Origin of the sequence: Paraglaciecola algarum (assembly GCF_021532655.1) — a bacterium.
In the GTDB taxonomy this organism is placed as follows: Bacteria; Pseudomonadota; Gammaproteobacteria; order Enterobacterales; family Alteromonadaceae; genus Paraglaciecola; species Paraglaciecola algarum.
The window spans coordinates 1-115,343 of sequence record NZ_JAKGAS010000005.1; the positions used below are offsets into that span (position 1 = coordinate 1).

Below are 115,343 nucleotides of genomic sequence, written 5' to 3' on the forward strand. Positions count from 1 at the left end.
ACTAATGGTAATCTGTCGCCAGTAGAGTATGAGCAAAGTTCCTTAAGAAAAGTGTCCTGATTTAGTTGCGCAGAACATAGAGTATGCCTAAGTGTTACCTTCGGTATTTGAGTGTGTCTTAGTGTTATTAGGTGTATGACAATACATAACCTAATAAAGATAAAAGATTAAAAGATTAAAAGAAATAAGGAATAAGGTACTACGTACCTTATGTGATCTATACATCAAAAAGGACCTTTAAAAAATCTGATTCAAACAGAATCAGATTCGGCCCTTTTCGAGTACATAGTATAGGTAAACTTTGCTTATAAATTTATTTTGATTCATTAAAACAGCCCCTGAATTCAGCGTTTAATACTCAATAACTCTGACCAAACACGCTTTTAAAACTAGGTTTAACATTATTTAAACCGAGCGAGGCATTGTTGACCACTACAGATACCCACAAGTGAATATCTTAACAATGTACGACTTACTCAAAAAACGTTAGGGATACAAGCTGACGGAGTTTTATGATTACGTACTTATCAAATAAGAATTATGCATACACAGAAATGAAAAAACCGACTATTTTACCTATTAATAGGTAAAATAGTCGGTATGCCAGACACATCATTTAATTAATACAAGCATAACGCAAGGGGTAACCATTACTCGAATATAACGGTAAAGGTGATTGAGGAACAAGATCAATATAAAATGCATTTTTTCCTTTAACTTTAATCTCCTCAACTACTGCTACGATTCCTTGACGTGACAAGTAACCCAGAGCCTGGTTTAAGCCCTCTGCGTTAGTAAAGGGACCACATTGGAGCACCTTATTTTGTCGCATAAACCTTTCATCAAAATGCATTTCATCAAAATTCCTCCCTACTAGATAAACCCCAAAGTTGTTATGAAGATACTTTTGGAGTTTTTGTCCATATACCACGTCCTGTGGAGGAGGAACAAAAAACTCAACAAAATCTTTGGAGCTCTGAATGCAAATTTGTATAGCCGTGTTCAACGTTTTAGCACTAATATCCCCCTCACCAAATTCAACAGCATGAAGAACTCCAGCAACACGAAGAGCGTTTTCTGCTAATTTGGACGCTAAATCTGTAGCAGATTCGTATAAACCTCCAGGATTAGTATTAGATTCAACATAATTTGCAAAATTGATCCACAATTGCTCACCTTCTTGATCTAATTGCAACTCCTTGCGTTTGAAATTGGAATCTGACAAAGATGATAGGAGTTGAATAGAAAGGCGTCCAAGCCTGGAATACAATAAATTAGTTTTGTCCGTATACTTTTTCGTCGTAACAATGGGACGTCGACCAATATTACTTTTTGGGTAGCAAAACATCCCCCTCGATAAAAACCCCGAATTCCTTAATTCATCGTAACGTTTACTGAGAATATTAGTCAGTAAGTCAGGCTGAATCATCGTTAAGATTGACACTTTTGGCTCTTTTACCCAAAAACTCTCTCGAGATAATCGTGATACCTGCAAAGCATCTCCATCCCAACACTTATTTAACAAGGGGATACTCTTCATGCTTGAATCGTCTAGTACCTTAGCTCCTTCACTAGTCGAAATTAATGCAACGGGCATATTGGCATACAGGTTTTGCAATAAAGCACTGATAGTAAAGTCATCATATACCATAGTCAGAAAATCAAGCTTCTCAGGTTTCAATTTCTGATGTTCACTTAAAGCCTTTTCTTCCTCGATAACTGAATCATTTTCCTTAGCAATTTTGTAAGCTCTTTTAAGTATTTTATTATCTAATTCCCACTTTTCTAGTGATTCATCAACCTCATTATTAAGAGTTTGAATATGTTCATTTATCACCTCCATTAAAATGGTATATACCTTTGAAAAATAGCGATCTACAGTTGTTTTTCGCTCACCTGATAATGCAGCGATATTCACATTCAGTGATAACTGGTGCAATGAACCTAAAGGTGAACGTACAACATACAAGCCTTGAACAACACCGGCAAGAGAGACGTTGCCTGCATCAACAATCATCCTCCCAGGGGCATGTGTGTTTAAAGCAATCTCCTTATATGCCCCCCAAATAATATTAAGGTGTTCAAATGACTGGCAATCTACGTCCAGAAAATTTGTAGGCGTAACGAGGTGTGGTTGACGTTCTTTAGAACTTAAACTAGTAGAATCTACTAATGTTTTTGTTTTACTGTTTGAATGATCTTCCTCTAAATCAGGAACACCTAACCTTGCTGTAAAGTCTTTGATTATTTTTGCTAGCGGTAGCTTACTGAACTTGTAAGGTTTCATAATCTCACCTCCAGTTTACGCTTCGCCGCAAAGTCTTGAATGTCGCCCCTTCTAAAACGGACTGTTCTATTTGATAGATACATTGCTAACTTAGCTAAGTCCGCTTTATACCTGGCTGATTTTACGCACCTCCAGTCATAACCTGTCTGTACAGATATCCCTAGCACTTGACACATTTCCGAGTGCGACAGATTGTCATCAGGATCTTTTGTTAAGCTTGGGGGGATATTAGTATTTAACTTCAGAGACAAAGCTGTCTCTTTCGGTTGATTACTAAGATTGTTATTACTCGTTTTCATATATGCTCTCCGCATTAGTTAAAAAATTAGATTAATCAGGAGTTTAGAACTCTGATTAGGTCTAATTATGAACAACGAACAGCGCCACAAAAATAGGGTGGAAAAGCCATCTAAATGATCATAAATCCCCCCTATATACACCAATAGAAAATATAATTAACTGGTTGAAAAAGGTAATAGTAAATAGGTCAATTAAAACTTATCCTGATAGTATCAAGTGAGTAAAAATCAATTGTACCAACGGCCTTTGCTTCCAAGCAGAGACAGAAAAGTAAGTGCTGGTTCTCACTTAGGTTTAAATCCAGTGATGTAAGAAAATCCCTTCTGTTAAAGTCATCATTATTGTAAAAAATACTAAAGCCCGTGCATATGGCTTTAGTCTTCATTTAGCCTTAATCGCATAAATCAGTTGATCTTATGATTAAAAAGTAGTCAACTTGGGTACAAGGAATCTACGACAAGGAACGCTAATTTTGGCCCAAATTACTATATCAATTTCAAACCCTGTTTTATCAGGCTTCTATAAAACCGTTGACGCAAATGATGATGTTGTTGCTGAATCTCAGAATTCTATTTCCCATTCATTTGATTCACAAACTGGTAAGGAATATAGAACAGCGTTGACTGTTACAGGTTCAGAAGGCAGTAAATACAAAATATCAGTAACGGGTGGTAGCGCTTCTGTATACCCTACTGAAGAACAAACTCTAGCTAACAACCGCGATGATTATGTAGTACGAACAACTGGATAAGGATATTCAAATGAAACTCAGTATAACAGCCTCAGTATCGATTATAGTTTTGACATCTCCTACGTATGCCAATGATCCATTAACCCATCTTAGTGACCAGGTACCACGTATAGCTGCTGATGAAGTCACTCCACCACAACCGACGGACAATGAGTCCTATCAAACAGGATGGTCACTTATCGCTGGTAGTGACAAAGAACAAGTTAGTTTTAAATATGCTCCAATAACAGGTAAGAATAACTTTGCAATTACCCTTGCTGCACCACTTAATAGTGATGGCGTAACTACTCTTTTTGACAGTAAAACAGATGCATTTGCTAACTCTACCACTATTACCGCTAGTTTTAATCGAGCTGTAATCACTAATTTGCAGTTTAATTCTCTACATGTAGAGGAGATTTGTCGTAGTAACTTCAAAGCATTTGATCTTAAAGAAGCTGATGAATGTAACACCGCTGGAGACATATCTGAATTATTGGAGGATTTAGATACCACACAATTATCAGCCAGTGATATTGCTTCTATCAATGATTTCAAAGACGAAGTACTCAGCCCCATTTGGTTTTACGGCGGCTCAATTAGTTATGGTCGCGAAGAATTTAAATATTTTGAAGTAGAGTCTATAACCACACATGAAGAAAATGAAAAACCTTACGGTATAAGTTTAAGTGCAACTTACCTGAAGCCAACTAAATATGCTCTAATAGCTTCGTTACAGTATCAGAAGGGTTTTACCGCTGAGAGTGCTGTGACACGTTGTCCTACTTTAGGTGACAGCGCCACGTTTGTTGAATGCATTGAAGCCCAAAAAGGGCTACCGACTGAAACCACAAATAAAAATTTAAAGCTTGGCGGTCGTTTCTCTATATCTATTTTTGGACGCGACATAGGATTAGCGCCAGATCTCACCTATGACTTTGAAGATGATGAACGTTCAGTTGCATTTCCAGTATATTTATTTAAGTCAAAAGAAGGGGGGATGAATGGGGGTGTTCGAGTGGATTATGAAAGTGGTGGCGAGGGTAGTACGGTAAGTTTATTCATAGGGCAAACATTCAAATTATACTAAGTTAACCATCAAAATTTGCAGGCTACAAAGAATGCGGCGGTACTATCGAGCTGATCCCTACTGCCGATTTATGCAGCTTATCTGAATTAGTCTGAATTCAATCTTACGTTTTCTATGTACAGGGCTTGAGCAAACCTTACTGACGGCTTCGTGCCAATTGCCGCCATTCCGCACTTTTAAAAGTAACTTCGGCTTCACGCCCAAAGCGGACCAAACGAATTATAGATTCCAACGGCAAAAATAAGCGTTAAAGAGACGGTCACGATCATTAGGCGCTATTGGCTGAATTCTGCAAAACGGACGTTCAGGCAAATCATTCTGTCCCCTAAATAAGTTTAAATTATAATATGAAAAACACTGTGCAAACGCACATATTTAAAAATTCAGTTCTGGATAGAGCTTGCTGATCTATGTGGAATGAAAAGTAAAAATGTATAGGTTTGTTTACAAAGTGTAAGAAAGCACCCCGCAAGACGAACAATTCTGCAACAGAGATGAGCAAATTAGATTGTTAGGATCCTAGTCCGCCAATTAAGCCAACAATCTAGGACAACACAATGAAAAAAACTATGATCATCGTCGCTGAAGCGTCAATGCTTGCGTCATTACTTCTATCAAACCAGTCGTTTGCAGTTACCAATAGCTCTAACAATAGTGAATTCGAAGTACTTACTGTAAAGGGGCTGCGGAATAAACTTAACACTGAACCTAGCGAAGAAACGGTCAAACTTCTCAATATTGCTGGTATAAATGATGATCCGCTAGCAGCGGTGTTTTCCTTGCCAGGTGTTCTGTATGCCGGCGGTGACGACGGTGGTGGCCCGGCAGTACGTGGTTCCTCTCCCCAAGACAACGCTTTCTTTATTGATGGGATGCCCGCAGGCTATATATACCATCTATTTGGAGACAGCGTTTTTAATAAAAATATTGTGCAAGATTTTAACTTTCAAGCTTCGTCATTTGGTGCTCAATATGGCGAAGCAACAGGAGGGATATTCGATGTAAAATTGCGCGATCCAAGACAACAAGATATCAAATTCACCCTAGATGCCAGTCTTACAAAAACAGGTATCTTTGCGGAAGGCAGTATAGCCAAGGACCAAGCTTTTTACGCTAGCTATAGACGCTCACTTATTCACTTATTTTTAAAGGAGGGTTCAGACGAAGAAGGCATCACAATTACTGATGCACCAATAAGTGATGATTATCAAACGAAGTATCAATGGCAAATAGGAAGTAATCAAAAGTTAACGATATCTGCATTAGGCGCAAGTGATGAAGCGGGCGCTGATATATCTAGCCTATCGGAGGAGGGTAGAATACAGCCCGATCTTATCGGCAATGCTCGCGTCAAAACGTCTGCAAATTCACAGTCTATCTTTTATGAATATTTTGGCAATAAGACCTACTCTTCAATAGGTATAAACCAACTTGTAACAGAAGACCGAAGCAGTTTCGGCGCAGGGCAATTTACAGACGGCAAAAACACGCAGAGTAATTTAAGAGCTAGCGTGACAAGCAATATTGTCCCGAATCACACCATAACGTTTGGACTTGATGCCCAACGCAATAGCTTTGATTATGCGTACGATATCATTAACTATACTTGTACCGAAATAACCCCCGATTGCGAAAGTCAGAGAGGTGAACGAGTGCAAGGAAGCGATGAAATAGAGATTGATGTTATTGGTGCATACCTCATTGATAGTTGGTATTTATCTAAAACTGTTATGGTTGAAATTGGAACGAGGTTTGAGAAAGATAGTTATACCGATGAATCTTTTGTTCATCCGCGTATTAGCCTAGCTTGGATGTTGAATAACTCAAGTACCGTGTTTGCAAAAGGAGGCGTTTACTCGCGTTTTCCAGACGGGGAGCAAGCCCTGCCCACATTAGGCAACCCTGACTTAAAACCCTTTTTAGCGAATCATTACTCGGCGGGTGTCGAAAATGATTGGAATGCATTATGGTCGAGCAAGTTTGAAATTTATTATAAGCAATTAGAGGATTTACCTCGCGCGACTGATGATTTGAGTCCGAATCCTAGCCTCAACTATACGAATGATGTCAGTGGAGAGTCATATGGTGCAGAATTACTAGTCGAACGACAAAAGCAGAACGGATGGTATGCTTGGGCTAGCTTCAGCTATTCAAAGAGTGAGCGCACCGATGAGCTGAGTAAACAAACAACTCCTTATAGGTTAGATACACCTTGGGTACTGAATATGGTAGCTAATTATGAGTATTCTGATGACTGGGAATTCGGCGCACGATTTACGGCTAGAGCAGGTGCGAGATATACCCCGATTGACAGCCTAAGAGTCAATCCAGACTTCCCAGATAACTTTCTACCAAACTATGGCGAACTTAACAGTGAGATACTACCGGATTACGTTCGTTTAGACCTACAAGCAAAATATTCTAGGCTACCTTATGGCCTAGATGGTGCAGTTACCTTTGCACTTTTAAATGCATTGGGAGGTGATAATGTTTCTGGTTACTATTATTTGCCAGATGGCACTGAAAGTTTAACCAATGTGCCGATAGAGGCCGAAAAAGGTCTTGAAGTCTTTCCTTCTATTGGCATTGAACTGTCTTTTTAAGACCTCTTCCTACATATTTCAGAAGGCATGTGGTACCTAATACATGCTTTCTTTTCTTCTCCTAGGCAGATTAAATGTATCCACCAGACTTACACAAAAGTGGGAGCCCTAATGCATTGCGTTGAGAGCAAGCCTAAGCATGTAAAATCGATCGTACTTAAAACGTAAATGAAATCTTATCTTTTTTAGACGTCTCGCATTTACCTATGCCACCACCATCAAGACCAACCTCGGGAGCAGACAATGTTAGCTCACAAGTTATTGTTGAGCCTCTATTACCAATAAGAAGCGCTTCTACTTCAGAAGTTAATGTGGTTGAGTCTCTCAAAATGAGCGAGTCATCACCGCTAGACTCGCCAATCTCCCAGTCAGTGCCAGAGGACGATGATGTGGATTGAACAAACTTACCTGAAAATAGCTAACCATCAAGCATGGTTACCTTGAGCAAGCCGCCATTATCAAAAAGTGTTTGCTCATATTCAAACTGTACTGGGTTGTTCCCACTAACGCCTTGGATCGTGCCTGTTGTCGTACACGCAGTGATTGAGGCAATGCCTATTGCCAATAAAAATGGTTTATACATGTTGTTACTACTCCTATATTTTCGTAGAGGTTAGCAGGTCGAAACAGCCATCCATAGGTGATCTTACAATTTAAATACACTTTCCTCATACTTTAAAACAGTATTACTAAAGGCTGGGAATTACAATTCTCAGCACTTAATTAATCGAGGTATAAAAAGTGAAAAAGTCTATTGCAATACTCTTGTCAGTCGTTGGACTCTACGGTTGCGGCGGTTCTAGTTCAAACAATTCGACACCAAATCCTAACCCAAGCGCGCCTGATTTCGCACCATTACGCGAAGCCATACAAGACAATCTCGCCAACAACAACGCTGCTGCTGTATCTTTGGCAATCTACAAAGACGGTGAAATTGTTTTTGCCGAAGCCTTTGGTGAAAAGGTAAAAGGAGAAGGAGAACCAGTAACACCCGATACACTTTTCCAGCTTGGCTCAACAACTAAGATGTTTACTGGTGTAGCAGCCTTACAATTAGTGGAACAAGGCGTTATTTCATTAGATGACAAACTAGTCAACGTTTTACCTCAAATTCAATATCCGGGTGAGCAAGCACTCGATTGGCAAGATATTGACATTAAGCATCTGCTAACCCATCAAAGTGGCTTACGAGATAATTCACTTGATATCGATGAACCATTAGTAGACTTCATGAAGTCGATATACCCTAGCCAATTCTCACAAATGAATCCTCCTGGTTTATTCTTCAATTACAGCAATCCGAATTGGTCATATTTAGGCGCAGTCGTAGAAGAATTTGGGCAGAAAGATTTTGCCGACTATGTGAAACAGAATGTGTTCGAGAAGCTTGGCATGTCTAGAACCTCAATTGGTCGTTCCGGCGCAACCGCCGATGGTAACTATGCATTGGGGTACCAGGAACAACCAGATGGCAATAATGGGTATGTAACAGACATTAGTCAACTTCCCGTGAGTACGGTAGGCCATCCTGCCGGTACTGAAACTTGGTCGACCCCCACAGAGCAATTGAAAATGGCTGACTTCTTACTGAATGGTAATAGCAATATTCTGGACAATTCACTAAGAGCTCAAATAACAGAAGCACAGGTGAGCCGCGAATTTGGTGGATTGCCACAGAACTATGGTTACGGCGTTTTTGTCGCTGACGGATTTATCCAAGGAGATAATTGGTTCCCGCTCAAAGTATGGGAGCACGGTGGTAACACCTCGGCCTACACAAGTGAGTTTTTTATCTTCCCAGAACAGAATATTGCCATCTCAATTATGAGTAGTGGCGCATTTAATGATCTCAGACCATCTCTGGTTGCAGCAATCACCGCGGTTGGAACATTGCCGAGTTCAATAGAAGAGCCTGTATCGTCAAGCGAGCCAACGCAATATCACAAACATGAAGGCACGTATTCGACAGGCGCATTAACCATCATCGTATCCCAAGAGGGAAACAACTTGTTTTTTACTATTCCAGAATTTGAGTCGAGCAATATTCCGTATGAACGTCGGATCGCTCCTGTAGGAGACAGAACTTTCGTCGCTGCTCTGAACGGAGAAGAAATTCGATTAACCTTTTTCCCAATTCAAGAAGGTGGGGAGTCTGTTTACATTCGCACTAGAAACGATGTTGCAATTAGAGATGGTTACTAGGCTGGGAATTACGTTGATTGAGTGGTCGGCCACTGAAGGTGGTCGACAGCAAATTCTATAAGAAAGAAACTGTAATGGTCTAATTATTCAAAACACATTGTTAGAGGTATGCTACACCAAACCAATGAGCTAATAATGAGTAAGAAATTTACAAACGATCTAAAGCTTGAATGCATTGAGCTAGTGACAGCTAAAGGGTATTCAACGAAACAAGTTGCCCAAGATATGAATGTTGGCTATTCCAGTTTACAAAAGTGGGTACGTCAATATAGAGCTGAACAATTAGGCATTACTCCTAAAGCATCAGCGTTAACAACTGACCAAATTCGTATCGAAGAGCTAGAGAAAAAACTCAGACAAGCCGAAAGTGACAATGCCTTGTTAAAAAAAATTGGCATCAGCCTTCTTCGCTATGGAAATGACCAACGGCAACAGGTCGCGTTAAAGCTGAAGAAGGCAGGGTTTATTGTGCGGGATATATGTCGGTGTTTTAGTTTAAGTCGCAGTGTCTTTTATGCCAGAACAAAAATGAAACCAATCCGGCCACAACAGCTGCGTTTAGAGGCGGCTGTAAAGCATATTCATCAATAAATGGATGCAATCTATAGAGTAGAAGAATGATAATTGAATTGCGAAATTTAGGGTTTAACGTGGGGCGATATAAAGTTCGAGGATTGATGAGAGCTCACAAGCTTATTGCCAAACGATCTAGACTACATCGGTATCCCAAAGGTGGTAAGCCGTCGGTCATTGCCCCTAACCTTTAAAATCGACAATTTAACCCCGAGCGTGTGAATACCCATTGGTCGGGTGATATCACCTACATCCGAACCGGGCAAGGTTGGCTGTATTTAGCTGTGATTGTTGATTTATGCTCCCGTAAAATAGTCAGTTGGGTATTTTCTGATTAACCTAACTCAGAGCTAACAGTTCGAGCAATCAGCTTGCCAGTGAATAAACGTCGCCCCGGTAAGGGCGTGATATTTCATTCGGTTCAAGGAGCTCAATATACCAGTGAAACATTCCAACATTGTTTACGAGAGCTTGGACTACAATCCAGCATGAGCAGGGCAGGCAACTGTTTAGATAATGCAGTAACAGAACGATTTTTTTAGAAGCTTAAAGTCGGAACGAGTTAATTACCGCCGGTACCGAACTCGTTATCAAGCACAAGCAGATATCATTGATTATATAGAGCCATGTTATAATCAGAAACGAAGACACTATAAACTGGGTAATATATCGCCAGTCCAATTCGAGATGCAATTTAGGAAATGCGCCTAATAATATGTTCATGAATACTTGACCATTACATTTGGTGTGGATAGCGATATCCGGTATAAATATTGGTATTTTTCATGCCCAGATTATCGCATGTTTCTGAATCAGTTCGTTAACTTGACAGTACCAGCGTTAAGGCTATCAAAGTAGTGTTGTTGGTATCCAAATATTTCAGAGCCTTTAAATGTAAGCTCGCACAACTTCCAATAGAGATAGGCTCAAGAATATGTCTGTTTAATTCACAAGGTACGCATGTAAGCCTCGTCGTGGAGATGGCTTGGGTAAGGTCTTTCCGTTTGGAATTCTCCCGATCCGGCACAACATTTGAACGGTTGCATCAGAGGTAGGAGTTTTAGAAATCAGCTTTTCTTTCAATTCGGAATGAAGCTGTGACATTTCGGGGAACTCTTGTAATGCTTGTGAAATTGGATGCATCACAAAACCATGCTTAGTCGCAATCAAATGCGCTTTGACATACGTTTTACCCGCCATAATTTGCGTGAGCCTGGTGTTGTCCTGGCTCGTCAACACGTAAAAACTTGGCGTCGCGTCAACTGTTTGATTGAAATCATCTAATTGTGCTTTTACGATCCTTGAATCTGGTGACGGAAATTCATTGCGGTCAAACAAACCAAAACGCTCGAATGCGACTAAAAGCGGTGATGTAATGGATATACCGTCTCGATGTTTTTCAATCTCCATTGAACCCACACGCAAAAGTTGGGCACTTTCCAAATACGTATTTGGTGTTGTTAACTCAATTTTCCACGCCTTTTTAGCAATACGCTTAATATGGTCAGAAAGATAAGCGTGTTTTTTTTCAACGATCACACGATTATCTAGAAGAGGAGTACCAAGACTAAGAAGCTCAGATTTTAGCGCTTTAGTTGGTGGGGTATTGTTGTCATATACACTTCTTGCGGTTCGTCGTTTCGATATATGATTGAAAAGATCATGATTTGCCAGTTCGATTGAACGTATAAATCTTACTCTTGCGATCGGTTTGCTGTTTATTGACGTCGAATTAAATACCCCTTCTTCAAACCAAGTTGTTTCTGTGTTGTATCCAAATTGCTTCGCCGCGATATCCAGAAGACCAAGCATCGCCCCCGTTCCAATCAGTATTTGTCTACCATAGGGATCGGTATGCTCTAATAGTCGTTCAGTGTCAATTCTAATCAAAACATCGTACTTGCCCTGTAGTTCTATCAACCAGGGCTGTCGGTTGTGTGGATTCGGTGCGAGGATAGCCCATGCAAGTGCTCGAATTCGAGGGTCAGAAATGTCATTGACAATTTCCTCCGGCGACCACGCCGCTATTGCAGATTCAGGAATGTCTGAAGAAAAGGAGCTACAACCGCTGATTGGCAATGCGGCAAAAATGACTCCTCCACCAATGGTTCGTATAAATCGTCTGCGACGTAGGTTAGTGGGTTGTTTTGTCATCATGACTTCTCCAGCTTTATGTAGTTCAGCATGGTTAACGTATTTGCGCCCGGCTGAATAAAATTTTGGATTTATGTAATCGAAACTTCATGATAATTATCCCTGCTTTGATCTCGCGATTCTTTATGGATAGTGTTGGGAATTAGATAACAATTGTAAGGTTCTGTAAGAATCTCCGATTAAAATTTCAGGAGGATTTTGCGAATTCGTTGAGGTTTTTTATCGCTGAATTAAGGGCATGGAGATTTTAGCCATCGCGCCAACATTTTGCAGAGCCATTAGTTTTTCTTTGAAGTGAGAGGATTGCGCGGCTGCATCACTTTTACTCATAAATGACACGTTAAAACTGTGCCAGTCTGTTACACGCTTGACGATAGCTAAGCCTAAACCAAAATTCTTTCCAGCCCTTTTTCGGCTTGGATCCAATCGCACAAAGGCATCAAACACTTTTTCCAATTCCGCATCCGGTATTCCAGGGCCATCGTCTAAGATATAGCAAACGGCACGAGACGCTTTATTTGTCACATCGTACTCAGTCGTTAAGAAGACTGACACTTGTGTTGTTGCATAAGAAATAGCATTGGTAATAAGGTTAGAAAAAGCACGATAAACCCACACGTTATCCATATTAACTTCCTGAGACGAGATTTCAGAAGAAAACGCCAACTGTTTGTCTTGTTGCATTGCAATTGGGCCTAAATCTTTAACTAATGCGCCGACAAAGTCATTAAGGTTGGTTTTGTGGAAGTCTAAATGCATGCCTTTTCTTTCCATGCTTGCATAGTCTAAAAAAGCATTTAGCATTCCTTCAATATTCTCTAAATCTTTCTCCATTCGGGTTAAATACTCGTCTTTTTTGTCAATTTCACGTTCTCCCAAACAGGCATCTAAGCCAAACCGGAAACAAGATACAGGTGTTCTTAGGTCATGCGACAAACTATTAGCGAGCAAGCGGTTTTCCTCGATTAAATGCTCTATTTGCGATGCCATTTTATTGAAGCTATTTTCAACAACATTTATTTGAGAATATTTGGCAGGAATGACGCGTACGCTCAAATCTCCTTTGCCGAATTTGTTAGCGACATCAGTGAGTTTGGTAAGTCGCCTAATAAGCGGTAGCATCCATAAAACAACCGCTATACTTACGCCAAAGTAAAGCAGTAATGTAAGTATCACATCAAGCTGTCTATCTTGGTCAGCATCGATCTCGGTTATTAACTTAAGTAACGCATTAGGGTGATTAGGTATTGATCTCAAATGGTATTCTTCAACATCTGAGACAACTTGTAGGCCTATCGAATCCAATTCTGCCAGTACTTTCTCCTCAAGCGCAAAATCCTCTCTATTTTCCAAGGCTAAATTGACATTAAATTGTTCAGCTAAGTCATCTACAGTAATTTGTAATTTTTCGGGAGGCCTGTCTTTCAAATGATTGATAAAGCCATTAAACATTTCATTTTGCGGTTGAACGTTCATTTCTTCATTGTTGAGTGAGTCGTAAATATATTGGTCAATTAACCAACCAAACCCAAACAATGAAAGCGTGACAGTTAAAACGATATTGAGAATGAGTTTATGCATACAAATCTAAGAAAAAGTCGGTGAGAAACGGATATTTACCAAGCATCAGGCACAAACAAGTAGCCCTTGCCCCAAACAGTTTTGATTCTCTCTTTGTCTTCAATATCGTCATCTAACAACTTTCGCAAATTTGAAATCATCACATCAAAGCGACGGTCTAGGCCATCATATTCGCGTGACTTTAGTTCCTGGAATACTTTTTCTCGGCTAACAACTTCCCCAGCGTTCTCTGCGAGTAGACATAAAAAGTCGAACAACCCTGTGGTCAAAGCCACATTCTTGCCGTTTAAGATGACTCGCTTGGACGCTTTGTGGATTTCTAATCCTCCAAAAACAAGATCGCTGCTATCCGAATGACTGAGCATACTGCCAATTCGCAACGCGGATTTGATCCTAGCTAACAAAACTCTTGGTTTAACTGGCTTGGTGATATAGTCATTTGCTCCCACTTCTAATCCAATGACCTCGTCTATTTCATCGACTCTCGCGGTCAGCATTATAATGGGTATCTGACTTAACTCCCTTACTTGTTTGCAGACTTCAATACCATTTAAACCAGGTAACATTAGGTCTAACAACAATAAATCATGTTTCCCACCGGAGATGGTCGCTACCACGCCCAAACCATCGGCTAAGTGAGTTACCGAGAAGCCTTCGGTTTCTAAGAAATCCTTAACCCATTGCGCTAACGCAATATCATCTTCCACTAACAAAATTTCGGCGTAACTAGACATATAAATTTCCCCTGGCTCAGTAGTGTTTAAAACAACCGCCATCGACGTCTTTTGCGAGACTCTTTGTAAACCCAAGTCACTGTTATCGAGTCAGTAAATAAAACTTCTTTGCTTTCCACATCGACTAATGAATATTTGCGGCTCTCAGACAAGGAAAACTGACCCGAGTAACTTCCGGTTAGCCTTCTTGACCAGCAGAATATGGGGCGTTCCAATTCTTCCCGATAAAGGCACACATTTCTCGGCGATTGCAAATTCCATGTCAGTACAAGGTCACCATAGCAGTCTTTACCTTTAGATAGCGCGATACAGCTTTTGGGCTTTAGTTGAAAGCTGACAGGGTCTTTATTAGCTGCCCTAACAGGACATGTTACAAGCACTAACAACATGAGAGGTAGGAAAAAACAGCAATTGGATGGGCCTCTACCAAACATACATGACACCCAGACTGAACAATGTTTGTTTATTACTTTTATAAAGCGGACTATCGCTAAAAGACTTCGAATAGTGTTTATGGGTAAAGCCCGACACAAATACCCAATCTTTACTTAAAGGATATTGCGCTGATAAATCGAGCGTGTAGCGAGCCCCAAAACCTGCCTCATACACTGATCGTTCAAAAGTTGACTCATCAATCGATACACCAGCGTGATAATCTACCACCTTGTCAGAGAAATATGTCGCTCCTACACCAACATGAAATTCCCAATTGTAATATTGAATAGCATGAGCGAAGTAACCATCGACAATCCAGCCACCGTGAGAAATATTGAATGGATCACCCGCAACATCAACCCACCATGCTTGGTTGCCACTGTACTTAGAAAACCGAAAACCTTGGTTAATCTCGTCATCTCTATCCCTGATCCCTTGAAGTTCTGAAGATGGTTCATCGCGAATCATGTTCCCTTCACTTTCTGATAAACCATCTAAGTATGATTGCCCTATTAAAAAGTCAATTTGATAGTCGGTATGGTCGACTAAACGGTAACCAATTGATGAGCTTCTATTGCTACGATTGGCTTGGTTGTTTGTTTCAATGAAGAATCGGCCGTAATAAACGTCGATACCCAAAGAGACATCCAAGAAGTCAATAAACTCTTCTTGTCCAGGATCGACAAATAGTTCATTTTTAAAGAGCGCATCCATACGCAAATAAACTGTAAAATCTAGTTCTGGACTGGTGCTTGCAGATTTTTCTTCCGGCTGTACCTCGTCACTGTTGGAAGGAATCTGGTCATTTGCGCTAACCTGTTGAGGAGTGCAGAATGCGAAAACCGTTGCGAGCAACAGTGCTCTAATAGAGATTCGACTAGTTACAATGCAACCTAGGGGGAGGAAGAAAAGTAGAGTCCGAAATCTATCGACAGCGAATTCAGTAAAAACAAACTTCAATCTTTGATTCCTATTGACTTCTCTTGAGTCTAATGCGTTGATCTGACCATCATAGTCTAGACGTTGCGTGTAAATTTTCACAACAAAAATCTATTTAGTAGGACAAAAATAAACATTACCACTAAGCGTGACATTAGTTTGCACCGATGTACCGCCTATATCCCAGGTTACACTTCCAGTTTGCCCAGCACGCTGTGTCAGCAGAAAGACCACGTTTCCACCCATCTTGTGAGCTTGATTTTTTAAATCGTGCCTTGCACCTGTTTCCAAATCTTTGTTTGACGTGAACTCACCCGTGATGAAATCCCCTTGATTTCCGGTAATATCTCCTAGAAATTCACATTCATTCCCAGGTTCGATTGTTGTCAGCTTAACTAATCTTGCTTCTGGATCGAGCGATTTTGATGCACATGCGGCTAAGACATAAACTGCACATACGATAAATATATTTCTCATTTCAATTTCCTCCAAAAAAATGCCAGCGAAATGTACACGTTGTGCTAAAGAAAATATGTTTGTAATTTGTAATCTATTGTTAGGGCGTGTTGAACAAAACTTGGGTAGCAAAGATCAACACGCCCTAGTTGATACTGTGAAAAAACTGACAAAAAGAGTCCATTGCACAGCGTTGTTAAGTGATGTAATCATAAATTTTGATTATGACCTTCGTACTTACAATTATTAGTTACTTTCTAACAGTTTAAGCGCCTTCGAATAATTAAACTACGAAAGTTGATTAATTAACTATTGTAGGTATTAAAATGTTTTTTCCCAATCGCCCCCCCTTTAAATTCGTACTTTTCCTGTCGGCACTCATATTGTTCGGATGTGGAGGCAATGACAAAGTAATGCCTCGTCCCACGCCAGTTGTTCCTCCTCCTGATAACCCATCAGTCGTAAAGATCCCGGATGGGGTTTGGGAACAGATTGGTTTTGGAAGAGCAATCAATGTCACGGGTGAAAGCATCGACCTGTATGACTTTACGCGTCAAACGTGTTTGTTGGTGAGTAATACTACTCAAGAGGAGTTTGCTAATACGTTAACAATAGACTCAATTGATGCGGAAGCATTCGTCGCAACCGAAGAAGAAGATGTAGTAAAGATTGTATATTCTGCAAGAGCGGCTATTCCAGCAGTTTGTCTTGACGAGAGATTGATCACCGAAAACGGACCTGTATCAACCTTTGAACATACAATACATAATTTCAATGATTATTATCCATTCTTTGAGTTGCGAGGAATACTAGACTGGGATGAGCGTACCGAGAATGCGAGAGCTCAGGTCAATAGCGAAACAACAAATGAAGAGTTACTCAACACGCTCATAGCGCTAATTTCTGACTTAGGAGACGGCCACGTTAGTTTGTCTGCAGGTGATGATTTTGAATTTGTTCCCCTTAACCAAAATGGAAAGATTGAAGACGTTCTAGTGTCAGGTTTTCAAAATCAATCAGAGTTTACTGATTTTGGCGAGTATGTGAATGCACAATTTCAACGAATTCTAGACATTCGAGATAGCTACTTTGACCCTAGTAGTTTAGAAAGGGCAGGTGGTGAAAATCAGGATATATTTCAGTGGGCAACCATCGGAAATGGTGTCGTCGGTTATTTAGAAATCAATAGCATGGGCGGTATATCTGAAGTTTCAGAAGAAAATGATTTTGCTGCTAGCGAAGATTTAATGGATAGAGTTCTTACTGCACTCGCTCATACAGAAGCCTTGATTATCAATGTTTCAGTGAATGGCGGGGGCGACTTAGCGATTACTGATGCTATTGCAAGTCGCTTTTCTACAGAAAAAGTAACGGTAAGCTCCTATGAAGCAATTGGATATGATGATTCCAACACACCACAAAGGAGTCCGCGTGTTTCTCGAGAACTCACACCAACAGAACGCATTTCGTATAGTCGACCAATAGCAACGATTTCCGGACCGAATACATATAGTGCTGCTGAGCATTTTCTGCTAACAATGCGAGCGTTGAAGCATCCCGTCTGTTTTATTGGCGAGCGATCAGATGGGATCCTATCAGCACCATTAGATAAGCAGCTGCCGACAGAGGGTGCGAGGTTAGGCTTATCAAATCTGTTTATCTACGATCACACTGGCCAGGCTTTTGAGGCACTTGGAGTGCCTGTTGACATTGAATCTACCACTTTTGAAGTGGTAGATTCGAACTCTGACAGGAATCAAGCAATTGATGCTGCGCTAATTGCGCTTGGGTTTGGGTCTCTTGTAAACAGTGACATCACTGCAGCCGATTGTGCTTTCGAGGATGCCAGAGTGAGATTTGAAACTAGCGCGCCTTAGAAAAGCTCTTTTCAAATTTATTAGACAAAGAAGATAACAGCGTGGCCTAGAGCTTGGCTTCGAGCTCATAATAATGGCTTTTTAGGACATATATGAAAGGGGATTAGCCTTTTAATGCTGATACCAGACTCTGCGTTCCCATTATCGACATCATTCGTTTGAGGTTGTAAGCCAGCACATGCAGGCTCATTTCGGTACTGACGTTTTTAAATCGTTTGGTGAGGAAGTGAGTCGACCCCATCCACATTTTTATCGTACCAAACGGGTGCTCAACGGTTTGTTTTCGTGTGACGGCAGTATCTGGAGCTGCTTCTAGCCTGGATTGCATTTTATCCAGTATCTCCTCGTATATCCATCGCCTTATTTTCCTTGGCTCCCGTTCTGATTGGGTACATTGAGAACGAATTTTGCAATCCCGACAAGCAACGCTATCAAAGTACATGCGTAGCTTTCTTCCTGTGCCGGTTTCGGTGGTATCACAGCGGTATTGCAGTTCATTGTCAGCAGGACAGATGTAAACATCTTTCGTCTTGTCATATCGAAACAACGAACGATTAAATATGCCCTTCTTTTCAGCACCCGAGGTATCGCCCTTGGGTACCAACGCTTGAGCCCCTGTATCTTGCAGTGCTTTAATATCTTCGCTTTTGTAATAACCTTTGTCCGCCAGAATAGTGATTTTGTTGGTCTTAAGCACCTCTTGCACTTGGTTAGCAACGCTGGTTAATTGACCTCTGTCAGGTGTGTTGGTCACTTCGTGACTGACAATGAGATGATGCTTGGTATCCACCGCAGTTTGAACGTTGTAGCAAACTTTCCTGCTCATGTGATGTGTTTGCATTAGACGCGAATCAGGATCTGTTTGAGATATTTGTTTATCGGGGTGGTCATTCACTTCTTTTTGTAACGCTTCGAGTTCAACTAAACGTTCCTTTAACCAGACCAACTTCGACGCTGACACTTCATTACCAGTGGCTTTCTCATTATTATCTTGCGTATCCATCTGGCTCAGATATTGTTGAATACTTTTCTCAACACGCTCAATGAGGAACTTTACTTTTTTCGGCGTGTAGTTTTTAGACTTGTTGTTTACCGCCTTAAATTTACTACCGTCAATGGCGAACACGGCATCACTAAACATGTTCATTTGACGACACAATTCTACAAACTGACGACAGGCATTTTTAATACCTTCGCTGTTGTCCTTTCTGAAGTCAGCAATGGTTTTAAAATCTGGCGATAACCGCTCTAGTAGCCACATCAACTCAACATTGCGATGGGTTTCTTTTTCCAGGCGACGTGATGATTGAATACGGTTTAGATAGCCGTAAATATATAACTTGAGCAGTGTTGCTGGATGATAACAGGGGCGACCAGTCTGTTTTGTCTGCACACGATGAAAACCTAATGCACCAAGATTGATTTCATTCACAAAAACATCAATAACTCGAACAGGATTATCTTCTGTTACAAAATCATCTAGCGCTTCGGGGAACAAGGTGGTTTGTGTTCTAGATTGACCTTTAATATGGTGAGACATCGCAGATTCTCTCTGGTTTGGCTGACCATTCCATTATACAAAAAGCGGTTACTTAATAGGCAAGAAGATTAAGACTGATTGATCATAAAAACGCAATAGTTAGTCCAAAAGGTGATCAATAGTTTTCACACAGTCTGGGTCGAAAACTGACCTTAATCCAGTGACTATCAGACAATTTCCAATATGTCTGCATCTCGCTTCATTACTGTCTGTCAAATTGAATGATTAATTCAACGAAGTCATTTTTCTTTGCGAACTCTTATATAATTTTCTCGCCCTTTTGATTTTGCTTCCCCATATTCATATCTACCCCCTCCCTTATTCTTTGATTTAGCCCAAAATGGTCTAATAATGCTAGCAGCATACTTATAATCTGAGGCAAAACTTACATCTCTAAAATACTTAATTTCTGGAAATTGACTAATAAACCGCTGAAAATCTTCAATAGCATCTTGATAAGGTGTCGTATTTTCCCACTCCCCGGCATACATTTTATCGTGCTTAAATGGATATTCATTCCCAAAACATGTTAAAACCTTTTCAATATGCTTTCCCTCTGGATGAGAATCAATATCCCCTCTATCAACATTTTTCCAGAAATATTGAGCTGCACACAACAAAATCCAAAACTTTGTCGGTACGCCATCAGATATAGACTTTTCTGTTCGGTTTAGAGAACGTTTAATGAACTCAGGTTTAATGGTTTTGGCAGCAAAAGCTACCATTTTTTTGCCAGGAACGAGCTTGTTATCTGAATCCCTATTTTTGTTATAAGGTTCTGACGCCGAAGCGAAAGAAGCATCAAGAAACTTTTTAACATCAGCATCAATAATACTTTCTTTTACACTGCTATTTGGTTTTAAATTCTTCCAATACTTTTCATAAGCTTCAATTAGACAATTTAGCCGTTCAGGCATGTTAGTATATTGTTCTGGGATTTTGCTTATTTTGTTCTGTATAAATTTAGGATACTTCACCAAATCTGGAAGCAGGCCGATTAATTCACTTTTATAGTTTGATGATTGAAGATCAACAAAAAGAGTCATATGGGCTGGATTGCAAGGCACGCTAGCATAATCATCTATATCTAATTTATTGCTGTTTTTCTCTGGATTGCACCAAACAAATATTCTTTGAGAATAACCTCCACCAAATTTAGGGAATATTTCCTCAACTTCACCATTCTGCATCACTCTTATCGCCGATGAAAATACGCTGGTCAATATAGATTCACTATTCATCAGCAATTCCAAAGTCGACGAGCATAGAAGTAAATAATTAGCTACAGCATCTGATTCACAACTGGGCTCTGTACAAGCTACTTCGTCTCCCAAACAACTCTCAACAGGAAGCTTTCCTTCATTTGCAAATAATCCTTCATGGTTCATATTCTTAACAAGGTTAATTTCATATTCCCATAAACCGTCTAAGCTACCCACACGCAATGCCAAATTAGCTGCAGGGTCTAAATTGGCAATTTCTATCAACCTTTTTTGTTTTTTAAGGGAAGCCTTATCACTTTTCTCATATAACGAATTCAAAGCCACTAATTTCATATCCCTACCCTTAAAAGTTCTGCTCTAATATTGACAATAACTTCCACAAAAACATATATCGACGACATATACTAAACTTTAAAATCTAGAAACTTAGAAATGCCTATTGAAGTTTATTTTACCCCACTAAAGACTCTATATGATCTGCCCAGTTCTGAAGCCATATCCTGCACTCTTTTTCATATTTGTGTAAATCATAAGTACCTTCAATTCCTTTTCTTGAATGCCCTAGAATGGCTTCAGCAACCTCACTAGGACACCCCAATCTGGACAAGCCTGTCCTTACAGTACGACGAAGATCATGTGGAGACCAGTCTTCAATGCAATCAAGCCATAACTGATACGGTTTAAATCGATGGCCATTTTTAAGTTTATCTGGGTTTTTTAAATGCCATTTAATTTCACTTAATGACTTTTGCTGTATTGGTAATTTTGTTCTGGTTGATGGGAAAAGATAATTATCTGTCATTAACTTTAATCCCTCCAAAAAACGAACTGCCTGTGTTGAGAGTTGAACATATCTCTCTGTATCATTCTTAGTCTCGCTAATATGCCAATACCTGTTTTCAAGATCTATATCTTTCCATTCAGCATTGCAAACTTCGCCCGTTCTACAACCCGTCCACAAAGCAAAACGCAGAACATTCTTTTGTGTAAAAGAAAATCCAGAACCAGGCAACCATTTAAGCACTATGGACAGTTCATTGTCTGAAAGTGTCCTTCTACCCTTTTCTGAGGTCAATTTTACTCGAGCTTGCCTGAGACTACTTTTAGCCAGAAGTGCAGGGTTAGCAAAATCATCACTAAACCTTCCCAAGCCTATAGAATATTCATAAGCAGCACAAAGCTCTCTCAATACATTGCCAGCTTGTACATTAGCCCCTCTTGCCACTATATTCATGATCAAATCAGTAATCTGTTTTCTCGTAATCTTAGCAGCGGGTATCGTACCTAAAGATAAAACAGGATCTCCGTATAGAGTTCTCCTAGTCTCTTTTTGCCCTTTCAGCTTTCTAGCCCCTGTAACACGCTTAGTCCCACCGACGTTGTTAGCGTCCTGAATGAATCTATCTTCAATAAATTCTGACAAATAGCTTTCTATTAAATCTGTTAAAGTAAAAGAGTTAATATTTTGATCTTTTGCCTGCTCAGCTATTTGCAAAGTGACCTTTTCTTTCTCTCTTATGCCTTCTGTTTTAGGACATACTCCACTTCTTCTAAGATCTTTCAGAGCTTGTAATTCAACACGAGCTTCAGCAAGACTAACCTGAGGGTACCTTCCTATTTTCACTTGGGTCAACCTGCCAGTTTCAGGGCTTCTATAACGATAAATGAATGTCTTAGTCCCACTTTTGCCACAACTCATTCTTAAGCCTGAATACTCTCCTACATCTACTTTGACTTTATCACCTGGTTTCATCGCTTCTATTGTTCTAGCCGATAGTGGTTTAGACATATATCTGGTACCCTTCTTCAATTAATTAAGTTGTCGGCTAAGCACTAAAACATCGTGATTCACGTTGAAATGTAGACACTTAAAAGTATAGGTTTTTGGAGCTTTTTTCCTTACATTAACAATAGCACTTAAAAACCTACACATAAACCTACACTTATTTATTGATTCGTATTGAATCTCATTAAATTTAGTTAGAGTTAAATAAAGGCCAACTCGAAGCTTAAACATATACAATACAATGAGTTAAGTAATAAAAATGTCAAAAAACAACACCAAAACAACACCCCCAAACAGCACTCACACACCTATGATGCAACAGTACTTGGCTATTAAGGCTGAACACCAAGATGTTTTATTGTTTTATCGTATGGGTGATTTCTACGAATTATTTTTTGACGATGCTAAAAAAGCGTCTGAATTATTAGACATATCCCTGACTACTCGAGGCAAGTCAGGTGGTAATGCTATTCCCATGGCAGGTGTGCCTTATCACGCAGTAGAAAATTATCTAGCGCGTTTAGTCAAAATGGGCCAATCGGTGGCCATAGTCGAACAAGTGGGCGATCCTGCCACCAGCAAAGGGCCTGTTGAGCGCAAAGTGCAACGTATTGTCACCCCAGGTACTGTGTCTGACGAAGCTTTACTTGAAGACAAACAAGACAATATTTTGGCAGCTGTGGTTAGTATTAAACAACAAAGTAAAACCTATTTTGGATATGCAACGTTAGATGTATCCACAGGCCGATTTGCCTTATGTGAACCACAAGATGTGGAAGCTTTGGCTGCTGAGATCCAGCGCACAGAACCTGCAGAGTTATTGTACCCAGAAGACTTTGAATTTTTTCATTTAATTGAACAACGTAAAGGCTTGCGACGTCGTCCTCAATGGGAATTTGATTTCGACACAGCTACCAATCAACTTAATCAACAATTTGGCACCAAAGAGCTAACTGGTTTTGGCGTAGCAAATAGTAAAACTGGTATTTGCGCGGCTGGTTGTGTGATGCAGTATGTCAAAGACACTCAAAGAAGTGCCCTGCCCCATATTCGAAATATTGTACTCGAGACTGAAACCGACACAGTATTAATGGACGCGGCAACGCGGCGTAATCTAGAACTCACGCAAAACTTAGCAGGTGGCAAAGACCATACCCTTGCCAGCGTGTTAGACAAAACCTCAACCCCTATGGGCAGCCGTTTATTACAACGCTGGGTGCATCGTCCGTTAACCGACAGTAAAGTGCTCAAACAAAGACAAAGCAATATAAAGTCTTTGTTGAACAGTGATTACCCCCAATTACAAAGTTTCCTAAAACAAGTAGGCGATATGCAACGGGTTTTAGCTCGTTTAGCACTTCGCTCTGCGCGGCCTCGTGATTTTGCCAGATTACGACAAGCCTTTAAGTTACTGCCAGAGATCCAAGAATTTGTCACCGACCAATCCGCCGAATCGGCCAATGTAGGTTTAGTGCAATTGGCTAACGATATTAGCCAATTTCCTGCATTTGCTGATCTACTCGAACGCGCTATCGAGGAGACACCACCTGTATTGATCCGTGATGGTGGGGTGATAAAAACAGGCTACAACCAAGAGTTGGACGAATTGCGGGCTTTGTCTAAAGGTGCGACCGATTACATTGATGAATTAGAACAAAGAGAAAAAGAGCGCACCGGAATATCTACCTTAAAAGTAGGTTACAACCGAGTGCATGGATTTTTTATCGAAGTTAGCCGAGCTTATGCTGACCAAGTTCCGGCCGAATACGTACGCAGACAAACCTTAAAAAACAACGAACGTTACATCATCCAAGAGTTAAAAGAACACGAAGACAAAGTACTCACCAGTCAGAGTAAATCCTTAGCCTTAGAAAAACGTTTGTACGAAGAATTATTCGATATTTTACTGCCAGAGTTATCACGCTTAATGTTAAGCGCCGACTCTTTAGCTGAGCTTGATGTGTTAACCAACTTAGCCGAACGTGCAGAAACCCTAAATTATCATTGTCCTGAACTAACCGACCAACCGGGTATTCATTTTGGACAAGGCCGCCATCCGGTGGTCGAACATGTAATGAAAACACCCTTTATTGCCAATCCCATTGCGGTTAACCCGAATAGACGCATGTTGATTATCACTGGGCCAAACATGGGTGGTAAATCAACTTACATGCGCCAAACTGCTCTGATAGTGTTAATGGCTTATATTGGCAGTTTTATTCCAGCTGAAAATGCCCAAATAGGGCCGATTGATCGCATATTTACCCGCATAGGAGCCTCTGATGATCTAGCCTCAGGCCGTTCCACTTTTATGGTAGAAATGACCGAGACAGCCAATATCCTAAACAACGCCACAGCAAATAGTTTAGTCTTGATGGATGAAATTGGTCGAGGTACCAGTACCTATGATGGTTTGTCATTAGCTTGGGCTTGTGCAGAATATTTAGCTGAAAAGTTACAATCTTATACCTTGTTCGCTACTCATTATTTTGAACTGACTCAACTAGCTGAACAACTACCTGAATTAGCGAATGTGCATTTAGATGCGGTAGAACATCAAGAAAACATTCGGTTTATGCATGCGGTACAAGAAGGTGCAGCGAATAGAAGTTATGGCCTACAAGTAGCGCAATTAGCAGGGGTACCTCGCTCGGTTATCCAACAAGCTAAACGTAAGTTAGCTGAACTAGAAAGTTTACCTACCAACTCATCTACGCCAATCGCAAAACAAGAAAGGCAATTAGATTTGTTAGACGCGGTTGACGAATTACGGATTAGTTTAAAACAAATAGATCCAGATGAACTCACACCTAAACAAGCTTTGGATGCCTTGTATAAATTAAAGATGCTGGCAAAAAATAATTAGTAACACAATATCCATTGAGCTTGACCATTTGGAGACCTTAAACTTCTCACTTTAATACTTATTATAATTCGGAAAACTTTATGGAATGGCCTGCAATTATCACCTTAGTAGCATTATTACAGTATATGTTTTTTTCGTTTAAAGTAGGCGCAGCTCGCGGAAAATATAAAGTGATCGCCCCTGCCGTTAGCGGAGACCCAACTTTTGAAAGAATTTATCGTGTTCAACAAAACACCTTAGAACAACTCATTGTATTTATTCCTGGCTTATGGGTATTTTCCCATTTAGTCAGCCCTCCAATCGGCGCTGCTATTGGTGCAGTTTTTATCCTAGGTAGAGCCATTTATTATGTCACCTATGTAAAAGATCCCAAGAAGCGTGGTTTAGGTTTTATGTTAGGCTTTTTTGCTTGCGTAGCCTTAATACTGGGTGGGTTAGGTGGAGCGACACTTAATTTAATAGGCTAATCAAGCATAATCCTCAACAACTGTATATAAGTTGTTGAGGTGACTTTTTCATATGAAGAATTGGGGAGCTCAACGTTTATTTAGACTTTCCACTCGTTTACTACTATTTCCCATAGCCACGATAAAAATAATTAGGATGGCAAATAACCAAACGCCATTTCCAATTTGTTCACCTAATAACAGATTAGATATCACCAAAGAGAACACCACTTGTAGCAATTGAGTCTGGCTAACAGTGGCTATGCCGCCCATTGCCATAGCTGAGTTCCATAAGAAAAATCCTAGTAACTGGCTGACAACGGTTAAGTAGAAAAAACCCGCCCAAATGCCTAAGTCAATCTGTGCTGGCTGGGTAGGAAATAATAATAACGCTGGTATCCAAAAAAATGGCATGGCTAACACTAAGGTCCAACTGATCACTTGCCAGCCTGGCATTTGTTTAGATAACCTACCACCTGTGGCATAACCAAATCCTGCGGTTACAACCGCCACTAGAAGTATTAAATCGGCCCACTGTGGCCCAGATGTTTGTTGAGTAACAGTAAATATAAATACCAAAACCGCACCTAACACGGCAAATATCCAAAAACGTTTAGGCATGTATTCTTTAGCTAACACCGCGCCAATTATGGCAGTGACCAATGGCAATATGCCCACCACAATTATGCCTCTTGAAGCTTCGGTTAAACTCATGGCAATAGAAATACTCACTGGAAAACCAAAAGTGATGCCTAATGCGCTCAAGGCTAACCATTTCAATTGATAACTATTCGGCCGACTCACTCCTTTTAACCGTAAAATGGCCGCAGCCAATATCCCACCAAAAGCAGTGCGCCCTAAGCCGACAAACCAAGGATCAAGTTGCTGGGTCACATAACTACTAAGGGGTAAGGTAAAACTAAATAAAAATACCGCGATTGTGCCTAATAACAGCCCCTTAGTTTGGGCACTCATAGACAAACTCCAAGCTGAAAATAGTGGGTTTAATCTTTGCTGTATCCAGATTTGCATCAATTGTCCTTACGTTACTGTGAATAAGGTATGCAGTGTAGAGCCCAAACAAAAACCATAACAGACTCAATTTTTAATAAAAAAACAGGTACAATACTTGTGAAATTTCGTTTTAGGCAAAACACATGGCTTTCAAATATCAAGAATTAGCAACTCAAATTGGCGAAGATATTCAACAGGATAAATTGCGAGCTGGTGAGCCTTTGCCTGCTTTACGCCGCTTTGCTACTCAACATAACGTCAGTTTAGCTACCGCCAATAAAACCTATGAATGGTTGCAGCGCCAAGGATTAATTACGGTAAAAGCTCAATCAGGCTTTTATGTTAAAGGCCAAGTTAGTTTCACTCCTTTGTCTCAACCAAAATTGAAATCAGTGTCTATTGAACATGATCCCTCAAACGCTATATTCGATATTTTGCAAAATGCCCTTACCTACGACCGAGTGGGCTTGAGTAATGGTTATCTCGACGAGTCACTTCGCCCTTCAACGGCTCTACAAAGGTGTATAAAACGCACGGCAAAAATTGCCAATTTAACCGCTAACAGTTATGGCCATATTCAAGGTGAATACAAGTTAAGAAGCGCTATTGGCGAGTTCATGCAGCAAAAACAATGTGCTGTATCAGCCGACAATATCTTAGTCACTAACGGATGTTTAGAAGCAGTTAATCTAGTTATAGAGCAAGTCACTATTCAAGGTGACACTGTGGCTATTTTTACTCCTTGTTATAGTGGTCTGTTAACCGCTCTTAAGCATAAACATAGAAAAGTATTGGAAATTCCATGCGGAGCCCAAGGCCCTGACATGAGTCACGTATTGCAATTATTTAAGCAACAAGCCTTTAAGACCTTAATTTTTAGCAGTACGGCCACCAACCCCCTTGGTTTTAGTTTAAGCGACCAAAACAAACAGCAACTTGCAAGCTTAGCCAACCAATATAAAATCAGTATTATTGAAGACGACACCTTTGGCAGCCTTGCTTACTCGTTTACCCCACCGCGCCCTGCGTTTTCTTATGAGCATGGCGGTTATGTGATTTATTGTGCTTCTTTTTCCAAAGACTTAGCGCCTAACATGCGTATTGGTTGGATTACTTCCACTAAAGATATGGCCGATTTACAACGACAAAAATTAGCCTTAAATATAACCTGTAATATGCCCTGCCAATTAGCCATGGCGGATTATTTGTTAACTGAAAACTATCAAACACAAATCCATAAAGTGACGCAAACCCTACAACAGCAAATGGCTACTCTTCAATCTTGTGTGTTAAGTCATTTCCCTGCAGGTACTAAAGTGTCACAGCCAACAGGGGGATTCTTTTTATGGGTAGAATTGCCTAACAAAATTAACGCTATGGATTTGTACCAATTGGCTATAGACGAAAACTTATGTTTTATGCCTGGCCACACTTTTAGCATGTCTGGCCAATATGATCATTGCCTTAGGTTGAGCATTACCCAAATATGGGATCAACAACTAGAAAAAGCAGTCTCTAACTTGGGTAAGCTAGCCAATACTTTTCTTTAAGGACTGTTTATCTTGGGTGGATAAACAGTATTGATTCACTTTAGGAATAAACAAAAACTGATTAATTTCAATTCAAACGAGCATTTGAATTGTCTGTACTACTGATTTTGTCTATAATGCGCTCCCGTCTGGTATTGGTTATTTTTGTTAAAAACAATGTAACAAAATTTAAACCTCTCAGTACAAATCTGTTCAATTTCAAACGCCTTTAGGGTTCTTATGACAAATTATATTTTCGTCACAGGTGGTGTGGTTTCATCACTTGGAAAAGGTATTGCTGCTGCCTCTCTTGCTGCAATTTTAGAAGCACGTGGTTTAAAGGTCACTATGCTCAAGTTAGACCCTTATATTAATGTTGATCCAGGCACTATGAGCCCGATCCAACATGGCGAAGTATTTGTTACTGACGATGGCGCTGAGACGGATCTTGATTTAGGTCATTACGAACGCTTTATTCGTACCCGTATGACCAAACGTAATAACTTCACTACAGGCCGAGTATACGAAGAAGTGCTTAAGCGCGAACGTCGTGGTGATTATTTGGGTGCCACTATTCAGGTTATTCCTCATATCACTAACGAAATTAAACGTAGAGTGATTGATGGCTCTGAAGGGGTTGATGTATCTATCGTAGAAATCGGTGGCACTGTAGGTGATATTGAATCACAACCCTTTATCGAAGCTGTACGTCAACTAGGTGTTGAAGTAGGCCGCAATAGAGCCATGTTCATGCACTTAACTTTGGTGCCATATTTAGCTGCATCCGGCGAAGTGAAAACCAAACCTACTCAACACTCAGTTAAAGAGTTGCGTTCGGTTGGGGTTCAACCAGATATTTTAGTTTGCCGTTCAGAAGTGCCACTGCCTTCAAACGAACGTTCTAAAATAGCATTATTTACTAATGTCATCGACAAAGCGGTTATTTCATTACGCGATGTAGACAGTATTTATAAAATCCCAGCCATGTTAAAAGCTCAAGGTTTAGATGAACTAGTGGTTGAGCGTTTTGGTTTAGAATGCCCAGAGGCAGACTTAACCGAATGGGAACAAGTCTTATACGCTGAGTCTAATCCGATTAACGAAGTTAATATTGGCATGGTGGGTAAATACGTTGAATTACCCGATGCTTATAAATCAGTTAACGAAGCACTTAAACATGCTGGTTTAAAAAACCGCTTAACGGTTAATATTAAACATATCGACTCCCAAGATATTGAAAGTAAAGGTGATCACCTTCTAGAAGGACTAGACGCAATCCTAGTACCAGGTGGATTTGGCGAGCGGGGTATCGAAGGTAAAATAGCGGCGGCTAAATATGCTCGTGAAAACTTAATCCCTTACTTAGGTATTTGTTTGGGGATGCAAGTGGCTCTTATTGAGTTTGCCCGTAACGTGGCGGGCATGGAAAACGCCAATAGCTCTGAGTTTGATCCAGAAAGCCCATTCCCAGTAGTGGGCTTGATTACCGAATGGTTAGACTCTGACGGTTCAACAGAAGCCAGATCAGAAAACTCTGATCTGGGAGGCACTATGCGTTTAGGCAGTCAATTGTGTCATTTAACCGAAGGCAGTAAAGTACACGAATTATATGGCTCGACGGAAATATACGAACGCCATAGACACAGATACGAAGTGAACAATAACCTGAGACAACAAATCGAAGATGCTGGACTTAAAGTCACTGGTTTATCAACAGACAAACGTTTAGTCGAAGTAATTGAAATTCCAGATCACCCTTGGTTTGTGGCGGGGCAATTTCACCCAGAATTCAACTCTACACCTCGCGACGGACACCCTCTTTTCGAAGGGTTTGTGAAAGCCGCAGGCGAATATTTTAAACAGAATAATTAACAAATAATAATTAGAAACAATCGTTAAAAACACAGTGGATCGAAGATCCTTTAACTTTTTAATCAATTAAGGTCACAAGAATGTCAAATATCAGTAAAATTATTGCTCGCGAAATCATGGATTCTCGTGGTAACCCAACCGTAGAAGCTGACGTATATTTAGAGTCTGGCGCATGGGGCCGCGCGGCTGCTCCTTCTGGAGCATCAACTGGTTCACGTGAAGCATTAGAGTTACGTGACGGAGATAAAGCGCGTTATTTAGGTAAAGGTGTATTAAAAGCAGTAGCTGCAGTAAACAATAGCATTGCTCCTGCGTTAATTGGTCAAGATGCTTTAGCACAAGCGAAAGTGGATCAAATCATGATCGACTTAGACGGCACAGAAAATAAAGAAAAATTCGGTGCTAACGCAATTTTAGCGGTTTCTTTAGCAGTGGCTAAAGCAGCGGCTAACGCAAAAGGTGTTCAGTTGTTCGAACATATCGCTGACTTAAACGGCACACCTGGGGTTTACTCTTTACCATTACCTATGATGAACATCATCAACGGTGGTGAGCACGCTGATAACAACGTTGATATCCAAGAATTCATGGTTCAACCTGTTGGCGCACCTAGCTTTAAAGAAGCTTTACGTATGGGCGCAGAAATTTTCCACGCACTTAAAAAAGTACTATCGGCAAAAGGCTTAAACACAGCTGTAGGTGATGAAGGTGGTTTCGCACCTGATTTAGCATCAAATGCTGACGCATTAGCAGTCATCAAAGAAGCGGTTGCAGCGGCTGGTTACGAGTTAGGCAAAGACGTTACTTTAGCCATGGATTGTGCTGCTTCTGAGTTCTACAACAAAGAAACCGCTATCTACGACCTTAAGGGTGAAGGCAAACAATTCACAGCTAACGAATTCTCTGACTTCTTAGCCACTTTATGTGAAGAGTACCCAATTGTTTCAATCGAAGATGGCTTAGACGAGTCAGATTGGGATGGATTTGCTTACCAAACTAAATTATTAGGCGACAAAGTTCAAATCGTTGGTGATGATTTATTCGTTACCAACACTAAGATTTTAGCTCGCGGTATCGAAAACGGTATTGGTAACTCTATCTTGATCAAATTTAACCAAATTGGTTCGTTAACTGAGACATTAGCGGCGATTAAAATGGCTAAAGATGCTGGATTTACAGCTGTTATATCGCACCGTTCAGGTGAAACTGAAGATGCCACTATCGCTGATTTAGCCGTAGGTACAGCTGCTGGTCAAATCAAGACAGGTTCTTTATGTCGTTCTGACCGTGTTTCTAAGTACAACCAATTATTACGTATTGAAGAGTTCTTGGGCGACAAAGCTATCTTTAATGGTCTTTCAGAAGTTAAAGGTCAGTAAGGCTGAGCTTTAGAAGTTGCAGCTAGTATTGTGAATACGATATAAAAACTGCAAGTTCAAACTTTTGCGTATAAAATGGTCGGCTAACGCTGGCCATTTTTTGTTCTGGTCCCATTAGATTTAACAACAAATAAACTCAGGCTGTTTAATTATTAACTATGCTGATCCCTTCATCCAAACAAGTAGATATATTTTCTGACGACCAACGTCAGCTGCATTTTGCAGAATTATGCAATGCCTTGTATGAAAGAGAGCTCAGCAGTTTATCTCAGCAAAAAATCAACAACATCACTTTATTACAACGTAAGTTAGGTGGCTTAAAACATCATGTAAAACGCGCTGCTGACGGCTTGTTAGAAAAAGAATCTCCGTTACAACTAGATGTTCATAACGCCAGTTGGCAAGCCAAACAAGCGGCCAAATGTATGGCCAACAAATTTGATGCTGACAAAACCGAACAATGGTTTTTCGACCATATCCAAATTGGCCGCTGTATTCCTATTCATGTGGATACCTTAGGTGCCGAGCACATAGAACTAGATTCAGTAGATAGAATCGACTTCGACCAAGCTAAATTACACGCCAATAAATTTGGCTGGTTTGCCTTTAACGGTGAGTTTTTAGAAGAAAGTCCTAGGCAAATTGAAGTATTAGACGCCAAGTTACTTAAACCCACTAAAGCGGTGTTAACCGCCGCCTGCTGTGGGCATCATTGGAATCACAAGGGAAAAAGTCAGCCACGGGCTTTGTCTTTACGCGAGTTGATGTTGTCTTTGTCTATAAACTGGAAAACGTTTAAGTAGTTAGTTATTCGCTACGCGGGTTTATACGCTTCGCGTGCTGAGATTTTACGGCTACGCCGCAGGGTATGAGCTTTGCTCACAAAGCATCGCTTCGCGACAGAGTATAAGCTTCGCTTACTAAGATTATTCACTGCGTTTACTTATGTGCTTCGCACACAGGGCATGAGCTTCGCTCACAAAGCATCGCTTCGCGACATAATATTCACTTCGTGAACCAAGATATGCGCTACGCTTATGGCATCCATGCCTTTTTTCAAACAGCATCCTTGCTATTCAATTTACTTTTTGCCAACAGCAGCAAAAAGTAAACAAAAAATGCCGCACTCCAACCAAGTTCTATGACCTGCGCGACTTGCCAAATAAAGGCCGCAATGATCTGTTCCCTACAGGCATTGCTTAAATGACATCCCTGTAATTTTTCCTATATTTGACTTCGTTGCTCGGCGAACTTGGAGTCGCGATAAAATCAAAAGCATGTGCTTCGCACACAAGACACGGCTTCGCCACTAATACAAAATTAACCATTAATATAAAACTCCCCCAACGTCATTCCGGTAGTCTTTTGAGCCGGAATCGGTTTGTTTTTATGTGCTTCGCACACCAAGATTATTCACTTCGTTCACCGTCATCCGAGGAATTAGCAAAATTAGCAGGACAACCACGTTAATTTTTATTTTTGACATAACTAACTAAAACAATAAGTTAGTCGTATTACTATCAGTTTAAATGTCGGTCGTTTTTGTCGAACTAGCCTATTTTTCTATCTTTTTCCTCTGTGTGCTTTGCGATCTCTGAGGTTCAATATTCTTTAGCAATGAAGCCGTGCTTTTTCTTTCCGCTGCTCATTCTTCGAAGAGATTATCGACGTCCATACTGCTGTGGGGTATACCGATAATATCTATTTCTTTATCTCTAATGATATAAAAAATGAGATGTTGGGCTTGAGGAAAACAATAATAACCATGCTCTATATCTGCTCTATGTTTTCCAACTTGTGGCCGCTCTGCTAACCACTGAAATCGATTAAATAGTGAAGTGATATACCTATCGGCTTGCATTTCGTTCCATGTCTGTACGGTGTAAAGCCAAATGTCACGTAAATCAGCCTTAGCTCTTGGCGTAACATTAAATTTGTTAGGCATTAAGGCGCATTACGATTGGTCTTAAACTCACTTAACATCTGGTCTACAGAGTTGGAAGCAAACTCACCTTGTTTGGATTGGTCAGCACCTTCGGCTAAATGTGCCCTTAATGCGTAGAGTTTAGTTTTACGTTCTTCTAATGCTCTAAGTCCATCACGCACAACCTCACTGGCTGAGCCGTAACGTCCGCTAGATACTTCATTTTTTATAAACCCTTCCCAGTGTTCACCAAGACTTAAACTGGTATTAGCCATACTCCACCCAATATTCATATATATTAATAATGAATATAGCACTGGTAATGATTGATGGCCAAAAAGAAAATCCACCTCAGTGCTCAAATCGAGTAGAGTTTAACTAGCCTATTTTCTAACTTTTTCTCTGTGTGCTTGGTGAACTCTGTGGTTCAAAGGAGAATGAAACTCTTGAATTTTGTCATGCTGTTAAAATAAAACGATAAATATATGCGTTTTCTTTTGATTCAGCTGTTAAAAATAAACAGAAAAATAAACAGGACAACCACGTTAATTTTTATTCGGCATATTGATACCGCTTAACGGCCACATATTGCCCACCAAACATTCTGCATAACCCAACGTTCTGGATAAAAACCATGGCTCATAAATTGCTATTCTTTTGATTTAATAACAGCAACTTAAGGGATTAAATTTGATAACCAGTATTAACCTAACCCAGCGAAGCCTTGAACTATTACACAGGCGTGATGTGAATGACTCTGAGATAGCTGAATTTCAACAACTACTTAACCATGCACAAACAGAAATGGCCGACACAGGCAAGTCTTCTAAACAGTTTTTACAGTCAATGGACGCTGACGAACTATCCTTACTACGAAAAGTAAATTCACTTGCAGAAAATATTTATGTAAGCGGTCTAAGCGAAGAAGGGGCAACCAATTTAATTAAACAGCCGGACCATTCTGATCGTGTAGATTTAAATAATGACGGCATTGTTGAAGTTGGTTTATCTAGGTCACTGGTATTTCCACCGGTAAATGCCCCTGACTTTGTCAAACAAGCATGGGATGAAGCCACTAAGGGAATGAAAGAAACCGATGTGATGATGCTGCAGTTGCACATGCATATTGCAGTGTTCGGCGTGCAAATTGAAGGACAAGCAGCCAAAACACCTCAAGCCCCTGAGCAGCAATGGAGCACTGAAGGCATACAAAAGTTATTTTCTGGCCTGTATGGTGCTTTGGAATTTGCTGTTAATTTAGATGGTTGGACTGATAACCATAAAATGAAAAAAGCATTTTATGAGCGTTTTAACCAAGCACTGGCCAGCAACAGTTCTTCGGCCGGTAAATATGTTAATGCTCAACAGACTGAGCAAATGACAGAAAGTAAAAACTCCCCAACCACAAGTGAAGAACAAACCAATATTGACAATTTAATGCAGTTGATCCTCGACGCTCGTATTGGCTTAGATCGCAAAAAACTCGAAGAAATTGAAGAGAAAATAAAAGCGATAGAACACAATTCCAGTATTGACCCTGATACTAAAAAAGCTATGTTGGAACAACTTGAGAGCCAAAAACAAGATGTGCTAGATAAAGCACAAGAACGCATAGAGCAAGAAGAAAAGATAAGAGCCTTAAAACAACAATTTTAAACAACAGCAATGAATTGCAGCGAACACAATAAATGCTTTATGATAATTTCATAAAAATAATCCATTCGGAACATTCCACCTATGAATGAAGAAATCGAACAGATCCAATCTATTTCTAAAACAGTTACCCAATACCTAACAGATAACGCCATGCAAATCACAGTCACAATATTGATCTTGATTGTGGGATACATGATCGCCAAAAAACTTGGAAAAGCGGTTGAACGTTTGATGATTGGTAAAAAAATTGATGTCACTTTAAGCCGATTTGTGGGTAACTCTGCACACTTAGTCGTGCTAGTGGTGGTGATTTTAATGGTGTTGGCTCGACTAGGCATTAGCGTAACACCTTTGATTGCCATTATTGGTGCTTTGTCGCTAGGTGCTGGTTTGGCACTACAAGGTATGTTGTCCAACTATGCGGCAGGATTAACTATTATCATCACTCGCCCTTTTGTGGTGGGTGACACCTTGAGTGTACAAGGCCAAACAGGTTTAGTGGAAAGTGTGCATTTGGCTTACACCATTTTAATAGACGAAGATGATGTGCGTATTCAGATCCCCAACCGATTGGTAGTTGGTGAGATCATGCACAATTCAAAAGAAGAAAAGTTAGTTGAGTTATGTGTAGGGGTTGCTTATAAATCCGATCCCCACCAAGTAATAGCCGTTGTCGAGCAAGCTCTTAAAGGTATTCAAGGCATTAATACTGAACGCGGCACTATAGTCGGTATAGATGAGTTTGCCGACAGTAGCATCAATATAGGTATTCGATTTTTAGCCCCAACTTACAAATATTTTGAGTTTAAATATACGGCTAACTTAGCGATTTATGATGCCTTCAAACAACAGGGTATTGAAATCCCCTTCCCTCAAAGAGAGATTAACCTCATCAATGCTGGTGCTCCACCAGCGTAAATGATGATAAAAATAACGATAAACACAGTGAACGTTTTTGGGCGTTCACTTTAACATCACAGTAAATCTTTGATCTTCAAACTCAATAATATCCCCGGACATTATTTTATTTCGACGTCTAGTCTCAATTTTACCATTTACCAACACACGTCCTTCATCGATGGCGATTTTAGCTTCACCACCACTTGCCACCAAAGCCTCAAATTTTAACAATTGGTATAGAGCAATTGGCTCTTCATATATTTCAATATTTTTCACTACTTAAGATCCAACAATTAGCAACTTGAATAACTCCATGATAAATGAATTCAACATAACTTGGATCAGATCTAGGGGCTTTTTTAAAAGCTAAGTACAAAATTCATTTAAGTGTATTTTTCCTGTCATAAGCCTGTCGCATTTCACTTTTATACTCTTGCGGTTAAATATTTATGGAAAATAAAAATGAGTGAATTCACTAGCACACTTGATTCAAATAATTCAGTTAATACGTCAAACAACTTTGCCCAATGGTTAGTAGTTGCCGCGCTGGTTTATTTACTAATTTGTGCAGTAAGTATAATAGGTGGGGGTTTTAAAATGGCTGCCGGAGGGCATGCCAAAGAATTATTTGCGTTTGCTAGCAACCCTTTTGCTGGGTTAGTCATTGGCACCATAGCCACTGCATTAATTCAATCTTCCTCCACAGTCACCGCCATAATAGTCGGGTTAGTGGCCGGTGGTTTACCTGTATCGGTAGCTGTACCTTTAGTCATGGGCGCCAATATTGGCACCTCAATTACCAACACCATAGTATCTTTGGGTCATGTTAAAGCTAAAGCCGAGTTCTCTAGAGCTTTTTCAGCTGCCACAGTTCACGATTTCTTCAATTTATTATCAGTGGTTATCTTTCTACCCTTGGAGATAAGTTTTGGGCTGCTAGAGAAATTAGGATCTAAATTAGCCCACTTTTTTTATGGCGGCGATCAAGTTTCAATAAGTAGTTTTAATTTTGTAAAAACGGCTACTTACCCTGTGGTTAACAGCAGTAAACAGGCCATGCAATTTTTTGGAGAGCAAACAGGTGGGATCCTGTTGATCATATTTGGCATTATTCTGATTTTCTTATCCATCACTTTAGTAGGTAAACAACTCAAAAAACTAATGGTGGGCAAAGCCAAAACCATCATGCATGCAGCAATAGGTCGCAGCCCGATTTCTGGTATTTTTTCGGGGACACTAGTAACTGTACTTGTACAATCATCATCGACCACCACTTCTCTAATGATCCCACTAGCTGGCTCAGGCGCCTTTAGTTTAAAACAAATTTATCCTTTCACCTTAGGTGCCAATATTGGTACCTGTGTCACTGCAGTGCTAGCGGCCACGGCGGTCACTGGTAATAGTGAGGCTGCATTGCAAATAGCATTTATTCATTTGACCTACAATGTTTTAGGTGTGTTGTTTATTTATGGCACACCATTTTTAAGGTACATCCCAGTAAAATGTGCCCAGTGGATGGGGCGAAGTGCTGCTGAAAACAAATTAATAGCCTTAATCTATATACTCACAGTATTTTTTATCATACCGGCTATATGCATTATTATTTCAAATCTAATAAAGTAAGGAATACATCTAGTGCCAAATGTTAATCAGCTCAGTACTGAACGTTTACGTGCCTTAATCACGGACACAGAAAGCACCTTAAAACGACTTTTAATTGAGCTTGAAAACCGCCAGTTTATTGAGCAAGAAAATCAAATCCAACATTTAGAAGAACACATAAAAGGTGCTGAATTAAGTTTGAGCACTATACGTGATTTTCTGGCACTAGTAATTGCACAAAATATACAAAACAAAAAATAAATCCCTCCCTAACAATCACTAATAAGTTTCCCTAAAGCTAATTGGTCGAACTTGTTTACTTATCATACAAATCAAAAAACTCTAGGTTAAGGTGATATACAAACCGCAAAAAATTATGCTATAAAGTTTAAATATTCAAGTAATGAAAGTCATAATTAAAGCGTTAACTTTCTCTCAATTCTTCTGATACAAAGGCCCCGAAATTAATGGATCTAGAAAATAAAAGGGTCAAAAAAGCGTTACCATTATTAAGCATCATTTTCTTTGCGTTCTCACTGATAATCTTGTGGAGTTTTTTCACTCTTATGCATAGCAGTTACTTACACCAACTGAATATGCGCCATTTCAAATACACTAACGAACTAAATGTATTAATATCTGCTCCTAGCGAACTTATTACCTTAAAACAGACTATCGACCCTAACAAAATTAGAGATGCGCTAATCAACCCGCCGACTGTTTAGACACAATCGATAAAACAGATAGAGTATTAATGAAGTTGCTAAATACCGAAGCAATTCTTACACTTTGCGAAAACGATATAAAAAGTGCAGATCTAGCATTAAATACCTTGAATCGTTATCAAAATGGTGAGGTAAGTCTACTCGCACTGCAAGAACAGATAATGACAGCATTGTCAGACTTTAAAAATAATTCTAATAAGTTTGAGCAACCAGTAGAAAGAACAACTAATTTTGTAGCAAAAGCAACGATTTGGCTGATCATATTGTGTTCGTTAATTGTACTGTCAATAACCTTATTTATTTCAATTTCAGTTTCTCGGGTACTCACTAAACGAGAAGAAACAATGAAAGCATTGGCACAAAGTGAGGAGCACGATAGACAACTTGCCTATTTAGATACCTTAACCGGCTTACCCAATCGAAATATACTAGAAGACAACATTACTCACGCCATTAGCAATGCTTCACGCAACCATTCTATTTTTGCAGTGATGTTTATTGATCTAGATCAATTTAAAGATATTAACGATACATTGGGTCATACCATAGGCGATAAATTGTTGGTTAAAATGGCAAACCGTATTTCACTAGCTATGCGTGATAATGATTTAGTAGTGCGTTTTGGTGGTGATGAGTTTGTGGCCATTATCGATTGTTTTGACTCAGTTGAGACTATTGATTGTGTGGCAACTAGGATAATTGAAACCATTAGAAAACCCGTACGATTAGCTGACTCAGAAATACTAATAACTGCCAGTATAGGTATCGCCTGTTATCCAGAAAATGGAAAAGATCCCACATCCCTATTAAAACACGCAGATACTGCGTTATATCAGGCTAAAAGTGCAGGTAAAAATCAGTTCCAACCTTATGACTCTCTGTCCGCAAGTATACAAAATCGAAAGTTGAAAATTGCTAAACAACTGCGTAATGCTATAAAAAATAATGAATTCAGTTTAGTTTATCAACCCATAGTTCAACTCTCTAGTGGGCGAACAGTCGGCAGCGAAGCACTTATTCGTTGGACCAATGCCGAAAATGAAACTATTGGCCCAGATGAGTTTATTCCAGTTGCGGAGCATTCTGGACAAATCATAGAAATTGGCAACTGGGTTCTACAAAAAGCCTGTGAACAATGTAAAACTTGGCACAGTGCCGGGACTATGAAACACATCATGGCAATTAACGTCTCCTCTTTTCAATTAAAAGCCCCATTTTTTGCTAAGGGCCTGTCCGATATATTAACTAGTCTTTCTTTACCTGCGGAATGTATCCATATTGAAATCACTGAAAATATTGCAATAACCGAAGATAAAATGAGTGTTTCAGCCCTATACGAAATATCTGATTTAGGCATTAAATTATTGTTAGATGATTTTGGCACTGGATACTCTTGTTTAAGCTACCTTAAAAATTTACCTTTCGATATTTTAAAAATTGACCGAAGTTTTATGCCTGCAAACAATACGATAGCCTCAACTATCATAGCTATGGGCCATGAATTAAAAATGGAGATTATTGCCGAAGGTATTGAAACCCTGGACTGTTACCGTTTCTTAAATAAACTGAATTGCCAATATGGACAAGGATACTTGTTTCAAAAGCCAGTTCCGCCAAGTAAGTTCGACATATTTAGGCAATTTAACCAAGAAGTGTTGGCATGCACCTTGCCCAATCACTAATTCTGAATGATTAATTTTGCCTTTAAATTATCATGATTGTCGCAAACAAATCGCACCACTCGGCCATGGTATTCATACTAAATACTTTAACCTCATTTTATGCTATACAATGACAAACATGCTTAATTCATCTTATTTTCTCAAGCGATCTAGCTTTACCCCAAAAATTTCAAATCAGATATTATTGAAATATATTTGCTCACATTCGCTTTTGACTTTTTATTTATTTCTTCTTTTCACTTCGATAGTGGCCTTTAAAACCAACGCTGCAGCTATTTCTATCCCTGATTTTAAGGAGGGTACAATTGGCGCCCGTGTCGAATACTTTCAAGAAGCGGACAAACCACTCTCTCTTGCTCAAGCACAGAAAAATTTCACCACGTCTTCCATCAAAACTGGTTCTAATCAATCTATATCATTAGGAATTAATGTCGCTCCAGCATGGTTGAAGTTTACGGTTTTAAATAACAGTTCAACCCTGCAAAAATACCGATTATCCATAGAAACTCCTTGGCTTGATTATATTGATACTTGGTTAACATCAGGTAAACAAGTACTTAAACATATACCAGGTGGCGATGGGTACCCTTTCGAACAAAGGCCAATGGCCTATAGGTTTTATGCCTTTGAACACAATTTTGAGCCCGGTCAAACAGAGGTATATATTCGAATTGAAACGAAGGGCCCAATGGCGATACCTATACATTTTAGTGCCAAAGAACATGCTATAAAAAGAGATATATCTGCGGGATATCAGTATGGGTTGTTGTATGGAATTATGGCGGCCTTAGCCTTGTATAATCTGGTGCTTTATGTATTTATCAAGCAGCAAGAATACGGTTTGTATAGCTTGTATTTAATCGGTTTTATATTAAATAGTTTGTCCTATACGGGCCAACTGCACACTGTTATCACCTATGATTTTGGAGCCTATTTCCAAGACTGGTTAGATATATTTTTGATGATAACCTACAGTATTGCCGGCTTACACTTTACACGTACACTTTTAAAAACCAAAGAATATGCACTTAAGCTAGATGGGATTGTGACTAAGGCAACTATATTAATACCATCAGGCATGTTAGTAGGTTTCGTATTCAACCAGCTGTTTTTTTCCATGCTTTTGGCATTTTTATTAAATACTTGCTTCGTTATATTATTCATAGTGATGGGCTTTAAGGCCTACTATGCTAATCGTCCTTTTGCTTTGATATTTTTGTTTTCGTCTGTAACGGCCGCTTTATGTATTACTGTTTCTACTTTAGCTGTAGCTGGCATAGTAGTGCCTTATAATGATTATACTTTCAAAGCCATTGAAGTAGGAATGGCACTAGAAGCCATTTTACTTTCACTTATTTTAGCCAGACAGTTTAGATCCGCGCAGTTAGACAAAGTCATTGCCGAAGAATATGCACGAACAGACTCCTTAACCCAAATAAATAACCGACGTGGCTTCCACAGCCAGATAAATCCAATTTGGCAAAACATTACCCGAAAAAAACGCGATGCCTCAATTGTGCTAATTGATATCGATTATTTTAAAAAGTTTAATGATAACCATGGTCATAATACAGGAGACAAAATATTAACTGCACTTGCTACTTGTATAACCAAAGCCTGTCGCAAAGGCGATATCTCAGCTCGTTGGGGAGGCGAAGAGTTTATTATATTTTTACCTGAAACGCCCCAAGAACAAGCCAAGTTGCAAGCGGAACGAATTCGACAAGAAATTGAAACTATCGAGCTTATTCTTGATGGCAATAAACTTTTAATTACCGCCAGTTTAGGCGTAGCAGGCTCCCATAACGGTATGTTTAATCATAAAAATCTAGCGCCCGACACCTTAGAGTCCATGATAAACCATGCTGATAAAGCGCTATACCAAGCTAAAAAGCAAGGAAAAAACCAAGTTCATGTAGTTAATTCAAGAAAAGCCAGTTAAATAAATACCTTCTTATAAAGTATAGAATAATTCCCAATGGCCGAATTGTACTTGTACATAAAGTGTGCTAAACCTTAAGAACAAGATACTAACAATATTCAATTCAGCCCCCTTAAGATGTAAAGCAAATCAAGCCGGATTAAAATTGTTAGTGATGGATTCTTGTTACGCTTACAAAACCCCAACTAATTTAAGGCTCAAGGTTTTGTAAAACATGGAGCGGTAAAGAGTAAAACCGCATTTAAACGGAGTTTTTCAAATGTTAACTAGATTACTTTCCACAATATTGCTTTTCACTTTTATAGCTCATTGCAGCAAAGCCACCGCAGCGTATCCCAAAGCAAGCATTAAAAATAATTCTGAATACACAATTTCAGGCACAGTTCATTATCCAGGGTGTAAAAATGACAAGTATAAAGTAGGTCCAGGGCGAACTTGGAAAGCAAGCTCTAGAGGGCTATGTTTAATTACTAAAATAACCGGTAAATTGTCGGGTACCCCTGCATCATTAAAGGGTACGGGTAAAAGTAGTTATGGGGAAAAACTCATTGTTACAAACTATACATCAACTGGAACCAGTTACTCAAAATTTCAAGTTCAAGCATTTGGTGATAGATATCGTATTTTCTCTAACCACGAGTGGGAAAAAGTCAGCAAAACCGGTAATAAAAAAAGCCCAGGGTTTAGAATAATCAATTACACAAGCTGGCCTGTTTCGGTGTCATTAGACCAAGTAGGGTGCTTGTATTACGGTATAGTCCCCGCTCAATTTAATGATAAACCCGGTGAATTTAGACGATCTACTGGAGCCGTTTGGTTTACCCTACGAGCACATATACAGCCCGACGGTATTAATCCACAAACCGACTTTGATTGTATTAAACCCGTGGCTGAACTAGTAGGCGATATTGGGCTAAGTGTGCTTACAGGTGGGGCTGCCGGAGCAGGTAAAGTATTAGTTAAAACTGTGGTTAAAGAAGCAGTCAAAGCGGCGGCACAAGAAGTGATTAAATTTGGGGCAGCTGAACTTGGGCGATACCTAATGGACTCAAGTTCAATTACAATGTTTGGGCAATATGCTGGATATGACTGGCCATTTAAATGTGATCAAATGCCCACCTACCATATAACCGGAGGGCCAGAAGTTTTAATAGCCAATGGGCAAACATTCATATCTCCTGGCAAGCCTTTTAAAATAGCTAAAGTTAATACCTGCGGTAATGACATGATGTTAGCCTCCGTAAAAAGTGCCAGCTATCCTACTAAACTGCCTAGCGACTATGTTGGAATGAAAGGTTTTAATCCAAGCCCAACTCCAGCTCCTCAACCTAACCTCTCTTTGCAAAATTACAGAGTTAGCCTTGATTGTTTTCACAATGATTTAAAAAATGAAGGTACCAATGGCAGCATTACAGCTAGTCTAGTAATAGGGATAAAAAAAGTTTCTAGTTCCACTGTTAATGCCCCTCCTTGTAAAAACAACTCTCCACTTTTATTCAATCTAACAGGTCCTTCTCAAGGTGTTAAATTAGAACTAAGGACTAACTCTGATAATGCTTTTTTCATTGATGCTGTATCAGTTACCAAAAATGGAAGAGTTAAATACTCAGGAAAAAATAATGGCCGTGGTTGGTGCTTATCAACCGACAGAAATGACGTAAACGGAGGTTGGAAGAACCATGTGAGTAATTGTAAATCAACACATATATTTGAGGTTCAATAAGAAGTATCGAGTAAACCTCAAAGTATTTACTAATCTACATCCTCCAATTATCTACCGTTAAATCAGTGTAATTTAGCTATAGATAATTGGGGCGACTCAAAGCCCTTGATCAGGTGAATTCCATTAACCCATATGCAATCATTCAACGATAATTTAACAGCTATACGAATGACAAATGAATGCTCTTTAAATGGACTTCCAGATCACAAATAAACTGCGCATTAAAACTTATCTATACCATTCCATCTCAATATGTAGTCACTCAGCGAGAGTTTAAAAAAGCTTAAACAAGGCGCATGATTGACAGCTCTTTATTATAAGACTGCTAGTGCTCTTTCAAAGTCATGCAACGCATGTGTAAGCTCTTCTAAAACTCGCCTGAAAGGTGTGCCCCAGCGTTTTTTGCTTTTTGTACTCGCTATTGGAAAGGGAACAACCATTACATGCATAGCGACGCCTCAATCAAAATCCGCTGGATGCACTCTGAGTGATCACATATTAAGATGGAATGGTATTACAAAATGAAACACAGTAATTTTGTACTTAACTAGACCAAACGGTAAACTCTGTTGCTTCGCAAAAAACAAGCTCCAAATAGAGAGCTGTGTCGAAGTAAAAATAAGAAAAATGGTGAGTACACAAGAAATACTTTTGTATTTTTATGTTGTCGTTTTATAACCAAGTTAAGGCAGGAAAATGAATAAAAGAAGTATAATTGCGTTAGGTGTCAGCCTAGCCATGGGCCTTAGTGCCTGTACCCCTAGTAAAAATCCAGAAACAAAATCTGAACAAGCCCCCAAGGTAGAACTAACATCAGGCATTGATTTAACCGCTATAGATAATAGTGTTAGACCTCAAGATGATTTTTTTCGTCATGTAAATGGTACTTGGTTGAATGCTACCGAAATTCCAGCTGACAAGTCTGGCTACGGCGTGTTTAACGTTTTGTTTGATGACACTCAAGAAAATCTAAAAACATTAATTCAAGAAGCGGCCAATACTCAAGCCAAATTGGGCAGCAATACGCAGAAATTGGGCGATATGTATAACAGCTACATGGATATTGAATTAGCGAACTCCAAAGGGTTAAGGCCACTTAAAGTCCAGCTGGATAGCATTGCACAAATAAGTAACATGCAACAACTTGCCAGTAAATTTGGTGAGTTGTATGTATTAGGTGTGGGGGGCCCGTTTAATTTTTACGTTTCACCAGATGCTAAAGATCCAGAAATCGTCACTATGTATATATACCAAAGTGGCTTGACCTTACCTGATAGAGATTACTACTCGAAAGAAGAAGAGAAGTTCGTTAACTTTCGCGCCGCGACAGAAAAATACATGGCAGATATTTTAACTGCGACGCAACACTCTGCCCCCACAGAAGCTGCAAGCAAGTTAATGGCGCTTGAAAAACATATTGCTGAAATACATATTTCACGAGTTGAAAGCCGCGATGCAGAAAAAAATTACAACAAAAAAGCCGCTGAAGAATTAGATTCACTTTTAGGTGATTTTGATTGGCAGGCTTATGCTGATGCGAGTCATATTGGTCACGTGAAAGAACTGGTTATTAGGAACTTGCCCTACTTCGAAAAAGTATCAGACTTGTATTCACAACATGATCTTCAAACTTGGAAAGATTATTTAACTTTCAAACTAGTGGATACCTACGCGACAAGATTAAGCCAAGAGCTAGTTGATATACACTTTAACTTTCACTCCACAACCTTAAACGGTATTCCTGAACAAAGGCCCAGATGGAAAAAAGCAGTATCTGCGACTAGTTCCGTTTTGGGTGAAGTATTAGGCCAACAATATGTTGAACGTCATTTTCCGCCTGCTGCCAAAGCAAAAATGGATGAGTTGGTGACTAATCTAACTAAGGCCTATGAGCAAAGTATTAAAGAGTTAACTTGGATGACTGCAGACACTAAAAAAGCAGCATTAGAAAAGCTTTCCTTATTTACACCTAAAATTGGGTATCCGGATAAGTGGCGAGATTATTCTAGCCTAAGCATCAAATCTGATGATTTAGTGGGTAATTATTTTAGTTACCAAAAATTTGATCACATGCAAGATGTGGCCAAAATTGGTAAACCTGTTGATAAAACAGAATGGAGTATGACTCCCCAAACCATTAATGCTTATTATCACCCAGTTAAGAATGAAATTGGCTTTCCAGCAGGCATATTGCAATCACCATTCTTTAATATGCATGCAGACGATGCCGTCAATTATGGTGCAATTGGCGCGGTAATTGGCCATGAAATTGGTCATGGATTTGATGATCAAGGTTCTAAATATGATGGAAATGGTAACCTACGAAGTTGGTGGACAGAAGAAGACAAAGCCTCTTTCGACGCGCTAGGTAAAAAACTGGCAGCGCAATATAGTCAATTCGAACCAATTGAGGGGCAAAACGTCAATGGTGAATTAACTTTGGGTGAAAACATCGGCGATTTAGCTGGCGTGACCATAGGTTATAAAGCTTATCAAATGTATTTACAGGACAAGCAAGACAAGGTGATTGACGGATTGACTGGGGCACAACGCTTCTTTATGGGTTACGCACAAGTATGGCGCAGTAAACAACGAGAAGATGCCTTACGTGCTAAATTATTGCAGGGACCTCATTCACCGGGCGAATTTCGAGTCAATGGCATAGTGCCTAATGTAGACGCTTTTTATGAGGCATTTGACGTTAAAGAAGGTGATACTATGTATCTAAAACCAGAAGATAGAGTCAAAATCTGGTAGTAAGAGCTAACACTCAATACAGTCAATTTAAACACAGGCCGCTATTTGCGGCCTTTTTTATATTATACTTTAACTGTCAGTAACTCTTTTCTCGAGATAACAGTTGAAACAGATAGAAATTTTTGAAATTAAAAGCCCTTGCATTGGTGTATGTGAAGCTGGGCCTAAAGGTTTCTGTAAAGGATGTTATCGCTCCCGAGAAGAAAGAATGCATTGGTTTAAATTAGAGCAAGATGTGCAAAGTAAAATCATTAAAGCCTGTGGCTTACGTAAAAAACGTGCAGCCTTGGTTAAACGTCCTAAATCGGACGAGCATAACCCTAATCAACAAATAGATATCTTCACCCCGCCTCAAAATAACAATAAAGAATAAATTCTTTGAATTAAGTGTAATAGCTGTCACAGATGTTTATACTTAATTTAAGTTAGTTAATAACCAAGCGGCCAATGTCATCAATTAATCCTTTGGAAATAGCCAGAGTTGCCAGCCAGTCTTTTGCACTGCCCGATATTTGCACACGTATCCGCGAAATGCTTGACGATCAAACGTCAACTTTAGACGACATTGGCAATCTAATAGCTCTGGACCCATCCTTAGCATCCAAATTATTAAAATTGGCTAACAGCCCATTGTTTAGATTTGAATCACAAATAGACTCACTAGGTAAAGCCATTAACATTATTGGTGGAGAAGCCTTATACAACCTAGTAATGGTAGAAACTGCAAGTTCTGCTTTTGAACACTTTAGTAGTAACGTTATTAACCTAAAGCGTTTTTGGTTACAAAGTATCTACGCTGCGTTAGTGGCAAAACATATTGCTAAAATAGTTCGGATAAGGGGCAGTGAACGCTTCTTTTTATTGGGTTTATTACATAATTTAGGTGAATTGTTAGTCGCATTAAAATCACCTAATCTGGCCATAGAATGCAGTAAATACAGTAAAAACATTTCTCCTTGGAAACTACAGCAACAAGTTTTAGGTTTTCACTATGTCACCTGCAGTGCAAATTTATTGGAGTTTTGGAAGTTACCCGCCCAGTTATATATTCCAGTACAAAGTGCTCACGACGAAAACAAAGCGCTTCAAAATAAAGAAGCAGCAGTGGTTTATTTTGCAGTCCGTGCAGGTTTAGCTATGTGCGACGAAGACTTGTATTCAGTCAGTGAACTTGTTTCCCCTAAGATATTTCAAACATTAAATTTATCTGAAGAAGATATGCAAGACGCAATAAAATATGCATCTATGGAAGCTGAATCCGTGCTAGGTGTAATGGGACCAAAATTCAAATAACAATCTACATCCGAATAAAAAACCGTTACAATTGTTACAATTTTTGCCAACCATTTATTTTTACCCAATGAAAAAAGTTTTATTCATCATAAGTTTGTGTTTACCACTAGCTGTTACTGCAAAACCCAACTTTATGCGTTCTTTGTATATGGCTGACAAACCCAATTACAAAGCTGATGAAGAACTTTCAATGGTAGGCGAATTCGGCTTTATCATTGCCAATGGCAATACTAATACCTCAATAATAAAAGGCCGGATAAACGCTAGCCAAGAGTTAAAAGCTTGGGAATATCAAATCACTGGTGACACATTCTACAAGCAAAGTAAAAAAGATATTGATGGTGAGTCGGTTAAGGCCACTGCTGCCCAAAAGCTATTTTTATCCTTACAAACCGATTATAAATTGCTTAATCCAGATAACCGTATTTTTATCTACGGAGAATATGAAAAAAAGCGCTTTAGCGGCTTTCGTTATCAAGCGGCTGTAGCAACAGGTTGGTCTTCTCGCTTATGGCGCAGTAATAAAAGTGAGTTAAAATATAGTGTTGGGCCGGGTTACGCTATATCTGAGATTGAAGAAAACAGTAATAAAACTGAATATAGTGGGCTTATCGTAAGAGCCGCAATGGAATACAAACGGAAGTTTTCTGCTCATGCTACCTTCAGGCAATTTTTAAGTACTGAAGCTGATCCAGATTTTACTAAAACGCGATCTGAAACCACTTTATCAACCAAACTAAACGGTGCCTTAGGCATGAAGCTCAGTTTTGTGATGAACCATGATACGGGTGTGGCACAAGGTAGCGAAGAATTAGACACCCAAACCGCTGTCACTCTGGTATATCAATTTTTTTGATACCTGCCTAATACCATTGTCTAATAATAATTTAACAGAAATCTAGAAAGATATTAGGTACACTGCGCGCAATTTTAATTTAGACCATTAAGCTAGTTATATAGCTTTAGAATAAGGGAATTAACATGCAAAAAACATTAGTAATTTTAAGCTTATTAGCTTCTAGTCAAGCCTTTGCCGCGGATAAAGAAAAGCCTTTTTCCATGGACGGGGAGTTTGGGTTTATCTCTACTTCGGGTAATACAGATACCACCTCTATCAAAGGCAAAATTTCTGCTCATCAAGAGTTAGAAATGTGGAGCAACGATTATAAATTTGAGGCTTTATACAAGAAAGATGAAGTAAACGATGTGTCTCAAACCACAGCTCAAAAATACTTCTTATCTGGTCAAGGAAATTATAAATTAGCCAATCCAGACCATCGTGTTTTTGGTTTCGTTTCACACGAAGACGACAGATTTAGTAGTTTTGACTATCAATCAACTATCGCTGCGGGTTGGTCACAAAAACTTTGGCAAGATGACGACAGCAAATTTAGTTACAGTATTGGTCCAGGTTACTCATTTGCTAAACGTCAAACCGGTGAAAGTGAAAATGGCCTGATTGTCAGGGCTTCAATGGATTACCGCTTAAAAATATCTGAAACAGCCCAGTTTAAGCAACTAGTCAGTTCAGAAGTGGGAAGTGATAATACTAAATCTAAATCTGAATCGTCTGTTTCAGCTCAAATAAGTGACGGGTTTTCGTTAAAAGTATCCTTGGTACTAGATCATAACTCTGATGTACCAGATGGAAAAGAAAACTTAGACACACAAACAGCGGTTACCTTAGTTTATACGTTTTTCTAAGCAATCTAGCTAAGCAAGCAATATTCGCAAAAGCCGCATACAAAAGAATTGTCTGCGGCTTTTTTATGCTTAATAGAACATTTCTACCAACGATATTGTATAACAGCCATGCTTTGTTGCTGACTCATTTCCTGCGGCAAAGACAAAGCAGCGCGATTCTCTGCATTATTATGATTGATGTGATGCTCCAAGCCTAATTGCCAATGTTTATCCATGTTATAACGCCAAGCAAACGTATAGGCATAACCGTCACTGTTATTGGCATCCCAAACCACTAAATCCTGCTCTTTCACTTTAAATTGATCAAAACGTATACTTAATCTATGTTGCACAACTTTATGACTAAACAACAAGTACCAAGCATTAAAATCAACATCGACTACCCTTTCGCCCATAGTTGTAGAGCCAGATAACCATTGGCTAATGATTCGGGTGGATTGACTAAACTTGTGTTGAAATGCAATTGAGTGAAATTTAGTGCGCCAGCCATAAAGTCTTTGGTAATTTACCGCTAGAGGGTCTGCTTGATTATCATAATAATAATATCGCAAGTTTGTTTGACTAAAATAATCGAGATGAGCGCCTAGGTAAAACCCTAAACGGCCATCTAATTCGTGGAAGGGCTCAACATAACTGGGATGGAATATTCTATCTTGTTGCACCACGCTTGGGTAAGCTGCAAAGGGAACCTTGTCGTTGTGTAAACTTTGTCTGTCGTGCAATGCAAAACCTCTCCAGCTCAGTAATGTACCTAACGGATCATTAGCTTTAAATGCAGCCGCTGTTAACTGCCAAGAATAAGCACTGTTTCTGGCTCTTCCGGGACTATAAACGGTAAACTCTAGTGCAGGCGCACGCAGTTCTTCACCTAACCAACTATTTATCGCTGATTGGGTATATGTAAAAGGTGATAACCAGCCCGTATCGAGATTTTCTAGAGACATTTTTGGATAAAAAAATCCAGCCCTCGTTCGCCAGCGAACTCTACTATTAGATAAAGGTTTATATGCTATTTGTGCTTGCGAAATGCCGAGGTTTTGCTCGCCAGTTTGATAGTAATTTGCCACTAAGGAATAACTAAGTCCGCTGGCGAAAGAGTCGGATAGTTCAACTAATGCTTGTTGTACATTTAGGCCATTTTTTGAATAAGCTAATATACCTGTGCCATTATCCAACCAAGAAGTCTGCCGGTCGGCTAATACATAATTAACTTGAGCTAGCCCTTTTACTTCAACAGCTAATATTTGCCAACTAGCTAGATGATAAAATAATAAACCCCAAATTATTTTCACTTGTTTAACTGCCAATCATAAACTTAAGTATGATATTAAATTTACTCATAATCTGAAAATTCATCAACAGCTTCATATTCATATAAATTAGGTAATAGAGCTTTTTGCAAATTTATATTATGTAGTTGTTGTTTTTTTGTCACCTCAATAACTTGTGTGAGAGTGCTCACATCGTCCCTCACCAAAGGGCTCCAGACTTTTAATTGATACTTACCCAAAGGTAGTTCAATTTTTGCATCGCCCAACTTATTAGTTTTAGCAAAATACTGTGTATCAAGCACATAAATATAACCTAACATGCCATCATGTATGTTGCAGCCTAATACCACTAATCCAGATTTAGAAAATAATAAAGGGTCGGCTTGTAAGTTTTTGTATAACTGTAACTCAAAGGTTTTGGCTTTTGAAAATGAATATACATGATGTTTAACTGAATCAGAGTTAGGAAACTTAACCAAGGTATTCTTTTGGATAGCCAAAATATGCGGCTTAAATTGTGTATCTATTTGATCCATTACGGCCACTTGATCCATCAGTGCTTCACCGACCTTGGCTCTAGTGATTGTGTCTGACTGCGGCTCATTCACTTTACTATCTAACACTTCTAAATACACCACAACATTAGGCACAGCTTTTCCATCAGGGTCGAGCACTTTAATATTTATAGCTTGAGAAAGACTTGAAACAGACAACAATAAACACAGCACATACAACCTAATCATAGCTTTCCAAATTAACAGTTAACGTTTATGCCAAATCCTGGCTAGATACAACAAAGGCTGTTAATAAACAGCCTTTGTTGTAAATAGACACCTATTCATTCAAAAATCATTCACTAAAAATTAATTTTTTAATATTTGTGCATTTATTTTTTTTAAACTCAAAACTTGTTAACGCAATAATGCTTAACTTAATTTTTCTAATACTGCGTTAGCTGCATCAATTTGTTCTTGGCTACCTTTTTGAATAATCTCAGCCAATAACTCTTTAGCTGATTCCTCTTCGCCAATTTCAATATAAGCATGAGCTAAATCTAATTTAGCGCCAATCCCGTCATCAGCATCGACATCAATCATTTGTAAATCGTCTTCATCGGCAACAAAAGGCTCCAAAGACATATCTAAATCTAAGGCTTTTTCTTCGTCTGGCTCTGAGGAGTTACTTTCATCTAATAACGCTGCTACATCCAAAAAGTCTTCATCCGCGGAATCATCTTGGGTTAAATCTTGTTGCTCATTTTCTGCTTGAGGCGACTCATCTAATAAAGCCCCAATATCGATATCTGAATCAAGATCGTTTTCATCAATCTCATTATCAGTATCAATACTTTCTAATAACTCATCAAAACTAGCGCCTTCTAATTCCTCTAGGGCGTTTGAATCGTCATTATTTGATTTATCATCATCTAACCAATCACCTAACCCGGGTAAGTCTGCTAAAACTTGGTTTTCATCATTTGACGTTTGTTCAGATGACTCATCTTCTATATTTTCTTCAAATGCTTGTTCAAGTGCCAAATCATCAAAATCTGAAGGTACTGCCGGCTCTTCGTTTTGTTTAGTTGACTTTGTATCTGACTTTTTATCGGAGTGTTCAGAACTAGAATTAAAGAAATCTTCACCGACAGCGCCAAATTCAAGATCATCTAACGAACTTATTGAAGCTGATTCATTTGAGGTTAGATCTTCTAACACCTCATCTAATTCTTCCCTTTCAAAATCTTCGAGTGCTTTTTCTAACTGATCTTCATCTAGAGAACTACCACTATCTGTCAGCTCTTCTAACTCATTAAGTACATCAGACTCAAACTCTAAATCATTATCTATTTCTAGCTCTGATTCAGCTTCAAGCTCAGGCTCGGCTTCAAGCTCTGATTCAGCTTCTATCTCTGACTCGGCTTCAATCTCTGGCTCAGCTTCAAGCTCTGGCTCAGCTTCAAGCTCTGGTTCTGCTTCAAGCTCAGGCTCGGCTTCAATCTCTGTCTCAGCTTCAATCTCTGGTTCAGCTTCAATCTCTGTCTCAGCTTCAATCTCTGGTTCAGCTTCAAGCTCTGGCTCGGCTTCAAGCTCTGGTTCAGCTTCTATCTCTGACTCGGCTTCAATCTCTGGCTCAGCTTCAATCTCTGGCTCAGCTTCAATCTCTGGTTCTGCTTCAATCTCTGGTTCTGCTTCAATCTCAGGCTCGCCTTCAATCTCAGGCTCAGGCTCAGCTTCAATCTCTGGTTCAGCTTCAATCTCTGGCTCAGCTTCAATCTCAGGTTCAGCTTCAATCTCAGGTTCGGCTTCAAGCTCAGGTTCAGCTTCTATCTCAGGTTCAGCTTCTATCTCAGGCTCAGCTTCAATCTCTGGCTCAGCTTCAATCTCTGGCTCAGCTTCAATCTCTGGCTCAGCTTCAATCTCTGGCTCAGCTTCAATCTCAGGTTCAGCTTCAATCTCAGGTTCAGCTTCAATCTCAGGTTCGGCTTCAAGCTCAGGCTCGGCTTCTATCTCAGGTTCAGCTTCAATCTCTGGCTCAGCTTCAATCTCAGACTCGGCTTCAAGCTCAGGTTCAGCTTCAATCTCAGGTTCAGCTTCAAGCTCAGGCTCGGCCTCAAGCTCAGGCTCGGCCTCAAGCTCAGGCTCGGCCTCAAGCTCAGGTTCGGCTTCAAGCTCTGGTTCTTGAGGTTCAGCTATTTCGTCTAACACTTCAGTTAATAAATCTTCATCAACTTCATCAGCTAGAGAATCTAACTCTTGTATTCCATGTTGCACATTTTCAGGAGCGGTTTCTTCTTCCTCATCGTCATCAGGCAACATAGCGCGCATTTGTTCGACTTGTTCTAACTCGTCAATCAAATTACCCGTAACCTTATCTAACTCTTCATTTTGCGATGCAATTTCTTCATCGAGTTTTTGTAAGGTATCTTCATTTATTTCTTCAGATTCATCAGCTAAGGGGCTAATAGGCGGCTTTTCTTCCTGTGCTTCATCTAATAAATCATCAATACTTATTTCTGGTTGCTCGTCTTCAACTATCGGCTGAATACCGTCTTCTTCGGATACTTCTTCTGCCGCTTTTTCTAATTGGCTCTCGCTGTCATCCTCAGCACTTTCATCAGCAGTGTTTGGCGTTTCTGCGGACTCTGACATAGCTTCTTCAATCAACATATCAGTTGGGTCTTCATCAACAGTTTCTACTTCTGCCAATAAGTCCTCAGGCTCTTCAAGCTCAGAATCTTCGTCTACTGCAGCTAGCAGATCATCTTCATCATCACCAAATAGGTTATCCAGATCATCTTGTTCAACAACTTCGGCGCCTTCTTCAAATTCATCAACCAGTAAGTCATCACCTAATTCATCAAAGATTTCGTCTTCTTCATTGATTGTTTCATCTTCAATAGCCTCGTCATCTAATCCTTCGCCTAATTCATCTGATAATACGTCATCTAATAGATCATCATCGCCAAACAAATTATCGTCATCTAATTCATCATCTTCTAGTTCATTAGATAGTTCGGCGCTTAATGCATCTGATAAATCATCCATTTCTACTGTATGTTTATCTAATGGAATATCAGCGACTAAGTCTTCTTCAGGCTCAACAGCGAGGGGACTTTTACGTTTAACTAACCAAAATGCGAGACCACCTAAAATCATCAACACTGGTAACATAGATAATATAATTAGATTAATCGGATTGTTAAGCCAACTAGATTCTTGTTCTACTATTTCGGCCTCTTCCTTGGCTTTATCTAGACGCGCTTGAGCTAAAAGCTCCTCAACACTTTTGTCTATTTGAGTGACTTTTTCACTACTTTTTATACCCTGATCGCGCATTTCATTGAGATCTGAATTGACCTTATCTAGACGCTCAAATAGTTTTTTATTTTCATCTAGTATGGATTGAACACTACTAATGGATTCGGCAAATTGTTTCCGAATCGCCATAAACTGGCGAGTTTGTGCCTCGTTGATGTCACCAAGTCTTTGTTCTATCTGGTCTTTAGTTTCTTCTAAATCAGTTCTACTGGCCGCTACTTTTCCACGACCAAAAGAACCTTTAATATTTTTTCCAGCCGTGTTTTTACTGGCTGAAGCTGGTTGCCAATTTTGAGCATCTTTCTCAGCTCTATCAAACGCTGCGGTTTTATCAATTCTGGCGATATAACGTTCAGAAGGTAATTTTAAAATGGAACCGTCTTTCAACAAATTTAAATTATTATGTTCAAAGGCATCGGGGTTAAGCTCGTATATTGCTTGCATAACCTGATAAATGGAGAGAGTTTTATTTTGTCTGTAACGTTGGGATATTTGCCATAAAGTATCTGAAGACTCGATTGGTCCGTAAGTAATACCAGAGAATTGCTCAGTAGAGCCTTTAGGCCCTATTAATTTGACCTGTTGAAAATCAGCGGCATAAACGGCAGTCGTCACTAAAGTCAAAAAAATGACTAGATGTGCCGTTATTTTTCGCAAATTCATAGCGTTCCTTTTTGCCCCAAAAATAAAATTGTTGCTCTTGGTTATTATTAATTGACCAAGATACACTTGGCTGCTTAATTAACAAAATTTAACCCAAACAAGACTTTTAATTGTTATAAATTAATTAGTTAATTGCTACTAAACTATGTCAATTGAATGACAGGTTTAATTGATCTAATAACAATTTAGCAATTCGTATTCCAAGTTTACCGAAACCGGCACTTTCCACCAACTATAAACTAGATAATCTGTTTGATCTATTACTTAGATAAGGCACATAAAATAGCCTCACCTTGCGGCGAAAAACTATAGTAATAGTGTATTTAATCGGCAGTATGAAGAAAATCATTAGAGCCACAAAGGATTGTGGCTCGAGTGGTTTACGAGGCTTACATGTAATCTCGTATTAATACTTCTGCAATTTGTACACTATTTAATGCCGCGCCTTTACGAACATTATCTGCGACAACCCACATATTAATACCATTTGGGTGCGAAATATCATTTCTAACACGGCCAACATACACATCATCATTACCGCTAGCATCACCCACTTGCGTAGGAAATTCTTCGCGATCTGCTCTTAAGGTAATCCCCGGAGTGTTAGCCAATAAATTTTTCACTTCTTCAGCATCAATTGGCGCACGAGTTTCAATATGTATAGCTTCACCGTGACCAAAGAAAACCGGTACACGCACAGCCGTTGGGTTAACTAAAATACTGTCGTCACCCATAATTTTCTTGGTTTCCCACACCATTTTCATTTCTTCTTTGGTGTAGTCATTATCGGTAAACACATCAATTTGAGGAATAACGTTAAATGCGATTTGGCGACTGAAAGATTCAACTTTTACTTCTTTACCACTTAATAAATCAGCGGTTTGTTTAGCAAGTTCATCCATTGCTTCTTTGCCCGCACCAGACACGCCTTGGTATGTACATACATTAATACGTTCAATACCAACGGCATCTTGAATCGGCTTTAAGGCCACCATCATTTGTATAGTTGAACAATTTGGATTAGCAATGATATTACGATTTCTAAAATCTGCTAATGCCTGTGGATTGACTTCTGGCACAACCAAAGGAATATCAGGTTCATAACGGTAGTGTGAAGTATTATCGATGACCACACAGCCAGCATCAGCAGCTATAGGAGCAAATTTTTCAGAAACACTGCCGCCAGCAGAAAAGAAACCAATTTGCACTTGGCTCCAATCAAATTCGTCAGCATTCAATACTGTAATTTCTTCTCCCTTGAAGGTCACCTTACCACCTGCAGAACGCGCACTCGCTAATGGATAAAGTTTATTGACCGGAAATCCTCTTTGTTCAAGAATTTCGATCATATGTTGTCCTACTAATCCAGTAGCGCCCAACACTGCGACATCAAAGGCCCGAGACATGTTTACATTACTCCTAAAAATTTAAATTAAATAATAATAGTGGTTCATTTTTGTGCGACTTATTTTAACACAAAAAACCAAGGTCGTAGATTGCCTTTGAATGAACAAAATTTCCAGTATTAACCTTTATTGCAGAAAACTCTCTTCTTATAGGATAGTGCTTTCGGATATATCTAAACTGCTCGCCACTATTTACCAATTTTTTAAACTGAGCGTCGTCTTTTGCAATATTGTAAACATCAAGCACTAGGTCACTAAGTGAAGACCAATCATCTTGGCTCTTATGCAAATTAATAGAACTAGGCTCTGCAATAGGTAAATAATTACTTAATACTTTTGAGGCTTGTACGCCAAGTTGTTGGCATAAAGCTGTGTACAACATTTCAGTGCCTCTAGCTTTACCTTCAATCGTATGACCTGCAATATGTGCTGTGGCTAATTCGGTAAATGGAATTAAGTCCAAATTAATATTTGGCTCGTTATCCCATACATCTAGGACTAATTTAAACCCCTTGCCTTTTTGTAATAATGCCAACGCTGCGTCGTTATCTAACACTTCACCTCTACAGGCATTAATTAACACTTGTTGCCCAGACAGTTGAGCTAAGCGGTTAGCATCAAACATACTTTCAGTTGGGTGTGGCCCTTCTTTTATCCAAGGCACATGTAAACTAATCACATCACACTGCATAATCTCTTCCATTGAGACTAGATTTCGACTGTCACCCGCTTCTTGTAAAGGCGGATCACATAATTTGTATTCAATACCTAACGCTGACAAGTGTTTAGCTAAAGCCGTTCCCACATGCCCTGCACCAACTATACCTACAGTTTGGTTCTGCACTTGCCAATTATATTTATTGGCAAGCACAAACAAGGTACTTAATACATACTCAGCCACTGCTACGGCATTACAACCACCCGCTGAAACAAAAGGTATACCTTGGGTTTGCAAATAATATTTATCTACATGATCAGTACCCGCAGTCGCCGTGCCTACAAATTTTAGTTTGTTAGCTTGCGATAATAACGCTGGCGTCACTTTAGTAGTTGAGCGAGTTAATAAAACATCAGCATCAGCAATGAGTGCTGGGGTAATGGTTTTATGAGAAAACGCTTCACACTCACCTAAGTCTGCAAAAAACTCCTGCCCATAAGGCATGCTATCTTCGTAATATATTTTCATGGAGTAAACAAAAGTTAAAAAGTCATTCAGATATACATTATGTCACGCCTGAAACCTTTAATGGTATTAGATCAAAAAACCAAATTGCTCTTAGTTATATATCTAAGGTGGATTCGAGCCAATTCAACAAAGTGGATAAACTTATTCAAAACACAGACCAACAAAAAATAACTAGAAAAATGAATTTGGCAATATGAATTTTTTGCGAATTACCTACAATGATCAAACGATAATAATTAACAAGTGACTAACAAATGACCAGCAGTACTGAAAAACTCTCTGTTACTGAAAAAATCGGCTACAGCCTAGGTGACTTAGCAGCTAATTTAGTGTTTCAAACCCTAGTGACCTTTATTGCGTTTTTTTACACAGACGTCTACAAAATTCCAGTTGAGTCTGCCACTAAAGTTATTTTTGTTTGTGGTCTAATCGCAGCATTTTTTAATCCACTTATGGGCATGATAGCCGATAGGACCCAAACCCGTTGGGGTAAGTTCAGACCTTGGATATTGTGGACAGCGGTACCTTTTGGGGTATTGGCGTTATTAGCGTTTAGCACACCGAACTTTGGCCCAGACGGTAAAATTTACTATGCCTTTGTCACCTATTTACTGCTGTTGTTAGTCTATTCTGCTAACAACCTACCCTATTCAGCATTAAGCGGTGTAATCACCGGCAATATGCAAGAACGTAATAGCATGTCAGCCTACCGATTTGTTGCGGTAATGGTCGCTCAATTCATCATTCAAGTATTATTACTTCCTTTAGTATTAATAGCTGGAGACGGCGATAAAGCCTTAGGTTTTGAGAAGGTGATGACCTTTTTATCTATTGCTGGTGTCATTATGTTTTTGATTACCTTTTGGACTACAAAAGAGAGAGTGGTGCCAAAACCCGAACAAAAATCAACGATTGCAGAAGACCTAAAAGACCTATTTGGTAACAAACCTTGGATAATCATGCTGATTGTAACCATTCTTGTTTTTGTTACCTTAGCGCTCAAAGGTGGTATGTATATCTTCTATTTTGAAAACTATCTTGATGCATCACAAATTGCTCTTTTCCTAGAAAACATTGGCTTTAACAGCTTTATCAATGGTTTAAATAATCTATTAACCGGCATTGGCTTAACTGAATTTAGATGGCCTGAAGATCCTGCCACATCAGGCTTCGCCTTATTTAATGCTGGTGGCATTATATTTATGATTATTGGCATTGGATTTTCTAAATCCCTAGCTGACAAATACGGTAAACGTGAAGTATTTGGTGGGTCATTATTTATGTCGACTGTGTTTATTTCAGTCTTTTATTTCTATCCTCCTGATGCTATTGGCATAGTATTTACATCACAAGTATTACATGGTTTTTTCTACGGAATTTCTACACCATTGTTATGGGCGATGATCGCTGATGTAGCTGATTATTCAGAGTGGAAAACCGAGCGCAGAGCCACAGCCATTATATTCTCAGCTATGATAGTTGGCCTTAAAGTTGGCTTGACCTTAGGTTCATCTATCTTATCGAGTATTCTTGATTATTATGATTACAGTGCCGATTTAGTCACCCAAATGCCGGATACCATTAACGGTATTAAGTTATCGGTCAGTATATTCGCCTCAATTCCATTCTACTTAGCTGTAGCTTGTTTATTTGCTTACAGTATTAACAAGGCCATGGAACAAAAGATTGAACAAGACCTAACCGCCAGACGTCAGGCTAGTTAACCCTAGTTTATAAATTAGTCATTAGAGCTGAGCACAACCAGATTATTGGTTGTGCTTATTAACACAACGAGTACTAAGTATGTCAGAAGAATTATTGCCCACAGAAGAACTACAAGCCTTAAAATCCAAGGCTATATCCCAACCATTAGTTGAAAACATTTATACCGCGGATCCTTCAGCCCATGTGTTTGACGGCAAAATTTATATCTACCCGTCTCACGATATTGAAGGGGGTATTCCTTTTAATGACAATGGTGATCACTTTGATATGCAAGATTATCATGTGCTTTCCATGGACTCGTTAGACAGCCCAGCGGTAGATAATGGTCAAGCGTTACATGTTAAAGACGTACCATGGGCCCAGCGCCAAATGTGGGCCCCAGATGCAGCTAAAAAAGGCGATAAGTATTATTTGTATTTTCCAGCTAAAAAAGCCGATGGAATTTTTCAAATTGGCGTGGCGGTTAGCGATTCACCAGTAGGCCCATTTACAGCAGAGCCCGAAGCCATTAAAAATAGCTACAGTATTGATCCAGCCGTTTTCGAAGACGATGACGGTGATTACTACATGTACTTTGGCGGAATTTGGGGAGGCCAATTACAAAACTATCGTGAGCATAAATATGATGCAAACTTAACTGAGCCTGCCGACGATGAACCCGCTCTAGGGCCAATAGTCGCTAAAATGGCAGACGACATGTTGGAGTTTGCTGAAGCCCCTACAGAACTGACAATATTAGATGAAAATGGTCAGCCTTTACTTGCCGGAGATCATGATAGACGTTTCTTTGAAGCGGCCTGGATGCACAAGTACAATGGTAAATATTACTTCTCTTATTCAACCGGTAATACCCATTTCTTATGTTACGCCACAGGTGATAGCCCATATGGCCCATTTACTTATGGTGGTAAAATACTAGAGCCAGTTTTAGGTTGGACAACCCACCACTCTATCGCAGAGTTTGAAGGTAAATGGTACTTGTTCTATCACGATTCATCTTTGTCAGGCGGAGTTACTCATTTACGTTCGGTCAAAATGGCAGAAATTCAATATCGAGCAGACGGTTCAATTATTACTTTGAAGCCATATCGAGATTAATCCTGCAACACTTGGCATCTTAGTGATAAAGAAGTCATTATCTTCATGGAAGATCAAACTGTGAGACATCTATGGATATAATTGAACTTTGAGAGTAACAAGAATAAATTAACTTATTATTTTTAATATCAACTCCATGAGGAAAGTCTTGACATGAAATTTTTTTAACCAGTTTTAATTTTTTGTCATTAATTTTAAATATACCAATGTAACCTTTTTGTTTATTACCATTGTGTAGCGAATAATAATGATACCCATCATAAAATTTATGTCCATCTACCTGTGTAGATGGAAGTTCTAGCCAATCGACTAAATTTAATTTACCAGCTTCAAAACAATATAAGTTTATCCGTGTTTCAAGAGTGGCTTCAGGTTCTGTTGTTGAGCCAATTTGTTTATCAGTTCCTAAAACAAAATACTGAGCCTCTTTTCCTATGGTTTTAATTCTATGAAACTTTTCTAGCTCAATAGGCATAACAGACACAGCCCCTGTTTCAGTATTATAAACAGTCAGACCATTACTATATACTGAGCCTAAATATAGGATCTTGTTTTCAGAAAAACATCCGTGATAAAAACAGTCACCAATATTTAATGTTTCTCTGTATACCAATTTATTATCGATTACTTCAACCATACAAGATCGATTACTATATTCAGACATATAAACACGGTTATCAACCAGAGTGATTAAGTCAGGATGAAAAAAACGTTTACCGCGCCAAATATCTTTTAGATTCCATTTATATTTTGTGGTATCTAAAATAAGTGAATCAATAATAATAAACTTATTTTGAACCTGTTTTACTAAATACAATTTCGCAGCGGCTCTATGCGCCACAACTAGTAAGGTATCGCTGAGATATTTTACATCAGTAACGGTTGCAATACGTTTTTGGCCTTTTAAATAAAACTCCCCTTGTAGCCAATATACTGAATTTAACTTTCGTTTCTGAGATACAGTTTCTTTGATGACAAGCTCGCTTACCTCTTCAACAATATGAAACTCTGTAACGTCCATTAAGTTTTCCTTACTTTCCGAAAATACATTACCATTCATATTTAAATAACAATATTATTATAAATAACTTTATAAAGGATAAAAATAATATCGTAAGTGTTATGTTTTGTCAGCCAAAATTCAACAACCAATACCCTACTCCAGTCAACAACACTTATTTAAGGATATGTATCTCCGTTATAAATTAATCAATATTTATCAATATGTTACTTCCAATAATTAATATGACAGCCAGTCTGTCATATGCCAAACTATGTGACTGTCATAGCAATGACGTAGTGAAAACTTAACATCGATGTTTTACTTGCCACTCATTAAAAATAGAGGCAATACAATGACTACCACTTCACAATCACACATGACTAACTTGGATAAAAATATGAAATCAGTCTCAATAAGAAATGGCTATTGGTTTTATTTTGAAGTAGATGGGTTAGATATAGCAGCCCACGGCTCTGCTTATTCAGGTTTGGAAATTGTTTATATAAATGACAATCCAGTGTCAGAAAAAAGAAATCTTTTCAGCACTAACGGTACTCACGTTTTTCAACATCAAGGTAAAGAATATAAAGTTATTTTCGAGACGACGAGTATTTTAAGAGGCGAATTGATTTGTAAGCTCTATATTGATGGAAAATCATATGCGGAGCAAACCAAAGCCTACGTAGAAAGCAGTGCTAAAGGAGCTAAAACCTTTCTCAAATCATTTCTAACTTTTGTTGTAATAGGTGGTGGAGTCGGCTTTTTGGTAGGTTATTTAGCTCGCATTTTCGCAGGTTAATGTTGCAGCGGTTTATCTGAATGGAAATTAACAACCAAATAATCAAACAACTTCGCATTGACCGAAATTGGACTCAACAACATTTAGCTGATGCCTGTGATATCAGTTTACGTACGGTGCAACGTATAGAAAAGTTTGGCAACGCATCAACCGAAAGTGTCATGAGTTTGTGTGCAGTTTTTGAAATCAACAAACAAGACATCTGTACTGTACCTAAAGTAAAGCCACAGCAATTAGAGACTGTAACTGTAAAATCTTATTTTTTACTTATGTTAGTAGCTTTATCTATAGGGGTTGTCTTAGGTGCATTTATCACCTATTTTTTGATGTTATAAGTAACTCTAGCCTTTGCTTCTTCCATAGGCGGGAGTTTTACTTTTTAGGCCTCTGCCAACACGAACACTTGTCATACATCAGATAATAAGTTGACTCTCCTATGCAAAATATCTATAACAACATATTTAGATCACGTTTAGGCAATAAGATGTCAATCAAGCATAACCTTACATTTTATACTTTAGTAACTTGCTCTTTAGTCATGGCAAGTTGTCAATCCACAGGCAGCTCATTTCGGGCGCAAAGTATAGAGCCAAACAAAACTATTACAGTCAATCAAGAGTGGCTGGATGCAAGTTACGATAACTACCAAAAGGGTGATGTATTACTCAATAGAGTGGTAAAAAGTTTAGTCAGCAAGGCAGATAAAGCCTTAACCCAAGCACCCGTTTCAGTATTAGATAAAACCCTAACTCCGCCAAGTGGTAACAAAAAAGATTACATGAGTGTTGGTCCCTACTGGTGGCCTAACCCTGACACCCCCAATGGTATGCCTTGGATAAAAAAAGACGGCCAAGTTAACCCCAGCAGCAAAACCAACGGCTCAGATAAAACAGCAATGAATGAAATGTTGTTTCAAGTTAGTGACTTAGCATTAGCCTATCACTATACCAAAAATAAAAGTTACGCAGCTCATGCCGCCAAATTAATCAACACTTGGTTTTTAGATCCTGCAACAGGAATGAATCCTTCTTTGGATTATGGACAAGCGATTCCCGGCGCGGAAGATGGTCGTAAATATGGCATTATTGAAACTCGTTGGTTTATGCGCCTGATTGACGATGTGTCACTTATTTCAGAGTCAGGTCACTTCCCACCTGAACTGCAACTTCAGTTCAAGCACTGGATCAGTCAGTACTTAGATTGGTTATTAACCAATAAGTTAGGTATTGAAGAATGTAATGCGCACAACAACCACGGGACATACTGTGAAGCGCAAGTGGCAAATTTTGCGCTCTATATTGGCAAGTTTTCACTCGCTAAAAAGTATATCGAACGAGTATTTCAACAGCGTCTAGAAAAACAAATTGATAAAACCGGTGCCCAACCCGAAGAATTGTCTAGAACACGTCCACTACATTATTCACTGTTTAATTTAGAGGCTTATTTTTATGTAGCGAGAGTGGGCGACCATCTTGGCTTAGATATGTGGCATTACCAAACTAAAGGTGGTAAATCGTTAAAACAAGCCATCGACTTCCTATTACCCGCAATCACTCAACAGGGGTATTGGAAAGATGTAAAACATAAAAAAATGCGTGTAGGACGCCTATTCTATTTTTTACAAGTCGCCCATGAAAAGTATGGAGAAAACAAATACCTTGAAAGCATAGAGCAACTTGTTCCAATAGTGGCAAATGAAGATAGAAGCGAACTTTCACAGTGCCTTCTTATTACAAAAGCTTCATCTGTGATCACGAGTAAAGAACTAGAATTAATGGATCCTGATGGTAAAAAATCTCAATATCGTTGTTACTATTAGTGGCTTTAAGTCCTAGTGTAATATTGCAATAAAAGCCCAAATGGGCTTTTATTTTAAGGTATCAACTGTCCAATCATCGGTTCTAAAAGGTACAGCTGGTAATTGCTGCTCGTTAACTAAATTCACATTAGGGTAATCTGCCCAAGCATAACGTACCGCCTTGGGTCTGGCGATTTTAGGGCTAGACACAACAACTTTATTACCTCTAATTTTAGCGTCTGCCTGATAAAATTTTCGATCTTCACCTGCAATGATAAATCCGGTGGGCATTTTACCATCAGAAGTCGTTAAGCTCTGCGTCACATCAAAAGTCAGTACCAGCTCATTACCTTGAATATTATGACGAATGTAATCAGGACCACTAGCAACCACATCTTTGCCGTATACCTTTTTGGCAGCTTGTAACCAAAGACGATGACCTACATCTTGTTTATTCCGAGGATGAATATCGTTCGGGTTACCTACATCAATTGCCACTGCCATTCCCGTGTTATCCAAGGCCAGTGTTTCTCTTTGTGCATCTCTCAAATAGGCCCAACCACTCTTAGGTTGCAAGTCACTCGGTTGTTGAAAAGCGGCAAGTTGTACAAACAAAAATGCTAGGTTTGGGTTATTAGCACGCGTGCGCCAGTTGGTGATCATGGCACTAAATAAATCATGGTACAAAGCGTGTTCATTAGCATTACTTTCGCCTTGATACCAGATCACTCCTTTACTGACGTATGGCAGCAAGGGGTGCAACATAGCGTTATACAAAAAGCTCGCTGTATTACTATATCGATTCACTTTAGGCATAGTTTGCTCAAGGGTATTGTTGTAAAACCACTGCCCTTCTAGATTCACTTTTTGTGTAGAGGTTTCTACCATAAGTTCGCCACTACGACCCAACTTAACTTTATTATTCCAACTGTTAACTAGGCGCAATGTGATCAGGTTTTCACCTTGTTTAAAAGCTGATTTATCTATACTGAAACTAGTATTTGAATCTTGCCCCGTTTTTTTAGATACAAGCTTTTCATTAATAAAAATTAAACCCTCTTGTTCCATGTGCCCCAAATGGAGAGTCAGATCGGCACTTGGCTGCTGAGACAAGTTGAAAGTTTTACGTAACCAAACAAAGTCAGTAATAGGTTCAGTAGTAGGAACCGTCACTGGTTTCCAATCAGATAAGTCAATAGAGGTTTTATAAGCGCCTGTGTCTAATGCAAATTGTTCATTACCAATAAGACTATATTTAAGCTCTGCTCGTTTTTCATTTTCAGCAAACACAGTAGGCCAGTTTTTGGTTTTTGCTATCTCGTTGACTCTTTGTGCATAACCTGGCACTAATTTAGCTGCATCAGCATCCATCCATGCTTCAGCTGGAGTCCCCCCCCAATTGGATTCAAGAATACCTACGGCTACATTTTCTTCTAAGTGTAACTTTTTAGCAAAAAACCAAGCTACAGCCGAAAATTCGGCCGCATTTTCAGCATTAGCTAACTTCCATTCACTGGCAGGTAAGGATTTTTCTTTTTGATGTGAAACTGTATTCGGCACATCAAAAAAACGAATGGCTGGATAGTTAGCATCTAACAACTCTTGCTCAAAGTTATCTACTTGCCATGCTAATTTCCATTCCATGTTCGACTGGCCACCAGCAATCCATACATCACCAAAGTACACATCGTTCAATTCAATAGTTTGGTCAGCAGCAATGGTTACCTTTAGAGGCCCACTCTTACTAGTTGCAGGAAAATGTACTTTCCAGTCACCTTTTGAATCAGCAACAGTCGTAACGGATTGCCCTTTGATAGAAACTGTGACGGATTGATTGGCATCAGCTGTACCCCAAAACAATACGGGCTTGTCTCGTTGTAACACCATATGGTCACTAAATAATGAAGGTAGTTTTACACTAGCATTGGCCCATGGAACCAATGCCAAACAAGCCACAATAATCCATAACTTAAAATACTTGTTCATGTGATTCATTAACCCTGCATTTCTTCTAATTCTTTACCTTTGGTTTCGTATACAAACTTAGCAACAAAGAAGATTGAAATAATGGCACATACTGAATACAAGCCATAAGCTCCAGCAAGGCCTATACCAGTAAGTAAGATTGGGAATGTCATAGTGATAATAAAGTTAGTCACCCACTGAGCAACACCTGCTACCGCTAAGCCTGAACCACGAATTTGATTCGGGAACATTTCACCTAACATTACCCACATGATAGGGCCCCAAGACAGATTAAAGAAAAACACATAAGCGTTGGCTGCGATCAAGGCAACTATACCAAATTCCCCCATTTCTAGGTCACCCGAGGCGCCAACTGCCGAGTTTAAAAATGCAAACACCATAGTACTCAAGGTCACTGCCATACCAATAGAACCTATCATCAAGAAAGGTTTACGGCCTACTTTGTCGATTAAATACATAGTAATCACGCATGCTGCAATACTCACCGCACCACTTATGACGTTAATCAATAAGGCATCAGCTTCGGAAAATCCTACGGCTTGCCACAACACAGCGCCGTAATAGAACACCACATTTATACCCACTAACTGTTGCAAGGTAGCTAAACCAATACCAATCCACATAATGCTACGCACTTTACCTGTGGCTTTGTCGACTAAATCAGATAGTTTAGGCTCGTGTCTATCACCCGCTAACGATTGTTGTATTTCAACTAACTTTTGTTCTCCACTGGCACCATATAATTTGTTTAACACTAGCCCTGCTTGTTGATCTTTTTTATTCAACACTAAATATCTTGGGCTTTCAGGGATAAACATCAATAACACAAAAAATAACACGGCTGGCACTAACTCAATCCAAAACATCCAGCGCCACGCTTCAAAGTCCATCCAAAACTTAGCCGTTGATTCGCCAGCAATGTCAGCCAAAAGGTAATTACTCACAAAGGCACAAAACAAACCTGTGATAATAGCCACTTGTTGGATAGAAGATAAACGCCCACGTAACCGTGCAGGGGCAATCTCGCTAATGTAAGCAGGGGTCATAACCGACGCAGCCCCAACCGCTAAACCACCTAGAATTCGATACACGATAAACTCAATAGAAGAGGTGGCGATACCAGAGCCCCAAGCACTGACAATAAACAAAATCGCCGCAACAATAAGTAAAGATTTACGACCATATTTATCGGCCAACCTACCAGCGGTAAAGGCACCTACCGCACAACCAAGTAACATGCTGGCCACGTTAAATCCTGTACCTATGCTATCTGAATTAAATGCAGCACTTAAACCATCAACTGTACCGTTAATTACGCCACTATCAAAACCAAATAGAAACCCACCTATGGTAGCCACACAGCTCACCAAAACGATAAACAACATATTGTCAGTATTTTGAGTCACAACTTGTACCTATAAAATTAATATTATTTTTGTGAGCGTATGGTGAAGCATCATCATTGAGTTGTAAATGCATCCACGTATTTAGGTAAATAAAAAGTTAAATTAGGGAATAGTCTTCTGAGTAAATTAGATCAAAATTATCCCTTGAGGTTTGCTTAAGTTCAGCTTTAGAATGATAATATTCTTAGATTATGAGTAGTGCATTTTGTTTCGGCATACAACCACTAAAAATCATGCTGTTTTATTATGCTTGGTGTTCGCTCTGTTTTTTAACAGTGTGGGTACCTTGTTTGCGGCATCGTCTTTAGTATCCCAAGCAAAAAGTTTTACTAACCAAGATGTTGAACTTATTTGTACCGGCTCGACTTTCAAATGGATGTCGGTATCTCACTATCAGCAAACCGGAGAAATATTGTTTGTTGATGCACCAGACAATGCACCTGATGGATTCGAGCACATCAAATGTTCGTATTCTTATTTAAACGATAACAACTCAGAGCAGGCTTTAATCAGCACGCAAGCCAGCTTAGCTTATGAACCTTTTTCTAATCAAACCATTGAATTTATCAATGCTGAATATATAAACCGTAAACATCAACTCGCCCCTTCTAGAGCACCACCTACAAAAATGTAATCTGCGGCTTAATCGCCAAATCATAATCATACATTTTAAATTTCAATTAATTTTTGTAGAGAACAATACATGTTTAGACGTACCTCTTTGGCAATCGCTGTTATTTCATCTGGTTTAGTAAGCTTTTCTTCGGTAGCAGATACATCTCATTCAACGAGTCAAAAAGCGACTCGCGCCATAACCCACGCGCCAATTGGTGTAATGGGCGACCATACTCATTCAAAGGGTGAATTTATGCTCTCATACCGAATGATGAGCATGGAAATGTCGGGCAATATTCAAGGCAGTGATTCTATTTCAAACGACAGCATAGCCACCACAGTCGCTAATCCCTACGCCAATCCTCCCATGTCACCACCTACAGTGAGAGTAGTGCCTCAAGATATGAGCACCCAAATGCACATGTTTGGCTTTATGTATGCCCCAACCGATGACATAACCTTGATGGCCATGATTAACTATTTAGACAAGGACATGACATTAACCACCTATCAAGGCGGCATGGGCACCAATGTATTAGGAAATTTTGATACAGCAAGTTCTGGTTTAGCCGACAGCAAACTTGCTATGCTTTACCGCTTATTTGATTCAAGCAATCATAAACTGCACGCTAATATTGGTTGGATTATTCCAACTGGATCAGAAGAAGAAACTGCTGAAGTGCTGACTCCCATGAATATGCGTATGACCATGCGTTTACCCTACGGCATGCAATTAAGTAGTGGCAGCCATCAAGGCGAATTAGGCCTGACTTATAATGGTTTTGCTCACAACATTAGTTGGGGCGCGCAAGCCTTATATACCAGTACCCTAAATGAAAATGACCAAGACTATGAAGTAGGTGACAAGTTACAACTTACTGCTTGGAGCGCTTACGCTGTGTCAGATAGTTTGAGTACATCTGCTCGGCTTAAATACACACACACCGGAGACATTAGCGGTGCAGATATGATGATAATGGCACCAGTGACCACAGCCAATCCAGCTAACTATGGTGGTGATATGTTAGAACTAGCAATTGGAGTTAACACAGTTGTTGCAGGGCAGCATAGATTGGCATTCGAATATCAAATTCCACTTAGCCAAGATGCAAATGGTGTACAAATGGAAATGGACAGTATGTGGACAGTAGGTTATCAAGTAGCGTTTTAATTTTCTCGAACAATCTGGTCACCAAATAAGTTATCTTGGTGACCAAGTTTAATGGTTCTCACTTCTGCCTTAGAGCCAACAAGAAGAAAAACTCTGTAATTAACACCAACTAATATAATTCATATCACTTGATTATTGGTCAAGCACCCCAATCCTTGTATTCTTGCTCAACAAACATTTTACATAATTTTTACCTAGAGAATTTTCATGCAACCAAGTCTAAAACCCGCTAATCCTAATTTTTCATCAGGCCCCTGTGCTAAACGCCCAGGATACGACGTCAGCAAACTAGATTTATCTGTATTAGGTCGCTCACATCGTGCCGCCATCGGTAAAAAAGCACTGAAAAGTGCCTGTTTAGATACGGCTAAGATACTAGGTTTACCTGAAGGTTACCGTGTTGCTGTGGTTCCAGCATCTGATACAGGCGCTATGGAAATGGCCATGTGGTCTATGTTGGGTGAACGCCCAGTAGATGTTTTGTATTGGGAATCATTTGGACAAGGTTGGGCAACCGACATTACTAAACAATTACAATTAGAAAACACCCGAGTCCTAAACGCCGACTACGGCCAAATTCCTGATTTGTCAGAAGTAAACTGTGATAACGATGTGGTCTTTACGTGGAACGGTACTACCTCAGGGGCCAAAGTGCCGAATGCAGATTGGATTAGTGACGAACGTAAAGGGTTAACCTTTTGTGATGCCACCTCTGCAGTATTTGCCCAAAAAATGGATTGGACAAAATTAGACGTGATCACCTACAGCTGGCAAAAAGTGTTAGGCGGTGAAGGTGGTCACGGCATGTTGATCCTTAGCCCACGGGCAGTAGCTCGTTTAGAAAGTTATACTCCGCCTCGTCCTTTGCCTAAAATTTTCCGTATGACTAAAGGCGGAAAACTAATTGAAGATTTGTTTACTGGTGCCACTATCAACACCCCATCTATGTTATGTGTGGTGGATTATTTAGACGCACTTAGCTGGGTCGAATCAGTCGGCGGTGTTGAAGGCACTATCAAGCGTTGTGATCAAAACCTAGCAACCATAGCCGAGTTTGTTGGCAAACATGATTGGATTGATTTTTTAGCTCAAGACGAAACTATTCGCTCTAATTCAAGTGTCTGTTTAAGCCTTGATTTAACTCCTGAGCAAGTAAAATCAGTAGTAAAATTACTCGATACTGAAGGCGTTGCTTATGACATAGGTGCCTATCGAGACGCACCAGCTGGCTTGCGTATTTGGTGTGGTGCCACCATTGAAAATAGTAATCTTCAAGCATTATTGCCCTGGTTAGAATGGGCTTACGCTGAAGTAAAATCAGCTAGTTAAATCGACATAATAGGCCAGTAACTAAGTCAAACAATCACACTCGAGTCAAAGAAGAAAAACAATAATAAATAAGGATTAACATGTACAAAATTAAAACCTTTAACCAAATTTCTGTAAAAGGCTTAGACCGTTTTGGTCGCGACAAATATGAAGTGGGTTCCGACATAGGTCACCCTGATGCCATTTTATTACGCAGCCACAAATTGCATAACGAAGTATTGCCTGATTCAGTTTTAGCCATTGCACGAGCAGGTGCTGGGGTCAATAACGTGCCAGTAGACGACTACAGCAAAAAAGGCATAGTGGTATTTAATACTCCTGGTGCCAATGCTAACGCAGTAAAAGAACTAGTTTTAGCCGGTATGTTATTAAGTTCTCGTGGAATCAAAAATGGTATCGATCACGTAAAAACCTTACATGATATTAGTGATGCTGCTGAATTACATAAAACCTTAGAAGCTCAAAAGAAACAATTTGCTGGTCAAGAGCTTAAAGGTAAAACTTTAGGCATTATTGGTTTAGGTGCCATTGGCTCTTTAGTGGCAGATATGGCTCTAGCTCTAGGTATGAACGTGGTAGGTTACGATCCAGCTTTGTCTATTGAAGCGGCATGGCGTTTATCGAGCGATGTGCAACGTGCTGAAAACATGCATGCTTTGTTAGCCCGTTGTGACTACGTAAGTCTTCATGTTCCGGCTATTAAGCCTACCTTAAATATGATTAATGAAGATGCACTCGCCCAAGCTAAACCTGGCTTAGTGTTAGTTAACTTTGCTCGTGAATCCATTGTTGATCCAAACGCTATTGCTAAAGCGCTGGACAAAGGCCAGTTACGTACTTATGTGTGTGACTTCCCTGAGCCAATCTTCTATGGAAGAGATGATGTAATAGCCATGCCGCACATAGGTGCATCTACAGCAGAAGCTGAAGAAAACTGTGCGATTATGGCAGCCGATCAAATAATGGACTTTCTTGAAAATGGCAACATTAAAAATTCAGTAAACTTTCCTGCGGCAGCCATGCCCAGAGTAGAAGGCCAACGTATTGTTTTTACTAACGAAAACGTACCTAAAGTATTAGGCAGCGTATTATCTGTATTAGCCGATCACAACGTGAACGTATTAGACATGATGAACAAAAGCCGTGGCGATTTAGCCTACAACATACTTGACGTTGAACAAATGGATAATGGTCACGTAATTGATGCTATCAAAAACATCGAACATGTAACAACAGTGCGATTAATTGACTAATTATTTTTAAAAGATTAAAGCCTAATCAAAATTTTTTGATTAGGCTTTTTTGTATAAGCAGCTCAATTTACCTTGTACTTACTTTACTAAATTCGTAAGCTCAAAAAACTTTATAACTGATAGTAATTAGTCCATGCAGGCAGTATTTTTAGATCAACAAACCTTTAATCCAAACATTTCACTACAAGCCATTGAAAAACAAGTAGATATGTTAACTTGTTTTGCCGTTACATCAGCTGACCAAGTCGTAGAGCGCTGCAAAAACGCCGACATTATTATTACCAATAAAGTGGTTTTGAACGCGGACATACTTAAACAGTTACCCAAACTACAACTCATATGTATTTCCGCAACAGGCACCAACAATGTTGATCTTAAAGCTGCAAAAAAATTAGGTATTGTGGTATGTAATGTTAGTGGTTATTCAACTCCAAGTGTAAGCCAATATGTGTTTGCCCAGATGCTTGAGTATTATAACCAAACCAGTCATCACAATCACAATACCACTCAGGAAAAATGGCAAAATAGTGACACCTTTTGTTATCACGGCAATGGCTTTAGTGAGCTTGCGGGAAAAACTCTTGGCATAGTGGGTTATGGCAACTTAGGCCAAGCAGTGGCCAAAATTGCCGACGCTTTTGGTATGCAGGTATTAATTTCTGAAAGGCCAAATGCCGATACTATTCGCCCTGGTAGAAGTAGCCTTGAGCAAGTTTTATCACATGCTGATGTGGTGTCATTACATTGCCCACAAACCCCTGAGACTGAAAACCTAATCAATAGCCAAACACTTGCTAAAATGAAACCCTCAGCCATGTTAATCAACACAGCCCGAGGGCCAGTGGTCAATAGTCAAGACTTATTCGTAGCCTTACAAAACAAACAAATCGCCTATGCAGTATTAGATGTATTAGAAGTTGAGCCACCGCCAGCAGATCATGTATTACTACAAGCTATCTCCGAGAAACAATCAGCGACACCACTAGATAACTTAAAAATCACCGCTCACATTGCCTGGGGCAGCATAGAAGCCCAACAAAGGTTGTTAAATTTAATAGCAGATAATATTGCTGAGTTTAAATCAGGTGGGCAACTCAATAGAGTTGAAGGCGTTTAAATTGATCATTATTTGGTACTAAAGAATGTCTCTAATTCTAGTGTCTGATGTGTTTGGGAGCACGCCAGCATTATTAAAACTTAAAGAGCAGCTAAACGCTGACCTCATAATCGATCCTTATCTAGGACAGAGCATGGGGTTTAAAGATGAATCAGCAGCATATACACATTTTATGGAAGAGGTGGGGCTCGAAGAGTATGTGTCAAACCTAATAAAAATACTGGATTCAATCAAGGAACAAACTACCTTAATTGGTTTCAGCGTTGGAGCAACGGCAATCTGGAAGTTATCACAGGATTCTGAACACAATATTAAACAAGCGCTTTGTTATTACGGTTCACAAATTAGAAACTTCACAACAATTCCCCCAAGTTTTACAACCCATCTAGTGTTCCCCAAAAGTGAACCTCACTTTGATGTTTGCAAGCTAAACCAACAACTTTCAAATAAAGAAAACGTCACAACTACCCAAGTCGACTACCTACATGGCTTTATGAACTTCCATTCCAAAAACTTCAACAAAACAGGTTACGAAGAACAATTGGAGTTTTTACTAAAAGCCCTTTAGCTATAGATAGAATGGAGTATCGAAATTACAGATATATTGGATATTTTGATATCATTAAAGAGTGTTCGATTCCCGTTAAATCGGCGTTTATTTTCAATCAGACCACAAGTTAAGCGTAAGGTTCTGAACTCCCCTCAAGTGCTATTTTTTTGAATTTTCCAATCTTCGTAGCCAAAACGACAAAGGTCTGGCTTCCAAAGAACAAGTCAATAAAATTTGACTACGCTAGTATTTTATTTTCTATTGCAAACAGCGCAATAAAACTGCCAAACTGGGTTCACAATTTATTGAGGTGTTATGTTTCAATTGATATCGCATGACTGGATTGTGTTTTCATAGATTTATAGCACTCGAAAAAATAAGGTATTTTTGAAATGCAATTTTTTGCGATATTTTTGTTATTTATTAGTATGTCCGCAATAGCTCAGGACACTAGCCGTGTGAGCAATATAAAGTGTAAAGGAGGTTGGATTTCCACTGGCACAAGTAAATTAGAAGTAATTTCGTATTGTGGTCAACCTAAGTATACGGATGTTACTTCTGGGGCTAATACGGTAAAAACTGAAGATTTACTTTATACCATCAAACACAAAGATTACATTATCTCATTTCGCAATGGCAAAGTTGTGCGTTTAGGGGCTGTCAAATAGAAAATAACATAAACATCCGTTGCTTGTTATGCGAGCAACATAATCGAGTAGCCGGAGGTTTCTAAACTCCAGCTCCCACAACAACGTGCATGCGGCTCCGCATATTACTAAAAGGATTTAGGAGGTAGAGTGAAGCTGGATGCCAAAGCCGAAGGTGTTTCACTTAGAATAGTGAAGCGCAATCCAACCGTCACGTAGTGAATAAAGCCCTTCGGATTTTAAGTAATCAAGCGATAATGCCTGATTGAATCCCAGTGTTTTAGCAATTGGCCACGATCTTTTATTGGTGATCCCACATGCAACTGCGCATTGACATAATGGGAGTGTCCATATTTGTCTTGGTAAATTTGTTGTAGAAAAAGGTAAAAGCTAAAAAACGGAGAGGCCGTATGTTGATTTTGTTTGATTTGTCATCGTGAAACCTATTCAGGCTTCACCTAGCAACGTGTTTTTTATATTAATTTTAGCCTAGCTCTGGGTCTAGGAGTAGGAGTAGAAACTGCAATTTCCCAATACTTTGATGATTCCACAAATGCATTCGATTTTTATAAACCCGTTTTATTGCTTTAGTCACTTTTGTTGTTTTATCTATTTATAGCGTTGTAAAATATAAAAAATAAAATTAGTGAAAGTACGTATAACAAAAACATCATGGTGAGAATTAGTCAGGAAGTATATGGAAATAATAAGAAGTAAAGAATTTACGGCATCTAGAGCTTGGGGTGCAAAAGATATCTCAAATATGAACGGCATTACCACTCGTTTGCATTGGACAGATCAGCCTTATAAATGGCACATCAATGATGGTGAAGAGGTATTTGCTGTTTTAGATGGTATTGTTGAAATGTTCTATAAAGAAAATAATCTTGAAAAATCAACAATACTAAATGCTGGCGATATATTTTACGCTTCTATAGGTACTGAGCATGTTGCTCACCCTAAAGGTGAAGCTAGAGTCCTAGTAATTGAATCAGAAGGTAGCGTATAGTCGGGTAGCTGCAGGTCTCCTTCAGCCCCCACAACAGTTCCCCTAATAAAACAAAAGCCCAAAATAGAAAATACAAGATAAGAATAAAAAATCACTCTAAAGCCTCGTTAAATTATCGCTATCGGTGTCTTTGTTTTTAGTGGCAACGCCATGCTTTTGATTTACTCGCGTCTCCAAGTTCTCCGAGCAACACTGGCAAATATAGGACAAATTACCAGGATGTAATTTGAGCAATGCCTGTCGGGAACAGATTATTGCGGCCTATATTTGGCAAGTCGCGCAGGTATAAGAACTTGGATTTAGCGCGGCATTTTTTGTTTACTTTTTGCTGCTGTTGGCAAAAAGTAAATCGAGCCGCAGGATGCGGTTTGAACAAAAGCCATGGATGGCGGTGAGCGCAGCTTATAAGTGGGCGTAGCCCATGTCTTTAGTGAACGCAGTGAATAATCCCAGTGTGCGCAGCACATAAGTGAGCGCAGTGAATAATCCCAATAAGCGAAGCTCATAAAGTGGCGCAGCCATTTAAGCAGTGGCAATGCCACTACCCCATCAAAATCGTGTTTTTAAAAATTTAGTCATATATGGCTTGATTAGAACATCTAGTTCGGCGGCTTGTTCTTTTGACGCCTTACTAGGGTTTATTGGCTCAATTTCCCCTGCTACCACAGCAAGTTCAATCAATACTTGTCTGGCAATGTCTTGACGATCTAACCCTCTGGAATAAATCGTTAGCTGATTTGTGCTATCAGAATAAATTACAGGCTGATCAACTTTAGTTTTACTAAAAACTTTAGCACTGAGTACTACAGCCTTAATGGGCTGAGTCCAACCTTTAGGAACATACTTAAATAATAAGGTAATTTCTTTTTTAGTTAAGGCATGAAAAAGTTCATTACTGAACTTGCCAATCACAAATTTCATTTAGCTAACCTCAGTTGCGGGTAAGAAATCTCGATTGAGTTTATTTTTATATTATAATTCATAGTGTTAGATCGTATTTAAGTTTATCTATATTGTTTGAAACGCAAGGAAGAGCAGAAATTTGTGCTTCTATAAAGGCATCATTTCGTCTTGTGGGTTAGTATAAGTTAATTCCTGTGAAAAAATTTACAATATCCCGTAAAGAAACAGCACAGTAACCAACACATATATCAGATGTATATACATTTGATATCTTGCAGATATATGTTAACCTGTATTTACTGTGAATACAGTGATGGGTTACATGTCATTTTTTGGAGATGATTGTGGAAAATAAAAAATCAAAGAAAAAGAATAGCCAACTCATTATTCGTATTAACGATCTAGAAAGAGTTGAGTTTGTAGAGCTTTGTGAAGAGCTTGATACAAGTGCAGCTCGAGAAGTACGTCGCTTTATTCGCAGTTTTATAGCTGAACATAAGCAAGCTAATTAGCTGATATGTAGCGGCTTTTTTTAAAATAATATTGGAGATATTTTCATGGCTAAAGCTAAAAAAACACTTAAACAAAAAATCAAATCAAGCAAAGCTAAAATTGCTAAGCAAAAAAACAAACTAGCTAAACTTAAGAAGCAACTTAAAAAAGCTAAGTAAGTTTTTACGCTAGTGAGACCACTCCATGGTCTCACTAGCGTGTTTTTGTAATCCATTCCACTGTGCTTTTACCAACTGTATTCAGTTAATAAATATTCGCCATTTACCTACAATTATTTACCCAAAACTCATATTTGTTATCCTCAAATTAAAATTTAGGATATATTAAATACCTTAGCATTAGTGAATGGGTACTGAGCAATACATGCATGGAACTATAGGTGAGTCCAATTCAACCAAGCAAATTAGTAGTTTGGTAAAATATATTTATAGTCAAACTCCCGTCAAAGATTCCTTGTTTGAACATGCCGCCATTTATTTTGCCAGTGCTGAGCAAAATAAAATCAAAAAAGCCACATTAACGACTCAACTACAAGCTACAGAACAAGGTGTTAACCAGGCGTCTGTAAAAGACAAAGCTAAGTTAGAAACTGCACTCATACGTGCACAAAGCAATCTTAAAGCTGAAGATATGAGGCAAAAAAAATTAAGATTGGCACGACGAGACAAGGTAGTTGAAGTTTGCACAAGGTTAGTTCAAACCGCCGAAGGTGAAGATTGGCAAGAGGCGCAAACTAATAGCGGCAAATTTTTAGCCACTTTATTTTTATTATCTCCTCGTGGTGGCAAAAAGTTAGCAGACTTACACCAGAGATTAAAACCCGCTTACAAAGCTGTACTAGCATTACGTTTGTTAGATAAATTAATTTTAGACGCCAAAATCACCTACCCTTTTATTGTTAAACATCATGATGCTGAAAATAGGTATAGTGAAAAAAGCGCTGAGCTTAGCTATTTTCAACAAGAAGTTTGCCTACCTATAGTGATCACCGCCATTTTCCAAGATATTGGCTTGCAACACCCTGATGCTCAGCAGTTATTAAAAGGAGAAGACGGTAAACAAGACGAGTTTAGGCTGCTAGAAAAAGACACGCGGATCAAACTTTTAAAGCTGAATCATAAACATACCTTAGATTATCTAGAAAACGGCTTAGGTGCAGGTCAGTATGCAGGTAACTCTAAAGCGGATAGAGCTGAGTTTAATAAAAATGAACAAGCCAAATTAAAGTTTATCCGTACTTTAGTGATTGATGCATTAAAACCTAAATTAGATGTGGGGAATATTATTAAGATCCCACAAATTTATAGCTCGATTATATTTTCAACTAAAACTAACGCTGCATACAGTGACATGCCTAAAGCTGGCAAGGTAATCGAAAAAGCTGCTGAAAACGGCGCAGTAAATAAGGTTATGGCCGACCATTTCATACAAATAGTCGGGCACTTTCCCCAAGGTTATGGCATCACTTACATACCGCAAGACGAAAATAAATATTGGTTAGACAGGTACGAATACGCCATTGTCATTCATCTAAACCCACACCACCCTGATGAACCAATTTGTCGCGGTGCTACACGCAAATTAACCTTTCACTCTGCAGGGCAAAGTTTCACCGTTAACAAAGAAAGTAATTTGCATTTTAATATCGCCCGCAAAAAGCTATCAACAGTTGCCCCTGAACGTCTTAAAGAAATACTTGAAAAATTATGCTCTAACTTTGAGGAAAGAAAAAACCTCGCGCTGATACCTCATCATTGGATTGCTTACGATTATTTTACCTTTGTAAAATTTCAAAACCTGTGGAAAAAAACCTAATCTAGGCTCTACTAAAACACCCGTTTGTAAAATTAGTCAGTTAAAAACTTAGACTTCACATCAAGCCAATTATTTACTCTTTGATAACCTGTTTCATAATGATTATGTGTTGAGTCAAATAGATAACCTTGCCCGGAAAACACATCAATATGGCAACTACTATCATCAATTAAATAATCGCAATTTAGCACTCCTTTATACCCGCAGAAAATAAAATTGAGCTCATTGATAAAAGGAAAGTGCTTTTTCAGCCAAGCGTATTTTGCATTAAATGAACTAGGATATTCCATCGCAGCACTGGCAAAATAGATTCTGTACTCTTGACTTAACTCTTTAATAACTTGGACTGCATTGTCAAAAACCGGTAGGTCTTTAAAAAAGTCTGGATGATGAGGGAATTGGCGCACAGTGGCTAAATGCTCTTTAGGTACTATGTCATAAATTTTTTTGCCTAACATGTCTTTTCTATCAAGTGTTATACCAAACTCTTGTTGGTATCGTTCAATATGTCGTGACAAGGTATCCGCAACTGTATCGTCCATATCTATTGCTATACTTTTTCTAATCATATTCTCCAGTCCTTTAATCAAGTTAGGTTGCACATAATACCAAATTTGGCCTAGTATTTTCACCTCAAGTAACATTTAATCTAAGCTAAAATGGTTAATAAATAACGGGTTAAGGACTTTGTCATTTTGAACAAAAAAATTTTAATTATTAGTATTTCGGTCCTCCTTACTGGCGCTTTGTTTACTATAAACATCCCATTTTCTAACTCATTACAACCCAATGCTGCAAGTACCAATCAACGACCACATATTGATATTTCCCAGTTAGAAGATGGAGACATAGTAAATTATTACCGTCCAGCCCAACATTTAGTCATTCAAAAATTTGCAGATATAAATCCTCCCTTTCTAGCTATAACTTTACCTATGCGCAATAAACAGTACTTATTACCTGAATTTAATTGGTCTAGGGCAGTATTGCCCTGCCAATCATTTGTACAAGAGTATGGTTACCAGTGTTTAGACAAAATAGCAGACGAATATGTTTGGTATCACTATATGAAATGGAATAAAGCAGGCAAGTATATCGGGGAACAAAAATGGGGAAACCATATTCCAGATATTCCCCATGCTAAATATAAATTACAAGGTAATCATATTGCGCTGTTAGTTAGATGACAGCGCTTGTTTACCTAGATTACTTCTGCAAAAATCCATAACGTCTTGGGTATAGCTCTTTATGCACTTCTTTAGCTGCTTCAACCATGTGCTCATAAGGCACATCTGTGACTCGAACCATACCGGTATTATAATTTTCGCCGTCATAAGCACGACCAGGAATGGGACCATCAGAGAACTGGAACATATGTGCACCCACAAAGTACGGATTATCAATCACTGACTCTAAGTACTTTTTAAGCTTATAACCACGATCTTTTTGGTCGGCCGCTATCACAATCCCCGGATGCACATGGCCGGCATCATCAGAACCAAAACTAAACTCCCCTACTAAACTTGGTTTGTCTAGTTCTTCTAAGAAATCCCATTTTCCAGGAATGATGCCTTCTTGATAAACGTTATAAGTAATGATGTCGCTGTTTTCAGCTGCAGCACGTAAAATTTCAGGCGGCATACCCCACAAAGGTAAGCGCGAGCCTAAATACAAGTGATTTGGCATTTTCGACTTCATGGCTTTATTCACAGTAGAAAAATACTTAACACCATATTGGTAAAGTAAATCAGAATAATCAGCTTCTTGTGTATCGGTATTAAAACTTGCATCAAACCCTTTAGCAAAGGCATCCCAAGACTCGATATTTTTGTCCCAAGCCTTATTTAACGCGGCAATAGTTTTATATTTATTTTTAATGATTTTAGTAAAGGCTGCCTTACCTGGAACCGTTGCGGCGTCTCGGCCTAATGTATTAATCACAATACCATAACGTGTGTTGCGGTTAGTACTGCGGCCAAAACTTTGTTCGTTATCCATAAACACCCCCATACACCAAGGGGTATTATTAATTTGCGCAGATACATGCTCTGCAGCTATTACTGCACGTTCATAAAATCTAGGATCGAATGCATCAGGTACACCGTGCCAAAAATCAAAGCCACTACTTAAGGTACCAAACTCACCAATAATATCGGCAAAGGCCACAAATGGGATTTGATTGTTACCGTAATATGCTTCTTGAGACCAGTTACCTAATGACGTAAAGCCCCAGTCCTTCATACGTCTAACATTCACACTACGCCACGTATCTAAATATGACTCTTTGTAGGTTTCGCCGTAACGACGTTCAAGGTTTGCACTATAAAAACTAAAGGTTTCACCTTCTTTTAACGGACCACTTTGGGTTTCACGACGATAACCAAAGTGATTACCTAACTCACCGTCATATTCTGGTAACCACTCAAACACTTTAGCCCGGGTTTCGTTAGCTACATGACGACTTGGAATGGCTTCGTCATTCACTCGGTTAAGAGGTTGATCATCTTCTGCCACTGTCATGTCTGCAGTACGTTTAGCAATGAATTTTTTATCAAACCCATACCCCGTCATGGTAGATGAGTTAGATAAACGCATAATGTCGATACCGGTAGAGAAGTACAAATAGCCTTCTGGATCAACCAATGCCCATTTACCTTCTACTTTTTCGGTTCGGAAAAAACCAGTGGCTTCTAGTTTTGGACCATCTTTCCAACCATGGAATTTTGAACGGTCGCCCATTGATTCTCCCTTAAGAGATGCCAATTCAGCTGCGGTCACTTGTTTTAATTCTTGGTCAGAATGAATTTTTCCAGGAAAATCGATTTTAGCATTTTGACCATATTGGTCGATTAAGCCATCTAAAAAGGTTTGGTCCATTGCAGGGTTTTTACGCAAGCGAATATTATCAATTGTGTATTCACGATGACTCAACAAACCCTTGCTGTAAAATGAAATGGCTGTAATTCCAGCTAGATTTAAGCGTTTTTTACCCCAAAACGAATACACTTGTTTATCATCTGACTGCCACGTAACTGGGTTTGAACGAAAACCAGATTCAAAGTTGAACTCAGTTTTAGTCGCCCATTCCGGATCTTTCTGATCATGTCCATCCATTTTTGCATAATGAGTTTGAGTTTTGCCAACAGGCACCACTAATCCACGAGTGTAAGCATTTCCGTCAATATCACTTATGGTTAAATCAATTTGTACAGACTCAGTACCTTCATTGGTTAAATCAAAAGCTAGGTTGAAGTCGCTGTGTTCACTCCAATCAAACGGAGTACTAGGACGAATAGCCATACCAGCTGCATCACTGGTTAGTTGCACCTTTAATGAATGTTTACCGCTTATGGCTTGGTTATTAGCGGTAATGCTTGCCGTACCATTATTAACGTTAACCTCTGCCGGTGTTTGACCACTTTCAAAGTCATATAAGATTACGTCTTCCGTTACCTTTGTAGTCTTTGTGCTGTCACTATTGGTAGCATTACAAGCGACTAAAATAGGTGCAGAAAGAGAAGCGACAAAAACCCCAGAAACGAGCTTTTTACTAAATTTTATATTCATAATAATCCTGTTTACACATAACTGCGCACATAGCTCACGCAAGAATAATTGACTCTTTAGAAGATAACACATGCCCACCAATGTAAATAGTATATTGTTAACAATATGTAGAATTAATTTGAATTAGTTTATAACAAGAGCTATTAATCTTTGCTGTATATTTTTCTTTTAACTTGTTGAAACAGCCAAAACAGACTACTGTATAAAAAAACATAACTCTTGATTAACCTCTGCTCTGGATAAGAAATGTCGAAACACGCTAAACTTTATCTATATTTCAATAAGTTACAATCCAGTAAATGTGGATGCTAATTCTCATCAGGGCAAGTGATACTATTTTTGTTCATATCAAGGCATTCATTATGTTGTCTAGCCGCTCTAAACCCATGATGAATGCCTTGATAGGGGCAAAAATAGGGTTGCTTGCAGGCGTTATCTTTTCCAGAACTGAGGTTAAATGTTATGCGCCTGTTTATTGCCGAAAAACCCAGCTTAGGTCGAGCTATTGCCGACGTTTTACCCAAACCTCATAAAAAAGGTGATGGCTACATTAATGCCGCCAATGGTGACACAGTAACTTGGTGCGTAGGGCATTTACTCGAACAAGAACAACCAGAGGCTTACGATCCCGCTTTTAAAAAGTGGAGCCATGAACACTTACCTATCATTCCCCAACAATGGCAGCTCGCAGTCAAAAAGAAAACAGCCAAACAATTAGCTGTAATACGCAAGCTAGTCAAACAAGCCGATAACTTAATCCATGCAGGTGATCCTGACCGAGAAGGGCAGTTATTAGTTGACGAAGTGATTAATTTTTTAGGCGTAACCGGCAGCAAAAAAAATAGTATTCAACGGCTCCTGATCAATGATTTAAACCCTTCTGCAGTGAAACAATCCCTGAATAAATTACGCAGTAATCGAGAGTTTATTCCCTTATCTACCTCGGCTCTGGCTCGCTCACGGGCTGACTGGTTATATGGTATCAACCTAACTCGCGCTTATACTTTGCAAGGACAAAAGGTGGGGTATAAAGGCGTATTGTCGGTAGGCCGAGTACAAACCCCTTTATTAGGTTTAGTAGTTAGGCGCGACATCGCCATTGAAGCATTTGTCAGTAAACCTTTTTATGAAGTGTGGTCCTGGCTCGAAACCCAAAAAAGCCAAACCGAGAAAGGCGAAACCTTTAAAGCCAAATGGCAACCCAGCGAACAATGCTCAAAGTATCTTGATGAACAAGGTCGAAATTTGTCTCAGGCATTAGCCCAAAACGTAGCAGGGCGCATTAGTGAGCAGCCCGCAAGCGTAAAAAATCTCAAACGTGAACATAAAAAACAAGCCGCGCCCCTGCCATATAATTTATCGGCCTTACAAATAGATGCCAGCAAAGCCTTTGGTTTAAGTGCTAAACAAGTGTTGGATATTTGCCAGGGTTTGTATGAACGTCACAAGTTAATTACCTACCCTAGATCTGATTGCCGGTATTTACCCTTGAGTCACTTTAATCAGGCTGCAAAAGTACAGTCTGCTATTTTGGCCAATAGCCAAGATTTGGGTCAACAAGGTAAACTGCTTAGTCAAACTGAATATGATTTAACTCTTAAGTCTAAAGCCTGGAACGATAAAAAAGTAGATGCTCACCACGCCATCATACCTACTCAAAAAGTCAGCAATAATTTGTCTGGTAATGACGCCAAAGTGTATGGCCTGATAAGTCGAAATTATCTAGCCCAGTTTTTAAGCACTCATGAATTTTATGCAGTACGGGTTGAAGTAGAAATTGGCACTGGGTTATTTGTAGCCGTCGCCAAAGAGCTAATTAATCAAGGCTGGAAAAGTATTTTCATCCAAGGCCGTAACAAAAACAACGCACAAGACAACCCAAACAAAGATGATGACCCACAGCAGTTATTACCTAGCTTACAGCAAGGACAAGCACTCAAATCACTACAGGCTGAAGTATTAGAAAAACACACCTCGCCACCCAAACACTACACAGACGCAAGCTTACTCGCTGCCATGACAGGCATTAGTGCCCATGTGACTGATCCGCAATTACGTAACATACTGCGAGATACTGACGGCTTAGGCACCGAGGCGACCCGAGCGGGGATCATAGAACTATTATTTTCTCGCGGATTTTTATCTCGCAACGGTAAGACCATTACCGCTACACTTACCGGTCGCAGCTTAATCGAATCTCTCCCCGAAATTGCCACCTACCCGGATATGACAGCCCGCTGGGAATCTGAATTATCAGCCATTAGCGAAGGCAAGAGCCAGTACAAAACGTTAATGATGCCGCTCGAGCAACAATTAACGGACTTAGTGATACAAAGCCGAGAAGTCACTCCTCAAGGTTTGGCTGGTTTAGGAAAAAGTAGTTTTAGTAAAAAACGTCGGCCAGCGAGCAAACGTAAATATGCGACTAAAAAGCCCAAAACAGTGGACAGGTGCTAGATGCTAGATGCTAGTAAAAGGTTAAAAGCCTTTAACCACAGAGATCAGAGAGCGCTTCGCTGCAAAGAGAAAAAAATGGATGGTAAAGATACAAGATAATAACCATTGTTTTCTATGTATTTCCTCAGTGTTGTCTGTGCCCTGTGTGGTTCAAAATATTTTCGCGTTTGTTGTTGAGCTTTCTAACATGATAAGTCAGTGCCATGTAAATAAACTGTTTGATGGCATTTTCTTGCTTAGAGTTTCTAGCATCAAAAATCACACCACGGTTTTTGTCGTAAGTGAGGTCAGGGTAAGCCAGTTTAAACTCTTCAATTAAACTCGTCTGGCAATGTACAAACAAACCATAGTGATGTTCGTCTACTTGGCTTATACGCAATGTAGTGCCCGATTTAGGTGAAGAAGTTAAGTAACTCGGTTCGTTCCATTTTAAACATTCTTGCACTTTCCCAATGTCATCGTTTGCATGAGCTATTTCAAAAATCCAAGTTCGAATCATAACCAGCTGTTTTGTCACCTCAGTCGAAAAGTTAGCAAATGCGGCTCTTATATCTGGCGTCATAATTTTTATTTTACAGATAACTTAACCACCAATCTTTACGCGTTTTTTTTACATTAGCAAACCACAAACACACAGGATATAACGCAATCAACACACCTAACCAAATGGCGTATATCACTGGTAAACCAAAACCCCAACTGGCAGGGAATAAAGTAAAGTCATTCATAAAATTAGCTATTTCAAACCCTTGAACACTGGCCACAAGAATACACAAAGCGTGTATTAGGTATATGTGCACTATGTAAAACAAAAATGGAACTCGGCCAAAAGTCATCAATATTTTTGCAAATTTTCCATTCCAAGACTCTGCATATTTTAATAAAACAAATGCGAAACCTAAGGTGATACACAGATACATTAATGATGGTGGGTATTTACTCACATTCAAAAAATTCATAGCCGTTTGAGATAAATGTTCTGGCACAGCCGACCAAGGTTTAGGGTCGCCATAAAGATTAATCAACCTTAATACAAAAAATAAAACCAAAGCCCCTACTCCACTTAATAGCAATATTTTTTGACGAAGTGCTTGCTCTAAAGTAAATACACGAGCACAACCAAAACCAAAGGCCATAACACCTACCCAAGGCAGTAAGGGGTAATAAAATAAAAAGTGAAAAGAGTCTGTAATAATCGATGATTGTGCATGTAAGGTAATCCAAAATGGCCCATCATCCATACCGTAATTAACCGTTTCTGGCCAAAAATAATCTAAATAATTATGTCCAAATAGTATGCCTAACCCAAGGCCTAAAACAAGATTCACCGGTAGGAATTGTAAAATACCTAAGACTATCATTGAAGCCCCGATGGCCCATATCACCTGCATGATCACAAACACTTTACCACCTAAAGCTTCGACTCCAAATGGCGAGAATGTCCAACCAACAGACACTATCACCATTTCTACTAATACCAGCCATAATCCCCTCTTAATTAAAAAAGCGGCCAGTTGATGTTTAGATTTGCGACTGACCATCAAGCCCGCTGAGGTGCCAGCCAAAAATACAAACACTGGAGCACAAAAGTGGGTAATAAAACGAGTAAAGAAGATTTCTGGCTCTATGGCGCCAGTCGCCATAGGATCAGCCGCTGGACTAGCATAATAGAAATAGTCACGCACATGGTCAATCGCCATAAGAATAACAGCCAATCCTCTAATAATATCAATAGAGGCAAAACGATATGCTCTTGAATCTGACTGGGACATAGTTAATTCCTGTTAAGAAAGCTGATTGATTTTTGAACAACAAAATTAGTTGTAACAACTTTAAATAATCTTAACAACGTATATTTTTGAACCTGTCCTAACTTACAACCTTATAGCCATAAATTGATTCAAGCTTTTGCGCGGCCAACTTATTACTTAAACCCAGTGTAGACAGGCCTTTTAGTACCGATAACTTGGCTCGCTCGACTGGCGTTGACATATGGTACAAAGCTGAATTGTGGCTAGCACCTTGTTGAATATCTGTGGCTCGTTGCATTCGTTGGTTTTGATACCTCAGCAAAGCTTGCTGGGTGTTTGAGCTCTTAGTTAAACTTTGGCTTAAACAAGCTGCCAACACATAACTGTCTTCAATGGCCATAGCTGCACCTTGGGCCAAAAATGGCAGCATAGGGTGACAAGCATCGCCTAACAAAGCGACATTTTTATCAACCCACTTAACTAATGGTTTACGACCATATAAAGCCCATACAAAACAAGAATCTGTGGCCTCTAATAACTCAGTGACTTCTGGATGCCAGCCTTTGAATGTCTCGCGTAACTGGGACACATCTCCTTTTTCATTCCATGATTCATTATGCCAATCGCTTCGCTCTTCAACCGCCACAAAATTAACTAAATCTCCGCCACGCAAATAGTAACTGACAAAATGTTTACCCGGCCCCACCCATAAATTGGCATTAGGTTTAACTAAACCTTTAGGTAATTGATTAGTTGGTATTGTGCCTCGCCATGCAACTTGCCCAGTAAAGTCAGGATTTTGAGGGCCTAACATACAAGCTTGTACGTTAGAGCGAATACCATCTGCGCCAATTAAAATATCGGCTAGTTGGGTACTACCATTTTCGAACTCGATGGACACTTTATTGTCAACTTGCTGATAAGCTTTAACCCCCTGCCCAAGGTGAATATTTACCCCGTTATTAATACACGCTTGATATAATACTTGCTGTAAATCAGCTCGGTGAATATGTAGATAATCAGCACCGTATTTCTCAATACACACTTTTTTTAAAGGTACTGAAAAATACTCGTCACCTGTTTGATAATGGCGCATCACAGCTGAGTCTGGTTGAAAGGCCACTTTCTTAATATTTTCTGCTACATCAAGATCAGTTAACACATGCATAGCATTGGGGCTAAGCTGCAAACCTGCGCCTACTTCAGCTATTTCGGTGCTACGCTCAAATATATCAACCTGAAAACCACGTTTGACCAAGGCCAAGGCAGCACATAAACCACCTATACCTGCTCCTGAGATAGCTATACACTTATCCATAAAATAAATACTACACGCCTAAATTCAATTTTATTAATACTAACATCTAGTCCACAAAAGCAATCAAAACATTAAATCAATAAATTAAAAACTCTGTATTCACTGTTTAATGAATATGATCTACCCTTTCATTTAAGCCAACAAAAAAAGTGATGACATAATGGGTAATTTTGAAGATTTAACTTTAAAAAATTTACTTGAGAATGCCAACATTGGCGTTGTAATACATAAGTGGGATACGAGTGTCATTTATGCAAACCCTACTGCATTAAATTTATTAAGGCTTACCCATGAACAAATAATTGGCAGAGACGCTTTTGACCCGCAGTGGCGCTTTATCGATGAGGCTAAACGTGCTTTAGCTAGCGAACAGTTTCCGGTTTTCCAAGTAAAACGTTTTAAAGAACCATTACAAAATGTAGTAATTGGCGTGATAGACAGCAAACAAACTAAACCTTCTTGGTTTTTGCTTAATGCTTATCCTGAAATAGCTGAAGACGAAAAAAACAGCTTTATTGTGGTAACTTTCAATGACATCACAGACAAAAAGTCTTCTTTTTCTTTTCAATCAATAGTAGATAACGCTCTAGATGTAATTATCGTCACTGAAGCCGATGACATATCCAGTCCAATGGGGCCTAGGATTATCTATGTCAATGACGCCTTCGAAAAATTAACCGGCTATAGTCGCTCAGAAGCGATTGGCGAAACACCAAGAATTTTACAAGGTAAGGAAACAGATAAAAATGAACTTAAGCGGATCAGAGCCGCGCTAGAAAATAAACAAAGTATCTGCACTAAAATTCGCAACTACACCAAAACGGGTCACCCCTATTGGCTTAGTTTAAATATATTTCCCCTTACAAACAAATATGGTGAAGTCACCCATTTTGCCGCTATTGAAAGAGATGTTACCAACGAAATTTATGCATCAGAGCAGCTTGAGTCAAATAATAACAATCTAAAAGAGTTAAAAAACAATCTGCAAGAATTAGTAAGAATTAAAACACAAGAATTGCATGATGCGAATAAAGCATTGTACCACCATGCTTATCACGATGATCTTACTAATATTCCGAATAGGAGACTCTTTTTGGAACAAGTTGAAAAACAAATTAGCCGCGCTAAACGAGTACCACAAATAGTCTTAATTGGATTATTAGATATTGATAATTTTAAAATAGTTAATGATACCTATGGACATAAATTGGGTGATGAAGTGCTTAAAAAAGTAGCTGAATGTTTTTCATTATTTTTTAGACAAGAAGACAGCTTTGGACGCTACGGGGGTGAAGAATTTGCTTTTTGTATTTTATTAGAAAATGACAAGCATGCTTTTAACATTTGCGAACGTTTAAGAAAAAACATTGCCGATTTAAAGTTTGAAGTCAGTACCAATAAAACTATCAAAATAACTGTCAGTATTGGTGCAAGCGTATCTCAAGCAAGCCCAGATACGGAGTTTAATAAAGAAATAGAAAAAGCTGACCAGGCACTGTATAAAGCTAAGGAGAATGGCCGTAACAGAGCCGAGATTATGATTGAGTAGCCATCAACTCAGCTTAAATAATAAAATATCGCTCAAGGGTGAACAATTTTTTATAGCGGTTCGTATTAGGTAAGTTATTTATTTAAACTCATCAAAGGTGTTAGTTATTAAAACCCTAGTTTGGTTTCGACAAGATTTACGTTTGCGGGACAACCCTGCCTTAAGTTACGCGGCACAAAAGGGTTGCGTTATTCCTGTGTATATTGACGATCAAAGCTGTCCTGAGCAATACACTTTAGGCGGCGCATCTAAGTGGTGGTTGCACCATTCATTGAACTCGTTAAATAATTCATTAGATAATAAGCTGCACTGCCAAACCGGTGATGCCAAACAGATCATTTTAGCTTGGGTGAAAAAATACAATATTACTTGTGTGGTGTGGAACCGTTGTTATGAGCCCTGGCAAATCAAGCGCGACACTATCATTAAACAAAGCCTTAAAGATTTAGGTGTTGAGGTAAAAACCTTTAATGCCTCTTTACTTTGGGAGCCTTGGCAAGTACTAAAAAAAGACGCTACGCCATACAAGGTATTTACCCCTTATTATCGCAGAGGATGTTTGTCTCAGCCTGCTCCAAGAATGCCAATAACCGCACCAGAAAAGTTAGATATTGAATATGTAGAGCAAGAAGACCAATCGATTCATGCTTTACATTTATTACCCACTATTGCTTGGGATAAAACAATACAGACCATATGGCAACCGGGTGAAAAAGGCGCTTCAGCTAAACTCGCTGACTTTTTACCTAATGGCGCCAACCAATATAAAAGTGACAGAGATACACCTAGCTTATCTGCCACATCGCAATTATCTGCCCATCTTCATTTTGGCGAAATATCTCCCAACCAAATTTGGTATGCCGCCATTCATGCCTTAAATGGAAACACTGAAAATGTTGGCTTAGATTGTTATCTCAGCGAGTTAGGTTGGCGAGAGTTTTCTTACTATTTGTTGTACCACTTCCCTACCATTCCTGAGCAAAACTTTAGCCCCAAGTTCGAACATTTTCAATGGCGAGACGATGTTAGTGCTTTAAAAGCTTGGCAACAAGGACAAACAGGTATTCCTATGGTGGATGCGGGCATGCGCGAGTTATGGCAAACCGGCACTATGCATAATCGGGTTCGTATGTTGGTCGGTTCGTTTTTAGTCAAAAACTTACTGATTGATTGGCGTAAAGGCGCTGCTTGGTTTTGGGATTGTTTATTAGACGCAGATTTAGCATCCAATAGCGCCAGTTGGCAATGGGTAGCGGGCACAGGTGCCGATGCTTCACCTTATTTTCGAATATTCAACCCAGTTACCCAAGGCCAAAAGTTTGATGCAAAAGGTGACTATGTGCGCCAATATTGCCCTGAACTGGCAAAACTACCTGACAAATATATTCATACACCTTGGGAAGCCCCGCCAGCGATATTATCAGCCTGTAAAATCACCCTAGGGGATACCTACCCAAAGCCGATAGTGGATTTAAAAGCCTCGCGGCAAAGAGCCTTAGACACCTTGCAGATAAGTAAAAAACTGGCGTTAGAAGCCACGACTAAGCAAACGAATTAATTTGGTAAAGTTCAGAATACAAGGCATCATATGAATATTGTTTATTCTACGATTTTAAAATATGCCACCAGTCTCTGAATATCTAAACATCAAACTTTTTACCTTATTTGAGCACCCTTTTACTGTGGGTGAAGTTATTGTTGCACCCATATTAGTGCTGATAGGGATTTTCATTGCCAAGTGGTTAATTTCAAAAATAGTCAATCGACTGATCCGCAACGGCGCCAATCCTGATTTTATTCATTTAGTAAAACGCATTGCCTCTGTGTTAGTCATAGTCTTGCTATCAATCACTATACTCGACTTTTTAAACGTGCCTATTACTGCCTTTGCTTTTTTGTCAGGAGCGATTGCTATTGGATTCGGCTTTGGCGCGCAAAATATAATTAATAACTTTATTAGTGGTTGGATCTTAATTTGGGAACGACCAATCAAAATTGGCGATTTTTTAGAGGTGGAATCGGCCAAAGGTATAGTGGAAGAAATCAACACTCGTTCTACCCGCGTTAGGCGCACTGACGGGGTACATATGTTGATCCCGAACAGTAAATTACTCGAAAACACTGTGATTAACTGGACATTAATCGATACCATGACCCGCTCTACTTTGACTGTGGGTGTAGCCTACGGCTCGCCAGTGAAGTTAGTGGCTGAGCTGATTAAACAAACTGTAGACGAACAAGACGAAATATTAAAAAGCCCAAAACCCACAGTTATTTTTGATGATTTTGGCGACAATTCTTTAGTTTTTGTCACCTACTTTTGGGTAAATGCCAAAGCCGAGAGCGACATTCGATTAGTTAAAAGTAATATGCGTTTTAGAATGGATGAGCTGTTTGCTAAGCACAATATTGTGATTGCTTATCCGCAAAGAGATATCCACCTTGATGGTCAATTACATATAGTCAATACGCCAAACAAAATTGATGAGTAACAGGAGTAATACCTATGGAAGCTAATCAAATACACGCTTTATTATGGGCTATTCGGCTGCAGGCTGACCTCGCCCCTCAAACCATTACTCTTGAGGGGTTAGCTACCGAACTAAATGAAGAATTTGATTGGATACACCTACAAGCTGACTCGCCAGATTCAGTTGCTTGTTTACAAAAGTTAAATCTAGATCGTGAAATTATTGATGCCCTATGCACCTCAGAAACTCGCCCTAAAGCCCTACAATTTGGTGAAGGTATCTTGGTTTACCTACGCGGAATTAATCGTAATCCTGAGGCTGATCCTGAAGACATGGTGTCACTTAGAATGTGGGTCACCAAAGATAGATTAATATCCGTCAGGCGTAAAAATAGGCGCCTAGTGTCAGTACAGGATGTAAAAGACGAACTAACCAAGAGTAATATTCCTAGCTCTCCATTAAATTTAATGTTGCGTATCATCACCAGATTAACGGACCGCATTAGTGAGACAGTTGACGATTTGGATGAGCAACTCTCGGAGTTTGAAGCCTTAGAGAAATCCGAACTTCACGATAGACTAAAATTAAGTTTAGTGCGCAGACAATCAGCAGCCATTAGACGTTACTTGGCGCCACAACGTGATGCTTTAGACAGTCTATATCGGTTCAATAAATCATTGACTCAAGAGCAAGCATTTGAATTGAGAGATCAAACAGATAGAACCACACGTTATGTTGAAGAATTAGATTTAGCTCGCGAGCGGGCTATGGTGTTGCAAGATGAATTACGCAACCGCATTGCTGAAGCCCAAGGTATGCGCATGTACGTATTATCCTTAGTCACAGCAATATTTTTGCCTTTATCTTTTTTAACCGGGGTATTTGGCATGAATGTAGCGGGATTACCTGGTACTGAAGAGCCCAATGCTTTTAATTACTTAGCAATAGGCATGGTCACGTTAGCAGTGGTGTCTTTGATTGGCATGCTCTGGAAGCGCTGGTTATAACCAGTTAGTTAACTTAAAACCCAAGCCAATTCTTTGGGTATGTTGATCGAAATAAATTAAACTTTCACCATACCCATTAAAGTATTCTAAATACCCCTGTAATTTACCGTTTATAGGAAAAGACCACCCCAGCTCTACAGCCCCTCGGTTATCACTTCGTAAATTATTACGTATGACTAATTCTAAGGTATTTTTATCAGAAATATTCCACAGGCCACCTAATTCACCATAACCTACATACCTTTCAATATTAGGGTTATCATCACCTTCTGGAGATAATGGCTCTAATTTTTCCTGTTCTGGGATCCGATACCAGCCTCGGATCCCCCAAGTGACATTGTCAGTTTGGGCAAACACTAAACCAGCAATAATGCGATTCCAACTTCTAGACAACAGGCCTGTTTGACCATTAGATTGATGATTAAAAGATAAAGAAGTTTGTTCAACCGGCAAACCTAATAAAGACCAAGAGTGGTTATAAACAAAAATCAATTCAGGTTCGTAATTGGTTTCTCTAAAAGGAGCTGAGATATCATCATTGTATGACTGCCACCAGCTAGTGGCCGTAAAGGCAAATTCTACTTCTACGTCGTTAAAGACAAAATCTTCCCAAGCCAAATATTTTATCGACACTTGAAACTTAGCCTCTAAGTTATCTAACTTAGGCCCAACGGCTACATCTTGATAAGGTTCACGTCTAATGCTAGTTAAGGTAATGGGTAATAAATAATTAGGCTTATGAGGCAAAATGGCAAAGGGGTTTTTAGATGCTTCTTTTTCCAACACTTGACGCTGTTTGACTCGATTGGTTTGTTTACCCGCGCATTTCTGTTTTAACTCCCCAATAGTTTGCTCTGGGCGGGCATTCATCACAGCTACCAACAAACATGCATCTACTGTCTCTGAATCTGTTTGAGCTGTTTCTTGTTGAGCAAACACTAGCTTTGGTAATATTAAGCAAGATAACAGCAAGCAGGGTAATAAAATGAGTAAAACAGCTCCCCTAAACATCATCAATGGTTTTTCCTAAATCAAATAGCTAAGATCACCTAAACAACCAAGGATATTGCCAAGTTCCCAGCACAATGCAAGTAACATCCCTTTATTGATCACAAAACATTCATACAAATATGTCAGCCTAGCGGATGCTTTATCAATTGTGCTAATTTATCTAGGAATGTTATGCATAAACAAGGCTCTATCAAAACTCGTTTGATCTTGATCATCACTGTGTGTATTACTGGCATGTCCATTTTAGCCGCCAATCAAATATACAATACTCACCAATTGATGAGGCTGAATAATCATAGCCAACTTTTACTAGAATTAAACAATAGTCTGTTACAACAAAGACGACATGAAAAAGACTTTTTGTTACGTGCAGATAACCAGTACCTAGATAAATTTAATCGAGGTGCAGAACTTTTTAAACAAAACATGAATCACCTTGAGGGGCTCTTCAAACAAGCGTCTAATACCAGTAAAGAATTTATCGAGCTAAAAAGTAGTGTCGCCACATACTGCCGATTATTTAATGAATTAAGCAGTTTGATGGCAGACATTGGCTTAGATGAAAACAGTGGCTACCGAGGACAACTTCGCCAAGCAGCCCATCAACTTGAAGCACAGTTTGAGGCCGACAATCAAACCTATTTGCACCTATTATTGTTGCAACTTAGACGTAATGAGAAAGACTTTTTACTACGCCACAATATGCTTTATGTAGACCAAGAGATCCGAACATATCAAACCCTAAGAAAGGCCTTGGTTAACTTAACGGCTCCTCAAAGTGATGCCCAACTGACTTTATTAGATAAATATCAACATAAGTTCTTACAACTAGTCAAAAACCAAAATACAATTGGTTTAGACCACAACTCAGGTTTACAAGGTGAGTTTCGCCGTCAGGCTCATGCAGTAGAGGCTGAACTATCTGTGCTTAACACAGAAATAAAACACTTAATTATTGCCGAAGAAAATAAGATTGAACGTTTTAGTTTTCTAATAATGATTTCAACACTAGGCGTTTTAATATTTTTACTGATTAAAAGTTTTATTACATTACAAAAAGCATTCGCTACCTTTGTTATGTTTTTTTATCGATGTAAACGGGAATACCAACACATAGACGAGAGAAAACAAGGCTTTGCCGAGTTCAAATATTTAGCCATGATCGCCAATGAAATGATAGACGCGCGTAGAGCAATGGAACTTGAACTCAAACAAGCTCAACAAGAAATTAGTCGACTAAGCAGCCATCCAGAAACCACAAACCTAGATCAATAATAGTTAGAGTGTGGTCATAAATATGCAACTTATTGCTTAGAGCAGGAATAGTGTTTATTCTTTCTACACTCCTTAGACCTCACAATGTGAAATTACAATGCGTTACATCCTGTTAATTCTTATGTCTGTGTTTTTAATTTCATGTTCGAATGACGATGTGACGGGCTCTGTTATTACCCTATGCACAGATAAAGAGAACGCCCAAGTTTGCGACTTTATTCATAATGGTGCTTTTTGTAGTATTCAAAAAGCTGAAACCACTCGCGCACTGGTAATCCAAAGCCGCAACAAAACAGTAAAAAATGCCTACGCAGCGTTAACAACTCTGGATGAATATAAAGCCTGCCTTGATAATGTAGTGTTAGCTCAAAGCGCCATTAAAAAATCTGATGAAGTATCTCGCTTTGCTACTATTGCTAATATTCCTAGATACCAAGATAAAATAGTCAAAGAGACCAAAGGCGTTCGGCCTGAGATTAATTTGTGGCTCTACAAAAAAACAGGTAATCGTGACTATTGGGAATCCATGATCAACGGCGTAGACATGGCCAAAAGTGTCCATCAAGACGTTTTTATCGTGATGATGGCCGAAGCCGCATCAAACAATATCGAAGAAGCTAAAAAGATAGCCGATTCATTACTCAGGCGTACAGAGTTATTAAACCAACTCTCTCCAGAAGTTTTTAAATTTTACATCACCTATTTTTTAAACCATGGAGATGAATTCAAGTCAGCTGTCTGGCATGGCTTATATGCTGAATACGTAGAAAATAAGCCAGGTATTAATACTCAATACTTTCAATTTCACAAAAAAATGAAAAGCTCTACTTTAGAAGATGCTCAAGAGCTTGTAGATAGCATAGTGTTTGATACAAACTGGTTGGGTTCAACAATTAAAGACATTGAAAAATTAATTATCTAGGGTTCTTGCTCTTGATAGCGATTAAGCTAAAAACCCCTGCCATAAATCCCAGACTTGTTTTTGATCTTCAGACTCTAGTTCACTATTACTAAATGCTTGTTTTAAGCTGTTTGTCATTAGCTCATCGAGTTGGTTAATTTTGGTCATGTTTTGCACTTGGCTTTGGCCGGCCATGACGGCAAAATGGCCTTGTAAATAACTAGCAATAAATAGTTGTTGATCACTACCGTTTTCTACTACTTTATCTAAGTATTGTTCAACACTGTCTATAAATGCGATTAACTCAGATTGCTTTGTACTCGTTGTCAAAATAACTCCTACCTAGAAATAATTACTAATTATAATCTGCCACAGGATAGAGCACCTGATCTCGGTATCCCGTGATCACTGTGATCAATCCCGCTAAATCCTTATTGATTTGCACATTGCCTGAATCAACAATCAGCGGCCTGCCCTCTAACTTAGCTAACTTAGTCTTGGTGGCCACCAATAAAATATTTTGTTTGCTCACCCCTTGTAAAAACTCAGCACTTAGTTGCTGGTTTCCTCGTCCGAGCATGTGTCCCTGGCCACCAATTAAAGTGAGCACCAACTTACATTCTTTACCATGGGTATAATCAAGAAGTTGTTGGCTAGTCACATCACTGGCTAAGAGTTGCTGGTCTTGAATAAGATCCACTCCCAGCAAGGTGTTTTCAATGTGCAGTTCTTGCATGATAAATTCGACAGTTGAACCTGAGCCCATAACAAAAATATGCTCTGGGTTATCTTGCATGTCTTCGATGACGTGGGCGGCAATATCGGCTAACACCAATTCATCAGACTCTTTACCACCCATTTTCACGGCTTGAATATACTGCACTTCGGTTGGTACCTGCATTTCGCCAAATTGCCTAGCTTTTACCTTACCTTGGCGAAACAAATCTTCGTCGATATCCATGACTTCGGCATCACTTACACTGACAATTTTTCCTTTTATAACCTGCTCTAATACGCGACCTGTAGCTTGAGGTGTCACGCCATAAACGGCCGAATGAATTTTACAACCAGCGGGTATACCTAACACTGGAATTTTGTTATTCACCACTTCACAAATATTACGCGCGGTACCATCACCACCAGCAAACAAAATCAAATCGACCTTTTGTTCGATTAGCGCTTTAACTGTAGCTTGGGTATCAAAACTTTCTGTTTGAGAGTTGTTAGGCCAATAAACGCAAGTATTTATAAAGCCTAAGTGTTCGATTAACTCTTGGCCCATTTCACCTGCAGCAGTATAAATATGCAATTTATCTTGATGAGTAATAACGTACTCAAGGGCTATGCGGGTTTTCTCAACAGCAAGCTTATCCGCTCCCATCAATAATGCTTTTTCTCGAATTGCTTGTCCGTCACTGCCTTTTAATGCTAGCGCACCACCAATACCAGCGTAAGGATTAATCACTAAACCTAGTTTAAACATGGGTTAATATTTCATCTTCATTTGCCCAAGTAAAATTGCCTGAGTTTAACGGTGATGTGTGATAGAAGTTTTGTAATACTTGAATAAAAATCGCTGCACGCTTTGGAAAACCAGCCCTCAAATAAGTTTGAGCTTGTGTTTGCACAGCTTGTTGGAATGCACGCACATCAACTGGTGCTCCATTTAAATTATCAGTGCTCACCCTAAACGGTTTGTCTGTAGCACATGATAAAGCCCATTCTACCGCTTGAGGTTTTACTTCTACTTTTTCAAACTGAGCTTGTTGCTCTTGATTACGTCCGTCCGGGCAATACCAATATCCATAATCTTCTAACAATCGTCTTTCTTTGCCTGCAATACACCAATGAGCGATCTCGTGCAATGCACTCGCAAAGTATCCGTGAGCAAAGACAATTTGATGTTTTTGTTGGATCGTTTTAGCTGGAATATAGATAGGTTCATCTTCCCCCCTGACTAAAATAGTCCGCTCGCTATCAGAAAATGTCTGATTAAAAAGTGCGATTAAATCTTGATATTGGTGGATGGATGTCATGCTGCAACTCAAACGGCTAAATTGGCTTAAATAGGTTATTTCAAAATGGTTTACTCGGTATAATACCATTAGCCAACTGAATAGTAACAAGACTATTGAAAACCCAAGTGTTTTAAGCCAATCTAATCACATAATAATAAAATTTGAGATTACACTCAGACTAGGCTAAAACGTCATGGAAAGTTTACAAAAACAAATCTTTAGACATATGCATGGTATACAAACCATGCAAGAAATCGCCGAAAAATCTGCATTAATGGATTTAATCAGTGATCTGCATTCTTTTCAAAAACTACGCTTTTTAGATACCCAGCAAGCTTTGTATCGCAATAAAAACACCAATAAGACTGTGATGTTTTGGGCAAACCAGTTATACAGTTTATTATCGTTTACTTCTAGCAAACTTGATCCTATCGAAGTTATGCAAAAATCATTACGCTTCATACCTTACGAAGGGCAACAAGTATTAGTCTCTTTATTACATTTGAAAGCCATATGTTTTGAATTGGATTTTGACTTAGCTCAAAGGTTAAAACATTCCGAACTAGATGCACCAAGCTATCAACAAGCTTATGCTACAACTAACAATTATGCTTTAAGGCAAAAACAAATAGCAGCCATTAACGCCTTACATCAAGATATGCATTATTTAACTCGGATAAGAGGGATTAATTTTTTACTTTTTCTGTTTAAAAAACCCGCTGTTAAATTAGGGATGGGTGAATTGCTTAGGACAATAAAAATTGGCTACGACGCGTATCTACAACTCGATAATCCCGATGAATTTAGCCAATCATTAATTTTTAATGAAACCCAAGTGGTACATAGGTATTTTCAAACTTCCATCCCAGAAACGCCAAAAGTTTAAGCGTGAACTGGCATTATCCCACCCCGTTTGTTCAAACTTGGCAAGTTAGTGCAGAGCAAATTGATCACTACCAACATGCCAATAATGTAGCTTACGTAAAACAGTTAGAAACTACAGCTTGGGCACATTCTAACCAACTGGGTTTGAACATAGAAATTTACCAGTCATTAGATAGAGGCATGGCTATTAGTCGTCATGAAATTAATTATTTAGCCGCCGCACATAAAGATGACAAGATAGATTGTGCAACTTGGATTGTTGAATGTGATGGCAAATTAAAACTAGCTAGGCAATTTCAATTTATTCGTCAATCAGACAAAGTGACACTTTTAACTGCTCGAACAGAATTTGTATGTATTGCGCTGTCCACTGGTAAACCTAGACGTATGCCTGCGGCATTTTCTGATATCTATTGCCCCGCGGTAATAAAAACCCATGAATAAATGGTCACTAGCTTTTATTTTGGTATTACTCGCATCACTCAGCTTGAACCTAGTTTTATGGCTGGAAATAAAATCTTCTGAGCAAAACAATAAACAAGTCTTTGATAAGCAAGCCTTTAACAACCAAGCATTTGATAACCAAAGCTCGATAACAAGACCCATCTTGAGTTGGGATACTCAAAAACATGAAAAGACCTCAAAAAGTCTACCTCATACGGGTGCAGAAACGATAAGCAGCAATCAGCAAGGTATGGGACTCAAATCCCAAGGTTTTGAACTATCTAACTTAAATAGAGAAGAGTTATTGCGCCAAGCAAACCTGTGGTTACAAGAGAAAAATATAAATGCACTTTCATCCTTACTTATTCGTTATCTTAAAAAACATCCCCAGGACATGGATTTTTTATTAATTGAAGCCAAGTTAAAAGTCGAAACAGGTCTTCTTAGCGATGCCATTATTCACTACTACGGTTTGTTACGGCAATCTATGACTCCAACCCAACAAACTGAAATTGAACAACAAATCTTAAAATTGGCAAGCACAACTATTAATCAGTTAAAAAACACCTATTCTTGGGATGTGTTAGCCGAATTTGTAGAACCTTTAGTACAAATTGATCCTGAAAATAGGCTTTATATCTTGTCTTTAGCACGTGCCTACGCAGAACAATTTCAAGCATTATTAATGGAGAATATTCTAGCCGCTTTACCTTTTGACGATCCAGCAGCTAATGCAATAAGGCGCATTATTACCATTCAACAAGCTAGACTTGAAAATCCCAATACAGACTCGGGTCCTACTGATAAACAGACAGCTATTGCTGAGTTTGGGCGTTCCGTGCAGTTAACCCAATTTGGTGACCAGTTTGTGGTAAAAGCCTTATTAAGTAATAACCAAGTAGATTTATTAATCGACACTGGTGCGTCAATTACAGCTGTGTCTAAACAGTTTTATGATAATTTGAGTAATCGATACAAAAGAAATTTTTTAGGACGATTTAGCGTCAGCACGGCAAACGGCACAGTAAGAGCACCTATTTATCAATTTCGTGATTTAGTCATTAATCATGTGAAAGTAGAAAACATCTCAATAGTGGTATTGCCCATGAGTAGTTTACAAAATGCTAATGGCTTATTAGGAATGAACTTTTTACGTGAATTTGATTTTAAGATAGACCAACGCCAAGCCCTAATGTTTATTGAATAAATTAACTTTTATTGAGTAAGCTAGCATGTATTAAATAATTTACACTTCAAAATAATTTACACTTCATTGGCTTCTTTTATTCGCTCTAAACGTTCTTGTTCTTCGGCAAAGGCAGCTTTGATTTCTTCAATCACAGAATCTACATCTGCATCATCTTCTGGTATATCAAAATGACCGGTTAATTCGGTATCAACACTTAATTCGCCAGCTTCAAACAAGGCCCACATTTCTTCTGCATACAAGGTGTTTTTTAACTCAGGGGCGTATTGACCATAATATTCACTCATATTACGCACATCACGCTGTAACATTTTAAACGCATTGTTATTAGCTGCAGCGTCTACTACTTGGGGCAAGTCAATAATCACAGGACCATAATCATCTACTAACACATTAAATTCAGATAAATCTCCGTGCACTAATCCTACACATAACATGCGCATGACATACAGCATAACCAAGGCATGATCTTCAATAGCGTGTTCGGCAGACATAGACACATCATTTAATCTTGGTGCCACGTCACCTTCATCATCAGTAATGAGCTCCATCAACAATACACCATCATAACAACCGTATGGTTCAGGCACTCTAACACCAGCTTTTGCTAATTTGAATAACGCATCTACTTCAGTATTCTGCCAAGCATCTTCTTGTTGTTTACGACCAAATTTAGAGCCTTTTTCCATAGCTCTAGCCCGACGAGAATTTCGTACCTTCCGACCTTCTTGGTATTCAGCTGCCTTTTTAAAGCTACGTTTCATGGCTTCTTTATACACTTTGGCACAACGCACTTCTTGGCCACAGCGTACGGCATATACCGTCGCTTCTTTACCACTCATTAGTTGATATAAGACTTCATCAACTAACCCGTCGTCAATTAACGGCTGTATTCTTTTTGGGGTTTTCATTTATTCCTAGAGCCTAATAACAATATATTTGGCACGATAGTTAAGTGCGTAAAAGCAACAATCTTAATAACCTGAAACAATCAAAATAAAGGTTAAGCTTCTGATTGGGTATAATGATATCAAGAATACTAGCCAAGTGGCTAATATGACGTTGAAGAAATGTAAAATACATCTTAATTCTTGGTGGCAGATAGATTAGCACAAGAAAAACACCTTAAATTGAGTTAATATTTAACAATATAGTAACAAGGAATATTATTGAACCCTATGATATTGAGCAAACGTACTTCTCTCGCATTCACAATTTTTATTACTTTTTGCGGTATTTTATTCAGTATAAAGTTAGCTGCCCAATCCAGCATATTAGTACAAGAAGCCCTCGATGAAGCCGCAGAAAAATATGTAAAGTTAGGTTTAGAATTAGGTGAATACGATAAAGATTATGTCGATGCTTACTTAGGCCCAAAAGAATGGCGTGAACACGCGAAGCAACATTTGCGCCCTAAGAATAAACTGGCCAAAGAAATACATAACTTACTTATTGCATTAAAGACCATGCCAGTCAGCAAGCCAGAACATGTTTTGCGTCATAAAGCTTTATTTCGAAACACAAGAGCCATGGACATACGAGCGAGGATGTTACTTGGCGAAGAGTTTAGTTTTGAACAAGAAGCCAAACTGATATATGACGCAACAATCCCCAAATACGATTTCAAAGAATTTGATACCGCTTTGCTGGGAATAGAAAAATTAGTGCCAGGCACAGGCGACTTAGCTCAAAGAGTTGATACATTTAGGGCCAAATTTGAGATCCCAAATGATCTGGTTGGCGATGTAGTGGATTTAGCTATAGCTGAATGTAAAAAACGTTCAGATAAATATATTCAATTACCCGTTACAGAAAGCTTTATTTTGGAATATGTATCTGACAAAAGTTGGTCTGGTTACAACTGGTATCAAGGAAACAACCAAAGTTTGATGCAAATTAACTTAGACTTTCCCCTACAAATCGATCGGGCCATCGACTTAGGTTGTCACGAAGGTTATCCAGGGCATCACGTTTGGAATGTACTAATTGAGAATAAGCTATTAAAATCAAATGGTTGGGTGGAGTTTTCACTTTTCCCTTTGTTTAGCCCCTATGCTTTAATTGCCGAAGGCAGCGCAAATTTTGGTATTGATTTAGCGTTTCCAGAGCAGCAAAAATTGGCCTTTGAACAAAAATATATCTTTCCCAAAGCAGAACTAGATCCTGCCACTGCGGCACAACTAGATGAGCTAAATCAGCTGACTAAAGAGTTGTCTCATTCCATCACAGCCACAGCACAGTTGTATTTAGACGGAAAAATCACCCGTAAACAAGCCATAGAGCAAAGACGCAAATACTCATTAGTGTCGAAAGAAAAAGCCGAACAAAGTGTGCGATTTATAGAACAATATCGCGCTTATGTACTGAATTACAATTTAGGCCAAGACACAGTATCTAGATATATCAATGCTCAAAGCCAATATGAAAAAGGCAAGTGGCAAGCTTTTGAGCGTATGTTGACCGAGTTAAAAACGGCGTCAGATATGTTGAATTAATTTTCCCAATAAGGTTTTCCAGCAAAACTCTCTGCAAAATAGTCAATAAAGGCTCGTACTTTTGGCGCTAATAAACGGGAACTAGGATACACAGCCCAAATTGCGGTATCTGAAGCCAGTGGATAATCTTTTAGAACTTGAACCAATTCACCGCTGGCTATTTGTTGATAACAATTCCATATGGAACTAATGGTAATACCCAATCCAAAAGCAGCGGCGTCTCGAATCGCTTCACCATTATCTGTTCGAAAACTACCCGAAACTTTAATATTTTTCAGACCATCTGGCGTATTAAATTCCCAATGCTCAAGACCAATTAAATGTATACATTCATGTTTCAAAAGATCGTCTGGTGTTTTAGGTTCGCCAAATCTAGCTAGGTATTCTGGTGATGCACAAAGGATCCTATTATCAACAGCCAATTTTTTAGCAATCAGAGTAGAGTCTTTTAATTGAGCATTTCTTATGGCGATATCAAATCCTCCTTCAACCATATCAATCATAGAATCTGATAAACGAAAATCTAGCTTTATATCTGGGTACTTAGCCAGAAAACTTTTCAATTGAGGCACTAAGTGACTGCGGCCAAATGAAGCAGGTGCCGCCACTCTTAAAGTTCCTGAAGGCGAATCATTGCCTACCCCCACAGACGCTTTAGCTGCATCAATTTGCGCCAACACTTCTTCTGCATGAGGTAAAAATGCCATACCCTCCTCGGTTAAAGAGACTTTACGAGTGGTTCGATGCACCAAACGCACACCCAAGCCTTCCTCTAACTTATTTATGTGCGCACTCGCTACCGCAGGGGATAAACCGAGTTCTGCTCCAGCTGCACTAATATTGTGTGTCGCGGCTAATCGAACAAATAATCTTAGGTGTTGTACGTTCATGATTATCAACAAAATATATAAAGTGTTTAAGATAAATTAGATATTATCAACTTAATTCATTTAATTATACTTATCCCATCAAATTGAACATAAGCAATTAATACCATCCTAGGTATGAGGAGTTAACAAAATGAAAGCAATGATAATTAAAGAGTTTGGTGGGCCAGAAGTATTTGTAGTTGCCGACATTCCAAAACCAAGCGTTAAAGCGGGACATGTGGTTATCAAGGTGGCAGCCACTAGCGTGAATACAGTAGATACCATGATCCGTGAAATGGGCGCAGACTTACCTTTGTCACCACCTTTACCGGCGGTATTAGGTATGGACTTTGCCGGCACGATTGAGGCGATTGGTGAAGGAGTCACACAATATAAAGTGGGCGATCAAGTGTATGGTTGCGCTGGTGGATTAGCCGATTTACAAGGGACATTAGCTGAGTATATGGTAGCAGATGCAAAGCTCATTGGACTTAAACCTAAAAACCTCTCTATGCGTGAAGCGGCAGCTTTACCTCTGGTGGCTATTACTGCCTACGAAGGTTTAATTCGAGCAGGGGTCAGCAACGATAAAACAGTGTTAGTACACGGTGGTTCTGGCGGGGTAGGTCATATTGCTATTCAATTAGCAAAATATTTTGGAGCCGATGTTTATGCCACAGGTGGCGGTGATAAACAGCTAGCATTAATTGAAGAGTTAGGCGCTAAAGCAATTAACTACAAAACGGAAGCTGTCTCTGAATATGTTGAAAAACATACGAATGGCAAGGGCTTCGACATTGTATTCGATTCTGTAGGTGGCGCAAACATGACAAATTCATTTGAAGCAGCTGCGCTTAATGGCCAAGTAGCCTCAACGGTTTCTATGGTGGAACTTGACTTATCTGTCGCCCACTTCAAAGGTTTGTCATTACACGTTGTATTTATGCTTATTCCTATGTTGCATAAAGTGAAACAAGAAGAACATGCACATATTCTAAGTGAGCTAAGCAAGATTTCAGAAGCCGGTGAATTGACTCCTGTTTTAGATGAAAACACTTATTCATTAGAACAAGTTGGTCAAGCCCACGCGCGATTATCTAGTGGTCAAGGCATGGGTAAAGTGGTTGTCGATATTTAATCGGCAACAAACTCCTTACACCATAGAAACGAATCAAACTTACGCATATAGAGATGAATAACCATGCAGGCTCATGTACAAAAAACAATACTCATTACCGGAGCATCTGACGGCATTGGTCTAGCTACTGCTGAAAAGTTAATTTCCCTTGGTCATAATGTTTTATTACATGGTCGCAATCCAGATAAGCTACAAAAAGTAGTGGATACGCTTAAGCCGGTAAATAATGAGCAAAAGATTGAAACCTATATTGCTGACTTGTCAAATATGCAGGCGGTGCAATCCCTAGCAAAAGAAGTTGCTAAAAACCATGATAGTTTAGATGTGTTAATTAATAATGCAGGCATTTTAAAAACCGCGAATACCATTACAGACGACGGTTTAGACATCAGATTTGCAGTGAACACTTTTGCACCGATTTTACTCACTCGGGAGCTACTACCACTACTAAGTCATAATACTAGTCGAGTGATTAGTTTATCATCTGCAGCTCAAGCTCCGGTTAACTTACAGGCGTTAGCAGGCGGCGTGAAACTTGATGACATGGGCGCTTACGCACAAAGCAAGTTGGCACTTACTACTTGGTCACAAGTAGTATTCGAGACAAGTGAAAGATTCAGGTCCAGTTTTAATTGCGATCAACCCAGGTTCATTATTAGCCAGTAAAATGGTTAAAGAAGGATTTGGAATAGCAGGGAATGATCTAAGTATAGGGGCTAATGTTCTCATAAAGCTATCACTAGAAGATGAATATTCTAGTGCTTCAGGTTTGTATTTTGATAACGATATGGGCCACTTCAATACTCCTCATCAAGACGCCTCTAACCCTGAAAAAGTGGCTAATATTATGACTACAATCACTTCAGTATTAAACAAACTGAGTAATTAAGGTCAGTTTGTTTAACATTAAATTGCCAATATTAGTTTGCCACAAGAACAGTGACTTGATTCAGTAATTCGGGCGCATCTCCGCGACCAAAACGAAAAGCCAAGTCAGTTTTTCCATCACCGTTTAGATCTTGTGCAGCTACGCCTTCAGAATCTGAAGGTAATTTAACCTTTTGAGTGAGCGCACGTCTAACAAATGAGCGTTTACCGTTAGATTCAGCATACAAAACTTTAATTTTGTCAGTACCGTCTGAATACACTATGTCTTTCAGGCCATCTGCGTTCAGATCAATCACTTTAGTTAATGGCTGCCCCGTGCTACCTGATGACAAACTAAAAGTCATTTCAACTTCTTGACTGACGATAGGTTTTGGCGAAAACTGAAATTCTTCATCCATGGCAAAGATCAATGTATCTTGATCTATACTGCCGGACATCAAAGCCCCTATAACCTGTGAGATGCCAATATCGAAAGACGAAACAACCACCTCTAACTTACCGTCATCTTGCAAGTCCACAAAATAAAGTCCGGTTAGGGTATCGGTCGATGCAACCTGAGTATCTGCTTGAGTGGCGTAGGACAACCGATTGTCTATTACCTTTCCATAATAGAATTCATAATTAATTTTTTTGTCTAGTACACCGGAGCTTTGCGTGTATTTAATCGCCACATCTGGGATGTTATCCCCATTTACGTCTTCAATGGCGTCGACTTTTCGATGAATAAGGTTACTTTGGTTTAACTCTTGGCCTTTTTCATCTTTGGTATCCCACCACTCTAACCCTGATGCTTTAGGGTGTATGTTGATTTCAATGGGCTGCAGGGAAAACTGTATATCTGCATTCTGCTGATAAACAAACAATCGACCATCTTCTACTAATACCAAATCCGTTTTAGCATCTTGAGTCATATCTTGAAAAAACAACTCCCTATCATCGAAGGTCACACTGCTGTTGCGCATTTCCATACGTGAAGCGATTGGTAGTACTTGACTATGTTTTTGGCTACAACAATTTGATAACCATAAATTAAGGGTTTCAAAGTGGGGCAAGATAATGTCGTCTTTCTTGTCATCATTAATATCACGGACAAAATCCATCTGGCCAAAGGCGTCAGATATCTCACTGATATACATAGAAGAAACTTGCTGAGCCAACTGCCAACTGGATCCATGACTCATGCGTGCGGGTATATACTTAGTCACTGAAGATTTAGTTAAAAGATAAAGCTGTTTAAGACCTTGTTGGTCTTCAACACCTACATCAAAAGCAAATACATTGTTTGCTATATCAATGACATCCAGCACTTCAAAACTTGCTGTTGTTGTATTTAAACCAAGAATCGCCAACTTTCGCTGTTGATTATCATCCACACCGGATACCAATAATTCTACACCCGCTTGAAGTAATACATCAGCAGCAACAACCGAGCGGTTAACCGAAAATGGCAAAGCCACTTTTTGCTCAGTAAATAACTCTGTGTATTTTGCTTCACTCCAAAATGCATTAGAGCTCAAGATTAACCCCATAAATAATAAACGCTTACGTAACATTGCTGTTCCTTGTGAAGTGTTAGTTTAAACATTCAGCCATCTACTCTGTTATTAATTTAACAATATAATTCAATAGCTTAATAAAACTCATCCAAATCGCCGTACTTAAAGGTTCTCTCGGTTATGAAGTTTTTCGTGTGTAGCAGGGCGGATTGTCGAACGTAATAAGGTGTTATTGCTAGACAATCCAACGCAACTAGACATAAAAAGAGCGTTATCGGGAGGTTCGGCTGATCCAGTATTTAGGTTAATTTAACTAATCCCTGTAGCTTAACAAATTAATATTTGAGAAATAGGACTAAGTTGTAAGGGATTAATTCAATTTACCAGCGATATTTCTGCCGTTTTTGACATTTAGCTATAACCTATAAAAAAATCGTGGAGCCAACAGATCTGATACGCGCGATAATTATCACAATTGTAAATTGAGTTAGGAATTTAAGAATGACAATAAAACGTGTTGGTCACAAATATAGTGACATAGAAACGGGAAAAACATTAGACGTATGGTTTCCACGTAGTAACAAACAAATCGCCCGTAATTGTTTAGCCAGCAAAGTAGGCTTAATCAAAGGTGAATTTGTTGAAGTAAGCTTAGAGATAGATGAAGCGCCAAAATCTGCCGAAGACGCTTACCTGCGCCTACATTTATTGTCTGAGTGTGCCGTCCAACCAAATACCATCAACCTTGAAGGTGTGTTTGGTTTGTTAACCAATGTAGCTTGGACATCAGCAGGCCCGGTTCTACCAAGTAAAGTTGAAGAATTACGTGAACTAATCGCCAATGAAGACCACTACTTAAATGTGACTTCAATCGATAAATTCCCACGTATGACAGACTACGTTATACCAGAAGGTGTACGTATTGGTGATGCAGACCGTGTACGTATGGGAGCTCATTTAGCATCAGGCACTACTGTGATGCACGAAGGTTTTGTTAACTTCAATGCCGGTACACTAGGCAGCTCTATGGTTGAAGGTCGTATTTCACAAGGAGTTATCGTGGGAGATGGTTCTGATATTGGTGGCGGAGCTTCAACTATGGGTACCTTGTCTGGTGGTGGTAAAACTATCAACTCAATCGGCCAAAACAGCATGGTTGGTGCTAACGCTGGTATTGGTATTTCATTAGGCGATGACTGCATTGTTGAAGCAGGCCTATATGTCACCGCAGGTACAAAAGTAAAAACTCCAGACGGCGAAGTAGTATCAGCCCGTCAGCTATCAGGCTTAAACGGTTTGTTATTCCGCCGCAACAGCCAAAACGGTATGGTCGAAGCGATTGTAGCTGACTCATCAAAATGGGGCGGCTTAAACGCTAGCTTGCATAGCAACGACTAGTCGTTACTTTTATAAATTAAGAAAGGCGCTATTAGCGCCTTTTTTATTTTTCAAAGATAAGTGATTAAAAAGAAATCGTCAAAATTACCAATTTACTATAGGGTATATAACAGGTTCTCAATCAGCGTTGGGAATCCAAATTGAAGGTTTTACACAGATATTTACTTTGGATAATTACATTCAGTGTATTGCTGAGTTTTAGTGCTTTAGCTGAAACATAGGCTAATGAATCGAAACCTAGGATTTTATTTATCTTTCCTGTCGATAAAGGTTTCCCGTTTTGGGACTCTCAGGTTAATTTGACTCAAGCCGTATCAGACGCTTTAGGGTTTGAAATAGACGTTGCTTATGCCCCAGAAGCCTACAGAAATAGATTTGGTGCTGCAGCCTACATTAAAGAAGTATTAGCTAAAGACACTCGTTTACCTGATTTAATTATCACCTCATTCTGGGTTGGATCTGAACAAAAGATCCTCAGCATGTTAGATACAAAAAAGATCCCTCTTATTAGCATAAATTCAGATATTTCAGATGAACAATTTGCTGAACTTGGAAAACCCAGAGAAATATTTCCCTATTGGCTTGCACACTTGTCACCAAACGACACCATTGCAGGTAGCAAACTAGCTAACGCATTTATTAACCTTTCACGTGAGAAGCGTTGTTTTTCGTCTGATTGCAAAGTTAATATTTTTGCTATTACCGGCATGAGTTATTCCGCCGTCAGTGTGCAAAGAGTGAAAGGACTGGAACAAATATTACAGCAGGATTTAAAAAGTCACTTATTAAACGTGGTTTATGGTAATTGGGATCGTGAGCGGGTTGCAGGTATGGCCAATACTATATTTAGTCGTCATAAAGATATTCATGCCTTCTGGATCGCTAGTGATGTCATGGCATATGGGCTAGAAGATGGACTCAAAAACTCTAATATCAGTATGCCTAAAGACACAATTATTGGATCTATTGATTGGTCTCCGGCTAGTATCGAAAAAATAAAACAAAATAAAATGCATGTGAGTTTAGGTGGGCACTTTTTAGAGGGGGGATTAAGCCTAATTCTATTTTACGACTACTTAAATGGCTACGACTTTGCACAGGAAATGGGTGTTGTGATTAAAACCGAAATGAGCATTTTAGATAAAAATAATGTTGAACAACTAGGTCCTTTTTTACAAAAACCTAAGTGGTCAAAAAGTCGCTTACAAAGTTACAGTAAATCTTTAACCCCTGCTAGGAAACAATATAATTTTAACCCTAAACAAATCATAGTAGAGCAACTAACGGCCATCAACAAGCGAGGTTTATCCAATATTGAATAGTATGAATTAATCAGGCCTCAACCCTACATAATAAATACACATAACTTGACCCAAGCTGAAAGCTCGTTTCGTACAAAAACCGACATTAGATTCTCTATTAACCTGTTCCACCAATCTGATTAAAAATGCAAGACCAGAAAATATTCCTCCATTGAATAAAACAGGTACATGTATTATCTTTTCTATGAAGGAAGCTTTACACACTCAATAAATGGAAACTCAAGGATGTCTATATTTCATAAACTGTTGCTTGCCACAGCAATATTTTTTTCAGTATTTTCTCAGGCTCGTGGCGCTGATTATTGTTTCGATTTTGCTAGCCCCGTCAATTTTTTGGACTTTATTATCCAAGATGAAGCCCCCGCCATAACTAGTGATTTGAAATTTTCAGAACAGGGCTCATTTATCGCATGTCACAAAATGCCGGTATCCTGGTTGAAACCAAGATTTGAAAAGAGACGCACACTGGTGCTAGATTGGATCAATCGCCAGCAAGTCAACACTGGTATCACTAGCCAACAGGCATGTGCCCAGTATGCGGGCTCCTCAGATGCCCTTGAACGAGCTTCGCAATTGGCCAAAGTAGCGCTTGACAAAGATGGCTTCACTCATTGCGAATTAACCGATTATCCTACTGATGTGCATCTCACCTGGTGTAACAGCGGCAATATAACTCAGGCCGTGGCGCATTTACGCCAGCGTAGGGAGACTATGCTGGCGTGTGTGAATAAGCTGCAAATAGACTGGCATCAAATTGTTGAAGATCACCCAGATGTCAACTCGCCTGAACCAACGCCACAACAACCCGAGCTTGTGTCAGGACCAAAGCTGATATATCCCTCCCAACGTAATAGCGTTATGAATAACGCTATCAATGACAAAATCAGTTGGCAATTCAGGTGGAAATTTGTACCACAAGCGACGCGATATGAAGTTAAAGTAGAGGTGGGCTCAGAACTTTACCTGTCCAAAATTGTCCCTGCCACTTACAGGACTTTACAACACAATTCAAATGGTCATATCAAACCAGAATTCCTAAATAACTGGCGCTGGAGTGTTCGTACTGAGAAAAATGGTACCTGGAGCGACTGGAGCTCTCAGCGCTTTACCGTAAGACCCTATATGGTCGAGCCGGTAAATAAATTTGGTCTCGATTACTATCAACTCTCTGGAGGCTACATCAACCTGACACTCGGATGGGAACAGAAAGTTATACCTAATAGTCGTGAGGTGATTTCAGGCAAGATAAAACTAATTGTGCAGAGCAAACCTGAACAGCAATTGAAAGTGCAGTTTGAACGCTTTGATGGTGAAGCAGAGTTATATTCTATTAGAGGGTTTGCCAAGTTTTGGGGAAAAGAATGGCATGATATTGGTTTCCTGAACGGAAACATGGAGTTTTCAGGCTTTCAATCTTTCTGGAAAATAGAAACTCGCCCGAAAGGTTATTTACAAATCAAAACATCAGACGGTAATGAAGCAATTGAAATTATGGATCCAGTTGGCCAAGACTCGACATTACTTTTACAGTGGAAGCCAACATCTGATGCCGGCCGGCAAGCATTCAATATCCAGAAAGTCAGATAGGGGGTTAAGTGCCATTAGCAGACCTTCACCACTTATCCACCAATGGCAACTATCGGCCTAAAGTGGTCATTAGTAAGGTGCTATTTTGAAGGTTTTTTAGGTCACTTTGATACGATAGCGGACATTAGCCACCGATATAAATATGGATTGTTTGGATAAAAAAATTATCAATGAATCAAATAAGGTGACTGACAAGAATGCCACCACAGCGGTCATTGAAATATAAAATTAAAGCAGCCTTTAAAAGACTGCTTGATTTGCAAAATCTTCCTATAAATTATGCATCAACAAAAAGCACTTCACCTGTAATAAATCCATCAACTGAGCGTTCGAAGGCTTTACCAACTAAGGCACTTGGTACTGGTTCAAAACCTGGCATCATTTCACCGTAAACATCCCATGCTTCAGCCAATACTGTAGGGTTAACCACATTAATGCGAATACTTTTAGGTAATTCTAAAGAGACACATTTAACGAAAGTATCGATAGCGCCACTTGTTGTTGCATCAGCGATAGCAAATGGTATAGGTTTAACATTTAAGATGCCGCTGATCAGCGTAAATGAACCGCCTTCTGCGATATGTTCTTGGCCAATGCGAACAAGGTTAATTTGTCCCATCATTTTGCTCATAATCGTAGTCATCCACTGAGTTTCAGTCATTTCAGTGAAACTAGCATACTCACAAAATCCTACAGTATTCACTACTGCATCAAAGTGTCCCACCTTTTCATATAGGTCTTTAATTGATTGCTCGTTGGTTATATCAACAATATGATCAACATCACCTGAACGACCTGCCGTAATCACTTTATGATTTCCTAAACCTGTTAAAGCAGCTTGCCCCATTTTTCCTAGCGCACCGATTAAAATAACTGTTTTCATGTATATCTCCACTTTTGAATTTAATGTGATTGAATTTAATGAGTGAATAATAGAGAGCTCGCATAACAAACAAAAACAACAATACTTTGTTAGTGATACAAGATATTTTGGTTATATGTTACATTGACGAAAATATATAAGTGAACAAAGGAATAAGGTTGAGTAAATTAGACCGACTAGACATTAAGCAGCTAAGGGTTTTTCAGGCTTTGATTAAAGAGAAAAGTGCCTCTAAAGCAGCGAATCAGCTTGGGTTAACTCAACAAGCTGTAAGCGAACAACTGAAAAAATTACGTGATGTTTTCGATGATAGGTTGTTCTTAAGAAAAACTAACGGCTTTATTCCAACGCCTCATGCCGAAGCATTATCAATCGAAGTTGATAGAATACTTAATGATTTTCAGGCGTTATTATCACCCAAAGTATTTGACCCTAAAACGGTTAGTGGAACTTTTGTTATAGCAGCAACCGATTATGCCCAACAAGTTGTATTACCTGCGTTAATTGCAAAATTAAGAATATCCGCACCTCAGCTAAAAATCATCGTTAGAGATTTTGAAATCGACAAAGTGCCTGAACTTATGGAAAGTGGTAGCGTAAATTTAGCCATAGCATTTCCTGACTATATGCCACAAAGTTACCCACTGATTAAGCTTTTTGAAGAACACCATGTTTGCATTGCATCACCTCAATCATCTATCGCAAAAACAACACCCACTTTAGCCGATGTTGCCAGTTACCCAAGTATTATTGCCTCTCCTTCACGGCCAAACTTTAAAGGCTCTATTGATGATTGGTTTAAAGAATTTGGTTTGCAACGTAATATTGTTGTTTCAGCCCCATGTTTCTCAATAGTTCCTATGTACCTTGAAACGACAGACTCTATTGCATTTTTGCCTTCGAGAGCTATACAAGGACTAGATTTGATAGAAGTCGAATTAGAACAATCACCCTCGCCATTTGATGTTATTGCTGCTTGGCATCCTCGCTATAATGACGATGCGTTACAGTCATGGGTAGTTTCGCTATTAGAAGAGGATTACTAATAATTCTCTTATTCAGTATTAAATGATGAAAGGTCAACGACTTCAATGAGCTTAACCCCGTCGCTCAGCTGATGATAAATTATGGACTAATATTCATCTAAAAGTGATCAAGGATGAACAAAGCTAATGTCGGCTATTGGCTAGCTGTTGTCGAAAAACTCACCAAACACTTTATGTCTTCTTCACGCCCTGAGTCATTCAACAAGTGTTTTATGTTGCCAATAGTGGAGAGTTTCTCTCTTTAAGGGCTTTTAAATATTTTGACTCATTATAGGGTGTTCTTGTCTTCCAACATTTATAAACAATTCTGACCCATTTGTAGGCAAGTGCTCTTACTGCCGATTGATGAGATTTACCTTTTGAGCGCTGCTTCGCGTAGTACAAACCAGCCCAATAAGATTGATTTACACTTTTAGCAGACCATTCTATAAAGCTTTGCCTGACGAACTTGGAACATTGCCAGCGCCAATGCACCCAACTCTTTTGACCACTTCTTTCTGTTACAGGCGACAGGCCAGCATAGTTTTGTATTTCTTGGGCACTATTGAATCTTGATCTATCTTCTCCTATTGCCGCCAATAATCTAGGAGCCAAACACAATCCTGTGCCTGGCAGAGAATCAAATAACTCAGCATCAGGCATACTGTTAAATAGTTGACTGATTTGTTTATCATATACTTTGATGTTTTCTATGATCGCGAGTATTTGTTTGCAAAGCGCTGTAACCAATAGCTTGTGCGGTAAAATAACACTTTGGTCATCTGTCAACGGAATGCCCTTATTTATTGCCTCAACACGCTTATCCGTATTGGATACTGCATTTCCCCCCTAGCATGAAAGAACTTTATAATTGTATTGGTTCTAGCGCGTTTAACTGTTTGTAAAGAGGGCCATTTTATTAAGAAGTCACAAAATAACTCACTATCTCTATGAGAGAACCACTCCAATGGTTGAGGGTAAAACTGTTTCAAAGAATTAATTTACCGATTCACATTTCGACGTTTATCGTCAATCAGCAAACGCCGCTGCTCAACTAAAAGCGCTAAAGTACGAGTCTGGTCACTGCTTGGGCGTAACGGTTTCACTTTATCGGGATAATTGAGCATCATGTCTAATGCTAACTCTGCATCAGAAGGGTCATCTTTAGCGCCACTTGGAAACATCGCCTGACGATATCGCGCAAGTGTTAGTCCGTGGATAGGAAAGACGGTGACGAAACTGTACTTCTGCAATGCATATACAATCGGCCCTTTGGTCAACTCGACCGCGACAGCAATTTTACCTTTGGCTTTTTTACGTAGCTCATTTAACCAGTTATCTATAGATTCAGGCGTGTGTGAAATAACTTCAAAGCTACGATCTCTACTCTCACCAACTTGCACACAAACATCATGTTTTTTATTAGCCCAATCTAAACCAACAAAAATTGAGAATTTAGCATTCGCGTCATTCATTACAAATCTCCAATAGTTGAAGTTTGTTATGTATTCTTTACTCTTCGAAAGAAATATAGACAGCGTTTTTAAGGCAAGCCCTGAGTATTCGTTATGAGTAAAGTGACTCATTGCATCGAAAGAAAAGCGGAAATCATCAAATGAATATCGCTCAATATTCGTATGCAATGAGCACATAACCTAAACAATCTAAGTGTAGATAATTAAGGTTGAAAGACTATAATTCGCTCATAGCAGACTGTTGAGACCTATCAACTAAAAGTCTCAGATCAAATTTTAGTTACTACAAGTCGTTGTAAAA

At 39.1% G+C, this 115,343-nt stretch carries 100 protein-coding genes and 2 pseudogenes (1 of these 102 running past the window's edge); 63 read left to right on the forward strand and 39 right to left on the reverse strand.

Features of this window, described 5'->3' with window-relative positions:
• Positions 1 to 616: 616 nt before the first annotated feature.
• Positions 617 to 2,287, reverse strand: coding sequence for a YfjI family protein (locus L0668_RS10285; RefSeq protein ID WP_235312334.1), 1,671 nt, complete (start codon positions 2,285 to 2,287; stop codon positions 617 to 619).
• Between the two features lie 772 nt (positions 2,288 to 3,059).
• Here L0668_RS10285 and L0668_RS10290 point away from each other — a divergent pair.
• The 4 genes from L0668_RS10290 (at position 3,060) to L0668_RS10305 (ending at position 7,408) form a co-directional block, all read left to right on the forward strand.
• Entirely contained in the window at positions 3,060 to 3,338 is a 279-nt protein-coding gene (locus L0668_RS10290; protein ID WP_235312336.1) for a hypothetical protein, read from the forward strand.
• A gap of 10 nt (positions 3,339 to 3,348) precedes the next feature.
• Positions 3,349 to 4,407, forward strand: a complete 1,059-nt coding sequence (locus L0668_RS10295) for a hypothetical protein (protein ID WP_235312337.1) — start codon at positions 3,349 to 3,351, stop codon at positions 4,405 to 4,407.
• 779 nt (positions 4,408 to 5,186) lie between these two features.
• The gene (locus L0668_RS10300; protein ID WP_235312338.1) at positions 5,187 to 7,010 is read left to right on the forward strand and encodes a TonB-dependent receptor plug domain-containing protein; all 1,824 of its coding nucleotides are present in this window, start codon (positions 5,187 to 5,189) and stop codon (positions 7,008 to 7,010) included.
• A gap of 206 nt (positions 7,011 to 7,216) precedes the next feature.
• Positions 7,217 to 7,408: a hypothetical protein gene (locus L0668_RS10305; protein WP_235312339.1), complete on the forward strand. Its 192-nt coding sequence runs from the start codon at positions 7,217 to 7,219 to the stop codon at positions 7,406 to 7,408.
• A gap of 20 nt (positions 7,409 to 7,428) precedes the next feature.
• Here L0668_RS10305 and L0668_RS10310 read toward each other — a convergent pair whose 3' ends face one another.
• Positions 7,429 to 7,593 (reverse strand): hypothetical protein, encoded by a 165-nt coding sequence (locus L0668_RS10310; RefSeq protein WP_235312340.1) that lies wholly within the window; start codon positions 7,591 to 7,593, stop codon positions 7,429 to 7,431.
• Positions 7,594 to 7,751: 158 nt separating this feature from the next.
• Here L0668_RS10310 and L0668_RS10315 point away from each other — a divergent pair, with 158 nt between their 5' ends.
• From L0668_RS10315 to L0668_RS20915, 6 genes and pseudogenes are all read left to right on the forward strand, one after another.
• Positions 7,752 to 9,212 (forward strand): serine hydrolase domain-containing protein, encoded by a 1,461-nt coding sequence (locus L0668_RS10315; RefSeq protein ID WP_349815638.1) that lies wholly within the window; start codon positions 7,752 to 7,754, stop codon positions 9,210 to 9,212.
• 135 nt (positions 9,213 to 9,347) lie between these two features.
• Positions 9,348 to 9,803, forward strand: a complete 456-nt coding sequence (locus tag L0668_RS10320) for a transposase (RefSeq protein WP_235312343.1) — start codon at positions 9,348 to 9,350, stop codon at positions 9,801 to 9,803.
• Between the two features lie 26 nt (positions 9,804 to 9,829).
• Positions 9,830 to 9,979 (forward strand): hypothetical protein, encoded by a 150-nt coding sequence (locus tag L0668_RS20905; RefSeq protein WP_349815639.1) that lies wholly within the window; start codon positions 9,830 to 9,832, stop codon positions 9,977 to 9,979.
• Between the two features lie 24 nt (positions 9,980 to 10,003).
• Positions 10,004 to 10,123, forward strand: a complete 120-nt coding sequence (locus L0668_RS20910) for a DDE-type integrase/transposase/recombinase (RefSeq protein ID WP_349815640.1) — start codon at positions 10,004 to 10,006, stop codon at positions 10,121 to 10,123.
• Positions 10,124 to 10,162: 39 nt separating this feature from the next.
• Positions 10,163 to 10,327 carry a hypothetical protein gene (locus L0668_RS10325; protein WP_235312344.1) on the forward strand — a complete coding sequence of 55 codons (165 nt, stop codon included), beginning with the start codon at positions 10,163 to 10,165 and terminating at the stop codon, positions 10,325 to 10,327.
• Between the two features lie 52 nt (positions 10,328 to 10,379).
• Positions 10,380 to 10,496, forward strand: a pseudogene (locus L0668_RS20915) (IS3 family transposase); the annotation flags it as partial.
• Between the two features lie 231 nt (positions 10,497 to 10,727).
• Here the strand turns inward: L0668_RS20915 and L0668_RS10330 are convergent.
• From L0668_RS10330 to L0668_RS10355, 6 genes are all read right to left on the reverse strand, one after another.
• A complete protein-coding gene (locus L0668_RS10330) occupies positions 10,728 to 11,942 on the reverse strand; it encodes an Acg family FMN-binding oxidoreductase (protein ID WP_235312346.1) in 1,215 nt (404 codons plus the stop codon).
• Between the two features lie 216 nt (positions 11,943 to 12,158).
• On the reverse strand, positions 12,159 to 13,520 hold the full coding sequence (locus L0668_RS10335) for an ATP-binding protein (RefSeq protein WP_235312348.1): 1,362 nt from the start codon (positions 13,518 to 13,520) through the stop codon (positions 12,159 to 12,161).
• Positions 13,521 to 13,555: 35 nt separating this feature from the next.
• Entirely contained in the window at positions 13,556 to 14,254 is a 699-nt protein-coding gene (locus L0668_RS10340) for a response regulator (protein ID WP_235312350.1), read from the reverse strand.
• A 26-nt stretch (positions 14,255 to 14,280) separates the two neighbouring features.
• Positions 14,281 to 14,688, reverse strand: a complete 408-nt coding sequence (locus tag L0668_RS10345) for a DUF3019 domain-containing protein (protein ID WP_349815641.1) — start codon at positions 14,686 to 14,688, stop codon at positions 14,281 to 14,283.
• Complete coding sequence (locus L0668_RS10350) at positions 14,678 to 15,403, reverse strand: MipA/OmpV family protein (RefSeq protein WP_235312352.1); 726 nt, start codon at positions 15,401 to 15,403, stop codon at positions 14,678 to 14,680. Before L0668_RS10350 ends, L0668_RS10345 begins: the two co-directional genes overlap by 11 nt.
• A 336-nt stretch (positions 15,404 to 15,739) precedes the next feature.
• Positions 15,740 to 16,105: a DUF4156 domain-containing protein gene (locus L0668_RS10355; protein ID WP_235312354.1), complete on the reverse strand. Its 366-nt coding sequence runs from the start codon at positions 16,103 to 16,105 to the stop codon at positions 15,740 to 15,742.
• A gap of 305 nt (positions 16,106 to 16,410) precedes the next feature.
• On the opposite strand from L0668_RS10355, the gene L0668_RS10360 reads away from it, so the two are divergent.
• On the forward strand, positions 16,411 to 17,961 hold the full coding sequence (locus L0668_RS10360) for a S41 family peptidase (RefSeq protein WP_235312356.1): 1,551 nt from the start codon (positions 16,411 to 16,413) through the stop codon (positions 17,959 to 17,961).
• Between the two features lie 103 nt (positions 17,962 to 18,064).
• Here the strand turns inward: L0668_RS10360 and L0668_RS10365 are convergent, their stop codons facing one another.
• The 3 genes from L0668_RS10365 to L0668_RS10375 all read right to left on the reverse strand — a co-directional run bounded on the left by L0668_RS10365 (position 18,065) and on the right by L0668_RS10375 (position 22,513).
• The gene (locus tag L0668_RS10365) at positions 18,065 to 19,501 is read right to left on the reverse strand and encodes an IS1182 family transposase (protein WP_235312357.1); all 1,437 of its coding nucleotides are present in this window, start codon (positions 19,499 to 19,501) and stop codon (positions 18,065 to 18,067) included.
• A 239-nt stretch (positions 19,502 to 19,740) separates the two neighbouring features.
• Positions 19,741 to 21,057 carry a hypothetical protein gene (locus L0668_RS10370; RefSeq protein ID WP_235312359.1) on the reverse strand — a complete coding sequence of 439 codons (1,317 nt, stop codon included), beginning with the start codon at positions 21,055 to 21,057 and terminating at the stop codon, positions 19,741 to 19,743.
• 118 nt (positions 21,058 to 21,175) lie between these two features.
• Complete coding sequence (locus L0668_RS10375) at positions 21,176 to 22,513, reverse strand: tyrosine-type recombinase/integrase (protein WP_235312361.1); 1,338 nt, start codon at positions 22,511 to 22,513, stop codon at positions 21,176 to 21,178.
• Positions 22,514 to 22,769: 256 nt separating this feature from the next.
• On the opposite strand from L0668_RS10375, the gene mutS reads away from it, so the two are divergent.
• Positions 22,770 to 25,376: a DNA mismatch repair protein MutS gene (gene mutS, locus L0668_RS10380; RefSeq protein WP_235312363.1), complete on the forward strand. Its 2,607-nt coding sequence runs from the start codon at positions 22,770 to 22,772 to the stop codon at positions 25,374 to 25,376.
• 80 nt (positions 25,377 to 25,456) lie between these two features.
• The gene (locus tag L0668_RS10385; RefSeq protein ID WP_235312365.1) at positions 25,457 to 25,843 is read left to right on the forward strand and encodes an MAPEG family protein; all 387 of its coding nucleotides are present in this window, start codon (positions 25,457 to 25,459) and stop codon (positions 25,841 to 25,843) included.
• Between the two features lie 69 nt (positions 25,844 to 25,912).
• On the opposite strand, the gene L0668_RS10390 is transcribed toward L0668_RS10385, so the two are convergent.
• Entirely contained in the window at positions 25,913 to 26,854 is a 942-nt protein-coding gene (locus L0668_RS10390) for a DMT family transporter (RefSeq protein WP_235312367.1), read from the reverse strand.
• A 125-nt stretch (positions 26,855 to 26,979) separates the two neighbouring features.
• Between L0668_RS10390 and L0668_RS10395 the strand changes: the two genes are divergently transcribed.
• The 4 genes from L0668_RS10395 to L0668_RS10410 all read left to right on the forward strand — a co-directional run bounded on the left by L0668_RS10395 (position 26,980) and on the right by L0668_RS10410 (position 32,419).
• The gene (locus L0668_RS10395; protein WP_235312369.1) at positions 26,980 to 28,386 is read left to right on the forward strand and encodes an aminotransferase-like domain-containing protein; all 1,407 of its coding nucleotides are present in this window, start codon (positions 26,980 to 26,982) and stop codon (positions 28,384 to 28,386) included.
• Between the two features lie 219 nt (positions 28,387 to 28,605).
• The gene (pyrG, locus tag L0668_RS10400; protein ID WP_235312371.1) at positions 28,606 to 30,237 is read left to right on the forward strand and encodes a CTP synthase; all 1,632 of its coding nucleotides are present in this window, start codon (positions 28,606 to 28,608) and stop codon (positions 30,235 to 30,237) included.
• A gap of 80 nt (positions 30,238 to 30,317) precedes the next feature.
• Positions 30,318 to 31,616 carry a phosphopyruvate hydratase gene (gene eno / locus L0668_RS10405; protein WP_235312372.1) on the forward strand — a complete coding sequence of 433 codons (1,299 nt, stop codon included), beginning with the start codon at positions 30,318 to 30,320 and terminating at the stop codon, positions 31,614 to 31,616.
• Between the two features lie 158 nt (positions 31,617 to 31,774).
• Positions 31,775 to 32,419: a hypothetical protein gene (locus L0668_RS10410; protein ID WP_235312373.1), complete on the forward strand. Its 645-nt coding sequence runs from the start codon at positions 31,775 to 31,777 to the stop codon at positions 32,417 to 32,419.
• 842 nt (positions 32,420 to 33,261) lie between these two features.
• Here the strand turns inward: L0668_RS10410 and L0668_RS10415 are convergent.
• Both L0668_RS10415 and L0668_RS10420 read right to left on the reverse strand, forming a co-directional pair.
• Positions 33,262 to 33,561 carry a type II toxin-antitoxin system RelE/ParE family toxin gene (locus L0668_RS10415; RefSeq protein ID WP_235312374.1) on the reverse strand — a complete coding sequence of 100 codons (300 nt, stop codon included), beginning with the start codon at positions 33,559 to 33,561 and terminating at the stop codon, positions 33,262 to 33,264.
• Complete coding sequence (locus tag L0668_RS10420; protein WP_235312375.1) at positions 33,561 to 33,815, reverse strand: type II toxin-antitoxin system ParD family antitoxin; 255 nt, start codon at positions 33,813 to 33,815, stop codon at positions 33,561 to 33,563. Before L0668_RS10420 ends, L0668_RS10415 begins: the two co-directional genes overlap by 1 nt.
• 415 nt (positions 33,816 to 34,230) lie before the next feature.
• Between L0668_RS10420 and L0668_RS10425 the strand changes: the two genes are divergently transcribed.
• The gene (locus tag L0668_RS10425) at positions 34,231 to 35,196 is read left to right on the forward strand and encodes a hypothetical protein (protein ID WP_235312376.1); all 966 of its coding nucleotides are present in this window, start codon (positions 34,231 to 34,233) and stop codon (positions 35,194 to 35,196) included.
• An 81-nt stretch (positions 35,197 to 35,277) separates the two neighbouring features.
• A complete protein-coding gene (locus L0668_RS10430) occupies positions 35,278 to 36,114 on the forward strand; it encodes a mechanosensitive ion channel family protein (protein WP_235312378.1) in 837 nt (278 codons plus the stop codon).
• Between the two features lie 45 nt (positions 36,115 to 36,159).
• Here L0668_RS10430 and L0668_RS10435 read toward each other — a convergent pair whose 3' ends face one another.
• On the reverse strand, positions 36,160 to 36,372 hold the full coding sequence (locus L0668_RS10435) for an RNA-binding S4 domain-containing protein (RefSeq protein ID WP_235312380.1): 213 nt from the start codon (positions 36,370 to 36,372) through the stop codon (positions 36,160 to 36,162).
• A 186-nt stretch (positions 36,373 to 36,558) separates the two neighbouring features.
• On the opposite strand from L0668_RS10435, the gene L0668_RS10440 reads away from it, so the two are divergent.
• From L0668_RS10440 to L0668_RS10485, 10 genes are all read left to right on the forward strand, one after another.
• Positions 36,559 to 37,719, forward strand: coding sequence for a Na/Pi symporter (locus tag L0668_RS10440; RefSeq protein WP_235312382.1), 1,161 nt, complete (start codon positions 36,559 to 36,561; stop codon positions 37,717 to 37,719).
• A gap of 12 nt (positions 37,720 to 37,731) precedes the next feature.
• Positions 37,732 to 37,959 (forward strand): hypothetical protein, encoded by a 228-nt coding sequence (locus tag L0668_RS10445; RefSeq protein ID WP_235312384.1) that lies wholly within the window; start codon positions 37,732 to 37,734, stop codon positions 37,957 to 37,959.
• Between the two features lie 493 nt (positions 37,960 to 38,452).
• Complete coding sequence (locus L0668_RS10450; RefSeq protein ID WP_235312385.1) at positions 38,453 to 40,105, forward strand: putative bifunctional diguanylate cyclase/phosphodiesterase; 1,653 nt, start codon at positions 38,453 to 38,455, stop codon at positions 40,103 to 40,105.
• A 247-nt stretch (positions 40,106 to 40,352) separates the two neighbouring features.
• Positions 40,353 to 42,047, forward strand: a complete 1,695-nt coding sequence (locus L0668_RS10455) for a sensor domain-containing diguanylate cyclase (RefSeq protein WP_235312387.1) — start codon at positions 40,353 to 40,355, stop codon at positions 42,045 to 42,047.
• Between the two features lie 259 nt (positions 42,048 to 42,306).
• On the forward strand, positions 42,307 to 43,770 hold the full coding sequence (locus L0668_RS10460; protein ID WP_235312389.1) for a hypothetical protein: 1,464 nt from the start codon (positions 42,307 to 42,309) through the stop codon (positions 43,768 to 43,770).
• A 696-nt stretch (positions 43,771 to 44,466) separates the two neighbouring features.
• Complete coding sequence (locus tag L0668_RS10465) at positions 44,467 to 46,527, forward strand: M13 family metallopeptidase (protein ID WP_235312391.1); 2,061 nt, start codon at positions 44,467 to 44,469, stop codon at positions 46,525 to 46,527.
• Positions 46,528 to 46,630: 103 nt separating this feature from the next.
• The gene (locus L0668_RS10470; protein ID WP_235312393.1) at positions 46,631 to 46,900 is read left to right on the forward strand and encodes a DUF1289 domain-containing protein; all 270 of its coding nucleotides are present in this window, start codon (positions 46,631 to 46,633) and stop codon (positions 46,898 to 46,900) included.
• Positions 46,901 to 46,974: 74 nt separating this feature from the next.
• Positions 46,975 to 47,820 carry an HDOD domain-containing protein gene (locus tag L0668_RS10475; protein WP_235312395.1) on the forward strand — a complete coding sequence of 282 codons (846 nt, stop codon included), beginning with the start codon at positions 46,975 to 46,977 and terminating at the stop codon, positions 47,818 to 47,820.
• Between the two features lie 67 nt (positions 47,821 to 47,887).
• Positions 47,888 to 48,676 (forward strand): DUF481 domain-containing protein, encoded by a 789-nt coding sequence (locus tag L0668_RS10480; RefSeq protein ID WP_235312397.1) that lies wholly within the window; start codon positions 47,888 to 47,890, stop codon positions 48,674 to 48,676.
• 125 nt (positions 48,677 to 48,801) lie between these two features.
• Complete coding sequence (locus L0668_RS10485; RefSeq protein ID WP_235312399.1) at positions 48,802 to 49,524, forward strand: DUF481 domain-containing protein; 723 nt, start codon at positions 48,802 to 48,804, stop codon at positions 49,522 to 49,524.
• Between the two features lie 83 nt (positions 49,525 to 49,607).
• Here the strand turns inward: L0668_RS10485 and L0668_RS10490 are convergent, their stop codons facing one another.
• The 5 genes from L0668_RS10490 to L0668_RS10510 all read right to left on the reverse strand — a co-directional run bounded on the left by L0668_RS10490 (position 49,608) and on the right by L0668_RS10510 (position 57,868).
• Positions 49,608 to 50,816: a hypothetical protein gene (locus L0668_RS10490; RefSeq protein WP_235312401.1), complete on the reverse strand. Its 1,209-nt coding sequence runs from the start codon at positions 50,814 to 50,816 to the stop codon at positions 49,608 to 49,610.
• Positions 50,817 to 50,857: 41 nt separating this feature from the next.
• Positions 50,858 to 51,538 carry a methylamine utilization protein gene (locus L0668_RS10495; protein ID WP_235312402.1) on the reverse strand — a complete coding sequence of 227 codons (681 nt, stop codon included), beginning with the start codon at positions 51,536 to 51,538 and terminating at the stop codon, positions 50,858 to 50,860.
• Positions 51,539 to 51,721: 183 nt separating this feature from the next.
• Positions 51,722 to 55,276 (reverse strand): FimV/HubP family polar landmark protein, encoded by a 3,555-nt coding sequence (locus tag L0668_RS10500; RefSeq protein WP_235312404.1) that lies wholly within the window; start codon positions 55,274 to 55,276, stop codon positions 51,722 to 51,724.
• Between the two features lie 389 nt (positions 55,277 to 55,665).
• The gene (locus tag L0668_RS10505; RefSeq protein ID WP_235312406.1) at positions 55,666 to 56,682 is read right to left on the reverse strand and encodes an aspartate-semialdehyde dehydrogenase; all 1,017 of its coding nucleotides are present in this window, start codon (positions 56,680 to 56,682) and stop codon (positions 55,666 to 55,668) included.
• A gap of 64 nt (positions 56,683 to 56,746) precedes the next feature.
• Positions 56,747 to 57,868: a 4-phosphoerythronate dehydrogenase gene (locus tag L0668_RS10510; protein WP_235312408.1), complete on the reverse strand. Its 1,122-nt coding sequence runs from the start codon at positions 57,866 to 57,868 to the stop codon at positions 56,747 to 56,749.
• Between the two features lie 254 nt (positions 57,869 to 58,122).
• Between L0668_RS10510 and L0668_RS10515 the strand changes: the two genes are divergently transcribed.
• Positions 58,123 to 59,592, forward strand: a complete 1,470-nt coding sequence (locus L0668_RS10515; protein WP_235312409.1) for an MFS transporter — start codon at positions 58,123 to 58,125, stop codon at positions 59,590 to 59,592.
• 79 nt (positions 59,593 to 59,671) lie between these two features.
• The gene (locus L0668_RS10520) at positions 59,672 to 60,691 is read left to right on the forward strand and encodes a glycoside hydrolase family 43 protein (RefSeq protein WP_235312410.1); all 1,020 of its coding nucleotides are present in this window, start codon (positions 59,672 to 59,674) and stop codon (positions 60,689 to 60,691) included.
• A 43-nt stretch (positions 60,692 to 60,734) separates the two neighbouring features.
• Here the strand turns inward: L0668_RS10520 and L0668_RS10525 are convergent, their stop codons facing one another.
• Entirely contained in the window at positions 60,735 to 61,712 is a 978-nt protein-coding gene (locus L0668_RS10525; protein ID WP_235312411.1) for a hypothetical protein, read from the reverse strand.
• Between the two features lie 379 nt (positions 61,713 to 62,091).
• Between L0668_RS10525 and L0668_RS10530 the strand changes: the two genes are divergently transcribed.
• The 3 genes from L0668_RS10530 (at position 62,092) to L0668_RS10540 (ending at position 64,312) form a co-directional block, all read left to right on the forward strand.
• A complete protein-coding gene (locus L0668_RS10530; RefSeq protein WP_235312412.1) occupies positions 62,092 to 62,493 on the forward strand; it encodes a hypothetical protein in 402 nt (133 codons plus the stop codon).
• A gap of 20 nt (positions 62,494 to 62,513) precedes the next feature.
• Positions 62,514 to 62,828 (forward strand): helix-turn-helix transcriptional regulator, encoded by a 315-nt coding sequence (locus L0668_RS10535; RefSeq protein WP_235312413.1) that lies wholly within the window; start codon positions 62,514 to 62,516, stop codon positions 62,826 to 62,828.
• Positions 62,829 to 62,977: 149 nt separating this feature from the next.
• Entirely contained in the window at positions 62,978 to 64,312 is a 1,335-nt protein-coding gene (locus L0668_RS10540) for an alginate lyase family protein (protein WP_235312415.1), read from the forward strand.
• 48 nt (positions 64,313 to 64,360) lie between these two features.
• Here L0668_RS10540 and L0668_RS10545 read toward each other — a convergent pair whose 3' ends face one another.
• On the reverse strand, positions 64,361 to 66,277 hold the full coding sequence (locus tag L0668_RS10545) for a sialate O-acetylesterase (protein WP_235312417.1): 1,917 nt from the start codon (positions 66,275 to 66,277) through the stop codon (positions 64,361 to 64,363).
• Positions 66,278 to 66,285: 8 nt separating this feature from the next.
• Complete coding sequence (locus L0668_RS10550) at positions 66,286 to 67,683, reverse strand: sugar porter family MFS transporter (RefSeq protein WP_235312419.1); 1,398 nt, start codon at positions 67,681 to 67,683, stop codon at positions 66,286 to 66,288.
• Positions 67,684 to 67,888: 205 nt separating this feature from the next.
• On the opposite strand from L0668_RS10550, the gene L0668_RS10555 reads away from it, so the two are divergent.
• The 8 genes from L0668_RS10555 (at position 67,889) to L0668_RS10590 (ending at position 75,374) form a co-directional block, all read left to right on the forward strand.
• Complete coding sequence (locus tag L0668_RS10555) at positions 67,889 to 68,317, forward strand: hypothetical protein (RefSeq protein WP_235312420.1); 429 nt, start codon at positions 67,889 to 67,891, stop codon at positions 68,315 to 68,317.
• A gap of 69 nt (positions 68,318 to 68,386) precedes the next feature.
• A complete protein-coding gene (locus L0668_RS10560; protein WP_235312422.1) occupies positions 68,387 to 69,469 on the forward strand; it encodes a transporter in 1,083 nt (360 codons plus the stop codon).
• A gap of 207 nt (positions 69,470 to 69,676) precedes the next feature.
• On the forward strand, positions 69,677 to 70,798 hold the full coding sequence (locus L0668_RS10565) for a phosphoserine transaminase (RefSeq protein WP_235312425.1): 1,122 nt from the start codon (positions 69,677 to 69,679) through the stop codon (positions 70,796 to 70,798).
• Between the two features lie 80 nt (positions 70,799 to 70,878).
• The gene (locus L0668_RS10570) at positions 70,879 to 72,051 is read left to right on the forward strand and encodes a phosphoglycerate dehydrogenase (RefSeq protein WP_235312426.1); all 1,173 of its coding nucleotides are present in this window, start codon (positions 70,879 to 70,881) and stop codon (positions 72,049 to 72,051) included.
• A 133-nt stretch (positions 72,052 to 72,184) separates the two neighbouring features.
• Entirely contained in the window at positions 72,185 to 73,168 is a 984-nt protein-coding gene (locus L0668_RS10575) for a D-2-hydroxyacid dehydrogenase (protein WP_235312427.1), read from the forward strand.
• 25 nt (positions 73,169 to 73,193) lie between these two features.
• Positions 73,194 to 73,736, forward strand: coding sequence for a hypothetical protein (locus L0668_RS10580; RefSeq protein WP_235312428.1), 543 nt, complete (start codon positions 73,194 to 73,196; stop codon positions 73,734 to 73,736).
• Positions 73,737 to 74,110: 374 nt separating this feature from the next.
• Positions 74,111 to 74,386: a DUF2845 domain-containing protein gene (locus L0668_RS10585; RefSeq protein ID WP_235312429.1), complete on the forward strand. Its 276-nt coding sequence runs from the start codon at positions 74,111 to 74,113 to the stop codon at positions 74,384 to 74,386.
• A 676-nt stretch (positions 74,387 to 75,062) separates the two neighbouring features.
• On the forward strand, positions 75,063 to 75,374 hold the full coding sequence (locus L0668_RS10590; protein WP_235312430.1) for a cupin domain-containing protein: 312 nt from the start codon (positions 75,063 to 75,065) through the stop codon (positions 75,372 to 75,374).
• A gap of 549 nt (positions 75,375 to 75,923) precedes the next feature.
• Here the strand turns inward: L0668_RS10590 and L0668_RS10595 are convergent.
• Positions 75,924 to 76,295 (reverse strand): hypothetical protein, encoded by a 372-nt coding sequence (locus L0668_RS10595; protein WP_235312431.1) that lies wholly within the window; start codon positions 76,293 to 76,295, stop codon positions 75,924 to 75,926.
• A 326-nt stretch (positions 76,296 to 76,621) separates the two neighbouring features.
• Between L0668_RS10595 and L0668_RS10600 the strand changes: the two genes are divergently transcribed.
• A complete protein-coding gene (locus tag L0668_RS10600) occupies positions 76,622 to 76,789 on the forward strand; it encodes a hypothetical protein (RefSeq protein WP_235312804.1) in 168 nt (55 codons plus the stop codon).
• A 346-nt stretch (positions 76,790 to 77,135) separates the two neighbouring features.
• Entirely contained in the window at positions 77,136 to 78,605 is a 1,470-nt protein-coding gene (locus L0668_RS10605) for a hypothetical protein (protein WP_235312433.1), read from the forward strand.
• A gap of 32 nt (positions 78,606 to 78,637) precedes the next feature.
• Here L0668_RS10605 and L0668_RS10610 read toward each other — a convergent pair whose 3' ends face one another.
• Positions 78,638 to 79,174, reverse strand: coding sequence for a 5' nucleotidase, NT5C type (locus L0668_RS10610; RefSeq protein ID WP_235312435.1), 537 nt, complete (start codon positions 79,172 to 79,174; stop codon positions 78,638 to 78,640).
• A gap of 126 nt (positions 79,175 to 79,300) precedes the next feature.
• Here L0668_RS10610 and L0668_RS10615 point away from each other — a divergent pair, with 126 nt between their 5' ends.
• Positions 79,301 to 79,792 (forward strand): hypothetical protein, encoded by a 492-nt coding sequence (locus L0668_RS10615; protein WP_235312437.1) that lies wholly within the window; start codon positions 79,301 to 79,303, stop codon positions 79,790 to 79,792.
• 19 nt (positions 79,793 to 79,811) lie between these two features.
• Here the strand turns inward: L0668_RS10615 and L0668_RS10620 are convergent, their stop codons facing one another.
• A complete protein-coding gene (locus L0668_RS10620; RefSeq protein WP_235312439.1) occupies positions 79,812 to 82,172 on the reverse strand; it encodes a beta-galactosidase in 2,361 nt (786 codons plus the stop codon).
• A gap of 462 nt (positions 82,173 to 82,634) precedes the next feature.
• Here L0668_RS10620 and L0668_RS10625 point away from each other — a divergent pair, with 462 nt between their 5' ends.
• The gene (locus tag L0668_RS10625) at positions 82,635 to 84,629 is read left to right on the forward strand and encodes a DNA topoisomerase III (RefSeq protein WP_235312441.1); all 1,995 of its coding nucleotides are present in this window, start codon (positions 82,635 to 82,637) and stop codon (positions 84,627 to 84,629) included.
• 124 nt (positions 84,630 to 84,753) lie between these two features.
• Here the strand turns inward: L0668_RS10625 and L0668_RS10630 are convergent, their stop codons facing one another.
• From L0668_RS10630 to L0668_RS10640, 3 genes are all read right to left on the reverse strand, one after another.
• Positions 84,754 to 85,191 carry a hypothetical protein gene (locus L0668_RS10630; RefSeq protein ID WP_235312443.1) on the reverse strand — a complete coding sequence of 146 codons (438 nt, stop codon included), beginning with the start codon at positions 85,189 to 85,191 and terminating at the stop codon, positions 84,754 to 84,756.
• A 10-nt stretch (positions 85,192 to 85,201) separates the two neighbouring features.
• Complete coding sequence (locus tag L0668_RS10635) at positions 85,202 to 86,401, reverse strand: acetyltransferase domain-containing protein (protein ID WP_235312445.1); 1,200 nt, start codon at positions 86,399 to 86,401, stop codon at positions 85,202 to 85,204.
• Between the two features lie 97 nt (positions 86,402 to 86,498).
• The gene (locus L0668_RS10640) at positions 86,499 to 87,698 is read right to left on the reverse strand and encodes an FAD-dependent monooxygenase (RefSeq protein WP_235312446.1); all 1,200 of its coding nucleotides are present in this window, start codon (positions 87,696 to 87,698) and stop codon (positions 86,499 to 86,501) included.
• Positions 87,699 to 87,858: 160 nt separating this feature from the next.
• Here L0668_RS10640 and L0668_RS10645 point away from each other — a divergent pair, with 160 nt between their 5' ends.
• The 4 genes from L0668_RS10645 (at position 87,859) to L0668_RS10660 (ending at position 92,725) form a co-directional block, all read left to right on the forward strand.
• Complete coding sequence (locus L0668_RS10645) at positions 87,859 to 89,247, forward strand: sensor domain-containing diguanylate cyclase (protein ID WP_235312448.1); 1,389 nt, start codon at positions 87,859 to 87,861, stop codon at positions 89,245 to 89,247.
• Between the two features lie 97 nt (positions 89,248 to 89,344).
• Positions 89,345 to 90,805: a cryptochrome/photolyase family protein gene (locus L0668_RS10650; RefSeq protein WP_235312450.1), complete on the forward strand. Its 1,461-nt coding sequence runs from the start codon at positions 89,345 to 89,347 to the stop codon at positions 90,803 to 90,805.
• Between the two features lie 61 nt (positions 90,806 to 90,866).
• The gene (locus L0668_RS10655; protein ID WP_235312452.1) at positions 90,867 to 91,739 is read left to right on the forward strand and encodes a mechanosensitive ion channel family protein; all 873 of its coding nucleotides are present in this window, start codon (positions 90,867 to 90,869) and stop codon (positions 91,737 to 91,739) included.
• Between the two features lie 14 nt (positions 91,740 to 91,753).
• Positions 91,754 to 92,725 (forward strand): zinc transporter ZntB, encoded by a 972-nt coding sequence (locus L0668_RS10660; protein WP_235312454.1) that lies wholly within the window; start codon positions 91,754 to 91,756, stop codon positions 92,723 to 92,725.
• On the opposite strand, the gene L0668_RS10665 is transcribed toward L0668_RS10660, so the two are convergent.
• Positions 92,720 to 93,739, reverse strand: coding sequence for a phospholipase A (locus L0668_RS10665; RefSeq protein WP_235312456.1), 1,020 nt, complete (start codon positions 93,737 to 93,739; stop codon positions 92,720 to 92,722). The genes L0668_RS10660 and L0668_RS10665 overlap by 6 nt on opposite strands.
• 168 nt (positions 93,740 to 93,907) lie before the next feature.
• Between L0668_RS10665 and L0668_RS10670 the strand changes: the two genes are divergently transcribed.
• Complete coding sequence (locus L0668_RS10670) at positions 93,908 to 95,011, forward strand: hypothetical protein (RefSeq protein WP_235312458.1); 1,104 nt, start codon at positions 93,908 to 93,910, stop codon at positions 95,009 to 95,011.
• Positions 95,012 to 95,132: 121 nt separating this feature from the next.
• Entirely contained in the window at positions 95,133 to 95,933 is an 801-nt protein-coding gene (locus L0668_RS10675; RefSeq protein ID WP_235312463.1) for a DUF2989 domain-containing protein, read from the forward strand.
• Positions 95,934 to 95,954: 21 nt separating this feature from the next.
• Here the strand turns inward: L0668_RS10675 and L0668_RS10680 are convergent, their stop codons facing one another.
• The 3 genes from L0668_RS10680 to L0668_RS10690 are packed head-to-tail and all read right to left on the reverse strand — an operon-like array spanning position 95,955 to position 97,948.
• Positions 95,955 to 96,242, reverse strand: a complete 288-nt coding sequence (locus L0668_RS10680) for a YfcL family protein (protein ID WP_235312465.1) — start codon at positions 96,240 to 96,242, stop codon at positions 95,955 to 95,957.
• A 25-nt stretch (positions 96,243 to 96,267) separates the two neighbouring features.
• The gene (locus L0668_RS10685; RefSeq protein WP_235312467.1) at positions 96,268 to 97,395 is read right to left on the reverse strand and encodes an ATP-NAD kinase family protein; all 1,128 of its coding nucleotides are present in this window, start codon (positions 97,393 to 97,395) and stop codon (positions 96,268 to 96,270) included.
• Positions 97,388 to 97,948, reverse strand: coding sequence for an elongation factor P hydroxylase (locus tag L0668_RS10690; RefSeq protein WP_235312468.1), 561 nt, complete (start codon positions 97,946 to 97,948; stop codon positions 97,388 to 97,390). Before L0668_RS10690 ends, L0668_RS10685 begins: the two co-directional genes overlap by 8 nt.
• A gap of 175 nt (positions 97,949 to 98,123) precedes the next feature.
• Between L0668_RS10690 and L0668_RS10695 the strand changes: the two genes are divergently transcribed.
• From L0668_RS10695 to L0668_RS10705, 3 genes are read left to right on the forward strand one after another with little or no spacing between them, the layout of a single operon-like run.
• The gene (locus tag L0668_RS10695; protein ID WP_235312469.1) at positions 98,124 to 98,816 is read left to right on the forward strand and encodes an FFLEELY motif protein; all 693 of its coding nucleotides are present in this window, start codon (positions 98,124 to 98,126) and stop codon (positions 98,814 to 98,816) included.
• 2 nt (positions 98,817 to 98,818) lie between these two features.
• Positions 98,819 to 99,259 carry an acyl-CoA thioesterase gene (locus tag L0668_RS10700; RefSeq protein WP_235312470.1) on the forward strand — a complete coding sequence of 147 codons (441 nt, stop codon included), beginning with the start codon at positions 98,819 to 98,821 and terminating at the stop codon, positions 99,257 to 99,259.
• Positions 99,252 to 100,466 (forward strand): retropepsin-like aspartic protease family protein, encoded by a 1,215-nt coding sequence (locus tag L0668_RS10705; protein WP_235312471.1) that lies wholly within the window; start codon positions 99,252 to 99,254, stop codon positions 100,464 to 100,466. Before L0668_RS10700 ends, L0668_RS10705 begins: the two co-directional genes overlap by 8 nt.
• 56 nt (positions 100,467 to 100,522) lie before the next feature.
• Here the strand turns inward: L0668_RS10705 and L0668_RS10710 are convergent, their stop codons facing one another.
• Positions 100,523 to 101,377 carry a PA4780 family RIO1-like protein kinase gene (locus L0668_RS10710; protein ID WP_235312472.1) on the reverse strand — a complete coding sequence of 285 codons (855 nt, stop codon included), beginning with the start codon at positions 101,375 to 101,377 and terminating at the stop codon, positions 100,523 to 100,525.
• A 267-nt stretch (positions 101,378 to 101,644) separates the two neighbouring features.
• On the opposite strand from L0668_RS10710, the gene L0668_RS10715 reads away from it, so the two are divergent.
• The gene (locus tag L0668_RS10715) at positions 101,645 to 102,961 is read left to right on the forward strand and encodes a hypothetical protein (RefSeq protein WP_235312793.1); all 1,317 of its coding nucleotides are present in this window, start codon (positions 101,645 to 101,647) and stop codon (positions 102,959 to 102,961) included.
• On the opposite strand, the gene L0668_RS10720 is transcribed toward L0668_RS10715, so the two are convergent.
• Positions 102,958 to 103,851 carry a LysR family transcriptional regulator gene (locus L0668_RS10720; RefSeq protein WP_235312473.1) on the reverse strand — a complete coding sequence of 298 codons (894 nt, stop codon included), beginning with the start codon at positions 103,849 to 103,851 and terminating at the stop codon, positions 102,958 to 102,960. The two genes, L0668_RS10715 and L0668_RS10720, sit on opposite strands and share 4 nt — an antisense overlap.
• A gap of 130 nt (positions 103,852 to 103,981) precedes the next feature.
• On the opposite strand from L0668_RS10720, the gene L0668_RS10725 reads away from it, so the two are divergent.
• The 3 genes from L0668_RS10725 to L0668_RS20920 all read left to right on the forward strand — a co-directional run bounded on the left by L0668_RS10725 (position 103,982) and on the right by L0668_RS20920 (position 105,857).
• Entirely contained in the window at positions 103,982 to 104,968 is a 987-nt protein-coding gene (locus tag L0668_RS10725; protein ID WP_235312475.1) for a zinc-dependent alcohol dehydrogenase family protein, read from the forward strand.
• Positions 104,969 to 105,031: 63 nt separating this feature from the next.
• Positions 105,032 to 105,634 (forward strand): SDR family NAD(P)-dependent oxidoreductase, encoded by a 603-nt coding sequence (locus L0668_RS10730; RefSeq protein ID WP_349815642.1) that lies wholly within the window; start codon positions 105,032 to 105,034, stop codon positions 105,632 to 105,634.
• Entirely contained in the window at positions 105,576 to 105,857 is a 282-nt protein-coding gene (locus L0668_RS20920; RefSeq protein WP_349815643.1) for a hypothetical protein, read from the forward strand. Before L0668_RS10730 ends, L0668_RS20920 begins: the two co-directional genes overlap by 59 nt.
• 31 nt (positions 105,858 to 105,888) lie before the next feature.
• Here the strand turns inward: L0668_RS20920 and L0668_RS10735 are convergent, their stop codons facing one another.
• Positions 105,889 to 107,409, reverse strand: a complete 1,521-nt coding sequence (locus tag L0668_RS10735; RefSeq protein ID WP_235312477.1) for an FG-GAP repeat domain-containing protein — start codon at positions 107,407 to 107,409, stop codon at positions 105,889 to 105,891.
• Between the two features lie 444 nt (positions 107,410 to 107,853).
• Between L0668_RS10735 and L0668_RS10740 the strand changes: the two genes are divergently transcribed.
• From L0668_RS10740 to L0668_RS10750, 3 genes are all read left to right on the forward strand, one after another.
• Positions 107,854 to 108,750 (forward strand): tetrahydrodipicolinate N-succinyltransferase N-terminal domain-containing protein, encoded by an 897-nt coding sequence (locus L0668_RS10740; RefSeq protein ID WP_235312478.1) that lies wholly within the window; start codon positions 107,854 to 107,856, stop codon positions 108,748 to 108,750.
• A 251-nt stretch (positions 108,751 to 109,001) separates the two neighbouring features.
• A complete protein-coding gene (locus L0668_RS10745) occupies positions 109,002 to 110,072 on the forward strand; it encodes an ABC transporter substrate-binding protein (RefSeq protein ID WP_349815645.1) in 1,071 nt (356 codons plus the stop codon).
• 225 nt (positions 110,073 to 110,297) lie between these two features.
• The gene (locus L0668_RS10750) at positions 110,298 to 111,659 is read left to right on the forward strand and encodes a hypothetical protein (protein WP_235312480.1); all 1,362 of its coding nucleotides are present in this window, start codon (positions 110,298 to 110,300) and stop codon (positions 111,657 to 111,659) included.
• 277 nt (positions 111,660 to 111,936) lie between these two features.
• Here L0668_RS10750 and L0668_RS10755 read toward each other — a convergent pair whose 3' ends face one another.
• Entirely contained in the window at positions 111,937 to 112,542 is a 606-nt protein-coding gene (locus L0668_RS10755) for a short chain dehydrogenase (protein WP_235312481.1), read from the reverse strand.
• Positions 112,543 to 112,700: 158 nt separating this feature from the next.
• Here L0668_RS10755 and L0668_RS10760 point away from each other — a divergent pair, with 158 nt between their 5' ends.
• Positions 112,701 to 113,588, forward strand: coding sequence for a LysR family transcriptional regulator (locus tag L0668_RS10760; protein WP_235312482.1), 888 nt, complete (start codon positions 112,701 to 112,703; stop codon positions 113,586 to 113,588).
• Between the two features lie 210 nt (positions 113,589 to 113,798).
• On the opposite strand, the pseudogene L0668_RS10765 reads toward L0668_RS10760, so the two are convergent.
• Together L0668_RS10765 and mutT are read right to left on the reverse strand one after the other, a co-directional pair.
• Positions 113,799 to 115,042: pseudogene (locus tag L0668_RS10765) on the reverse strand (IS110 family RNA-guided transposase).
• A gap of 269 nt (positions 115,043 to 115,311) precedes the next feature.
• A protein-coding gene (mutT, locus tag L0668_RS10770; RefSeq protein WP_235312483.1) for an 8-oxo-dGTP diphosphatase MutT crosses the window boundary here: on the reverse strand, positions 115,312 to 115,343 show its 3' end. 370 nt of this gene lie beyond the right edge of the window; only the last 32 of its 402 coding nucleotides appear in the window; its start codon lies off the right edge, out of view — the gene reads right to left on this strand; it ends in the stop codon at positions 115,312 to 115,314.

What these genes read in the sequence shown, in the direction of transcription:
- L0668_RS10410 (WP_235312373.1), top strand. Translation starts at nt 31,775, where the DNA reads ATGCTGATCCCTTCATCCAAACAAGTAGATATATTTTCTGACGACCAA.
- L0668_RS10540 (WP_235312415.1), top strand. Translation starts at nt 62,978, where the DNA reads ATGTCAATCAAGCATAACCTTACATTTTATACTTTAGTAACTTGCTCT.
- L0668_RS10565 (WP_235312425.1), top strand. Translation starts at nt 69,677, where the DNA reads ATGCAACCAAGTCTAAAACCCGCTAATCCTAATTTTTCATCAGGCCCC.
- L0668_RS10450 (WP_235312385.1), top strand. Translation starts at nt 38,453, where the DNA reads ATGAAGTTGCTAAATACCGAAGCAATTCTTACACTTTGCGAAAACGAT.
- L0668_RS10720 (WP_235312473.1), bottom strand. Translation starts at nt 103,851, where the DNA reads ATGAACGTACAACACCTAAGATTATTTGTTCGATTAGCCGCGACACAC.
- L0668_RS10560 (WP_235312422.1), top strand. Translation starts at nt 68,387, where the DNA reads ATGTTTAGACGTACCTCTTTGGCAATCGCTGTTATTTCATCTGGTTTA.
- L0668_RS10530 (WP_235312412.1), top strand. Translation starts at nt 62,092, where the DNA reads ATGAAATCAGTCTCAATAAGAAATGGCTATTGGTTTTATTTTGAAGTA.
- L0668_RS10310 (WP_235312340.1), bottom strand. Translation starts at nt 7,593, where the DNA reads ATGTATAAACCATTTTTATTGGCAATAGGCATTGCCTCAATCACTGCG.
- L0668_RS10570 (WP_235312426.1), top strand. Translation starts at nt 70,879, where the DNA reads ATGTACAAAATTAAAACCTTTAACCAAATTTCTGTAAAAGGCTTAGAC.
- L0668_RS10510 (WP_235312408.1), bottom strand. Translation starts at nt 57,868, where the DNA reads ATGAAAATATATTACGAAGATAGCATGCCTTATGGGCAGGAGTTTTTT.
- pyrG (WP_235312371.1), top strand. Translation starts at nt 28,606, where the DNA reads ATGACAAATTATATTTTCGTCACAGGTGGTGTGGTTTCATCACTTGGA.
- L0668_RS10505 (WP_235312406.1), bottom strand. Translation starts at nt 56,682, where the DNA reads ATGTCTCGGGCCTTTGATGTCGCAGTGTTGGGCGCTACTGGATTAGTA.
- L0668_RS10335 (WP_235312348.1), bottom strand. Translation starts at nt 13,520, where the DNA reads ATGCATAAACTCATTCTCAATATCGTTTTAACTGTCACGCTTTCATTG.
- L0668_RS10465 (WP_235312391.1), top strand. Translation starts at nt 44,467, where the DNA reads ATGAATAAAAGAAGTATAATTGCGTTAGGTGTCAGCCTAGCCATGGGC.
- L0668_RS10385 (WP_235312365.1), top strand. Translation starts at nt 25,457, where the DNA reads ATGGAATGGCCTGCAATTATCACCTTAGTAGCATTATTACAGTATATG.
- L0668_RS10415 (WP_235312374.1), bottom strand. Translation starts at nt 33,561, where the DNA reads ATGCCTAACAAATTTAATGTTACGCCAAGAGCTAAGGCTGATTTACGT.
- L0668_RS10285 (WP_235312334.1), bottom strand. Translation starts at nt 2,287, where the DNA reads ATGAAACCTTACAAGTTCAGTAAGCTACCGCTAGCAAAAATAATCAAA.
- L0668_RS10635 (WP_235312445.1), bottom strand. Translation starts at nt 86,401, where the DNA reads ATGTCCCAGTCAGATTCAAGAGCATATCGTTTTGCCTCTATTGATATT.
- L0668_RS10695 (WP_235312469.1), top strand. Translation starts at nt 98,124, where the DNA reads ATGGAAAGTTTACAAAAACAAATCTTTAGACATATGCATGGTATACAA.
- L0668_RS10545 (WP_235312417.1), bottom strand. Translation starts at nt 66,277, where the DNA reads ATGAACAAGTATTTTAAGTTATGGATTATTGTGGCTTGTTTGGCATTG.
- L0668_RS10730 (WP_349815642.1), top strand. Translation starts at nt 105,032, where the DNA reads ATGCAGGCTCATGTACAAAAAACAATACTCATTACCGGAGCATCTGAC.
- L0668_RS10715 (WP_235312793.1), top strand. Translation starts at nt 101,645, where the DNA reads ATGATATTGAGCAAACGTACTTCTCTCGCATTCACAATTTTTATTACT.
- L0668_RS10475 (WP_235312395.1), top strand. Translation starts at nt 46,975, where the DNA reads ATGTCATCAATTAATCCTTTGGAAATAGCCAGAGTTGCCAGCCAGTCT.
- L0668_RS10690 (WP_235312468.1), bottom strand. Translation starts at nt 97,948, where the DNA reads ATGACATCCATCCACCAATATCAAGATTTAATCGCACTTTTTAATCAG.
- L0668_RS10320 (WP_235312343.1), top strand. Translation starts at nt 9,348, where the DNA reads ATGAGTAAGAAATTTACAAACGATCTAAAGCTTGAATGCATTGAGCTA.
- L0668_RS10605 (WP_235312433.1), top strand. Translation starts at nt 77,136, where the DNA reads ATGGGTACTGAGCAATACATGCATGGAACTATAGGTGAGTCCAATTCA.
- L0668_RS10420 (WP_235312375.1), bottom strand. Translation starts at nt 33,815, where the DNA reads ATGGCTAATACCAGTTTAAGTCTTGGTGAACACTGGGAAGGGTTTATA.
- L0668_RS10740 (WP_235312478.1), top strand. Translation starts at nt 107,854, where the DNA reads ATGACAATAAAACGTGTTGGTCACAAATATAGTGACATAGAAACGGGA.
- eno (WP_235312372.1), top strand. Translation starts at nt 30,318, where the DNA reads ATGTCAAATATCAGTAAAATTATTGCTCGCGAAATCATGGATTCTCGT.
- L0668_RS10630 (WP_235312443.1), bottom strand. Translation starts at nt 85,191, where the DNA reads ATGACGCCAGATATAAGAGCCGCATTTGCTAACTTTTCGACTGAGGTG.
- L0668_RS10665 (WP_235312456.1), bottom strand. Translation starts at nt 93,739, where the DNA reads ATGATGTTTAGGGGAGCTGTTTTACTCATTTTATTACCCTGCTTGCTG.
- L0668_RS10655 (WP_235312452.1), top strand. Translation starts at nt 90,867, where the DNA reads ATGCCACCAGTCTCTGAATATCTAAACATCAAACTTTTTACCTTATTT.
- L0668_RS10685 (WP_235312467.1), bottom strand. Translation starts at nt 97,395, where the DNA reads ATGTTTAAACTAGGTTTAGTGATTAATCCTTACGCTGGTATTGGTGGT.
- L0668_RS10610 (WP_235312435.1), bottom strand. Translation starts at nt 79,174, where the DNA reads ATGATTAGAAAAAGTATAGCAATAGATATGGACGATACAGTTGCGGAT.
- L0668_RS10515 (WP_235312409.1), top strand. Translation starts at nt 58,123, where the DNA reads ATGACCAGCAGTACTGAAAAACTCTCTGTTACTGAAAAAATCGGCTAC.
- L0668_RS10355 (WP_235312354.1), bottom strand. Translation starts at nt 16,105, where the DNA reads ATGAGAAATATATTTATCGTATGTGCAGTTTATGTCTTAGCCGCATGT.
- L0668_RS10660 (WP_235312454.1), top strand. Translation starts at nt 91,754, where the DNA reads ATGGAAGCTAATCAAATACACGCTTTATTATGGGCTATTCGGCTGCAG.
- L0668_RS10755 (WP_235312481.1), bottom strand. Translation starts at nt 112,542, where the DNA reads ATGAAAACAGTTATTTTAATCGGTGCGCTAGGAAAAATGGGGCAAGCT.
- L0668_RS10575 (WP_235312427.1), top strand. Translation starts at nt 72,185, where the DNA reads ATGCAGGCAGTATTTTTAGATCAACAAACCTTTAATCCAAACATTTCA.
- L0668_RS10525 (WP_235312411.1), bottom strand. Translation starts at nt 61,712, where the DNA reads ATGGACGTTACAGAGTTTCATATTGTTGAAGAGGTAAGCGAGCTTGTC.
- L0668_RS10750 (WP_235312480.1), top strand. Translation starts at nt 110,298, where the DNA reads ATGTCTATATTTCATAAACTGTTGCTTGCCACAGCAATATTTTTTTCA.
- L0668_RS10520 (WP_235312410.1), top strand. Translation starts at nt 59,672, where the DNA reads ATGTCAGAAGAATTATTGCCCACAGAAGAACTACAAGCCTTAAAATCC.
- L0668_RS10365 (WP_235312357.1), bottom strand. Translation starts at nt 19,501, where the DNA reads ATGTCTCACCATATTAAAGGTCAATCTAGAACACAAACCACCTTGTTC.
- L0668_RS10535 (WP_235312413.1), top strand. Translation starts at nt 62,514, where the DNA reads ATGGAAATTAACAACCAAATAATCAAACAACTTCGCATTGACCGAAAT.
- L0668_RS10675 (WP_235312463.1), top strand. Translation starts at nt 95,133, where the DNA reads ATGTCTGTGTTTTTAATTTCATGTTCGAATGACGATGTGACGGGCTCT.
- L0668_RS10645 (WP_235312448.1), top strand. Translation starts at nt 87,859, where the DNA reads ATGGGTAATTTTGAAGATTTAACTTTAAAAAATTTACTTGAGAATGCC.
- L0668_RS20905 (WP_349815639.1), top strand. Translation starts at nt 9,830, where the DNA reads ATGATAATTGAATTGCGAAATTTAGGGTTTAACGTGGGGCGATATAAA.
- L0668_RS10350 (WP_235312352.1), bottom strand. Translation starts at nt 15,403, where the DNA reads ATGGATGCGCTCTTTAAAAATGAACTATTTGTCGATCCTGGACAAGAA.
- L0668_RS10735 (WP_235312477.1), bottom strand. Translation starts at nt 107,409, where the DNA reads ATGTTACGTAAGCGTTTATTATTTATGGGGTTAATCTTGAGCTCTAAT.
- L0668_RS10705 (WP_235312471.1), top strand. Translation starts at nt 99,252, where the DNA reads ATGAATAAATGGTCACTAGCTTTTATTTTGGTATTACTCGCATCACTC.
- L0668_RS10480 (WP_235312397.1), top strand. Translation starts at nt 47,888, where the DNA reads ATGAAAAAAGTTTTATTCATCATAAGTTTGTGTTTACCACTAGCTGTT.
- L0668_RS10370 (WP_235312359.1), bottom strand. Translation starts at nt 21,057, where the DNA reads ATGAAATTAGTGGCTTTGAATTCGTTATATGAGAAAAGTGATAAGGCT.
- L0668_RS10585 (WP_235312429.1), top strand. Translation starts at nt 74,111, where the DNA reads ATGCAATTTTTTGCGATATTTTTGTTATTTATTAGTATGTCCGCAATA.
- L0668_RS10460 (WP_235312389.1), top strand. Translation starts at nt 42,307, where the DNA reads ATGTTAACTAGATTACTTTCCACAATATTGCTTTTCACTTTTATAGCT.
- L0668_RS10495 (WP_235312402.1), bottom strand. Translation starts at nt 51,538, where the DNA reads ATGATTAGGTTGTATGTGCTGTGTTTATTGTTGTCTGTTTCAAGTCTT.
- L0668_RS10340 (WP_235312350.1), bottom strand. Translation starts at nt 14,254, where the DNA reads ATGTCTAGTTACGCCGAAATTTTGTTAGTGGAAGATGATATTGCGTTA.
- L0668_RS10305 (WP_235312339.1), top strand. Translation starts at nt 7,217, where the DNA reads ATGCCACCACCATCAAGACCAACCTCGGGAGCAGACAATGTTAGCTCA.
- L0668_RS10375 (WP_235312361.1), bottom strand. Translation starts at nt 22,513, where the DNA reads ATGTCTAAACCACTATCGGCTAGAACAATAGAAGCGATGAAACCAGGT.
- L0668_RS10485 (WP_235312399.1), top strand. Translation starts at nt 48,802, where the DNA reads ATGCAAAAAACATTAGTAATTTTAAGCTTATTAGCTTCTAGTCAAGCC.
- L0668_RS10725 (WP_235312475.1), top strand. Translation starts at nt 103,982, where the DNA reads ATGAAAGCAATGATAATTAAAGAGTTTGGTGGGCCAGAAGTATTTGTA.
- L0668_RS10330 (WP_235312346.1), bottom strand. Translation starts at nt 11,942, where the DNA reads ATGATGACAAAACAACCCACTAACCTACGTCGCAGACGATTTATACGA.
- L0668_RS10345 (WP_349815641.1), bottom strand. Translation starts at nt 14,688, where the DNA reads ATGTTTGGTAGAGGCCCATCCAATTGCTGTTTTTTCCTACCTCTCATG.
- L0668_RS10440 (WP_235312382.1), top strand. Translation starts at nt 36,559, where the DNA reads ATGAGTGAATTCACTAGCACACTTGATTCAAATAATTCAGTTAATACG.
- L0668_RS10430 (WP_235312378.1), top strand. Translation starts at nt 35,278, where the DNA reads ATGAATGAAGAAATCGAACAGATCCAATCTATTTCTAAAACAGTTACC.
- L0668_RS10390 (WP_235312367.1), bottom strand. Translation starts at nt 26,854, where the DNA reads ATGCAAATCTGGATACAGCAAAGATTAAACCCACTATTTTCAGCTTGG.
- L0668_RS10590 (WP_235312430.1), top strand. Translation starts at nt 75,063, where the DNA reads ATGGAAATAATAAGAAGTAAAGAATTTACGGCATCTAGAGCTTGGGGT.
- L0668_RS10395 (WP_235312369.1), top strand. Translation starts at nt 26,980, where the DNA reads ATGGCTTTCAAATATCAAGAATTAGCAACTCAAATTGGCGAAGATATT.
- L0668_RS10360 (WP_235312356.1), top strand. Translation starts at nt 16,411, where the DNA reads ATGTTTTTTCCCAATCGCCCCCCCTTTAAATTCGTACTTTTCCTGTCG.
- L0668_RS10620 (WP_235312439.1), bottom strand. Translation starts at nt 82,172, where the DNA reads ATGAATATAAAATTTAGTAAAAAGCTCGTTTCTGGGGTTTTTGTCGCT.
- L0668_RS10295 (WP_235312337.1), top strand. Translation starts at nt 3,349, where the DNA reads ATGAAACTCAGTATAACAGCCTCAGTATCGATTATAGTTTTGACATCT.
- L0668_RS10580 (WP_235312428.1), top strand. Translation starts at nt 73,194, where the DNA reads ATGTCTCTAATTCTAGTGTCTGATGTGTTTGGGAGCACGCCAGCATTA.
- mutS (WP_235312363.1), top strand. Translation starts at nt 22,770, where the DNA reads ATGTCAAAAAACAACACCAAAACAACACCCCCAAACAGCACTCACACA.
- L0668_RS10670 (WP_235312458.1), top strand. Translation starts at nt 93,908, where the DNA reads ATGCATAAACAAGGCTCTATCAAAACTCGTTTGATCTTGATCATCACT.
- L0668_RS10625 (WP_235312441.1), top strand. Translation starts at nt 82,635, where the DNA reads ATGCGCCTGTTTATTGCCGAAAAACCCAGCTTAGGTCGAGCTATTGCC.
- L0668_RS10595 (WP_235312431.1), bottom strand. Translation starts at nt 76,295, where the DNA reads ATGAAATTTGTGATTGGCAAGTTCAGTAATGAACTTTTTCATGCCTTA.
- L0668_RS10500 (WP_235312404.1), bottom strand. Translation starts at nt 55,276, where the DNA reads ATGAATTTGCGAAAAATAACGGCACATCTAGTCATTTTTTTGACTTTA.
- L0668_RS10710 (WP_235312472.1), bottom strand. Translation starts at nt 101,377, where the DNA reads ATGAAAACCCCAAAAAGAATACAGCCGTTAATTGACGACGGGTTAGTT.
- L0668_RS10640 (WP_235312446.1), bottom strand. Translation starts at nt 87,698, where the DNA reads ATGGATAAGTGTATAGCTATCTCAGGAGCAGGTATAGGTGGTTTATGT.